Source organism: Lysobacter sp., assembly GCA_013141175.1.
GTDB lineage: Bacteria > Pseudomonadota > Gammaproteobacteria > Xanthomonadales > Xanthomonadaceae > Lysobacter_I.
Window position 1 is genome coordinate 2,982,168 of record JABFRN010000001.1, and the last position, 115,343, is coordinate 3,097,510.

General features: G+C 64.2%; 98 protein-coding genes, 7 tRNA genes and 1 pseudogene (2 of these 106 cut by a window edge). 69 read left to right on the plus strand and 37 right to left on the minus strand.

Annotation, left to right across the window (positions count from 1 at the left end):
• A protein-coding gene (locus tag HOP03_13085) for a transcriptional repressor (protein NOT89103.1) crosses the window boundary here: on the plus strand, window positions 1-493 show its 3' portion. It extends 23 nt beyond the left edge of the window; 493 of the gene's 516 nt are visible here — the last part of the coding sequence; its start codon lies off the left edge, out of view; the stop codon is at window positions 491-493.
• Between the two features lie 142 nt (window positions 494-635).
• On the opposite strand, the gene HOP03_13090 is transcribed toward HOP03_13085, so the two are convergent.
• Window positions 636-2,648 (minus strand): TonB-dependent receptor, encoded by a 2,013-nt coding sequence (locus HOP03_13090; protein NOT89104.1) that lies wholly within the window; start codon window positions 2,646-2,648, stop codon window positions 636-638.
• A 75-nt stretch (window positions 2,649-2,723) separates the two neighbouring features.
• On the opposite strand from HOP03_13090, the gene HOP03_13095 reads away from it, so the two are divergent.
• From HOP03_13095 to HOP03_13120, 6 genes are all read left to right on the plus strand, one after another.
• Complete coding sequence (locus tag HOP03_13095; GenBank protein ID NOT89105.1) at window positions 2,724-3,155, plus strand: MerC family mercury resistance protein; 432 nt, start codon at window positions 2,724-2,726, stop codon at window positions 3,153-3,155.
• A 105-nt stretch (window positions 3,156-3,260) separates the two neighbouring features.
• Window positions 3,261-4,688 carry a hypothetical protein gene (locus HOP03_13100; GenBank protein NOT89106.1) on the plus strand — a complete coding sequence of 476 codons (1,428 nt, stop codon included), beginning with the start codon at window positions 3,261-3,263 and terminating at the stop codon, window positions 4,686-4,688.
• Between the two features lie 14 nt (window positions 4,689-4,702).
• Window positions 4,703-5,602 (plus strand): zinc ABC transporter solute-binding protein, encoded by a 900-nt coding sequence (locus HOP03_13105; protein NOT89107.1) that lies wholly within the window; start codon window positions 4,703-4,705, stop codon window positions 5,600-5,602.
• Window positions 5,599-6,393 carry a metal ABC transporter permease gene (locus HOP03_13110; GenBank protein NOT89108.1) on the plus strand — a complete coding sequence of 265 codons (795 nt, stop codon included), beginning with the start codon at window positions 5,599-5,601 and terminating at the stop codon, window positions 6,391-6,393. The genes HOP03_13105 and HOP03_13110 overlap by 4 nt, the downstream gene beginning before the upstream one ends.
• On the plus strand, window positions 6,383-6,820 hold the full coding sequence (locus tag HOP03_13115) for a MerC domain-containing protein (GenBank protein ID NOT89109.1): 438 nt from the start codon (window positions 6,383-6,385) through the stop codon (window positions 6,818-6,820). Before HOP03_13110 ends, HOP03_13115 begins: the two co-directional genes overlap by 11 nt.
• 195 nt (window positions 6,821-7,015) lie before the next feature.
• Window positions 7,016-7,195, plus strand: a complete 180-nt coding sequence (locus tag HOP03_13120) for a 30S ribosomal protein THX (protein ID NOT89110.1) — start codon at window positions 7,016-7,018, stop codon at window positions 7,193-7,195.
• 172 nt (window positions 7,196-7,367) lie between these two features.
• On the opposite strand, the gene HOP03_13125 is transcribed toward HOP03_13120, so the two are convergent.
• The 8 genes from HOP03_13125 to HOP03_13160 form a co-directional block, all read right to left on the minus strand.
• Entirely contained in the window at window positions 7,368-8,273 is a 906-nt protein-coding gene (locus tag HOP03_13125) for a radical SAM protein (protein ID NOT89111.1), read from the minus strand.
• A gap of 3 nt (window positions 8,274-8,276) precedes the next feature.
• A complete protein-coding gene (locus HOP03_13130) occupies window positions 8,277-9,650 on the minus strand; it encodes an STM4012 family radical SAM protein (protein NOT89112.1) in 1,374 nt (457 codons plus the stop codon).
• Window positions 9,647-10,444: an STM4013/SEN3800 family hydrolase gene (locus HOP03_13135; protein NOT89113.1), complete on the minus strand. Its 798-nt coding sequence runs from the start codon at window positions 10,442-10,444 to the stop codon at window positions 9,647-9,649. The genes HOP03_13130 and HOP03_13135 overlap by 4 nt, the downstream gene beginning before the upstream one ends.
• A 32-nt stretch (window positions 10,445-10,476) precedes the next feature.
• Window positions 10,477-11,586, minus strand: a complete 1,110-nt coding sequence (locus tag HOP03_13140; GenBank protein ID NOT89114.1) for an STM4014 family protein — start codon at window positions 11,584-11,586, stop codon at window positions 10,477-10,479.
• 34 nt (window positions 11,587-11,620) lie between these two features.
• Window positions 11,621-12,550 carry an STM4015 family protein gene (locus HOP03_13145; GenBank protein ID NOT89115.1) on the minus strand — a complete coding sequence of 310 codons (930 nt, stop codon included), beginning with the start codon at window positions 12,548-12,550 and terminating at the stop codon, window positions 11,621-11,623.
• 229 nt (window positions 12,551-12,779) lie between these two features.
• The gene (locus HOP03_13150; GenBank protein NOT89116.1) at window positions 12,780-13,979 is read right to left on the minus strand and encodes a membrane dipeptidase; all 1,200 of its coding nucleotides are present in this window, start codon (window positions 13,977-13,979) and stop codon (window positions 12,780-12,782) included.
• 19 nt (window positions 13,980-13,998) lie between these two features.
• Window positions 13,999-15,234, minus strand: coding sequence for an imidazolonepropionase (locus tag HOP03_13155; GenBank protein ID NOT89117.1), 1,236 nt, complete (start codon window positions 15,232-15,234; stop codon window positions 13,999-14,001).
• Entirely contained in the window at window positions 15,231-16,391 is a 1,161-nt protein-coding gene (locus tag HOP03_13160) for a CoA transferase (protein NOT89118.1), read from the minus strand. The genes HOP03_13155 and HOP03_13160 overlap by 4 nt, the downstream gene beginning before the upstream one ends.
• Before the next feature lie 327 nt (window positions 16,392-16,718).
• Here HOP03_13160 and HOP03_13165 point away from each other — a divergent pair, with 327 nt between their 5' ends.
• The 4 genes from HOP03_13165 to HOP03_13180 all read left to right on the plus strand — a co-directional run bounded on the left by HOP03_13165 (window position 16,719) and on the right by HOP03_13180 (window position 21,481).
• Window positions 16,719-17,963 (plus strand): formimidoylglutamate deiminase, encoded by a 1,245-nt coding sequence (locus HOP03_13165; protein ID NOT89119.1) that lies wholly within the window; start codon window positions 16,719-16,721, stop codon window positions 17,961-17,963.
• A gap of 112 nt (window positions 17,964-18,075) precedes the next feature.
• Window positions 18,076-19,452 (plus strand): serine hydrolase, encoded by a 1,377-nt coding sequence (locus HOP03_13170; protein NOT89120.1) that lies wholly within the window; start codon window positions 18,076-18,078, stop codon window positions 19,450-19,452.
• Window positions 19,449-20,717: a histidine kinase gene (locus tag HOP03_13175; protein NOT89121.1), complete on the plus strand. Its 1,269-nt coding sequence runs from the start codon at window positions 19,449-19,451 to the stop codon at window positions 20,715-20,717. Before HOP03_13170 ends, HOP03_13175 begins: the two co-directional genes overlap by 4 nt.
• The gene (locus HOP03_13180; protein ID NOT89122.1) at window positions 20,714-21,481 is read left to right on the plus strand and encodes a response regulator transcription factor; all 768 of its coding nucleotides are present in this window, start codon (window positions 20,714-20,716) and stop codon (window positions 21,479-21,481) included. The genes HOP03_13175 and HOP03_13180 overlap by 4 nt, the downstream gene beginning before the upstream one ends.
• 3 nt (window positions 21,482-21,484) lie before the next feature.
• On the opposite strand, the gene HOP03_13185 is transcribed toward HOP03_13180, so the two are convergent.
• The gene (locus HOP03_13185; GenBank protein ID NOT89123.1) at window positions 21,485-22,759 is read right to left on the minus strand and encodes an alkaline phosphatase family protein; all 1,275 of its coding nucleotides are present in this window, start codon (window positions 22,757-22,759) and stop codon (window positions 21,485-21,487) included.
• Window positions 22,760-22,952: 193 nt separating this feature from the next.
• On the opposite strand from HOP03_13185, the gene HOP03_13190 reads away from it, so the two are divergent.
• Window positions 22,953-23,276: a hypothetical protein gene (locus HOP03_13190; protein NOT89124.1), complete on the plus strand. Its 324-nt coding sequence runs from the start codon at window positions 22,953-22,955 to the stop codon at window positions 23,274-23,276.
• 88 nt (window positions 23,277-23,364) lie between these two features.
• Here HOP03_13190 and HOP03_13195 read toward each other — a convergent pair whose 3' ends face one another.
• Both HOP03_13195 and HOP03_13200 read right to left on the minus strand, forming a co-directional pair.
• Entirely contained in the window at window positions 23,365-23,889 is a 525-nt protein-coding gene (locus HOP03_13195; protein ID NOT89125.1) for a methylated-DNA--[protein]-cysteine S-methyltransferase, read from the minus strand.
• Window positions 23,886-25,406 (minus strand): DNA-3-methyladenine glycosylase 2 family protein, encoded by a 1,521-nt coding sequence (locus tag HOP03_13200; protein NOT89126.1) that lies wholly within the window; start codon window positions 25,404-25,406, stop codon window positions 23,886-23,888. Before HOP03_13200 ends, HOP03_13195 begins: the two co-directional genes overlap by 4 nt.
• A gap of 256 nt (window positions 25,407-25,662) precedes the next feature.
• Between HOP03_13200 and hutU the strand changes: the two genes are divergently transcribed.
• Window positions 25,663-27,348: a urocanate hydratase gene (hutU, locus tag HOP03_13205; GenBank protein ID NOT89127.1), complete on the plus strand. Its 1,686-nt coding sequence runs from the start codon at window positions 25,663-25,665 to the stop codon at window positions 27,346-27,348.
• A 393-nt stretch (window positions 27,349-27,741) separates the two neighbouring features.
• Here the strand turns inward: hutU and HOP03_13210 are convergent, their stop codons facing one another.
• Complete coding sequence (locus tag HOP03_13210; GenBank protein NOT89128.1) at window positions 27,742-28,158, minus strand: hypothetical protein; 417 nt, start codon at window positions 28,156-28,158, stop codon at window positions 27,742-27,744.
• A gap of 739 nt (window positions 28,159-28,897) precedes the next feature.
• On the opposite strand from HOP03_13210, the gene HOP03_13215 reads away from it, so the two are divergent.
• The 4 genes from HOP03_13215 to HOP03_13230 all read left to right on the plus strand — a co-directional run bounded on the left by HOP03_13215 (window position 28,898) and on the right by HOP03_13230 (window position 31,059).
• Window positions 28,898-29,389, plus strand: coding sequence for a GNAT family N-acetyltransferase (locus tag HOP03_13215; protein NOT89129.1), 492 nt, complete (start codon window positions 28,898-28,900; stop codon window positions 29,387-29,389).
• A gap of 60 nt (window positions 29,390-29,449) precedes the next feature.
• Window positions 29,450-29,848, plus strand: coding sequence for a DUF2177 family protein (locus HOP03_13220; protein ID NOT89130.1), 399 nt, complete (start codon window positions 29,450-29,452; stop codon window positions 29,846-29,848).
• Between the two features lie 4 nt (window positions 29,849-29,852).
• Window positions 29,853-30,632, plus strand: coding sequence for a DUF1295 domain-containing protein (locus HOP03_13225; GenBank protein NOT89131.1), 780 nt, complete (start codon window positions 29,853-29,855; stop codon window positions 30,630-30,632).
• A gap of 97 nt (window positions 30,633-30,729) precedes the next feature.
• Window positions 30,730-31,059, plus strand: coding sequence for a nuclear transport factor 2 family protein (locus tag HOP03_13230; GenBank protein ID NOT89132.1), 330 nt, complete (start codon window positions 30,730-30,732; stop codon window positions 31,057-31,059).
• A 58-nt stretch (window positions 31,060-31,117) separates the two neighbouring features.
• On the opposite strand, the gene HOP03_13235 is transcribed toward HOP03_13230, so the two are convergent.
• Complete coding sequence (locus HOP03_13235) at window positions 31,118-31,576, minus strand: nuclear transport factor 2 family protein (GenBank protein ID NOT89133.1); 459 nt, start codon at window positions 31,574-31,576, stop codon at window positions 31,118-31,120.
• Between the two features lie 108 nt (window positions 31,577-31,684).
• Window positions 31,685-32,500 (minus strand): helix-turn-helix transcriptional regulator, encoded by an 816-nt coding sequence (locus HOP03_13240; protein ID NOT89134.1) that lies wholly within the window; start codon window positions 32,498-32,500, stop codon window positions 31,685-31,687.
• A 150-nt stretch (window positions 32,501-32,650) separates the two neighbouring features.
• On the opposite strand from HOP03_13240, the gene HOP03_13245 reads away from it, so the two are divergent.
• The 6 genes from HOP03_13245 (at window position 32,651) to HOP03_13270 (ending at window position 39,286) form a co-directional block, all read left to right on the plus strand.
• Window positions 32,651-34,240 carry an SDR family oxidoreductase gene (locus HOP03_13245; protein NOT89135.1) on the plus strand — a complete coding sequence of 530 codons (1,590 nt, stop codon included), beginning with the start codon at window positions 32,651-32,653 and terminating at the stop codon, window positions 34,238-34,240.
• Between the two features lie 185 nt (window positions 34,241-34,425).
• Window positions 34,426-35,283 (plus strand): deoxyribonuclease I, encoded by an 858-nt coding sequence (locus HOP03_13250; protein ID NOT89136.1) that lies wholly within the window; start codon window positions 34,426-34,428, stop codon window positions 35,281-35,283.
• A 12-nt stretch (window positions 35,284-35,295) separates the two neighbouring features.
• Window positions 35,296-36,966 carry a hypothetical protein gene (locus tag HOP03_13255; GenBank protein ID NOT89137.1) on the plus strand — a complete coding sequence of 557 codons (1,671 nt, stop codon included), beginning with the start codon at window positions 35,296-35,298 and terminating at the stop codon, window positions 36,964-36,966.
• A 112-nt stretch (window positions 36,967-37,078) separates the two neighbouring features.
• Complete coding sequence (locus tag HOP03_13260) at window positions 37,079-38,014, plus strand: hypothetical protein (protein NOT89138.1); 936 nt, start codon at window positions 37,079-37,081, stop codon at window positions 38,012-38,014.
• Between the two features lie 65 nt (window positions 38,015-38,079).
• Window positions 38,080-38,586 (plus strand): hypothetical protein, encoded by a 507-nt coding sequence (locus HOP03_13265; protein NOT89139.1) that lies wholly within the window; start codon window positions 38,080-38,082, stop codon window positions 38,584-38,586.
• Between the two features lie 22 nt (window positions 38,587-38,608).
• Window positions 38,609-39,286, plus strand: coding sequence for a GNAT family N-acetyltransferase (locus HOP03_13270; GenBank protein NOT89140.1), 678 nt, complete (start codon window positions 38,609-38,611; stop codon window positions 39,284-39,286).
• 60 nt (window positions 39,287-39,346) lie between these two features.
• Here the strand turns inward: HOP03_13270 and HOP03_13275 are convergent, their stop codons facing one another.
• The 6 genes and pseudogenes from HOP03_13275 to HOP03_13300 form a co-directional block, all read right to left on the minus strand.
• A complete protein-coding gene (locus tag HOP03_13275; protein NOT89141.1) occupies window positions 39,347-39,907 on the minus strand; it encodes a hypothetical protein in 561 nt (186 codons plus the stop codon).
• A gap of 6 nt (window positions 39,908-39,913) precedes the next feature.
• Window positions 39,914-40,621, minus strand: a complete 708-nt coding sequence (locus tag HOP03_13280) for a hypothetical protein (GenBank protein ID NOT89142.1) — start codon at window positions 40,619-40,621, stop codon at window positions 39,914-39,916.
• Window positions 40,622-40,680: 59 nt separating this feature from the next.
• Complete coding sequence (locus HOP03_13285; GenBank protein NOT89143.1) at window positions 40,681-41,268, minus strand: DUF2589 domain-containing protein; 588 nt, start codon at window positions 41,266-41,268, stop codon at window positions 40,681-40,683.
• 732 nt (window positions 41,269-42,000) lie between these two features.
• Window positions 42,001-43,383, minus strand: a complete 1,383-nt coding sequence (dbpA, locus tag HOP03_13290; protein NOT89144.1) for an ATP-dependent RNA helicase DbpA — start codon at window positions 43,381-43,383, stop codon at window positions 42,001-42,003.
• Between the two features lie 39 nt (window positions 43,384-43,422).
• Window positions 43,423-44,613, minus strand: coding sequence for an alpha/beta hydrolase (locus HOP03_13295; protein NOT89145.1), 1,191 nt, complete (start codon window positions 44,611-44,613; stop codon window positions 43,423-43,425).
• A 511-nt stretch (window positions 44,614-45,124) separates the two neighbouring features.
• A pseudogene (locus tag HOP03_13300) lies at window positions 45,125-47,101 on the minus strand (PKD domain-containing protein).
• A 489-nt stretch (window positions 47,102-47,590) separates the two neighbouring features.
• Here HOP03_13300 and HOP03_13305 point away from each other — a divergent pair.
• The 9 genes from HOP03_13305 to arsB all read left to right on the plus strand — a co-directional run bounded on the left by HOP03_13305 (window position 47,591) and on the right by arsB (window position 58,909).
• A complete protein-coding gene (locus HOP03_13305; protein ID NOT89146.1) occupies window positions 47,591-49,426 on the plus strand; it encodes a response regulator in 1,836 nt (611 codons plus the stop codon).
• Window positions 49,423-50,298, plus strand: coding sequence for an endonuclease/exonuclease/phosphatase family protein (locus tag HOP03_13310; GenBank protein ID NOT89147.1), 876 nt, complete (start codon window positions 49,423-49,425; stop codon window positions 50,296-50,298). The genes HOP03_13305 and HOP03_13310 overlap by 4 nt, the downstream gene beginning before the upstream one ends.
• A gap of 46 nt (window positions 50,299-50,344) precedes the next feature.
• The gene (locus HOP03_13315) at window positions 50,345-52,351 is read left to right on the plus strand and encodes a DEAD/DEAH box helicase (protein ID NOT89148.1); all 2,007 of its coding nucleotides are present in this window, start codon (window positions 50,345-50,347) and stop codon (window positions 52,349-52,351) included.
• 77 nt (window positions 52,352-52,428) lie between these two features.
• The gene (locus HOP03_13320; GenBank protein ID NOT89149.1) at window positions 52,429-53,493 is read left to right on the plus strand and encodes a fatty acid desaturase; all 1,065 of its coding nucleotides are present in this window, start codon (window positions 52,429-52,431) and stop codon (window positions 53,491-53,493) included.
• Between the two features lie 137 nt (window positions 53,494-53,630).
• Window positions 53,631-55,544: a S9 family peptidase gene (locus HOP03_13325; GenBank protein NOT89150.1), complete on the plus strand. Its 1,914-nt coding sequence runs from the start codon at window positions 53,631-53,633 to the stop codon at window positions 55,542-55,544.
• 34 nt (window positions 55,545-55,578) lie between these two features.
• Window positions 55,579-56,565, plus strand: coding sequence for a hypothetical protein (locus HOP03_13330; GenBank protein NOT89151.1), 987 nt, complete (start codon window positions 55,579-55,581; stop codon window positions 56,563-56,565).
• A gap of 129 nt (window positions 56,566-56,694) precedes the next feature.
• A complete protein-coding gene (locus HOP03_13335) occupies window positions 56,695-57,330 on the plus strand; it encodes a glyoxalase/bleomycin resistance/dioxygenase family protein (protein ID NOT89152.1) in 636 nt (211 codons plus the stop codon).
• Window positions 57,327-57,827, plus strand: coding sequence for an arsenate reductase ArsC (locus tag HOP03_13340; protein NOT89153.1), 501 nt, complete (start codon window positions 57,327-57,329; stop codon window positions 57,825-57,827). The genes HOP03_13335 and HOP03_13340 overlap by 4 nt, the downstream gene beginning before the upstream one ends.
• 50 nt (window positions 57,828-57,877) lie before the next feature.
• Window positions 57,878-58,909 (plus strand): ACR3 family arsenite efflux transporter, encoded by a 1,032-nt coding sequence (gene arsB / locus HOP03_13345; GenBank protein NOT89154.1) that lies wholly within the window; start codon window positions 57,878-57,880, stop codon window positions 58,907-58,909.
• Window positions 58,910-58,915: 6 nt separating this feature from the next.
• Here the strand turns inward: arsB and HOP03_13350 are convergent, their stop codons facing one another.
• Window positions 58,916-59,137, minus strand: coding sequence for an RNA-binding S4 domain-containing protein (locus HOP03_13350; GenBank protein ID NOT89155.1), 222 nt, complete (start codon window positions 59,135-59,137; stop codon window positions 58,916-58,918).
• Between the two features lie 138 nt (window positions 59,138-59,275).
• On the opposite strand from HOP03_13350, the gene HOP03_13355 reads away from it, so the two are divergent.
• The 4 genes from HOP03_13355 (at window position 59,276) to HOP03_13370 (ending at window position 61,559) form a co-directional block, all read left to right on the plus strand.
• A complete protein-coding gene (locus HOP03_13355; GenBank protein NOT89156.1) occupies window positions 59,276-59,650 on the plus strand; it encodes a VOC family protein in 375 nt (124 codons plus the stop codon).
• Window positions 59,651-59,734: 84 nt separating this feature from the next.
• Complete coding sequence (locus HOP03_13360) at window positions 59,735-60,121, plus strand: VOC family protein (GenBank protein NOT89157.1); 387 nt, start codon at window positions 59,735-59,737, stop codon at window positions 60,119-60,121.
• 48 nt (window positions 60,122-60,169) lie between these two features.
• A complete protein-coding gene (locus tag HOP03_13365; protein ID NOT89158.1) occupies window positions 60,170-60,859 on the plus strand; it encodes a YafY family transcriptional regulator in 690 nt (229 codons plus the stop codon).
• 103 nt (window positions 60,860-60,962) lie between these two features.
• On the plus strand, window positions 60,963-61,559 hold the full coding sequence (locus tag HOP03_13370) for a DUF4189 domain-containing protein (protein ID NOT89159.1): 597 nt from the start codon (window positions 60,963-60,965) through the stop codon (window positions 61,557-61,559).
• Between the two features lie 26 nt (window positions 61,560-61,585).
• Here HOP03_13370 and HOP03_13375 read toward each other — a convergent pair whose 3' ends face one another.
• From HOP03_13375 to HOP03_13390, 4 genes are all read right to left on the minus strand, one after another.
• The gene (locus tag HOP03_13375; protein ID NOT89160.1) at window positions 61,586-62,287 is read right to left on the minus strand and encodes a GspB domain-containing protein; all 702 of its coding nucleotides are present in this window, start codon (window positions 62,285-62,287) and stop codon (window positions 61,586-61,588) included.
• Window positions 62,288-62,290: 3 nt separating this feature from the next.
• Entirely contained in the window at window positions 62,291-63,967 is a 1,677-nt protein-coding gene (locus tag HOP03_13380; protein ID NOT89161.1) for an AAA family ATPase, read from the minus strand.
• 65 nt (window positions 63,968-64,032) lie between these two features.
• Window positions 64,033-64,983, minus strand: a complete 951-nt coding sequence (locus HOP03_13385) for a DMT family transporter (GenBank protein NOT89162.1) — start codon at window positions 64,981-64,983, stop codon at window positions 64,033-64,035.
• 26 nt (window positions 64,984-65,009) lie between these two features.
• Complete coding sequence (locus tag HOP03_13390) at window positions 65,010-65,903, minus strand: LysR family transcriptional regulator (protein ID NOT89163.1); 894 nt, start codon at window positions 65,901-65,903, stop codon at window positions 65,010-65,012.
• Window positions 65,904-66,055: 152 nt separating this feature from the next.
• Between HOP03_13390 and HOP03_13395 the strand changes: the two genes are divergently transcribed.
• A complete protein-coding gene (locus tag HOP03_13395; GenBank protein NOT89164.1) occupies window positions 66,056-66,952 on the plus strand; it encodes a DMT family transporter in 897 nt (298 codons plus the stop codon).
• A 15-nt stretch (window positions 66,953-66,967) separates the two neighbouring features.
• Here the strand turns inward: HOP03_13395 and HOP03_13400 are convergent, their stop codons facing one another.
• The 4 genes from HOP03_13400 to HOP03_13415 form a co-directional block, all read right to left on the minus strand.
• Entirely contained in the window at window positions 66,968-67,459 is a 492-nt protein-coding gene (locus HOP03_13400) for a response regulator (protein NOT89165.1), read from the minus strand.
• 378 nt (window positions 67,460-67,837) lie between these two features.
• The gene (locus tag HOP03_13405) at window positions 67,838-69,655 is read right to left on the minus strand and encodes a DUF885 domain-containing protein (GenBank protein ID NOT89166.1); all 1,818 of its coding nucleotides are present in this window, start codon (window positions 69,653-69,655) and stop codon (window positions 67,838-67,840) included.
• Between the two features lie 171 nt (window positions 69,656-69,826).
• Entirely contained in the window at window positions 69,827-70,963 is a 1,137-nt protein-coding gene (gene fdhD, locus HOP03_13410) for a formate dehydrogenase accessory sulfurtransferase FdhD (protein ID NOT89167.1), read from the minus strand.
• Entirely contained in the window at window positions 70,884-73,250 is a 2,367-nt protein-coding gene (locus HOP03_13415; GenBank protein ID NOT89168.1) for an FdhF/YdeP family oxidoreductase, read from the minus strand. The genes fdhD and HOP03_13415 overlap by 80 nt, the downstream gene beginning before the upstream one ends.
• A 151-nt stretch (window positions 73,251-73,401) precedes the next feature.
• Between HOP03_13415 and HOP03_13420 the strand changes: the two genes are divergently transcribed.
• Window positions 73,402-75,417: a tetratricopeptide repeat protein gene (locus tag HOP03_13420; GenBank protein NOT89169.1), complete on the plus strand. Its 2,016-nt coding sequence runs from the start codon at window positions 73,402-73,404 to the stop codon at window positions 75,415-75,417.
• A gap of 125 nt (window positions 75,418-75,542) precedes the next feature.
• Entirely contained in the window at window positions 75,543-77,936 is a 2,394-nt protein-coding gene (locus tag HOP03_13425) for a TonB-dependent receptor (protein NOT89170.1), read from the plus strand.
• Window positions 77,937-78,107: 171 nt separating this feature from the next.
• On the opposite strand, the gene HOP03_13430 is transcribed toward HOP03_13425, so the two are convergent.
• Entirely contained in the window at window positions 78,108-78,866 is a 759-nt protein-coding gene (locus HOP03_13430) for a Bax inhibitor-1/YccA family protein (protein ID NOT89171.1), read from the minus strand.
• Window positions 78,867-79,030: 164 nt separating this feature from the next.
• On the opposite strand from HOP03_13430, the gene HOP03_13435 reads away from it, so the two are divergent.
• The 13 genes from HOP03_13435 (at window position 79,031) to HOP03_13495 (ending at window position 88,912) form a co-directional block, all read left to right on the plus strand.
• Window positions 79,031-79,107, plus strand: a tRNA-Pro gene (locus HOP03_13435).
• A 58-nt stretch (window positions 79,108-79,165) separates the two neighbouring features.
• Window positions 79,166-79,242: transfer RNA gene (locus HOP03_13440), tRNA-Arg, on the plus strand.
• Window positions 79,243-79,335: 93 nt separating this feature from the next.
• Window positions 79,336-79,412 (plus strand) — tRNA-His (locus HOP03_13445).
• A 25-nt stretch (window positions 79,413-79,437) separates the two neighbouring features.
• A tRNA-Lys gene (locus HOP03_13450) sits at window positions 79,438-79,513 on the plus strand.
• A 197-nt stretch (window positions 79,514-79,710) separates the two neighbouring features.
• Window positions 79,711-79,796: transfer RNA gene (locus HOP03_13455), tRNA-Leu, on the plus strand.
• A gap of 215 nt (window positions 79,797-80,011) precedes the next feature.
• Entirely contained in the window at window positions 80,012-81,316 is a 1,305-nt protein-coding gene (locus HOP03_13460) for a trigger factor (protein ID NOT89172.1), read from the plus strand.
• A 70-nt stretch (window positions 81,317-81,386) separates the two neighbouring features.
• Window positions 81,387-82,016, plus strand: a complete 630-nt coding sequence (gene clpP / locus HOP03_13465) for an ATP-dependent Clp endopeptidase proteolytic subunit ClpP (protein ID NOT89173.1) — start codon at window positions 81,387-81,389, stop codon at window positions 82,014-82,016.
• 101 nt (window positions 82,017-82,117) lie between these two features.
• Window positions 82,118-83,398 carry an ATP-dependent Clp protease ATP-binding subunit ClpX gene (gene clpX / locus HOP03_13470; GenBank protein NOT89174.1) on the plus strand — a complete coding sequence of 427 codons (1,281 nt, stop codon included), beginning with the start codon at window positions 82,118-82,120 and terminating at the stop codon, window positions 83,396-83,398.
• A 164-nt stretch (window positions 83,399-83,562) separates the two neighbouring features.
• Window positions 83,563-86,019, plus strand: a complete 2,457-nt coding sequence (gene lon, locus HOP03_13475; protein ID NOT89175.1) for an endopeptidase La — start codon at window positions 83,563-83,565, stop codon at window positions 86,017-86,019.
• Window positions 86,020-86,205: 186 nt separating this feature from the next.
• Entirely contained in the window at window positions 86,206-86,478 is a 273-nt protein-coding gene (locus tag HOP03_13480; GenBank protein ID NOT89176.1) for an HU family DNA-binding protein, read from the plus strand.
• 16 nt (window positions 86,479-86,494) lie between these two features.
• A tRNA-Val gene (locus tag HOP03_13485) sits at window positions 86,495-86,569 on the plus strand.
• A gap of 93 nt (window positions 86,570-86,662) precedes the next feature.
• A tRNA-Asp gene (locus HOP03_13490) sits at window positions 86,663-86,739 on the plus strand.
• Between the two features lie 190 nt (window positions 86,740-86,929).
• The gene (locus HOP03_13495) at window positions 86,930-88,912 is read left to right on the plus strand and encodes a peptidylprolyl isomerase (GenBank protein NOT89177.1); all 1,983 of its coding nucleotides are present in this window, start codon (window positions 86,930-86,932) and stop codon (window positions 88,910-88,912) included.
• A gap of 85 nt (window positions 88,913-88,997) precedes the next feature.
• Here the strand turns inward: HOP03_13495 and HOP03_13500 are convergent, their stop codons facing one another.
• Both HOP03_13500 and gloB read right to left on the minus strand, forming a co-directional pair.
• Window positions 88,998-89,783 carry an enoyl-ACP reductase gene (locus HOP03_13500; GenBank protein ID NOT89178.1) on the minus strand — a complete coding sequence of 262 codons (786 nt, stop codon included), beginning with the start codon at window positions 89,781-89,783 and terminating at the stop codon, window positions 88,998-89,000.
• 79 nt (window positions 89,784-89,862) lie between these two features.
• A complete protein-coding gene (gene gloB / locus HOP03_13505) occupies window positions 89,863-90,651 on the minus strand; it encodes a hydroxyacylglutathione hydrolase (GenBank protein ID NOT89179.1) in 789 nt (262 codons plus the stop codon).
• 60 nt (window positions 90,652-90,711) lie between these two features.
• Between gloB and HOP03_13510 the strand changes: the two genes are divergently transcribed.
• The 9 genes from HOP03_13510 (at window position 90,712) to HOP03_13550 (ending at window position 100,290) form a co-directional block, all read left to right on the plus strand.
• Window positions 90,712-91,374, plus strand: a complete 663-nt coding sequence (locus HOP03_13510) for a hypothetical protein (GenBank protein ID NOT89180.1) — start codon at window positions 90,712-90,714, stop codon at window positions 91,372-91,374.
• A 56-nt stretch (window positions 91,375-91,430) separates the two neighbouring features.
• Window positions 91,431-91,898, plus strand: coding sequence for a ribonuclease HI (gene rnhA, locus HOP03_13515; GenBank protein NOT89181.1), 468 nt, complete (start codon window positions 91,431-91,433; stop codon window positions 91,896-91,898).
• Complete coding sequence (gene dnaQ / locus HOP03_13520; protein ID NOT89182.1) at window positions 91,895-92,611, plus strand: DNA polymerase III subunit epsilon; 717 nt, start codon at window positions 91,895-91,897, stop codon at window positions 92,609-92,611. The genes rnhA and dnaQ overlap by 4 nt, the downstream gene beginning before the upstream one ends.
• A gap of 90 nt (window positions 92,612-92,701) precedes the next feature.
• The gene (gene rfbB / locus HOP03_13525; GenBank protein NOT89183.1) at window positions 92,702-93,757 is read left to right on the plus strand and encodes a dTDP-glucose 4,6-dehydratase; all 1,056 of its coding nucleotides are present in this window, start codon (window positions 92,702-92,704) and stop codon (window positions 93,755-93,757) included.
• Complete coding sequence (gene rfbA / locus HOP03_13530) at window positions 93,754-94,641, plus strand: glucose-1-phosphate thymidylyltransferase RfbA (protein ID NOT89184.1); 888 nt, start codon at window positions 93,754-93,756, stop codon at window positions 94,639-94,641. The genes rfbB and rfbA overlap by 4 nt, the downstream gene beginning before the upstream one ends.
• 13 nt (window positions 94,642-94,654) lie before the next feature.
• Window positions 94,655-95,215 carry a dTDP-4-dehydrorhamnose 3,5-epimerase gene (gene rfbC, locus HOP03_13535; GenBank protein NOT89185.1) on the plus strand — a complete coding sequence of 187 codons (561 nt, stop codon included), beginning with the start codon at window positions 94,655-94,657 and terminating at the stop codon, window positions 95,213-95,215.
• Window positions 95,216-95,225: 10 nt separating this feature from the next.
• Window positions 95,226-96,122 (plus strand): dTDP-4-dehydrorhamnose reductase, encoded by an 897-nt coding sequence (rfbD, locus tag HOP03_13540; GenBank protein NOT89186.1) that lies wholly within the window; start codon window positions 95,226-95,228, stop codon window positions 96,120-96,122.
• Window positions 96,123-96,166: 44 nt separating this feature from the next.
• On the plus strand, window positions 96,167-98,146 hold the full coding sequence (locus tag HOP03_13545; GenBank protein ID NOT89187.1) for a S9 family peptidase: 1,980 nt from the start codon (window positions 96,167-96,169) through the stop codon (window positions 98,144-98,146).
• A 119-nt stretch (window positions 98,147-98,265) separates the two neighbouring features.
• A complete protein-coding gene (locus HOP03_13550) occupies window positions 98,266-100,290 on the plus strand; it encodes a S9 family peptidase (protein NOT89188.1) in 2,025 nt (674 codons plus the stop codon).
• Window positions 100,291-100,383: 93 nt separating this feature from the next.
• Here HOP03_13550 and HOP03_13555 read toward each other — a convergent pair whose 3' ends face one another.
• The gene (locus tag HOP03_13555) at window positions 100,384-101,106 is read right to left on the minus strand and encodes a UMP kinase (GenBank protein ID NOT89189.1); all 723 of its coding nucleotides are present in this window, start codon (window positions 101,104-101,106) and stop codon (window positions 100,384-100,386) included.
• Window positions 101,107-101,167: 61 nt separating this feature from the next.
• Window positions 101,168-101,533, minus strand: coding sequence for a cupin domain-containing protein (locus tag HOP03_13560; GenBank protein ID NOT89190.1), 366 nt, complete (start codon window positions 101,531-101,533; stop codon window positions 101,168-101,170).
• Between the two features lie 95 nt (window positions 101,534-101,628).
• Between HOP03_13560 and HOP03_13565 the strand changes: the two genes are divergently transcribed.
• The 8 genes from HOP03_13565 to HOP03_13600 all read left to right on the plus strand — a co-directional run bounded on the left by HOP03_13565 (window position 101,629) and on the right by HOP03_13600 (window position 114,224).
• Window positions 101,629-102,324: an AIM24 family protein gene (locus tag HOP03_13565; GenBank protein ID NOT89191.1), complete on the plus strand. Its 696-nt coding sequence runs from the start codon at window positions 101,629-101,631 to the stop codon at window positions 102,322-102,324.
• 54 nt (window positions 102,325-102,378) lie between these two features.
• The gene (locus tag HOP03_13570) at window positions 102,379-102,801 is read left to right on the plus strand and encodes a DUF3806 domain-containing protein (protein ID NOT89192.1); all 423 of its coding nucleotides are present in this window, start codon (window positions 102,379-102,381) and stop codon (window positions 102,799-102,801) included.
• A gap of 69 nt (window positions 102,802-102,870) precedes the next feature.
• Window positions 102,871-104,760, plus strand: a complete 1,890-nt coding sequence (locus HOP03_13575; protein NOT89193.1) for a glycoside hydrolase family 13 protein — start codon at window positions 102,871-102,873, stop codon at window positions 104,758-104,760.
• A gap of 967 nt (window positions 104,761-105,727) precedes the next feature.
• Entirely contained in the window at window positions 105,728-108,181 is a 2,454-nt protein-coding gene (locus tag HOP03_13580; protein ID NOT89194.1) for a type I restriction-modification system subunit M, read from the plus strand.
• Window positions 108,172-109,437, plus strand: coding sequence for a hypothetical protein (locus tag HOP03_13585; GenBank protein NOT89195.1), 1,266 nt, complete (start codon window positions 108,172-108,174; stop codon window positions 109,435-109,437). Before HOP03_13580 ends, HOP03_13585 begins: the two co-directional genes overlap by 10 nt.
• A complete protein-coding gene (locus tag HOP03_13590) occupies window positions 109,434-110,357 on the plus strand; it encodes a DUF1016 family protein (protein NOT89196.1) in 924 nt (307 codons plus the stop codon). The genes HOP03_13585 and HOP03_13590 overlap by 4 nt, the downstream gene beginning before the upstream one ends.
• Before the next feature lies 1 nt (window position 110,358).
• Window positions 110,359-113,508 (plus strand): HsdR family type I site-specific deoxyribonuclease, encoded by a 3,150-nt coding sequence (locus HOP03_13595; GenBank protein NOT89197.1) that lies wholly within the window; start codon window positions 110,359-110,361, stop codon window positions 113,506-113,508.
• The gene (locus HOP03_13600) at window positions 113,508-114,224 is read left to right on the plus strand and encodes a M48 family metallopeptidase (GenBank protein ID NOT89198.1); all 717 of its coding nucleotides are present in this window, start codon (window positions 113,508-113,510) and stop codon (window positions 114,222-114,224) included. Before HOP03_13595 ends, HOP03_13600 begins: the two co-directional genes overlap by 1 nt.
• A 417-nt stretch (window positions 114,225-114,641) precedes the next feature.
• Here the strand turns inward: HOP03_13600 and HOP03_13605 are convergent, their stop codons facing one another.
• Together HOP03_13605 and HOP03_13610 are read right to left on the minus strand one after the other, a co-directional pair.
• A complete protein-coding gene (locus tag HOP03_13605; protein ID NOT89199.1) occupies window positions 114,642-115,034 on the minus strand; it encodes an endonuclease domain-containing protein in 393 nt (130 codons plus the stop codon).
• Window positions 115,035-115,301: 267 nt separating this feature from the next.
• Window positions 115,302-115,343 carry the end of a type II toxin-antitoxin system death-on-curing family toxin gene (locus HOP03_13610; protein NOT89200.1) on the minus strand. The gene runs 387 nt beyond the window's last position, so 42 of the gene's 429 nt are visible here — the last part of the coding sequence; the start codon falls outside the window, past its right edge; it ends in the stop codon at window positions 115,302-115,304.

The window sequence follows — 115,343 nt, forward strand, 5'->3', positions numbered from 1 at the left end:
CCACCACCACGTCCACGACGCACCGAGCTTCGTGGACGCGGTCGAACGCGCCTGCCGGGAGCGCGGTCTTCGACTGACCCCGATCCGCGCACGGGTGCTCGGGTTCATCGCCCGGCAGGGCAAGCCGATCAAGGCCTACGATCTGCTCGAACAGCTGCGGGTCGACAACGCCCGCATCGACAAGAGCGACGACGAAGACAGCTCCGGCGCCGCTGCGCCGCCGACCGTGTATCGCGCGCTGGATTTCCTGCTTGCCAACGGCTTCATCCATAAATTGGAATCGGTGAACGCATTCGTCGCGTGCCACCATCCGAGCACCGCGCAGCACTCGGTCCCGTTCCTGATCTGCGATCGCTGCCACAGCGCGGTGGAGCTGGAGGATATGGACGTCGTCTCCGCGCTCGACGAGCGCGCACGCGATCTGGGCTTCGAGCCGAAGGCGCAGACCCTGGAAGTGCACGGCATTTGCGCGCGATGCGCTGAGGCCGCCTGATCTCCGGACCGCCGCAGATACGACGTTGAAAAGTTGCACGCGCCGCGCGCCTGTCCGGGAGAGAATCGACAGGCACGCGGCACGTGCTGGGGCGCCGTGAAGATCCCGATGCCGTGTCCGGACTTCGGGATCGATGCAACGATCAGAAGAACAGGCGCACGCCGAGCCCGAAATTCCGGCCCGGCAATACGACGTTGTCCTTCAGGAATGAGGTGTGCACCCGGGCGTCGACATCGCCCAGGTTGCTGCCGTCGACGAAGACTTCTCCACCGTAGTCGTTCACGTCCCAATGCCATGCGAAGTGGGCATCGATGAGGGTATGGCCGTCGGTCGCGGTTTCGTCCGGAGCCACGTTGTTCTGGCGCATGACCCGGGTTGCGCCGAGGGCGACGCGCCAGCGATCGGCGTTCCAATTCAAGTCCACGCCGAAACGCGACGGTACGACGCGCGGCAGGTTTTCGCCGCTGTCCAGCTCGCCGCGGACGTGATCGCCGAACGCGCGCAGATCCAGCTTGCCGCGTTCGTTGTCCAGCAGGTGCGCGATGAATTCGGCTTCCATCCCCTGGAATTTCGCGTCGGCCTGCGACCACTGGCGGATCGGCAACGGATCAGCGCCGGGTTCCGGCGGGGTGAACGTGCCGGTGTCGGCGAGATAAATGAAGCCGTCGAAGCGCGTGGCGTAGAGCGCCGCTTTCGCTTCGAAACGCGCGCCGTGGTAATGCAGGCCGACCTCGGCCTGATTCGCGCGTTCTTCGCGCAGTCCCGGTTCGCCGATCTCGTACGACGCGGTCGCCGCATGCGGGCCATCGGCGAACAATTCTTCCTCTGCGGGCGCGCGTTCGGCGCGATCCAGATTCAGGGTTACGCGCCAGGCATCGTTGAAACGCCACAGTGCGCCGGCGGACAGGCTCATCGGCGTGAAACTGCGACGTCGCAGGCCTGCCGCGTCGCTGCTCACGCGGTCGGCGCGGACACCCAGATCGACCTGCAGCGCATCCCACTGGCCGTGCTCCATCCAGAACAGGCCGCGCGAACGGGTCTTGGTGCGCGGCACGAAGGCTTCTTCTCCGACCGCTTCGAACACACGATCGCCCGTCTGGAAGCCGATGGCGCCGGTCCAGTTCGCGATAGGTTTGTGGGTGAGTTCGAGCCGGCCTTCGTTGGCGTCGTTGGTGAAGACCGTGCCGACGGCAGCGCCTTCGAATTCGGTGTGTTCGTAGTTCGTGCTTGCGAAGCTGCCGCGCAGGCCGTCGAAGATCCAGAAATCGCGGTTGATCCCGGTCTTCAGTTCGAAGCGGTTCTGCAGCATGTCCAGCGAGACGCCGCCTTCGCCGGCGGACGGATCGCCCGGCTCGCCGGGATTGCCGTAGCGGTTGTCGTAACGCGATGCCGACACGCCGATGAAACCATCCGCGCCGATGTACGACGCGCCCAGCGCGCCGGTGCGGGTTTCGACGAAGCTGTTGCGTTGCTTGCCGTCAGGGATGTCGTAGTCGTCCTGGTCGCGATACACACCGTCGGCATGCAGCACCAGCGCGCCGTCGGCGCCGGACGCGTCGACCCGGGCCATCGCGGTACGCCCGTTGTCGACGCTGTCGTAGCGGAGTTCGGCGCGACCGCCGAAGGTTTCGTCGAGACGGCGCTCGGCGATACGGCCATCGACCACATTGACCACGCCGCCGATCGCGCCGCTGCCGTAGAGCAGTGTGGCGGGGCCTTTGAGCACCTCGATCTGGTCGGCCAGGAAGGGCTCGACTGCTGTCGCATGATCCTGGCTGATCGTCGATACATCCTGACTGCTGAGGCCGCCGGACAGCACGCCGACGCGCGGGCCGTCCAGTCCGCGGATGATCGGGCGACCGACGCCGGCGCCGAAATTCGAAGTCTGTACGCCGGGCAGTTTGTCCAGCGTTTCGCCCAGGGTGGCCGACTTGGCTTGATCCAACTGCTCACCGGCCAGCACGTCCACCGGCTGGCTCAGCGCTTCGGCGGTGAGGCGCAGGGGGTTGGCGGTGACGACGATGGTATCGAGTTCTTCGGCAGGGTCGTGCCTGGGGTCGCTCATCGTCGAGGGCTCGGTCGCATTGGCCACCGATGCCGCCAGACAGATGGCGACGAAGAGCGGGGTACGCACGTAACGGAAAGAGTTGTGCATGGGTTGAACGCACGGGATGGGGATGAGCAGTGATGTTATAATGTTACATTACGGCTCCCGCATCCCCCAGAAGTCATGCCCCATTCCCCTGCTGCCTTGTCCAAAGCCGACCATCTCGGGTTTGCCGCGTCATTGCTCTGCGCCGTGCACTGCGCGCTGTTTCCGCTCGCGCTGGCGCTGTTGCCATCCCTTGGTTTGCAGTCCGTCGGCTGGGTCGATCTGGACCAGGCTTTCGTCGTGTTCGCAACGGTGCTGGGCACGACCACGCTGACGCTGGGCTGGCGTCGGCATCGGGCGTTTCGCGCCTGGGCGGTGCTGCTGCCGGGATTGCTGCTGGTCTGGCTGGCGTCATTCAGTGGGCTGCATCAACACACCCTCGGCCATGCGCTGGTGATGACGCTCGGCGGCACCCTGTTGGCGGCCGGTCATTGGCTCAATCTGCGGCTCACCCATGCAGCGGAAGCGAACGGTGGCTCGAAGCCATGCGCGCGGGCCAGCGCTGAATGAATGGCCCGGGGAAACGCGCCTGGCAAATTGCGGAAAGAGGATGCAACCCGCCCGGGATATTGTTACGTTATAACTTCATCAAAGACGGCTGCCGCCGGGATCGTCATGAAGAAGTCGTTATCGGGTCTGGGCGTGCTCGCGGCACTGATGTGCGCGCCGGCATCGGCGGCTGAAACATCCCCCGCCAAAACGCAGATGGAAGCGCTCGAACAAAAGATCCAAGCGCTGCAGTCCAGCGTCGACGCATTACGCAAACAGGCCGACGAAGCCACCGCTTCGGCCGAAGAGGCGCAGGCTGAATTGCGTGCGCTCAAGGCCAATGGCGTGCAGATCGCGGCCTCGCCAACGGCGGACGGGGTCGATTCCCTGGCAGCGGGTCCGGAGTCGGATTCGATGTCGCCGCCGGTCGAATCCTTGAGCGCCGCGGACGCATCCGGGAGCGGCGGCGCCAACGCCAACGCCAACGCCAACGCCTTCAACCCGGCGATCAGCCTGATCCTCAACGGCAGTTATTCGCACCACTCGCTCGATTCCGATGCCTATGCGCGTGCCGGGTTTCCGCTGGTGGGCGAGGGCGCACCCAGCCCCGATGGTTTCTCGCTCGGAGAAAGCGAGCTGACGCTGTCGTCCAATATCGACGACAAACTGTACGGCCAGATCACGCTCGCGATCGGCAGCGAGGATGGTCAGGACGATGTCGGTATCGAAGAGGCCTACATCGAGACCACGACCCTGCCGGACGGGCTGAGCCTGCGCGCCGGCCGCTTCTTTTCCAATATCGGCTATCTCAACAGCCATCACGCGCATACCGACGGTTTCTTCGACAGGCCTTTGGCCTATCAGGCGTTCCTGGGCAACCAGTACGGCGACGACGGCGTCCGCCTGAGCTGGGTCGCGCCGACGTCGTTGTTCCTGGAAGTCGGCGCGGAAGTGTTCCGCGGAAACAATTTCCCCAGCGGCGGCGCGCAGCGCGGCGGACTGGGCACGCGCACGCTGTTCGCGCATCTGGGCGGCGCGGCCGGCACCGAAAACGAATGGCTGGCCGGCATTTCGGCCTTGCATACGCGCGCAGAAGGCGCCGAAGACGGCTTCAGCGGCGACAGCACGCTGTATATCGCCGACGGCACCTGGAAATGGGCGCCGCAGGGTAATTTCAAGGATGGCGGTTTCACCGTGCGTGGCGAGTATTTCCTCGACGATCGCGACGGTGGATACGTCGATCCGAACGATCCGCTGATCACGTCGCTGTGGAACGGACAACGTCGCGGTGTCTATCTGGAAGGCGTCTATCGCCTCAGCCGCAGTTGGGACATCGGTTATCGCTACGACCGGCTCTGGGCGGACAGCGCAGGACCGTACGCCAGTGCCTTCGATCCCTGGCGCCACAGCGCCGAGCTGACGTGGCGCAACAGCGAATTCAGCCTGTTCCGCCTGCAGGTCAGCCACGACAAACCCAATGCCGACGACAGCGACAACGCCGTCACCCTGCAATACCAGACCAGTCTCGGCGCCCACGGCGCCCACAAATTCTGAGAAGTTCGCCGCCCATGAAACCGATCGCGATTCCCGTCCTGCTGGTCGCCGCGTTGTTGGCCGCACCGGCGCAAGCCAAGTTGAAGGTTTTCGCCTGCGAACCGGAATGGGGTTCGCTGGTGCGCGAACTCGCTGGCGACAAGGTCGATGTCGATGTCGCGACCTCCGCGCTGCAGGATGTGCATGTGATCGAGGCCAAACCCAGCCTGATCGCCAAGATGCGCGCCGCCGATCTGCTGGTGTGTACCGGCGCGCAGCTGGAAATCGGCTGGTTGCCGCAGCTGCTGCGCCAGTCGGGCAATACCAGAGTCGCTTCGGGACCCGGTTCGTTCATGGCTGCCGCGCAGGTGAAAACCCTCGAAAAGCCGACAACGCTCGATCGCGCCAACGGCGACGTGCACCCGGACGGCAATCCGCATATCCATCTCGACCCGCGTCGCGTGCTGATCGTCGCGCAGCGGCTCGATGCCCGTCTGGCGCAGCTTGATCCGGCCAATGCTGCGGTCTATCAGCAGCGTCTGGGCGACTTCTCCACGCGCTGGACGGCGGCGATGAAGCGTTGGCAGACCAGGGCGGCGCCGCTGCGCGGTCGCAAAGTCGTGGTCCACCACATCAGCTGGGTGTACTTGTGGGATTGGCTCGGCATCCAGCAGATCGGCGCGCTGGAACCCAAGCCCAGCGTGCCGCCGACCAGCGCGCATCTTTCCGGTCTGATCGCGACCACCAAGGCCGTGAATACGCTGGCGATCGTCAACGCCGCCTACCAGGACGGCAAACCGTCCGCCTGGTTGTCGCAGCGTACCGGCGTGCCGGCGGTGACCCTGCCGTATACGGTAGGGGGCGATGCGCAGGCGAAGGATCTGTTCGGCCTGTTCGATTCGACCATCGACAAACTGCTCGGCGCGGCGAAATGAGTCCCAACTGGGAAGGTCTGGATCCCGGTATCCTCGGCCCGGCCTGCGTCGCCGGGCTGATCGTGTTGTCGACCCATGTCCCCCTGGGGCGTCAAGTGCTGTCGCGCGGCATCATCTTCATCGATCTGGCGATCGCGCAGATCGCGGGTCTGGGCGTGATCCTCGCCCAGTATCTGGGCATCGGCGAGCACGGTCTGGGTGTGGAACTGGCCGCCGCCGCCGCCGCGCTGCTGGGCTCCGGCCTGTTGGCATGGACCGACCGGCGCTGGCCCGAATACCAGGAGCCGCTGATCGGCACCCTGTTCGTGCTGGCGGCCACCGGCGGCCTGCTGCTGCTCGCGAACAATCCGCAGGGCGGCGAACACCTCAAAGACCTGCTCGTCGGGCAGATCCTGTGGGTCAGTTACGAGCAGCTATTGCCAGCGGCGATCTTGTCTGCGGTCCTGCTGGCGGTGCTGTGGCTGCGCGGCGGCGAGTTGCGGGGCCTGCTGTTCTATGCGCTGTTCGCACTGGCGATCACCGTATCGGTACAGCTGGTCGGTGTGTATCTGGTGTTCGCCAGCCTGATCGTGCCGGCCCTGGCGACCGTCCGCATGCGCGGAAAAGCCCGCATCGTCGCCGCTTACATCATCGGGGCGCTCGGTTATGCGCTCGGGCTCGTGCTGTCGGCCATTCTCGACCTCCCCAGCGGCGCGATGATCGTCTGGACCCTGGCCGGCTGCGCGCTGTTGGCGCAATGGTTGCCGTTGCCGCGCGATTCGCGCCCACCAACGTCTGCCGATGCCGCCTGATCTTCGCCGCCGCCGTCTCCTCGACCGGATCGGAGCGACCGGATCGCTGCTGTGCGCGGCCCACTGCGCGCTGTTGCCGCTGTTGATCGTGTTGCTGCCCACTTTCGGCGTGGCGGCCTGGTTGAAAGAGGATTTCGAGGTCTGGTTCGTGCTGTTCGCAACGCTGGTCGGCGTGTTCAGCATGGTCATCGGCTATCGCCGCCATCGGGTCATCCGTGCCTTCAGATTGCTGCTGCTGGGTCTGTCGGGGCTCTGGATCGGTGTGCTGTACCCGCCGTTGCATGCGTCGGTGTGGCTGCATGCGCTGGTCATGGCCACCGGCGGGACTCTGGTGGCGCTGGCGCATCTGGCCAATCTCCGGCTCGACCACGCCCATGTCCACGGCCCCGGGTGCGCGCATGAGCCCGGATCGCCGGGTCTGCGGTGATCGATCCGGCCACGGTTGGAGGGCAGTCGTCCCGGCCCGTTGATCGCAGGATTTTTCGAGCCGGCCGCAATCTGCTAGGCTTTGCGCCCGGAAAGCCCGCGTTATCGGCGCATGCCGGTTTCTCGGCTCGCTCCACCGCCCGATGCGGCACGGGGCCCGTCACATCATTCAGATATCAGATCAGGAGTCATCCCCATGGGTAAAGGCGACCGCAAGACGGCCAAAGGCAAGCGTTACAACTCCAGCTACGGCAACGCCCGTCTGCAGGTTTCGAAGAAGGCGACCGGCGCCGCCGCCGCGCCTGTCGTGAAAAAATCCGCTGCCAAGCCGGCCGTGACCAAGAAAGCCGTGGCCAAGAAGGTCGCTGCCAAGTAAGCGACCGACCTGTTCAGGCGTGTTGCGCAGAAACCCCGCCTTGGCGGGGTTTTCGCTTTTCAGGATATTGAGCCCCGCCTTGGCGGGGTTTTCGCTTTTCAGGATATTGAGCCCCGCCCCGGCGGGGTTTTCGCTTTTCCGGATCCTGCGAAGCATCCTGCGGAACCCGGGCTCAGCGCGCCGGGACGCGTTCCAGTTGGCCGTCGGCGTAATCGCGCGCGAACGGCAGGTCCTTGCGGTGAACATAGCCGATGAAGCAGTCGCAGACCGGATTCGGGCAAGGTTTCGGCCCGAGGCGTGCGGCGAAACTGCCGTCATGGAGATTCCCCAACGGCTCGGCCACGAAATGACAGCGGCGCACGTCGCCGTCGCCGTTCACCGACAGCACCGATTCGCCGGTCGCACAGGGCGCCCCCACGCTGGGCGGCGGCGCAAGGTTGTAGCCGAAGTGCGGATCGATGGCGGTGAGCCGCGCGGTATCGGCCCCATCGTAATAGTCCGCAGTGCGCTGATCGTAGGCGTTGAGCCACATCGGCACGTCCACCGGCAGCATCGCGCGCAGGCGCTCGATCTCATCGAACGATTCGCGCAATGCGACCATGCCGACGCTGAAACGGATTCCACGGCGGCGCAGGTCCAGGCAGCGGTCGACGAAGGCGCGCAGCGATACCTGGCTCGGGTGGTACGTGCACCACAGCGCGAACGACCGCGTATCGACACGCTCCAGCCAGCGCGTGCCGATGCACAGATTGGTCTGTATCGCGACGCGTCGCACGTGCGGCAGATGGCTGAGCGCGATCATGGCTTCGCGATAGTGCTTGCGCACCAGCCCCTCGCCCCACGGCGTGAACAGGATCGACAGCGTCGTCGTCTGCCGCGCGGCCCAATCGACGAAGCGCGCGAGGTCCGCGGCGTCGCGCTGCAGCGTCGCGCGACTGTCGCGGGTTTTCGCGAACGGGCAATAGTCGCAATCGTAATTGCAGCTGCTCAATCTGCCGCGATACAGCAGCGACAGCGCCGAAGGCAGGCCGTCTTCGAGCGCGCTCAACTGCGATGCGGGAATCTGCGGTGCGTCCATGCGTCAGCGCAGCTCGAATTCGGCCATGCGCGCGGCCACCGCATCGGAAATCAGCCAGGGACCGATCGTGTCCGCACGCGCCATGCCGGCATCGGTCAGCGCCAGCAGCGCGCCTTCGCGACGCGCGAGCGACAGCGCCTCCAGCGCCTGCAACTGCGGTAGGTCCTGGAAACAATCGCTGCCGAAGCGTGCGCGATACGCCTCCGCATCGAGTCCCGGACGCACCAGCAGCGATTGGATGACGTAACGCCGCTGCTGTTCGCCCGCGTCCAATGCGATGCCGTAGTCGATGCTTGCGAAATCGTCCTGCGACAGCGACAGGTAGTGATCGAGAATCTCGGCGACGCTGCGCCGCGAAACGCCGAATTCGCTGGAGTAGTGCAGCGCGTGCGTGTACGAGCGCGCGCCGCAGCCGATGCCGACCATGCCGTCGTCCTGACAACAGTAGGCCGGGCCTATATCGCTGGCGGGCGCGTGCGGCGCGCGGAACATGCGCATCGAGACTTGCCGATAACCGGCAGCGAGCAGCGCGTCGCGGCCGGCGCGATACAGGGTCATGCGGTCGTCGACCGGTTCGGGACGCAGTGCGAAACGGGTTTTGCCGTCGCGGCCTTCGATCCTGTCCCCGATTCTGCTCAAACCAGTCAGCGGCCGGACGTACAGTGGATAGAGATAGAGCTCTTCCGGCGCGAACGCCAGCGCACTGTCGATCGATGCCAGGAAACTGGCTTCGGTCTGTCCCTGGATGCCGTAGATCAAATCGAGATTGAGGGTAGGAAAGTCGTGCGCACGGATCGCGGCGATCGCGCGCTCCACCTCGTCGCGCTGCTGGGGGCGGACCAGCGTGCGTACTTCGGCATCGCTGAAACTCTGGATGCCCATGCTGATGCGGTCGATGCCCGCGCTGCGGCAGATCGCCATTTTTTCGGTGTCGACGGTTTCCGGCGACACTTCCATGCCCGCCGGAATCGTATGAAGATCGATCGTGCAATGGCGCCGCACGCTGTCGAACAATCGCTGCAGTTGATCGGCGGACAAATAACTCGGCGTGCCGCCGCCCAGCGCGAAGCGGACGAAGCGATGCGTGCCGAGCGCGTCGGCGGTGACTGCGAGTTGGCGATCAAGTTGATCGAGATAGCGTGCGACCGTATCGGCCGATGGTCGCGCCAGCGTGAACAGATTGCAGAAGCCGCAGCGATACGAGCAGAACGGAACGTGCAGATACAGGAACAGCGCATTGCGGTCTTCGTTCGCCCATGTGTCCCGCAACGGTTGCGGTTCGGTCAACGCCCGGTACGCGGTCTTGTGCGGATAGGAATACGAATACGCCTGGTACGGCGGCAATTCGAGCAGGGATTCGAGCGCGGCAGCGTTCACGGCGTCAGCAGGAAATGAGCATAGGGCACGTGCATCACGACATCGTGCGCGATGCGGTGCCCATGATAACCGTCCTCGCCGTAGGCGGTGCCGTGATCCGAGCAGACGATGACGAAGGTCGGCGCGCGCCGTCGCGATGTGTCGAACAGCTTTGCCAAAACGCCATCCACATGGACCAGCGCAGCCATGTGGGTCTCGATGTCGTCGCGTTCCGCGCCCGGAAGATAGTGCCGGTTCGGTTGATGCAGCGCGGAGACATTGATGAAGGTGAAGCACCGCTGTCCGTGCAGATCGTCTGACTGCAGGCGTTCGCAGGCCAGCGTGACCTGCGCTGCCGTCGAGTCGATCGCGGTCACGCCGAATTCCGGTCGCCAGTGGGCTTCGTCGAACATCGACGGCAGTGCGCGGCCCAAGGGATTGGCGAGATTGAAGAAACCGACGCCGCCGATGCAGATCGTTCGGTAACCCTGTGCTGCCAAGCCATGGACGATGTCGGCATGATCCGGAAACACGAGGGTATTCGCATCGATGGTTTCGCTGCCGGCGAAGGCCAGCGCGAACAGGCGCGGATGCGGCCCGGGTCGCGCGGGTGTGGGCAGGAACCCCGCGAAAAACGCCTGATGCGCCGCGTAGGTGAAGCTGGCCGGCGTGTGCCGGCGTTCCCAGCCGCCGGCGGGCAGATGCGCGGCCAGCGCCGGCAGCCGGCCCTGCGCGAAGCAGGCCTGCGCGGCGTCGTAGCGCAGCGTGTCGAGGGTGATGAACAGGATGTCGTGCGTGCCGACGATGGCGTGCATGTCGATGGCAGGTGGTGCGGCAGGATCGTGGGTCATGCCGCGTTCCTGTCCTGTTCGTCATGGCCTGCGACCCAGGCCGCTTGATCGTCGTAGGCATCGGCGCCGTGCCAGCGCAGACCCGGCAACAGGTCACCGAAGGCATTCGCCTCCAGCACGTGGCAGGCTTCGCGACCGGGAATCAGGTCGAAGCCGATCATCGCGCTCTTCGCGAACACGGCCGCTGCTTTCCTGACGCGGTCTTCGATGACGCTCGTCTCCGTTGCGTCGAGCAGCGCCTGCGGATCGCCACGTCGGTTGCCGAGGTGAAGATTGGTCATCGGCCGGTCGGCGATGCGCGCAACCCGCTGCCGAGGCTCACCCTCGAAAGCGACCACGCGCAGATCGAAATGATGGCCGGCGTGTCCGGGTGCGCGTGGTTTCGCGATCCAGCGTTCGACGTAAGCACCCTGTATCGCCAGCGCATCGATCAATGCTGCGATGCTTCGACGGTCGGTATAGCGCTTCGGCGCAAGGGTGTTGAACAGATGCGGGTCCTTCGCGCCTTCGATGATCGACGTGCTCGCGTAGGCGACTTCACGACCGTCGCGATGATGCCGATACGCGAGTACGCCCGCTGCGGACGAACCGTAGCGGGCCTTGACGAAGATGCGATCGCAATCGTGCTGTTCGGACAATCGACGCAGGGCATCGTAGCCATCGATGAGGCCGAGCAGCGGCGGCGCGACGACGCCAGCGGCAATCAAATCCTGCTGGCAGCGCCATTTGTCGCACATGCGCAGGATATCCCCGGGCGGATTCAGCCAGCGCGCGTCGCCTGCAACCCGATGCAGTGTCTGCAACAGCCCGGCGAAGCCGGCGTACCACAGGTGCTGGTTGGCGAGCTCGGCATGCGCAAGCGGTTTGGGTGGCGGACCTTGTTCGCCGTTGCGGATCCAGCCGCGATGCAACAATGCATCGTGCAGCGCGGCGGATTCGCCGGGCGAATCGAGTTTGACGACGACGCTGCCAGAAACCGCATCCGCAAAGCGCTGCGGCTCGTCGAGCAGCGTCGTGTAATCCACGATGCGCGCCGGTGCCAGGCCGCGTCGTTTCAGCGCCGCCTGCAGTAGATGCGTGCGGCGATGGTCCGGTTGTCCGACCAGGACCATCGAGGCCTGCGTCACGGCGACTGCCGGCTTACTCGGACACCGCGACATAGCGGTCGCCGTCGCTTTCTTCGGCATCCTGGGGATCGTCCAGCACGACCTTGCAGGGCAGTGCGCGCAGTTTGGCCTGCCAGGCTTCGCCGACGTAATGGTGACTGAGGTCGAGCGTTCCCAGTCCCGCGATATGCGGACTTTCGCAGAGCGCCTGCGCGCCCTCGTCGCCGATGACGCCCATCGAAAGGTCCAGCGTTTTCAGTTTGCCAAGCCACGGTTGCGTGGCCAGATGCGCAGCCAGTGCATCGCTGAGCTGCGAGTTGCGCAGGCCCAGATAGTCCAGTCGCGAGGCATCGATGGCATCGAGGAGGCGTGCATAGGTGCCGACATCGCCATCGAAGCCATAGCCATCGTCGCCGAGCCACAGTTCCAACCGGCGCAGCGCCGGCAGCTTCGATCCGGCGATCGCATTCGCGATATCGCTGGGCAAGCCGCCGCATTCGATCGCCAGTTCATCGAGTTGTGCGTGCTCGAACGCTTCCAGCTTCAATTGGCTGCTGCCGCGGATCCGCAGCGAGCGCAACTGCGGAAAGGCGGCCAGCAGCGGGTTGTAACCGACCTGGATGATCCACGAAACCTCGCAGTCTTCGTAGGTCATGTCGCCGATGAACAGGGCCTGCAGCGCAGGCAGTTCCGCGCGGCGTTCGATCAGGCCATCGAGATAGCCCTGCGGACCTTCGTCGTGCGCTTCGCTCCATGCGCCGATGATCAGCGCGTCGAGCGCTGCCGTGTCGACCTGTCCGAGGAAGCTGTCGAGCAGGTCGCGCTGGCTCTCGGCCGAGTCGTAATCCTGCATCAGCCGATAGATGTTGGTGCGGACGGCAGCCGGATCGGCGATGGTGTCGCCCATCCGGAATTCGACGACGGGCTTGTCGAGATAGCGGTCCTTGGTTTCGTTGATCGTCATGTCGAGTCCAATGCATGGGGTGTGGGTGGAGTGGCACTTGCTTGAGCTTCGTCATCCCCGCGTATGCGGGGATCCAGCGTCTTTGCTTCGTCGCAGAGGCCTGAAGTCACTGGATCCCCGCGTGCGCGGGGATGACGAAAATCCGGATGCCGCGCACAAGAAAGTGCCATTCGGGTGTGAATGTATTGTCGATTCTGCGCGGTATTCCTTGTTGACGCCTCAACCGCGATCAGCGGGATGCGGTTGCGGTTTTTTCCACTTGCCGCCACATCCGCAGCAGATTTCCGCCGAGGATCTTGCGGATATCCGCGTCGTTGTAGCCGCGCGCCTGCAGGCCGGCGATGAGGTTCGGGAAATCGGCGACCGTCTTCAGGCCCTCGGGCAGCGCGCCGCTGACGCCGTCGAAATCGGAGCCGATGCCGATGTGGTCGATGCCCACCAGTTTCACGCCGTAATCGATCTGGTCGAGTACCGCCTCGATCTTCACGGCCAGCGGCGGGTGGTCCCGGTCCCACGCCTCATCGAATCCGGCGACGGTCTGCGTGGTCTTGCCCGAATTGCGGTCGCGCTCGAACGCGGCGTAGGCGACGAAATAGGCCTGTGTCTTGGCGGCCGAGGCAGGATCGACGAAGGCGTTGCCGAACGGGATCTGGATCACGCCGCCTTTTGCGGCGATGGCCTTGGCCAATTCGTCGCTGAGATTGCGCTCGAAACCGGGCGTGAAGTGGCGAAACGCCGAGTGCGTCGCCACCACCGGCGCGCGGCTGAGTACGACCGACTGCGCCACCGCCGCATCGGACAGATGCGAGACATCGATCATCATCCCGAGGCGATTCATGTCCGCCACCACCTCGCGGCCGAACGGGCTCAGTCCGTTCCACTTTTTCTCCTGCGCGTACGAGGAATCGGCGATGCGGTTGTTGGCGCTGTGGGCGAGGGTGATGTAGCGCACGCCGCGTTCGAAGAAGAACCCCAGTTTGCCCAGATCGTCGCCGATCGGCGCGCCGTTCTCCATGCCCAGCGGCAGCAGCACGCGGTCGCCGCGACGCAGGCGGTCGACATCCCGAGGCGAGCGCAGCAGCGCGAATTTGTCGGGATGACGCAGTGCGAGCGATTCCACCGCGTCGATCATGTGGTTGGCGACCGTCCATGCGCTGCCGTTGTCGTCCTGTCCGGGCGAGGTGTAGATCGACATGAATGCGACGTCGAGGCCGCCGGCGCGCGCTTTCGGAAAATCGAATTCGCGCGATTGCTCTGCACCAAGATCGATCCAGGTTTTCATCAGTTCGGTCGGTGCGTCGATATGCGTATCGACGATGACCGCGTCCTGTGCGAGTTTCCGCGCGGCCGGCGCGGCATCCGCTGCGGTCGCGTTGGCGAAGGGCGTCGCGCAGAGCGCGAGCGCGGCGGCGAGCGTGAGGGGGCGCATGCGGAATTCCTGTCGTGGTTCAGAACGTGGAGGGAGTGGGGCGACCGCCTGCGAATACGGTACCCGCAAGCGCACCGCCGAGCCAGTAGCACAGGTCGGCGGGGCGGCGGATCTTCCAGTGCGCGAAATCCGCGCGCATGCCCACCGCCAGGACGCCGCGATCGGACAGGCCGAGCGCGCGCGCCGCATGCACGGTCGCGCCGCGCAGGGCTTCCTCCGGCGTGAGCCGGAAATGGGTGCAGGCCAGCGACATGGCGTGGCGCAGCGAGAGCAGCGGTGAAGTACCGGGGTTGCAGTCGGTAGCGACGGCCATCGCCACGCCCTGCGCGCGGAAGGCGTCGATCGGCGGCAGTTTCGTTTCGCGCAGGCAGTGGAATGCGCCGGGCAGCAGCACGGCGACAGTGTTGTTCGCGGCCATTGCGCGCACGCTGTCGTCGCTGGCGAATTCGACATGATCCGCCGAGAGTCCGCCGAACTCCGCGACCAGTCCGGCGCCGCCGAGATCGCTGAGCTGGTCGGCGTGCAGTTTCACCGGCAGCCCCAGCGCTGCGGCAGCCGCGAATACGCGACGCGTCTGCGCAGGCGTGAAGCCGATGCCTTCGCAGAAGGCGTCGACCGCATCGACCAGTCCTTCTGCGTGCAGCACGGACAACCAGTCGACGACGCCATCGATGTAGCCGTCGGCATCGTTCGCGAATTCCGGCGGCAGCGCGTGCGCGCCGAGGAAGGTCGTGTGCACGCCGATGCCGAGCGCGTCGCCGATGCGGCGCGCGACCCGCAGCATCTTGCGTTCGTTGTCGAGATCCAGGCCGTAGCCGGATTTGATTTCCAGCGTGGTCGCGCCATCGCGCAGCAGCGCCTGCGCGCGCGGCAGCGATTGCGCGAACAGCGCATCTTCGCTGGCCTCGCGCACCGCACGTACGGTCGAGAGGATGCCGCCGCCTGCGCGCGCGATCTCCTCGTAGCTCGCGCCCTGCAGCCGCAGTTCGAATTCGTGCGCGCGGTCGCCGGCGAACACGAGATGCGTATGGCAGTCGATCAGCCCGGGCGTGACCCAGCCGCCGTCGACTTCGAAAACCGCCTTCGCCACCCTCGCCGCCGCTTCCGGCAGCGCGCTGCGCGGGCCGACGAAGCGCAGCACGCCGTCCTTCCAGGCGAGCGCGCCGTCCTCGATTTCGCCGTAGCCGTGGGTCGCGTCGAGCGTCGCCAGCGAGGCGCCGACGAGCAGGCCGTCATAAAGGATTGCGGACGTCATCCGATCGCTCCTGCGGCGCGCAATGCCTCCGCATCGAAGCCGTGCACGGCGCAGACCGCATCGGCATGCTCGCCGAGGTGCGGCGGGCGTTTGGGTTCGGCCATCGGCGAGGCCGACATCCGCAGCGGGCTGGCGATCATCGGAATGCCGTCGTCCTCGATGCGCAGGCCGCGCGCGGTCGCCAATCCGCTCATCACCGCATCGCGCACGCCGTTGACCGGTGAGGCGGGAATACCGGCGGTTTCGAAGCGCGCCAGCCACGTCGCCACCGTGTCGCCGGCGAAACACTCCGCCAGCGCCGGGATCAGCCAGTCGCGATGCAGTACTCGCGCGCTGTTCGTCGCGCAGCGCGGGTCGTCGACCCACTGCGGGCGGTCGATCAGCACGCACAGGCGATGCCAGAGATGGTCGCTGGCGCAGGCGAGCGCGAACGTGCCGTCGGCGGCATCGAAGGTCTGATACGGCACGATCGTCGGGTGTGAATTGCCGAAGCGCTTCGCTTCGTCGCCGGTGAACAGCACGCTGCTGGCGATGTTGGCCAGCGCCTGCACCTGAACCTCGAACAGGCTCAGTTCGATGTACTGGCCTTCGCCGGTGCGCGCGCGCTGATGCAGCGCGGCGAGGATCGCGATGGTCGCGTTGAGTCCGGTGGCCAGGTCGACCGAGGCCACGCCGACCTTGCTGGGCGGGCCGTCGGTCGGTCCGGTGATCGACATCAGCCCGGACTCGGCCTGCACCACGAAATCGTAGCCCGGCCGCTGCGCGTCGGGGCCGCTGCGGCCGTAGCCGGAGATCGCGCACCAGATCAGTCGCGGGTTGAAGCTGCGGGCATGCTCGTAGCCGATGCCGAGCGACTCGGCGGCGCCGGTACGGAAGTTTTCGATGACGATATCGGCCTCGCGGATCAGGGCTTCCAGCAGCGGTTTCGCTTCGGGATGACGCAGATCGATGGCGATCGAGCGCTTGCCGCGGTTGCAGCTGGCGAAATAAGCGGAGATGTCGCCGCGGAACGGCGGACCGTAGCCGCGGGTGTCGTCGCCTTCCATCGGTTCGAGCTTGATCACGTCGGCGCCGAGATCGGCGAGCGTCATCCCGCACCACGGCCCGGCCAGCACCCGCGAAAGCTCCAGCACCTTGATTCCTGCCAACGCCGACATCGATCCGCCCGTGGTTTGAGGTCAGCGCACAGTCTAGCCCGGTCTATCCGTGATATCCGTGACCCGCCGTCGCCCCTGCGAAATCGAATTCGCAGTACCTGCGGGCCACAACAAACGGCGACGCGCCCTTCTCCTCCCCTTGCGCATCGCTCCGGGGGAGGTCGGTGGGGGTTGGGCCGCACGCATGGAATTGCGCGCAGGCAAAACACCCCTCCCCAACCCTCCCCTCCGCTGCGCGAAAGGGAGGGAGAACTGCGCCGCGACTCCGACGGATGCAGGGTGCCAGTACAGAGGTGCGGCGCAGCGGGAATCGGCGACAATGCGCCAATGAACCCATCCATCGCATCCGAAGGCGACCACTGGCGTCTTCCCGGCATCGCCAACCTGCATTCGCATGCGTTCCAGCGCGCGATGGCCGGACTGGCCGAGCGCATGACCCATCCGTCCGATTCGTTCTGGACCTGGCGCGACACCATGTACCGGATGGCGGCGCGGTTCGACCCGGATACCCTGCACGCGGTCGCCGCGCAGCTGTACGCCGAAATGCTGGAAGCCGGCTACACCACGGTCTGCGAATTCCACTACCTGCACCACGCGCCCGACGGGCATCCCTACGATGAGGCCGCGACGATGTCGCGCGCCCTGATCGCCGCCGCGCGCGAAACCGGCATCCGCATGACCCTGCTGCCGGTGCTGTACATGACCGGCGGCTTCGACGGGCGTCCGCTCAACGAACGCCAGCGTCGCTTCGGTCACGATGTCGACGGCTATCTGCGTCTGTTCGAGACGCTGCATCGCGAACAGGACGACACCCTGCGCGTCGGCTGCGCACTGCACAGCCTGCGCGCAGTGCCGCCCGATGCGATGTCGGCGGTGCTCGCGGCGCTGCCGCCGGAGACGCGCGTGCACATCCATATCGCGGAGCAGATCGGCGAAGTGCAGGACTGCCTCGCGCTCCGTGGCGACCGTCCGGTGCGCTGGTTGCTGGATCACGCCGACGTCGATGCGCGTTGGACCCTGGTCCACGCTACGCATCTCGAGGTCGACGAAATCGTCGGTATCGCCGATGCCGGCGCCACCGTTGCGATCTGCCCGACCACCGAGGCCAATCTCGGCGACGGCCTGTTCCCGCTGCGCGATTACCTCGATGCCAACGGCGCCTGGGGCATCGGTTCGGATTCGCACAGTTCGGTGTCGCCGGTGGAGGAACTGCGCTGGTTGGAATACGGCCAGCGCCTGATCACCCGGCATCGCAATATCGCTGCGACCGCCGCGTCGCCCAGCGTCGGCGAGGTGTTGCTCTCCGGCGTGCAGATGAGTGCGTCGCAGTCGACCGGGTTCGCGCCCGAAGCGCTGGCGCGCGATACGGTCGCGCTCGACGGCCATGCGCCGCAGCTGATCGGCGCGACCGCCATCGACGCGGCCGACCGCTGGATCTTTGCCGGCAACCGCAATGCGGTGGATGCGGTGGTGGTGAACGGCCGCGAGAGGGTGAACGCCGGTCGGCATGTCGACCGCGATGCGATCGCGACGCGGTTCGCGGTCGCGATGCGCGGGCTGCTGGCGGTCTGATCCGCACCGGGCGGGGTTCGTCGCCCGATCGCGGGGGTTCGTCGCAAGCCTCTGCACGCCACGATAGCCCGAGGCAGGCTGGTCGCATCCCCGATCCTGTTTGGAGTTCGCCATGCGTTTCCGTCCCGCCGTTCTCTTCGCCGCGCTGTCGTCGTGCTTCGCCTGTACCGCCGCCCATGCAACGACCGATGCCGGACTGCAGGCCATCGTCGGCAAACGCCTGCACGGCGACACGTCCGGCGCCTGTTTCGCCGTCGCCGTCATCGACAAGACCGTCAGTCGCGCCTACGTCTGCGCCGACGGCAAGGACGCGTCGGATCGCATCGATGCGAAGACCGCGTTCGAGATCGGTTCGGTCAGCAAGCCGATGATGGCGGCGCTGCTCGCCGGCCTGATCCGCGACGGCAAGGCGTCCCTGGACGATCCGCTGTCGGCGTATCTGCCGAAGGGCAGCAGCGTGCCGACCTTCGACGGCAAGCCCATTCTGTTGCGGCACATCGTCACCCATACCTCCGGGCTGCCGGCGATTCCCGCGGGCGTGGATCACGACCCGCTCAATCCGTATGCGAAGGCGGACGGGGCGACCTTGCTGAAGGTGCTCTCGACCACCTCACTGGCGCAGGCGCCGGGTGCGAAGTTCGAATACTCCAATTTCGCGGCGATGCTGTTGTCGTACGCGATCGCGCGCCGCGCCGGCAGCGATTTCGAGACCCTGCTGGACACCCGGGTGTTCGCGCCGCTGGGCATGGACCGCAGCTACATCAACCGCAAGCCGGAAGGCGTGACCGCCGCGATCGGCCACACCCCGGATGCGAAGGCCACGCCCGCGTGGACTTTCCCGAGCGACTTCGCCGGTGTCGGCGGTGTGCGCTCGACGCTCGACGACATGGTCCGTTACGTGCAGGGCCAATTCGGCGGCGCACCGAAGCCGCTCGATGCGGATTTCCGGATGACGCATGTGCCTGTCGCCAACGATGCGAAAGCGCCGATCGCGATGCACTGGATGCTGGCGCAGCTCAACGGCCGCACGTTTCTCGCGCACGAGGGCGGTACCGGCGGATTTTCGTCGTTCGTGGCCTTCGATCCGGAGCGCAAATTCGGCGTGGTGATCCTGTCCGATACCGCGCTGCACGAGCGCGGCGGGCTCGGCAGCCTCGGTCTGCACCTGCTCGATCCGAAAGTGCCGCTGGGCAAGCCCCGCACCGGCGGATCGACGCCGCCGCTGGTGTTGTCGGCCGAGGAGCTGAACGCCTATGCCGGTGAATATCCGTTGATGCCGAACTTCGTGCTGACCGTGCGCGTCGATGGCGGCACGCTGACCGCGCAGGCGACCGGGCAGGGCGCATTCCCGATCGCGCCGACCGCGAAGGATGTGTTCGAGGCGCCGGACTTCGGTATCGTGATCCGCTTCCAGCGCGACGCGGCCGGCAAGGTCGTTGCGCTCAAGCTCGATCAGGGCGGCCACACCCTCGATGGACAGCGCAAATGACTTCGCCGCAAACTCTGTCGGAGCCCGCGCAGGACCGCACGCCCTATCCGCTGGATCGGCCGCTGCCGACCGAAGTCGTTGCTGGTGGCGGCGTGCTCCGGATCAACTACCGGCGCTATCCGGTATTCGGTTGGCCGTGGCTGCGCGGACGCTGCCTGCTGTTCGCGATCGTGATCGCACTCTGGGCGCTGCTGACGGGCGTGGGCCTGGGCATGACCACGTCCGACGCGAGGATCGGAACCCTCTCCGGTCTGCATTTCTTCAGCGCTTTCATGCTGATGACCTGCGCCGGCCCGCTGCTCGCGACCCTCGTGCGCCATCGCGGCCTGCCGCTGCGCAGCCAGCGCATCGGCGTGGTGGTGGCCGTGTCCATGGGCATCGTCATCGCGTATTTCGCGGATACCTGGGCATCGGGTTACCTCGCACAGGTGATGCCGAAAACACAGGGCATCGATCTGACCGTGAAGCCGCCGACCTTTTCGGCCTTCACCAAGGCGGTGCTGGCCACGATCAATGTCGTGGTCGGAATGCTGGTCTACGGCGCGCTTGGCGGCGGGCTGGCGTTGCGCGCGTATTCCGGTGAATTGCGGCGTTGGCAGGACAACCGCCAGGCCGATGCGCTGGCCGCGCTGGAAGTGCGCAAACAGCAGTCCGAGCTGCGCCTCGGCGTGCTGCAGGCCCAGGTCGAGCCGCATTTCCTGTTCAACACGCTGGCTTCCGTGCGCGCGCTGGTGCGCCAGGAGCCGGCGCAGGCCGAGGCCACGCTCGACGCGCTGGTCGATTACCTGCGCGCGACCATCCCGAAATTGCGCGACGAAGACAATGCGCTGCATTCCACGTTCGGCCAGCAGCTCGACCTGTGCGCGAGTTATCTCGAACTGATGCGCCTGCGTACGACCGGGCGGTTGAACTACAGGATCGAAGTCGACGACGCGCTGCGGGCACTGCCGTTTCCGCCGATGCTGTTGATCAGCCTGGTCGAGAACGCCGTCAAGCACGGCATCGAACCGAAACCCGGTCCCGGAACGGTGACCATCGCGGCGGAGCGCCGCGATGGCGACCTGCATGTCAGCGTGATCGACGATGGTCTCGGTCTGCAACTGGGCGTCGGTGGGGGGCTCGGTCTGGCCAACGTCCGCGCGCAGCTGGACACGCGCTATGGTGCGCGCGCAGGTTTCCGCTTGACCGGGGAACCCGCGCGCGGCGCGCGGGCGGAGCTGTGGCTTCCACTGGACGATGATCCGTTGGCGCGTGAGGCACCATGATCGACATCACTGCCATCCTTGCCGAGGACGAAGCCCCACTGCGCAACGCGCTGCGCGCGATGCTGCAGGATGCGTGGCCGGAGCTGCGCATCGTCGCCGAATGCGAGGACGGCATCGCGGCGATGGAAGCGATCGCCGCGCATCGGCCGACGCTGGCGTTCCTCGACATCCGCATGCCGGGCGTCAGCGGCCTCGATGTGGCGCGCGCTGCGGTCGCGGCGAAATCGCTGGTGGTGTTCACCACCGCGTACGACGAATACGCGGTGCGCGCGTTCGAGGCCGGCGCCGTCGACTATCTGCTCAAGCCGCTGCAGCCCGAGCGCCTGCAGCGCGCGCTGGAGCGCATCCGCGAGCGCTTGCGCACGCCCGCCGCATCGCCCGGGGATGCGCTGGAGCAGCTCGACGCTCTCGAAACCGGACTGCGTCCGTCCGGCGCCCGCCTGATCCGCTGGATCAGCGCCGCCGTCGGCGACAGCGTGCGCATGATCGGCATCGAGGAGGTCCTGTATTTCCAGGCGCAGGACAAATACGTGCGGGTGGTGACGGCAGGCGCGGAAGCGATCATCCGCACGCCGATCAAGGATCTGCTGGCCGGGCTCGATCCCGATGAATTCTGGCAGGTGCATCGCGGCGTGGTCGTGCGCGTGTCCGCGATCGACCGCGTGCGCAAGGACGAATTCGGAAAAGCGGCGCTGCAACTGCGCGGTCGCGACGATGCGCTGCCGGTCAGCGCGGCGTTCCTGCATCGTTTCCGCGGGATGTGATCGTTACGGTTCCAGCGCCGCTTGCAGGGGGGTCAGTTCACCGTCGTTCGCGGCAGGCTCGATCTTGAGCAGATGCGCGAGCAGCGGGTAGACGTCGATGTTGTCGAATGGCGGGAGTACGACGCCGTGGCGGAACGAAGGCCCGCGCGCGGCGAACACTGCGCGCATCGTCGGGTCTTCCGGCGCGAAGCCGTGCTCGCCCTTCACCGCCTGCGGCCAGCGATTGTTGTTGCGACCCTGCACGCGCCAACCGGTATCGCTCTGGCAGACGATCGGAGGGATGCGTGGATGGCTTCCGTAGTGCCACTCCGGCGGCAGTTCCGATTTGCGCCAGCAGCGATAGTGGTCCTGGCGTCCGAGAAACGCGCGTTCCACGGTCCCGGTCTGGCCGGGCTTCGGCGTAATGCCGACCAACATTCCCCACCAGGTGATGTCGTAGGCCGCCGGGTCCAGCCGGTCTTCGAAAATGCTCACGTTGTCGCGCGGCACATCGGCCATGCCGTGGTCGGACAGCACGATGAGATCTGTCCGGCGATGCAGTCCGCGCGCATGCAGTCCGGCTTCGAGCATCGCCAGCGCCGCGTCGATCTCGCGCAAGGCAGCCAGCGCAGTGGGCGCATGGGATCCGCTTTCGTGCGCAGTGATATCGTATTTGTCGAAATACGCCAGGATCAGCTGCGGACGCTGCGAGGGCGGCAGGTCGGTCCACGACAGCACCTGTTCCATGCGCACTGCAGGGCTGAGCGTCTTGTCGAATGCGCGGAACATGCGCGGCCGATGCCCCGCAATTTCCGCTTCCGATCCCGGCCAGAACATGATGGCGGCAATGCCCGCCTGTTTTTGCAGGGTCGCCCAGATCGGTTCCCCGCCCCACCAGCGCCCGTCCTTCGCGCTTTCGCTTTTCGAGCGGAAAATGCCCAGTGCCGGGTCCAGCATGTCGTTGTGGACGATGCCGTGATGATCCGGCCGCAGCCCGGTGACCAGGGTGTAGTGATTCGGAAAGGTCATGGTCGGAAACGACGGCTTCATCCAACGTGCGTGAACGCCCTCTGCGGCCAGTCGGTCCAACGTGGGCATGGTGCCGTTCCCCAGCATCGATGCCGGCAGGCCGTCGATCGACACCAGGATCACGAGCCGGGATGTCGGAGCCGACGTCGCGACCTGGCGACCCGCGCAACCGGCGAGCAGCACCGAGGCGAAGATCGCGAACATCCAGACAAGGACAGTGGGCAGTGCGGGGCGAACGGTGCGCGGCGGCATCCGGGGACTTGGTTTCATGCGCGCCATGATAAACGCCACCGATGTCCGCAGGATTTCGACGATGGTCCACTTCCCGTCCACTGTCGCCCGACGGGACCGTCGCACCCGGACTGACGACCTCCTGAACACGGCTTGCCTTGTTCAGGCAAGCGGCAACGGCTCGGCGTAAGGTTCGGACATCGCATCCTCATGCAGCATTGGAGCCACCGCCATGACCCGCTTCCTGCTCGCCACCATGCTGACCGTTTTCGCCGGTACCGCCGTCGCCCAGACCGTCACCGTGACCACGGAAACCGGTGAGGTCGAAACCGTCCAGACCACCGAAGCCACCGCGCCGCGCGAACCCGTCCGCACCTGCGTGCGCAACACCGGCTCACGCGTCATCGCAGCGCAGAATGCCCGCGCCGCGAAAGACGGCAAACCGCAGCGCTGCGCACCCGTCAGCGGACGCGTCTACACCAGCGAAGACATCGCGCGCACCGGCCAGGTCGAGATCTACGACGCGCTGCGCATGCTGGATCCGTCGATCCGCTGATCTCCACATCCATTCATGAGCAGACGCCCGGCCCAGTGCCGGGCGTTTTGTTTCCGCGATGCGCGGATGCCGCTGGGAGAAGCGAAGCTCAGCCGAACAGATCGCCGCCGCTGCGCTGTGTCGGCAGCGCACCTTCCAGCCGCAGCAGCGCTTCCTTGATCGGCAGCCCGCCGCCGAAACCGGTCATGCTGCCGTCGGCGCCGATCACGCGATGGCACGGCAGCACGATCGGCAGCGGATTGCGCCCGTTCGCCGCGCCGACCGCACGCATGGCATCGGGTTTGCCGATGGCGCGCGCCAGATCGCGATAGCTCCACGTGTCGCCGAACGGAATCGTTCCCAGCATCCGCCATACCTGCATCTGGAACGCGGTGCCCTGCGGCGCCAGCGGCAGATCGAAATCGCGGCGCACGCCAGCGAAGTACTCCAGCAATTGTTCGCGCGTCGCGTGCAGCACCTCCGCAGTGTCGCCACGCGCGCCCTGCGCCCAGTCGAAGCGATCCACCGGGTGGCGATTGCTCGGGAATTCGATGTGGCGCAGACCGCCCGCATCCGCAGCGATGGTCAAGATGCCGATGGGCGTGTCGAAGCGCTCGAAAAAAAGCGTGCTCATGCGGCGGCGGTCTCCATGCTGCCGTTCTTGGCGATGTCGGCGGGCAGATGCCACAGATGCAGCACCGCATACGCGCGCCATGGCCGCCATGCTTGCGATCTCGCTTCGGTCGCGCGTTCGCTCAGGCGCGCGATCCCGGTCGACGCCAGCCGCTGCTGCAGCACCAGATCGCCGGCCGGGAAAGCATCCGGCAATGCCAGCGCGCGCATCGCGATGTACTGCGCCGTCCATGCGCCGATGCCGGGCAGGGCGGTCGCGCGTTCGACGAAATCCTGCAGCGGTTGGCCCGCATCGAACGACAGACGCCCATCCGCCACCGCTGCCGACAGCGTGCGCAGGGTTGCGGCGCGCGTGCGCGGCAGGCCGATGGTTTCCAGCGGCGCATCGCGCAGACGTTCCGGAGCAGGGAACGCGCGATCCAGTCCGATCTGCGTCGCCACGGCATCGGTGCGCGGCTCGCCCCAGTGCTCGACCAGGCGTCGCGCCAGCGTGGTCGCACCGGCCACGCTGATCTGTTGGCCCAGCACCGCACGCACCGCCAGCTCGAAACCGTCCCAACCGCAGGGCACGCGCATTCCGGGATGCAGCTCGATCGCCTGTTTCAGCAGCGGGTCCGTGGCGAACACCGCATGCACGGCGCGCAGATCCGCATCCAGATCGAACATGCGCCGCACCCGGCGCACGATGCCCGGGATCGCGCGCGGATCGGCGTTGCCGATTTCCAGCAACAGTTCCGGACGTTCGGTGGCGGCACGCACGCGGATCCAGCTCGATGCCTGGGCGGGGCCGATCACGCGCTCGTAGCTGTCTTCGTTCACGCGTTCGATGCCGGGAATCGCACGTTTGGCCAGGAAGCGCAGCAGCATCGGAAAGTCCAGCGGCGGACGATAGCCCAGGCGCAGGGTCAGTGTGCCGCTGGGTGCCGCCGCCGCCGATTTCAGCCGACGGATCGCACTCGGCGGCATGCCGCAGCCGCTCTTGAACGCGGCATTGAAGCGCCGCAGGCTGTTGTAGCCCGCCGCCAGCGCGACATCGGTCACCGGCAATGCGGTTTCGGTCAGCAATTGTTTCGCCAGCAGCAGCCGGCGGGTCGCATGCACCGTGTGCGGCGTCGCGCCCACGTGCGTGAGGAACACCCGCTGCAACTGTCGCGCGCTCAGCCCGACCCGCGCCGCCAATGCATCGGCGCTGCCATCCTGCAACGCGCCATCGGCGATCAAGCCCAGCGCGCGGCGCACCGCGTCCTCGCGCACCTGCGCATGCGTCTCGGGCGACAGCTCCGGCCGGCAGCGCAGGCAGGGCCGGTAGCCTGCCGCAGTGGCTGCGGCGGCGTTCGCGTAGAAAGTGATGTTCTCCCGCTTCGGCGCCGCCGCCGGGCATACCGGCCGGCAATAGATGCCGGTGCTGCGCACGGCGATGAAGAACAGGCCGTCGAAGCGATGGTCCTTCGCGGCCATCGCACGGAAACAGATCTCACGCGAAGGCAGCGTGTCGATTGCGGCGGAGGTGTCGGTCATGGCGCGATCATAGGCCGTCGCGACGGTGGCGACTCGCCGTTTTCGGACACGGACATGCCGGGTGAACGGCAGGGGGCGGTTCCTCCTTGATCCTGTAGGAGCGATTCCTGTGGGAGCGGCGGAAGCCGCGATGGAGCACTGGAAGATTTTCCGCAGTCCATCGCGGCTTCCGCCGCTCCCACAGAGAGGAGGGGCTCGCGCTCGAGCGGTGGTCCAAGGGGCGTAAAATCCCCCGATCGACATCAGGAGCGTCGCCATGACCCCGTCCATCCCCTTCGGCAACAACCGCCACGATCCGTCCCGCGTCATCCGTGCACCGCGCGGCACGCAGCTGAGCTGCAAATCCTGGCTGACCGAAGCCGCGTACCGGATGCTGCAGAACAATCTCGATCCCGAAGTCGCCGAGCGGCCCGAAGATCTGGTCGTCTATGGCGGCATCGGCCGCGCCGCGCGCGACTGGGGCTGCTATGACGCCATCCTCGAATCGCTGCGCAATCTCGAAGACAACGAAACACTGCTGGTGCAGTCGGGCAAACCGGTCGGCATTTTCCCCACGCATCCCGATGCGCCGCGCGTGTTGATCGCCAACTCCAATCTGGTGCCGCACTGGGCCACGTGGGAACACTTCAACGAGCTCGACAAGAAAGGCCTGATGATGTACGGCCAGATGACCGCCGGCAGCTGGATCTACATCGGCAGCCAGGGCATCGTGCAGGGCACCTACGAAACCTTCGTCGAAATGGGCCGCCAGCATTACGGCGGCAGCCTCGCCGGCAAATGGATCCTCACCGCCGGCCTCGGCGGCATGGGCGGCGCGCAGCCGCTGGCCGCATCGCTGGCGGGCGCGTGCTCGCTCAACATCGAATGCCAGCAGTCGCGCATCGACATGCGCCTGCGCACGCGCTACGTCGACGAACAGGCGACCGATCTCGACGACGCGCTCGCCCGCATCGAAAAATACTGCGCCGCCGGTGAAGCCAAATCCATTGCGCTGCTCGGCAACGCCGCCGAAATCCTGCCGGAGCTCGTGCGCCGGGGCGTGCGCCCCGACGCAGTGACCGACCAGACCTCCGCGCACGATCCGCTGCACGGCTATCTGCCCGCCGGCTGGACGCTGGAGCAGTGGTTCGACAAACAGATCAGCGCGCCCGAGGATGTGGTCGAAGCCGCCAAACATTCGATGCGCATCCACGTCGAAGCGATGCTGCATTTCGAGGACATGGGCATCCCCACCTTCGACTACGGCAACAACATCCGCCAGATGGCGTTCGAGATGGGTTGCAAGGACGCCTTCGATTTCCCCGGCTTCGTGCCCGCCTACGTGCGTCCGCTGTTCTGTCGCGGCATCGGTCCGTTCCGCTGGGTCGCGCTCAGCGGCGATCCGGAAGACATCGCGAAGACCGACGCGAAGGTGAAGGAACTCATCCCCGACGACGAGCACCTGCACCGCTGGCTCGACATGGCCCGCGAACGCATCGCCTTCCAGGGCCTGCCCGCGCGCATCTGCTGGGTCGGTCTGGGCCTGCGCCACAAACTCGGCCTCGCCTTCAACGAAATGGTCCGCAATGGCGAACTCAAGGCGCCGATCGTGATCGGCCGCGATCATCTGGATTCCGGCAGCGTCGCCTCGCCGAATCGCGAAACCGAAGCCATGCAGGACGGCAGCGACGCGGTCAGCGACTGGCCTTTGCTCAACGCGATGTTGAATGTTGCCGGCGGGGCGACCTGGGTTTCCCTGCATCACGGCGGCGGCGTTGGTATGGGGTTCTCGCAGCACAGCGGTGTGGTGATCGTCTGCGATGGCTCTGTCGAAGCGGACAAGCGGATTGCGCGGGTGTTGTGGAATGATCCGGGCACCGGGGTGATGCGGCATGCGGATGCGGGGTATGAGGTTGCTAAGGCTTGTGCGCGGGAGATGGGGCTTAAGTTGCCGATGGGGTGATATGCGTATGGATGCAGATCGAGCTGGTATTTAAGGATTTGAAGAGTCACCGCTTCGGCATGGGTTCGAAGTCAGTTTGATCCGTGTGCCGAAGCGGTTGGCGGTATTCATGAGATGGCGCCTTTGCATCATGGCTGCTGGCGTCGGAATTGAGGACGGTGGGTCTCACATGGCCACGCAAGGGAGTCATCACCACCAATACAGCGATCAACGTCAAGATCTGGAATGGTTGCGGTGCTGATCGTTTGTGTAACAGAAACGTTGCGTTAGCGAGAGTATTAGGAAAAGGTTGGGGGCATTAGGTTTATGACCTAGCGGCTACGGTACTGCAAAAATACTATGCGCTATCCTTACTCATACTTGTGCACCAAGCTACTTGCTGCAGCGCATCACTTAGTGGGGAGGTTCGCCAGAAAAAAAATCAAAGAATTTTCTTATCAAATTGGCTATGCTCAACATGATGCCTGCTTTCTTGAATTTCTCGTAAGTGGTTACCTTCTTGGCGGGGCCGCCATCGAATTTATTGGCGGAATCTTGAGGTGTAAGAAAAAAATATGCACCTGCAATGAGCAGTTGGTTCCTGCGGGCTTTCTTTACTACTGCCAGTCTCAACGTGGCATTGCCGTCAAGGAGCGAAACATCATGATACGTTGGCGTTTCAGAGGGTAGAAACTCATACAAATACTCTGTGAGGATTCTTCGTTTGTTCGTATCGAGTATTTGGTCATTATTGAAAACAGACATCGCAGCTTTTGTTCCGGAAACCAGAATTTTTTTCTGATTCTTGATGGGTCTTAGTGTCTTTAGCATGCTGTGCTCCCCTTGCAAGGCACTGCATTTCAACTCATGGATCCTCGGGTTAGAACTCCTTCCAATAGGTTTAATCTATCGGGAATTTTCTCGACGGAAAATCTGTTTCCTGCTGCTTTGATAGTCCGTTTTTTTGGCATTGTCAATGGTGCATGCGGTCTTCGTAGTATCGCTGGTGGTAAATATTCTTTTGAGGATTTTTTCTTGGCGCTCGAGAATTTCGCACGCCTCAAAATCTTCTTTTACATTCAAATTGTATGAAAAACAGTTGATTCAAAAGGTGTTTTTTGAGCTGTCAGACAACGCTAGTGTCATGACTGCTCGCAGTCAAGTTAGTGTTGACTTCATCCAATGCGCCACGGACTTATCGGTACCTTCCAGATGAAGCAGTGACGTCGCCAAGAATTTCTTCAATGAAATCGTATTCTTGATCCACGCAGCGATTAGCCCGGGTAAGGCCACAGGCCGCACCCGGGGCTTTTGATCTTGAATGGTCACGTGCGTACTTTCGCCTGCGTTTGTCCCGGGTGCGCGCTGCGCGCTTACCCCGGCTACGAATGTTCTGTTCGAGAAGGATTATGCCAGACGTAGCCCGGTTCTCGCTGCAAGCGAGAGCCGGGGCCTTCGGAAAGTCCTGCGGCACCTCATCCCGGGTGTCCACTTCGCGGACACCCGGGCGACTTGTCATTCGATGATTGCCTGATGCAAAGTCAACCGACGCGACCCATCGGTGTCATCCATGCCCATCATCATTCGTCTGGCTGATGTCCGCGATGCGCAAAGCATCGCAGCGCTTTCACGGAAAGCGATCGAGCGCGGCATGCCGTGGCATTGGACGCCGCCCGTGGTGACTTCCGCGATTCGCGACGCATGTACGAATGTGCTCGTGGCCGAGTTCTCGCGCGCAGTCATCGGCTTCGGCATCATGGAATACGGGAGTGATGAAGCCCACCTCGTGCTGCTTGCGGTGGACGAGCCGGATCGGCGGAAAGGTTTGGGCGGCCAACTGCTGTATTGGCTGGAAGAAGTGGCGGTCGCCGCTGGCATCGCCCGGATCAGGCTCGAAGCCCGCGTGGAGAATGCCGCAGCGCTCGCCTTCTATCGGAAGCACGGCTACGCCGAGGATCAGGAGGTTCTAGGGATGTACCACGGAGCCTTTGACGGCGTGCGTCTCGCGAAGGTCCTGGGTAACCCTGCGCCCTGCATCCGTGGCGGCCCTTCTGCCGTATAAGGTTGTTCCGTACCTGCGCACGGCGCCGCCGTTCCGTACAGGCAACTCATGGGAGGCTCTATGTGGTTCAAGCTGTTCGCCATCACCTTGCCGGTGTTCTTCGCCATCGACATGCTGTGGTTGGGCGTGGTTGCGAAGAATTTCTATCGTGCGCAGATCGGCAGCCTGCTGAAGACCGATGTGAACTGGTCGGCGGCGATCCTGTTCTATCTGGTATTCATTGCCGGCATCGTGTTTTTCGTGCTGGCGCCTGCGTTGGAGAAAACCTCCTGGCGTCACGCACTGTTCGCGGGGGCGGCGTTCGGATTCATCACCTACGCCACCTACGATCTGACCAACCTCGCGACGATGAAGGATTGGCCGGTGCTGGTGACCGTGGTCGATCTGGTCTGGGGGACGGTGCTGTCGGCGTCGGTGTCGGTGATCAGTTTCGCCATCGCCAGAAAGCTGGGGATGTGACGCGATGAATGTCGCTGGCTTCGACCGTGCGTGGTGGCCGCTCTCCGCGATGCTGTCGTTGGCGCTGGTCGCATGGCTTGTCAGTCTGAAGCTGCGCGATGTGAGCATCGTCGACAGTCTCTGGTCGATCTTCTTCATCGTCTTCACGCTGCTGTTCGCATGGCGGATGCGCAGCGATACGACGGCGGCATTCGTGTTGATCGCCTTGATCCTGCTGTGGGGGTTTCGCCTGTCGGCTTACATCACCATTCGCAACCACGGCAAGGGCGAGGACCGGCGCTATCAGGCCATCCGTGCGCGCAATCAGCCATATTTCGGGTTCAAGAGCCTGTATCTGATCTTCATGCTGCAGGCGGTACTGGCATCGATCATCGTGCTGCCCGTCGTGCCGATCTTGAACGGCGCGCGGGACGCCAACCTGCTGACGTATGCGGGCTTCGCCATCGCTGCGTTCGGTGCGGTTTTCGAGACCGTGGCCGATGCGCAGATGGCGCGCTACAAGGCGACCCGCACCGCGCAGGATACGGTGATGAATCGCGGCCTGTGGCGCTGCAGCCGGCATCCGAATTACTTCGGCGAGGCCACGTTCTGGTGGGGTCTCTGGATCGCATCGGCCAGCATGGGCGGCGCGTGGACGCTGTTCTCGCCGCTGCTGATGACCTGGCTGCTGACGCGCGTCTCCGGCGTGCCGCTGCTGGAAGCGGATCTGCAGCAGCGCAGCCCGGCGTATCGCGAGTATCTGACGACGACGCCGAGATTCGTGCCGGGGCGACCCAAACGCTAGATCACGGGGTCCGGGCATCCTTTGCGTTCCCGGGATGCGGCGCTACGATGCATTCCACGCCCCGGCCGGACTTTCCGCTAGCGAATGGGAGTGCATCATGCAAAGCGATATCGAAGCCTTGGTCCAGCGCAACGAAGCGATCACCGTTGCCGAGAATAGCGGCGATCTTTCAGGACTCGCCAACTACATCGCGCCGCAATTGGCATTCCTGCGCCGCGACGGGTCGTTCGTGGATCGAAACGCGTTCCTGCGCGCATCCAAACCGGGTCGCCGTGAACTGCGAATCGAGTCGGTTCAGGTGTTCGGTGCCCGCGCGGTGGTCGCCTGCAAGGTGACGGATGCTGGTGTTGTCACGCACAATCTCCGCTTGTTCGTCAAAGAACAAGGCGAGTGGAAATTGCTCGGTTGGGCGAATGAGCGCACATGAGCCGTCCTGGGCGCGTGCTTGTGGCGTGCTCGTGCGCCGTGGGTCAGGACGGATCGGATTATTGAGGCAGCGCCAGCGACGCCTGACCGAACGCGTAACGCCACCCCTGCGGCGTGCGCACATAGGTGTCACTGAACCACAGGCGGCGGTCGATCGCTTTTCCGTCCTGCGTTCCCTTCAGCCACAGGCGTGCGGTCACCACGCCCGCGTCGCCCCAGACGCGTACCGTTTGCGTGCCCGGATCTTCGACCTGATGCTCGTAGACGACATGTTGCTCGCGTGCGCTCGCGAGCAGGTCGGCGCGCGTGTAGGTGCGGCCGTCGCCGAGAACGAGGATGAAGTCTTCGTGCAGGATGCGGGCCATGGTGTCGGCGTCGTTGCGCTCCACCGCGGCCTGGTATTCGGTATCCAGCGCTGCGATCGCGCGCTTGTCTTCTTCGGTCGTATCTCCGCTGGCGGCAAGCGTGGAAGCGAAGATGGCGGCGGCCGTCATGGCGCCGGTCAAGGTGGTATGCATTGCGACGATCTCCCATGGACGTACGCGCAACGATAACGACGAGGTTCGGGGAAGGCTTGCGCTTTCTTGCGTATTTTCCGCGCCGCTGACGTCGTCGACGGCAGCGGCTCAGGACGACCGGGCGGGGTAAAGCGACGGACTTGCGCCATATCGATGGGCGAAGATCCGGCTGAAATGGCTGAGATTGTTGAAGCCGCAGGCGAAGCAGGTATCGGTGACGCTGCGTCCGTCGCGCAACATGACGGATGCCGCGCGCAAACGGACGTCCAGCAGATAGCGATGCGGCGGCATGCCGACGAGTTCGGCGAACAGGCGCGCGAAGTGGAAGGTGCTCATGCCGACCGAATGCGCGAGCTCGCCCAGCCGCAGGTCCTGTCCGTATCGACGATCGATGGCGTCGCGCGCGGCATGGATGCGCTGCGCGTAGCCATCGAGCGTACGCGCTTTGTAGCTGCGCGCGGATTCGACGCGCGTCAGCGGAATTTCCCGGAACAGCTCGCTCGCGCAGGTTTCAGCCAACAGCGCTGCGTTGGTGTCGAGCGCTCGGCGCATGCCCCAATGCAGATAACGCAGGCGGTGGTTCGCGCGGAGCACGGGCATGCGCGCGCGCGCCCAGGTGCGTTCGCGATCGAAGCCATCGATTTCGGCGGCCACGTAACCCACGGTCAGGCAGACATCGTTCAGGCCCTCTTCCCCGTGGACGACGCGAAAACGCATTCCCGGGTGCACCAGCAGCAGATCGCCCGGCCCGAGCCGCCAATCCCGCCCGTCGATCACAAGGTCGAAACCGCCCTTCTCGACGAAGCTCGCACTGAACTGCTGCCCGACCTCGTCCACGGGGCCGTGATCCACTTCGCACGGCGCGTGATCGAAGCGATGGACGTGGATGTCGTCGGTGCGCCAGAGGGCGGTACGTCGTGCCATCGGTTCAGACTAGCAGCCGAACCGATGTCCCGGCAGTGGCGAAAGGCATGCAAGGCAGGCGCATCCGCGCGACAATAGGCGGTCTGCGGCGGTTCGCCGCATCGATCCGGGACCGCAATGCCTGCTTCTTCGCCGCCTTCCCACGATGCGATGCATCGTGATGCTTTCACTGACGTATCCGCCGACGCGCTTGCCGCCGACGCCCGCGCCTGCATCGCGTTCCTCGATGCCGTTGCAGCCGATCGGGAGTTGTTGGATCGCCTTCCCGCTGAAGACCGCGGACGACTGCATCAGGCGGTGGCGAGCGTCTACCATCCCGATCCGGTGCTGCGTCGGCAGAAGATGAAGGCCGCAGAGCGCGCGCGCAACGCCGCGCAGGTGGCGCGCGAGGAAGCGGTGCTGCACGAGACCGGCATCCGCGAGCTGCGCCGTCGACCGGTGTTCACCACCCCGAATTATTTCCCGCCGCCGGATTTCACGGCCGAGGACGTCAATGCGGAAGCGGCGGAGCCGCGCGAATCGATCGAGCCGCAGCATTGCTATGTCTGCAAGCAGAAGTATTCGCGGATCCATCATTTCTACGATCAGCTGTGCCCGAGCTGCGCCGAGTTCAATTTCGACAAGCGCACCGAGACCGCCGATCTGCGTGGGCGGGTTGCGCTGTTGACCGGCGGGCGGGTGAAGATCGGTTACCAGGCCGGACTCAAGCTGCTGCGCGCGGGTGCGAGCCTGATCGTGACCACGCGCTTCCCGCGCGATTCGGCCGCGCGCTATGCGGAGGAACCGGACTTCGGCGACTGGGCCGATCGTCTGGAAATCTTCGGCCTCGATTTGCGCCACACGCCCAGCGTCGAAGCGTTCTGTCGCGAGCTGGTGGAGACCCGCGACCGTCTCGATTTCATCGTCAACAACGCCTGCCAGACCGTGCGCCGTCCGCCTGAGTTCTATTCGCACATGATGGAAGGCGAAACCGCTGCCGCGCACGATGTGCCCGAACATCTGCGCAAGCTGCTGGGCGGCTACGAAGGCCTGCGCCAGTACGCGATGCTGCCCGAGGGCGCGGACGGTTCGTCGCTGTCGGTACATGGGCGCGGAAGCGACCGCGATACGCTTGCCGGCATCACCCGCGCCGCCGAGCTGTCGCAGATTCCGCTGCTCGCCGAGGAGATGGTCGGGCAGCAGCATCTGTTTCCGCAGGGACGGCTGGATCAGGATCTGCAGCAGATCGATCTGCGTACGCGCAATTCGTGGCGACTGCTCATGGCCGAAGTGCCTGCCGTCGAACTGCTGGAAGTACAACTGGTCAACGCGATCGCGCCTTTCATCATCAACGCGCGTCTGAAGCCGCTGATGCTGCGCACCCGCGAGGGCGAGGCGCCGGGCCGCGACAAGCACATCGTCAATGTGTCGGCGGTCGAAGGCCAGTTCTATCGCAAGTTCAAGACCACGCGTCATCCGCACACCAATATGGCGAAGGCGGCGCTGAACATGATGACGCGCACCGCCGCGGCCGATTACCACAACGACGGCATCCACATGAATGCCGTCGACACCGGCTGGGTCACCGATGAGGATCCGGCGGAGCTCGCCGCGCGGAAGGTGATCGAGGAACGCTTCCATCCGCCGCTGGACATCGTCGACGGCGCCGCGCGCATCGTCGATCCGATCATCGACGGCATCAACACCGGGCAGCATGTCTGGGGACAGTTCCTGAAGGATTACCGGCCGACGGACTGGTAACGGGACAGCCCCGACCCGGTGGAGGCGCTGCGGACGGATCGGCGTTTCTGGCATAAGATGGCCCGTGCCCCGGCCAAGGCATCGCGACAAGGATGGGCCGGGCGGGTGGGGGACGCCCTGTGGACATCGAACGGACACACCGTGCCGGGATACTTCCGCTCGTCCATCCACTCCCGGGAGATGTCATGAAACGCAGTCTCGTTGCGATTTTCGGTCTATGCATGTTGTTCTTCGGCGCGCAGGCGTCCGCCCAGTCGTATCTTCGCGTGGTGTCCTGGAACATGCTGCATGCCGGTTGGAGCGGGCAGCAGAATTGGAACGGCTACGCGGGGCAGATCTGGAACAACTACGGCAGCGCAGCGGGCGCTGCGAACGGCGTGGATCTGGTGTTCGGCCAGGAAGTGATGTATCCCGCGTCGGCGGCCAGCGTCGCCGCAGCGCTGACCGCCACCAGCGGTTTCACCTGGGACTATCGCGTGACCGCTGCCATCGGGCGCAGCAGTTACAAAGAGAGCTACGCGGTGTTTTTCCGCACCGACCGCGTGCAGCTCATCTCCGCCACCGTGTGGGCCGATACCGGCGACAAGTTCGAGCGCGAGCCGCAGATCGTGAAGGTTCGTCATATCCAGACCGGCGCGGATTACACCTTCATCAACTGGCATACCGTGTTCGGTACCACCGCCGAACGACAGGCCGAAGTGCAACTGATCGGCACGGTCTTCAATTCGATCCAGAGCGGCAGCAGCAGCGATCAGGATGTGATCCTGGTGGGCGACCATAATCGCGAGGCGACTTCGCCGTGGTGGGCCAATCTCAAGGCGCTTGCGCCGGCAGTGAGCCATCGCGTCAACGAGCTGACTTCGATCAATGCCAGCTGCGGCTTCGCCAGCGCGTACGATCATTTCTGGATGCAGAACAGCTACGTCACCGAGTATTCGACCTCCGGTCGCGACTACATCGCCGACATGTGCGTGTTCCGCAATGGCCTGTCGGATCACGCCCCGGTTTATCTCTCGCTCTATTCGACCGCAGACACGGACTGATCCGGCCGGACGATGGCGAGCCGGCGTCGTAACGCATGGATCCTCGGCGCCTGCCTCGCGGTGGGCGCCGTTGTTTTCGGCGTGTACCGGTGGTCCTCGTACGGAAGCGCGAACAGCGCGTCATCGCGCGACGTGGTCGAGCAGACCGCTTCTGCGGACGCTGCGGACGAACGAGCGTTTGCGTTGCGCATCCGCCTGCTGCCCGATGCTGGCGTGTCGGCATCTCCGGGCTCGGTGCGGATCGGTCTGGCCCATGTCTCGCCGGATGAATTGGCCGCCTATCAGGCCTGGTTGCGGGGCGGTGGCGAAGGCGCCGGGCCGCGCGATTTCGAGGATCTGGCTACGGTGACGCGCTGGTTGAACGTGCCCGCGACATTGAACGCCGAGGGTGTCGTCATCGCGACGCCGGTGCGGTTGCCGGCGGCGGATCGCTATGTGCTGCAGGCGCGCGCGGACGATGGGCTGCGCTTCTACGAGGCATCGTTCACCCGCGACAACGTGCCCGTGGAGATCGGCCCGCGCGTTGCGGCGGGCCTGCGCCTGCGGGCGCCCGCGCAGGCAGCAGGCGGTGCGCGCGTGCTGTTCCGTCGCGTCGATGGCGCGCAGGATGCCGCATGGCAAGCGTTGATACGCCGCGAAGCGCCCGAGGTGCTCGACGCCTACGACGAGCGCGCGCTGCCGGTGGGGGCAGACACCATCGTCGCGCCGCTGCCGCCGGGGCCGTTGGATCTGATCGCCGTGGTCGACGGCGTGGAAACCGGGCGTCGTAGAGTGGCGCTGTCGGCCGGACGCATCACGACGTTCGATCTCGATGCCGAAGTGTCGGAGCTGGCCGCTGCGCTGTCGACGACGGTGGCGCTGCGTCTCGTCGTAAAAGGCGGCGCTACGCCGGTGAAGGATGCGGCGGTCGTGTGGTCGTCGCCGCGCGGCGAGCGCAGCCTGCGTTCGGATGCTTCCGGCGCGTTGCGCATCGAAGGCGTCGATCCACTGCAGCCGCTGACGATCGAGATCCGCTTCGCACCGCCGAAGACGCCGTCGTTTCTCGTCGACGCCTTGCCGATCTGGCCCGAGCGGCTGCCGATGACGCTCGATCTGGCGGATGCGCCCGTGAACGCGGGAGTGATCGCCAAGACAATCGAACTCGAGCCATTGCGCTGGTTGATGGTCGAAACGCCGGGGATCGGGATTCCGCGCCGACCGCGCGTGGAAGAGCCTTTCCCGGTGTTCGTGCTGCAGCGGCGGGAAGGCGCGGTGTGGCGAGATTCGTCCGCCGACTATTTCCGGCCGGTGACGGATGGATTGGCGGTGTCGCTGGACCGGCCGGGCAACGTACGCGTCGTGGCGGTGCTGGCACCGTGGACCGTGCGCTACAGCGATGCGGTGGAGGTCGGCGATGGTTCCCCGGAGATCCGCTACCGCACCCGCGTTTCCGGCGTGGGCGGGCGCCGCGTGGGACTGCGCATCGCTGCGGACCATCGACCGCTGGCGTCTGCGCCCGTGCACCTGCTGTCGCCGCTGCGCGGTGTGCCGCCGAAGACATTGACGGCGGACCGGGCGGGGCAGTTGGTGCTCGATCACGTCACCGAGGCGGACGTGCTGGTGGAGGTGCCCGGCTTCGAGCAGGTCCGCGTGCGGTTGGATGCCGCTGAGGTGACCGTCAACCTGCGTCGCGAGGATGGATAAGATAGCGATACTGATGAGCAGGACCCGAACGGCCAACCCCGCCCCGATGGCTCGGACGTTCCCATTCCCGACAACCGCGCGCCCGTGCGGCCAGAACCCGAGGGACACTGTCATGACCCGACGCTCCGATCAAACGCCGATGCTGCCGGTCCTGCGAATCGCGGCAGCCATGGGCGTCGCCATTGTCTCGATCGTTGCGGTTCCGATGACGGTCGGTCTGAGCCTCGCGCAGGAGATGGCGCTGGAAACAGGCGACGGAGAACTTCGCGAAACCGAGATCGAACAGCGGCGCACACGGATCCAGCAGGAGATCGCGACACTGAGACGGCATCCGTGGGCCGGCGACTACTACGAAGGCGATGGTCTGGGCGCGAATATCAGCATCTCGTTGGCGCCGGATACCGGCATCGCTGCGACCTGGCACGGCTGCATGGGTTTGTACGGTGCGAATCGCGGCAAGGTGGTGGAGCGCGATGGCGCGCTGCTGTTCGAGTACGAACAGCCGAACAAACCGGGTTTTGGCGGCTTTCCCGATAGCCTGCGCCCGGTCCGTTGGGGTGAGCGGCGCTACATGATCCAGCAAGACAAAATGATGGGTTTCGTCAACGCGATCAATCACGGCTTGGAGCCGCGCGAACGGGTCCACGGCATGTTCCTGCTTGCGCAGGAAGACGAGAACAAAGCGGCCGAAGGCCTGCCCGATCTGCCGCCCGCGTATCTCGCCCTCATCAGGCGCACGCCGATGCGGGTGCGTGTGGTATCGATCGACGGCGTGGATAAACGGAAGAACGACCAAGACTGCAGTTACACGTACCGGATGACCCTCGACCGGGGTGCGGCGGACCGGTTTGCGCCGGGCGTCGAACTGAAGCAGGTTGCGCAGCCGCGTATGTGGGAGAGCGCCACGATCGAGACCGTCGCCAGGGAGACTTCGACCGCGAAGATGGCGGTCTGGTACGACGATTGCACGCATCCGAAGACGGTGCCGACGACAGGATGGGTCTTCACCACCGGCGCATACGATGGCAAGAGCGGCGTTGCCCGCTGACTGCGGGCTTGCGCAGTGCAGCGAGGGCAGCCGACAATCGCTGCGGACACCCAAGGATCATGCCCATGCGTCTGAACACGCTGCGTTTCGCGATGCTGTCGTTGGCGCTCACGGCTGCGAACCATCCTGTGAAGGCCGCAACTCCCGTGTTCGCGAGCGGATACACCGATCTCTCCAGGGATTGCCGCCCTGCATTCGCGGATGCCGAGCTTGAGGAAGGTCAGGACAACGCGCTGCGCTGCAAGGGCAGCGGCGAGTATGGCCTGTTCATTTATTTCTCCGCCATGGACGCGATGCTGACGGTCGAGAACGCGCGCGGGGACACCGTCTTCGATATGCCGCTGACCCTGGACGACTACGAACGCGGCAAAGTGGAGTGGCGCCTTGCCGATGGTCATGCGTTCGCGATCATCGTGCGCATGAAGCCGAAAGGCGCACCGGAAACGCTCGAGATCCGAGGCATCGACAGTCGTCGCACGATTCACCGCAGCGTTCCGGTCGCGGGGCGCAAGAACGCGAACGCACAGGCGCGCACCGAGGCGGACAAGGCCTACGTCGCGGGCGTACGCTGAGCGCGCGACGGACTGCGGCACCATGCACGACCACGATCTCGACAACCCGTTCTGGACCGCGTTGCGCAGCCGTCACGCGGCGATCGCCCGCGCCGCCGTCGGTGTCGCACGCTATCCGGCTGAATTCGCCCCGTTCCTTGGTGTGGCGGACGGCAATGCGCAAGTGGACGAAGCCCTCGCCGCGCTGGTCGCGCCCGGCGAAAGCGTCTATCTGCTTGGTATCGCGCCGCCGATACCGGATGGCTGGCGCTTGCAGGCGTTCCGCCCCCTGGCGCAGATGGTCTGCACCGCGCCGGTCGATGCGAACGACGGGCCCGAGATCGTCCTGTTGGGCGAAGCGCAGCGCGCGGATGTGCTGGCGCTGACTGCGCTGGTCTATCCGCATTATTTCCGCGAGCGCACGATGGACCTCGGGCGCTACTTCGGCATGTACGTCGACGGCCGGCTCGCGGCGATGGTCGGCGAACGGCTCGCGACCGACACCTGGCAGGAAGTCAGTGCGATCTGCACGCATCCCGATGTCCTCGGTCGCGGCTATGCCCATCGCCTGACTGCAATGCTCGGCAACGACATTCTGTCGGCCGGTCGCGTGCCGTATCTGCACGTCAGCCACGAGAACCCGCGCGCCATGTCGCTGTACCTGCGGATGGGCTATCGCTTGCGTCGCGATATTCCGTTCTGGTCGTTGACGCGCGCTTGAGCGGCGAGGCTTCACGCACGGGGCGGAACGGGCGGCTGGCCCGCTCTCGCCCCGGATGCCCTAGCCACCGACGAAATCGGCCGGGTCGAGTTCTTCCGCCAGCAGCAGCCGGATGTCGTCCGTCGACAGCAGCATCTTCAACTGCGCCGCGAGCGGCTTCAGCTGTTCGTGCTGCGTGCACAGCGCCCAGATCCTGTCGATCATCGTCTCGAAATCGACGGAAGGGTCGTACGCGATCGCACCGCTCCCGGCGACGATCTGCAGCAACTGACGCGCCATGTCGCGTGCCTGTTCCACCTTGAGCGCACGCGGTTGCAGCGCGTGCTGCAGCGAGAGCTGCAGTTCGTGCACCAGGCCGATCGCGATCGTCTGCTGACGCCGACGCAGCGTGCCGCGCTTGTCGTCGTCGAACACGGGCGCGAGGATCCGCGCCTTCAAGCCCGAGATTTCCGCAGCTTCGACCAGGCGGTGGGTGGAGAGCAGATCCTCGGCGCGACGGATCCAGTCCATGAGCGTCGTCATGACCTGCGGCGATTTGCGTTCGAACTGGCGCACGATGCCCGGCATTTCGAGCAGCGCGTCGGAGAGCTGCCGCGTGAGTTGGAATGTCGATCTGAGCATGGTCGCTTACTCCGGCAACAGCTTGCGTTCGATGCTGCCATCGCTCTTCTCGATGGTCTGCCATTCCATCCCGTCTTCGCTGACGGTCATCCGGATGCGGATCACGTCTTCCGGGCGCTGTTCGCGCAGGCGATGGGACTCGGCGATGACCGAAAGCTGGTCGAGCACGGGTTTGTCGACGACGCCGGTCACCAGGCCGATGCCGAGTTCGTAAGTGCGCTTGGTGATCTCGTCCTGGCGGTATCCATCCGGAAATTTGCCTTCATGCAGCTTGGCTTCGGTGCCGATCTCGAACAGATCGGCGACGATCCTGTCGGCGTAGATCATGGTCGGCTTCTGGATATCGCCCTCGGCCTTGATCTGTTCCACCAGCGCGGTGATGCGGCTGTCCAGTGCTGCCAGCAGCTTCTGAGCGGCGATCGGCGGAAGTTCGGTGTAGCCGACGAATCGCGACAGTTCGCGCGCGTTGACGCGCTTGAACTCGGCGTTGCCGATCGGATCGAGCTGATAGCCGACGCGTTCTGTCAGACCTTCGATCGCGACCGGAATGATCAGTTCGATATCGCTGATGCGCATACGCGGGACCGAGAAATGTTTGAGCAGGTCGTGTTTGGCGTATTGCTCGGCGACCTGCACGGTCTGTACGTCCGCCATCACGCGCGCATCGGTGATGCCGCTGAAGAGGCCGCCGAGGTATTCGTTGAGAGTTGCCATGGTCGTGTCCTGGGAAATGTATGAAGTGGGGCCGGCATGAAGCCGGCCCCGGTGTTGCATCAGGCGCTGACGATGCTGTCTTCCAACATGGTCAGGATGCGATCCAGACCGGCCGGAATTTCGTCGTTCACCGCGTGCACGCGCACGCCGAGGTTGTAGGTCTTCTCGACGCTGGTGCCGCTGCTGGCCGTCCGCTTGTACGACGCGGAAGCCTTGAAGTTGACGATCTTGTAGTTGATGCCGAGTTCGGCGCTTGCCGCGAATTCGCTGGAGACGTTGGAAGTCTCCGTCGAGGTCAGCTTGGCGTTGAAGTCGATCGTCAGCGTTTCGATCCGCAGTGCGGGGATCGTCAGCATGGTCAGGAAGGGCACCGAGATGTTCACTTCGGCGTCGATGAACGGCTCGTTGGTCGGGCCGGCCGGCAGACTCGAATCGAACGCCGGATTCGGGGCTTTCTTCTTGTAGTTGAAGTCGACATAGCGCAGGTCGGTGATGTTGCCGCTGGCATCTTTTTCGAAACCGACTTCCTTGATGAAATTGACCTGCGACATCGACGCGGCATGCTGCGCCTGCACCGCCGCCTGCAGCGGACCACCGATGTAGACGCTGAAGTCGAGACTGTTGAGTTCCTGGACGAGATTGGGCATGGGTATTGCTCCTTTGATTGATGGCCTACTCTGTTGCGGCTTTTCGGCTTCCGCCGCCTGCGTGCTGTACCGTCCGCCGCGACGACGCGCACCATCCGTGGCGTGCGTCGTCGAAGGCTGAGCGTCCTTGCGGAAGGCGACTCCCTGTCGCTTTCCCGGTGATCTACGAGAGGTCCGCCCGGCACGCAATCGGGCGGTCGCGGATACGGTGATGTCTTTGCGTGCTGTCCATTATCCGGAGCGTGGTCGCACAGGCTGCGACCTCGAAAAAGCTTGTAAATCAGGAAAAAATGTGAATTTCCAGCTTGCCTGGAAAGGATGCCTGCCAAGCCTGTTTCGAGCCACGCAGGGTGGGCTCAAGCCTGTGGTATCCCGATTTCCTTGCCCCAGGAAATCTAGCGCAACGATTGATCGGCAGTCACAGTTCTTTCACCCGTCGTTCCCTCGAACGCGGGAACCCGGTGCCTTTGCGCTGGGCAGAAGCTGGAAGTTTCTGGATCCCCGCGTTCGCGGGGACGACGACGCTTTTTGAAACGCACGGAAAAGCGGGGATACCTCAGGCTCAAGCCCGCCATGGATGCCCGCTATCGAAATACGCCAGCGACGCTGCGGCATGATCGCAGTCGATCGTCGAAGACGGATCGGTACTTCGATGCGGTGTTCGTACGCTGTTTCGGCGGGCTTGGGCCCGCCCTGCGACCGCTGGTGTGGTTTGCGGTCGTGAAGCTCCGCCTACAGGCGATTGATACGGAACTTGCGGCCTTTGATCTTGCCGCTGCGCAGACGCGACAGAGCGGTTTCGGCCTGTGCGCGCGCGATCGCGACATACGAACGCGTGGCGTAGACGTCGATCTTGCCGATGGCATCGACTTTGAGCCCCGCGTCTCCGGTGAGCGCGCCGACGATATCGCCGGGCCGCAGTTTGTCGGTGCGACCGGCATCGATGCGCAGGGTGACCATCGCGGCGGGCGGCACGTTCTGCGGCCTGCCGGTCAGCGGCTGCATGCGCTCCCAGCGCAGCGGTTTGCCCAGGCGCTCGCTGATCGCGGTCTTGCGCGGCAGCTCGTGCGGCATGCACAGGCTGAGCGCGAGACCGTCGCGTCCGGCGCGTCCGGTGCGGCCGATGCGATGCAGATACGTGTCGGCGTCGGTGGGCAGGTCGTAGTTCACGACCGCGCCGAGATCCTCCACATCGAGTCCGCGCGCGGCGACATCGCTGGCCACCAGCACGCTGCAGCTGCGATTGGCGAAACGCACCAGCACTTCGTCGCGGTCGCGCTGTTCCATGTCGCCATGCAGCGCCAGCGCCGAGAACCCGTAGTGCGACAGCGAGCCGACCACTTCTTCGGTGTCCTTGCGCATGTTGCAGAACACCACGCACGACACCGGCCGATAGTTCAACAGCAGGGCGGCGAGCAGCGGCGCTTTGCGATCCTGCTCCACTTCGAAGAACAGTTGCTCGATCGTGGCCGGTTCCGCGCCGCCATCGATGCTCACTTCGACGGCGTTGCGCAGCATGGCGTTGCCCAGCGCGCGGATGGCATCGGGAAACGTTGCCGAGAACAGCAGGCTCTGCCGCTCTTTCGGCGTGCGCTTGACGATGTCGCGGATCGCGTCCTCGAAACCCATGTCGAGCATGCGGTCGGCTTCGTCCAGCACCAGCGTGCGCAGCCCGCCCAGTTGCAGCGCCTTCTTCTGCATGAGTTCCTGGATGCGGCCGGGCGTGCCGACGACGACATGCGGCTCGTGGGTGAGCGAGGCCAGCTGTGGCCCCAGCGGAATGCCGCCGCAGAGGATCGAAATCTTGAGATTGGGAATGCCGGTGGCGAGTTTGCGCAATTGCTTGCCGACCTGATCGGCGAGTTCGCGGGTCGGGCACAGCACCAGCGCCTGCGTGCGGGTCGTGCCAGGATCGAGCCGGTGCAGCAGCCCGAGTCCGAACGCGGCGGTCTTGCCGCTGCCGGTGGGCGCCTGTGCGATCACGTCGCGGCCTTCGAGAATCGCCGGCAGTGCCTGCGCCTGGACCGGGGTCATCGCCGTGTAGCCGAGGGCATCGATGCCCTGCAGCAGGGTGGGGGACAGCGACAGCGCGGCGAAATCGGTGGGTTCGGTCATCCCGCCATGATCTCAGACCCACGCGCCAAAAGGCAGCGATCAGTTCTTTCGCGTCGGTTTCGGCTTCAGCCAGCGCAGCAGGCGATCGGCGACATCGGGGTGGCTGAGCAGGTCCAGATGATGCATGCCGTAGCCGATCCATTGCCGGTTCTTCGCGAATCCGGTGACGCGATCCGGGTCCGGATGATGTCCGAGCGCGCTGGCAACGGGCACCAGGCCATCGCCGATCCAACGGTCCTTGAGATCGCCACGACGACTCCCGGTGGTCGCCGCGATCGCATAGCAGCGTACGCCCTTGGGCAGCGATACCGCACGATGGCGGCTGCGCATCGACAGCGCGTTGCCGTGGCGCAGATCGGTGATGCCGGCGCTTCTGAGTTTGCCGACGCGCGCGAGCGGCGCTGCGAAAGGGGTCGCTGCGAGAACGAGATCGATCCAACGGCCGCCGCGTTCCAGCGGCGCGCCCTGGTGCGGCGAACCCATGCAAATGAGATTGCGCAGCGATCCGAGCCAGGCATGATCGTGCACGGCGGCATGATGGCAAGCGCTGCGCGCGAGCAGGCCGCCCATGCTGTGTCCGATGATCGTGATCTCGTCCACGGGCATCGGCCATTGCGCGCGCAGCGTTTCCAGCAGCTCCGCGAAGGCGTGGCCATTCTGTGCGATGGATCGTCCGGTGTTGTAGTGCAGGTACAGCGGCGTGTAACCGAGCGCTTCCGCGAGCATCGCGCCGTGGTCGTGATCATCGCGCGTCCACTGCAGATCGTTCATGCACAGGCCGTGCACCAGGACGAGCAGTTTGCGGCCGGCATCGGGAATCGCGTCGGACAACAGTTCGGTGCGCAGCGTCAGCGGTTGGCCCGCGTGATGCAGCCGCATCGGGATCGCGAGCGGGTTGGCGGTGACCGCGAGGTGATCGCCCACCACGCCATTGAGCGCCGCGACGATCGCTTCGCGCTGCGTCGAGGTGCGTTGGTAGGCGGTGCCTTGTCGACCGAGTACCGCGTCCAATCCGGCGCCGGTCAATCCGGTCACGCCACGAATGCCGCGATAGACCAGGCCGGCGATGCCGCGGGTGCGTTCCGGTGCCGCGTGGCGCAGGCCCAGGTCGGGGCGGGCGATCGCGGCGTGCATCGCTTCGACCAGATCGGCGACGCCGGTGGTCGCGTCCACACCGAGGCGTGCGACGCCATGGAGATCGGACAGACGCGGGGCGTATTTGTCGAGCATCGGATGCGTCGTTTGCGTTGCGTGGCAGCGTGCAGTATGCACGGATCGCGATGACCGCACGCCGATCATTTGGTTGCGACCGCGATGCATCGTCTCCAAACGCACAGAACCCGGGTCGAAGCCCGGGTTCTGTGGTGGTTCGCTTGCGGGCGAAGGCTCAGAAGGTGATGCTCCAGCTGTCGATACGACCGATGTCGCCAGCGGCGTTGTCGTTCACGCGCAGGTTCCATGTGCCGTTCAGCGCTTCGGTCGACAGATTCACGCTGAAGGTCTGGTTGATGTTGTCGGCGCTGCCGCCGGTGCGGTTGTGCAGCACGTACACGCTACCGTCCGGCGCGACCAGATCGACCTTCAGATCGCCCTTGTAGGTGTGGACGATATTGACCAGCACCGGCGTGCTGGCCAGCGCGTTGCCGGTGCGGCCGGAAACGACGATCGGGCTGTTGACGGTGGCGTTGTCGGCGATCGGGACATCGGTGCCGTTGGTGTAGGTCTGCGTGCCGCTGGTGGCGACGGTGACCGACTGCGTTTTCGTATTGGTCAGTCCGCCGTTGTCGGTGACGGTCAGGCTGACGCTGTAGGTACCTGCGGCGGAGTATGTCCTGCTTGGATTGGTCGCGGTGGAGAGCGTGCCGTCGCCGAAGTTCCAACTGCGCGAGGCGATGCTGCCATCGCTGTCGGTGGAGGTGTCGGTGAAGCTCGCGGTCAGGCCCGAGGAGCTGGCGCTGAAATTGGCCACCGGTGCGACGTTGCCGCCACCGCCGGTGGTGATGTTCAGCAGCACCGCATTCGGCGTGCCGAGCGCGCCGGAGGCGTCGGTGCCCTGCACGTAGACGATGTGGCGGCCGACGCCCAGGCCTGTGGTGGAGAGGCTTGCGGTGGCCGTTTCGCTGGTGGCGTTGAAGCTGCCGTCGCTGGCGGTCATCGCGATGCCCACGGCGCCGGCTTCCCACGGCGGAATATCGACGTAAAGCCTGGCCGATGCGATGGCCTGGGTGGCTTCGGTGCCGTTGGTCTGGTTGAACTGGCTGTCGTTGAGGGCCGCGGTGATCGTCACCGGCGTGCCGGCGTTCACCGTGGCGCTGGAGGTGGTCACGCTGACCGTGTTCGGGCCCGAGGGATAGCGGTAGGGCGCGGTGAGATTGCGCGCGGCGTATTTCAGCATCGCCAGATTCTTCGGCAGCGTCGACGAGGTGAATGTCGTGCACGACTCGAAGAACGACACGCCCAACTCGATGGTGTAGCTGGGCACGCCGAGCAGGCCGTACATGTTGTCGTCGGTGGCGCCGTCGGTGCCGTACAGCTCGGCCGACTGTTGCGGACGGTAGCTGTTGAACCACGCCATGCGCCGGCCGAAGGTGCGCAGCGCGGCGGTGTTCGGCGCTGCGGCGGAGGTATCGCCCCAAGGCCACAGCACCAGCTGCGAATAGCTGTGGATATCGAGGAACAGGCCCTGATAGTCGTCCGGCGCCGCGCTGCTGACGGCGTCGCCGCGACGGTCCGGGAAGATGCCGCCGGTATAGACCCCGCCCGCACCGGGCGTGCCGGCCACGAAGCGCACGAGGTTCTGCGTTTCCGGTTCCGACTGCGCCACCGGGCCGTGATAGGTCTCGGCGCAGGCGTTGGGACTGGAACCGCCGGAGACGGTGTTCCAGTGGAAGGGGAAATTCCGGTTGAGATCGGTGCCGACCGTGGTCGCGGTGCAGGTGCCGTTGGTGTTGTTGACGTTCTTGCGCCAGGAAAGGCCGGTTTCCGCTTTTTTGCGGCCGTCGGGATTGGCCTGCAGGATCAGGTAGAAGGTGTAGTTGTCCATCAGCCAGGTGGCTTCGGGATCGGTGCCGTAGCCGTTGACCAGCCATTCGGCGTAGCGGGTGACGAGTTCGGCAGGCGTGTATTCGCGCGCATGGATCGAACCGAACACCACCATCGGCGGTTTGTTCGGGCGCAGCGCATTGGTGGCCGAATTGGTCAGCCGCAGCACCTTCATGTCGTAGCCGCCGGTGTTGCGCGACTTCAACCAGCTGGGGCCGATGACCGACATGCTGGCCAGCGCCGGCTTGGCGGCGACGAGCTGGTCGATGGTGGTGTAGGTCTCCTCGACCGTGCGGTAGCAGGCGTAGCCGCTGATGCTGCGGGTACCGAACTGCTGTTGCGCCATCGCCGATTCGGCGCCGCGGATGCGATCGGTGGCAGCCTGGTCGACGAGCACCGACAGGCCCATGCCCTGGAGGTCGAGGATCTCCTGCGCCGTGGCTTCGGTGCGCACGGTCTTGGCGCTACGGTCGACGATCATGTGCTGGAAGCGCGAAGCCAACGCCTGCAATTGCGCGCGGTTGCGGTACTGGATGCTGACGAACGAGAGGCTGTCGTCGCCGGTCGCGGTGGGCGTCGGGATGGATCCGGTCGGCGGCGTGACGGGCGGCGCTGCGCTGGACTGGCCGGCGATGCAGACCAGAAGGGCTGCGGGCAACAACAAACGAAGGTTCATGGAGTCTCCATTTCGGGGGGATCCGGTCGCATCGTATCGACCGGGGGGCGCGGGCATCGAGGATGTCGCGGGATCGACGTGTTTGCCGTGAATCGCGCGGATTTGCAAATCGGCCCGATGCGGCATCGCCAGGCGACAGCGATCGATGGCGTCGATCGCGAAGCGGCCGGGTCGATCGATTGGACGGAATCCGGCGCATTCGGCAGGAAAGTGTCCCGATTCGGCGATCCCGTCCCGCAGCGCGAGGCTGACAACCCGCAGGCGGGCCACGATGCGGGTTTGCTGCTCTGCAGCAGCTGCTTGCGACAAATGAGAATCGAATCGACCCGCATCGCGCGGCGACGCTTGAGACGCCAGTCTCGTTTCCGATGCTGTCGCGGCGCATGGCTCGCGGCCATGGGGCACTGCCGGTATCGTATGCGGATGCCGCCGAAGAGGTGGGAGACGTACCACGCCCGCATCGTCCGATGCGGGACGACAGGGGGAAGCATGGCCACCGCAGAGTCCGTCGAGACTCCGCTGATCATCGCGCGCGAGTGCCGCCAACTGGTCCTGGGCCAAGGCGTGGCGGGCGCGTTGGCCACCATCGGTGTGGCGGCGCTGTTCCTGCTTGCGCTGCGCGATGTGCACCCCCGCGATGTCTTGCTTGGTTGGGCGGTGGCGGTGGCGGCGATTTCGGCCTTGCGCGTGCTGTTGGCGGTATGGGCGAAGCGATCCGCGCTCGACACCGGCCGCGCGCTGCCGAACACGCCGGAAGTGTGCATCGCGGTCGGCCTGCTGTCGGGTGGCGTCTGGGGCGCTGCGGCGACGCTGCTGTTTCCGCTGGGACACAGCGAACTGTATTTCGTGACCGCATTCCTGCTGATCGGAATGCCCGCAGGGGCGATCAGCAGTTTCGGCGCATGGTGGCCCGCTTACGCTGCGTACGTGCTGGCCAGCGTCGGGCCGTTCGCGATCTATTTCCTGGCGGGCGGGCAACGCGAATTCATGATCGCCGGGCTCGCCGCGTGCCTGTTCGGCGTGTTCCTGCTGCGCGAGGGTTTCGTGATCGGTCGGACGATCCAGCGCAATATCGCCCAACGCATCGCGCTACTGGCGATGACCCGATCGCTGGGCGATGCGCTGGATCGCGCCGATGCCGCCAATCGCGCCAAATCCACGTTTCTCGCCAATATGAGCCACGAACTGCGCACGCCGCTGAATGTGATCATCGGGATGAGCCAACTGCTCGCCGAAGCCCCCGAGGAACCGAAGCACCGGCATTTGCCGAACAGCATCCGTCGCGCCGGACAGGCATTGCTCGCGCTGATCAGCGATGTGCTGGATCTCTCGCAGATCGAAGCGGGCAAGATCACGCTGCAGATCGCACCCTTCGCGCCCCGGCAACTGGTCGAGGATGTCCTGGACATGTTCCAGCCGGAGGCGGCCTCGAAATCGCTGCGGCTCGATGCGACGTATGCGATTTCCGTGCCGGAACGATTCGTCGGCGATCAGGCGCGGTTGCGCCAGATCCTGGTGAATCTGGTCGGCAATGCGCTGAAGTTCACTGCGGTCGGCAGCGTGCGCATCGCGCTGGATGTCGAAGCCGATGCGGGAGCGGGGCGCGTGCTTTCGATCGAGGTCGCGGACACCGGCCCCGGCATCGATGAAAACGATCATCTGCGGATCTTCTCGGCGTTCCAGCAGGGCGACGATTCATCGACCCGCGCGTATCCGGGCACCGGGCTCGGTTTGAATATTTCCCGCGATCTCGTCGCATTGATGGGCGGACGGATCGAGCTGCGCAGCGCGCCGGGCGAGGGCAGCCGCTTCCGTGTCCGCGTCCCCGAATCGCCGGATGCGGCCTCGTCCACGGGACCGTTGCGCGACGATGTTGCGCAGCCGCTCATGGTCGCCGATATCCCGCCTGCGTCGATTTCCGGCCTGCGGATCCTGGTCGTGGAGGACAATCTCCTGAACGCATCGCTGATCAAATTGATGCTGGAGCGCGACGGTTGCCTGATCGAATGCGCAGGCAACGGCAACCATGCGCTGGAGATGATGCATGCCGGAGCCTGGCATGCGGTGTTGATGGATTGCCAGATGCCGGAGATGGACGGTTATGCGACCACCCGCCGCTGGCGTCATATCGAAGCCACCGAGCGGCGCGCGCGGCTGCCGATTCTCGCCCTGACCGCGCACGCGATGGCCGATGACCGCAAGAAGTGTCTCGATGCAGGCATGGACGATTACCTGACCAAACCCGTGAAGCTGGAATCCCTGCGCGAGGTCCTCTCGCGGTATGTTGTCGCCAGCGCCGTCGAGCCGGAGTCCGCCGCACCATGAGCCATTCAGTGCGTTCCAGTCTGCATCGCATCCTGCTGGCGCTGGTCCTGTTCGGGATCGCCGCTCCTGCGTCGGCGCAATCCTTGCGCGTGATGACGTTCAACGTCCGCCTGCCGGTGGCGGCGGATGGCGAGAACCGCTGGGAAGCGCGTCGCGAGCTGATGGCCGATACGATCCGCCGCTACCGTCCGGATCTCATCGGCACCCAGGAACTGCACAAGCCGCAGGGCGATTTCCTGATCGAACGCCTGGATGGATATGCGTGGTTCGGACGCGACCGGCGCGGTGGCACGAACGACGAGCACGTGGGTGTGTTCTATCGCACCAAGGTGTTGAAGGTCGTCGAATCCGGCGATTTCTGGCTGTCGGATACCCCCGAGGTGCCCGGCAGCATCACCTGGGGCAATCTCTACCCGCGCTTGACGACCTGGGCGCTGTTCGAGCACAGGTCGAGCCATCGGCGCTTCTACGTCTACAACACCCATCTGCCGTATCGCGATGAAGACGAAGCGGCCCGCATCCGCTGCGCCGAACTGATCCTGGCCCATCTGGCGCGACAGCCGCAGGACGTGCCGGCGGTCGTGATGGGCGACTTCAATACCTCGCCCGACAGCCGCGTCCATGCCCTGCTGTCGGCGCAATTGCACGATGCCCGGCTCCAAGCTCCCGAGCACCGGGGGCCTGCCGCCACGTTCCACGCCTTCACCGGCCGCGCCGAGCGCCGGATCGACTGGATCTTCGCGCGGGGGCTGCTTGCGCGGCGCGCGGTGACCGTGATCGATGCGCGCAACGGTCGTTATCCCTCCGACCATTTCCCTGTATTCGTGGACTATCGCTGGCCCCGGAAACGCGTTTTGGAGCGACAACCCTAGCGCCAGGGCGCACAATAGCCGACCACCTGTTGTCCGGAAGTGCTGCATGTCCACCGAAACCCCCGCCTTGCGTTTCGCCGATCTCGGTCTGGCCGAGGGCGTGATGGCCGCAGTGAAAGAGGTCGGGTACGAGACCCCGTCGCCGATCCAGGCCGCGACCATTCCGGCGCTGATGGCCGGTCGCGACGTGCTCGGACAGGCCCAGACCGGCACCGGCAAGACCGCCGCGTTCGCCCTGCCGCTGCTGTCGCGGCTGGACCTGAGCAAGACCAAACCGCAGGTGCTGGTGCTGGCGCCCACGCGCGAGCTCGCGATCCAGGTCGCCGAAGCCTTCCAGCGCTACGCCAACAAGCTTCCGGGCTTCCACGTGCTGCCGATCTACGGCGGCCAGAGCTATTACCCGCAGTTGCAGGCGCTGAAGCGCGGCGTGCATGTCGTCGTCGGCACGCCGGGCCGGGTCATCGATCATCTCGATCGCGGCACGCTCGATCTGTCCGAACTCAAGGCGCTGGTGCTGGACGAAGCCGACGAAATGCTGCGCATGGGCTTCATCGACGATGTCGAAACCGTGCTGAAGAAAGTGCCGGAAGCGCGCCAGGTCGCGCTGTTCTCGGCGACCATGCCCAGCCAGATCCGCCGTATCGCCCAGACCTACCTGCGCGACCCGGCGGAAGTCACCATCGCCGCCAAGACCACCACCGCGACGAATATCCGCCAGCGTTTCTGGTTCGTCAGCGGTCTGCACAAACTCGATGCGCTGACCCGCATCCTCGAAGCCGAACCCTACGATGCGATGCTGGTGTTCGCGCGCACCAAGCTGGGCACCGATGAGCTCGCCGAAAAGCTGCAGGCGCGCGGTCTCGCCGCCGCCGCGATCAACGGCGATGTGCAACAGGCGCAGCGCGAGAAGACCATCCAGAATCTCAAGGACGGCAAGATCGACATCCTCGTCGCCACCGATGTGGCGGCGCGCGGCCTCGACGTCGAACGCATCACGCATGTCCTGAATTACGACATCCCCTACGACACCGAGAGCTACGTCCACCGTATCGGCCGCACCGGCCGCGCCGGCCGCAGCGGCGAAGCGATCCTGTTCGTCAGCCCGCGCGAGAAGGGCATGCTGCGCGCGATCGAACGCGCCACCCGCCAGCCGATCGAGGAAATGCAGCTGCCGACGGTCGAGAGCGTCAATGACGCCCGCGTCACCCGGTTCCTTGCGCGCATCACCGAAACGCTTGCGCTGGACGAGAACAGCGGCGGCGATATCGGCCTGTATCGCGAACTGGTCGAACGCTACGAGCGCGAGCAGAACGTGCCGGCGATCGAAGTCGCCGCAGCGCTGGCCAAACTGCTGCAGGGCGATACGCCGCTGCTGCTCGCTCCGGACCGCAAACAGCCGCCGTTCGCGCAGCAGCGCGAATACGCAGAGCGCGCGCAGCGTGCCGACCGTGGCGGCGACCGCAGCGGCGACCGCAGCGGCGACCGGGGAGAGCGCCCGCAGCGCGAACCTCGCGATGCGCAGGGCTTTTCCGAGCGCGCGCCCCGCGAACGTCCCGCCAGGGAATTCGCGCCGAAGAAAGACTTCGCGCCGCGTTCCGCGCCGGAGCCGGGCATGGAGACATACCGCATCGAGGTCGGTCACATGCACGGCGTGAAGCCGGGCAATATCGTCGGCGCGATCGCCAACGAGGCCGAGCTCGACAGCAAATACATCGGCCGCATCGACATCCACGACGATCACTCGATCCTGGACTTGCCCGAAGGCATGCCGAAACCGCTGCTGATGCATCTGAAGAAAGTCCGCGTGTCCGGGCAACCGCTGCGCCTGCAGCGGCTGGATGAAGTGGGCAGCGCGGGGCAGGGCGCTGCGGGGCATGAAGGCGGCGATTACCCGCCCAGGCCGCGCAGCTTCAAGCCGCACGGAGACAAGCCGCATGGCGACAAACCGCGCGCGCCCAGGCCGCACTTCGCCAAGCCGCATGCCGGCAAGCCCGCGCCGAAAACGCATCGCAAAGGCCCGCCGACCAGCGACCGGCCGAAGCCGAAGACGTGAACGTGCGCTGCCGTACGTGACGCAATTCGCACCATACGCCTACGCACGCATTGCGATGTTGCCCCGGGGCCCACACAATGGGTCATCACTTGGGAGCCAACCGCGTGAACGACACTGCGACTGCAACAGCAACCGATTCCCTCAAACACCATGCGTCGCAACTGCGCCAGCGTTGCGCGCAGTTCGCTGAACCCATCGCCAGCCGGGCTGTCTGGCAGCTGATCAATACGCTCGTGCCATTCGCCGCGCTCTGGGGCCTGATGGCGTGGAGCGTGATCGACGAGTGGAACTATCTCTGGACACTGCTGTTGTCCTTGCCGACCGCAGGCCTGTATGTGCGGACGTTCATCATCCAGCACGACTGCGGGCATGGTTCCTTCTTCGCCAGTCAGCGCACCAACGACATGGTCGGCCGCTGTCTCGGCGTGATCACGCTGTTCCCGTACGGATACTGGAAGAAGACCCACGCCATCCACCACGGCACGTCCGGCAATCTCGATCGGCGCGAAGTCGGCGATATCGAAACCCTGACCGTCGCCGAATACCGTCAGCGTTCCTGGTTCGGTCGCTTCGCGTATCGTTTCTACCGCAGTACGCCCGTGCTGCTGGGCATCGGCCCGATGTACCAGTTCGTGATCAAGCATCGCTTCCCGTTCGACATGCCGTTCACATGGAAGCGCGAATGGATGAGCGTGCTGCTCAACAATCTCGCGCTCGCGATCGTCTTCGTCGCGATGTGGTGGACGGTCGGCTGGCACATCGCGCTGCTCGTGCATCTCCCGGTGGTGCTGATCGCCGGTGCTGCGGGCGTGTGGCTGTTCTATGTGCAGCACACCTTCGAGGGCGCCTACTGGGCGCGCGGCGAGAAATGGAATTCGCTCGATGCGGCGGTGTCCGGCAGCTCGTTCTACGATCTGCCGCGGGTCGTGCACTGGTTCACCGGCAACATCGCCTACCACCACATCCACCACCTCGCCAGCCGCATTCCCAACTATCGTCTGCGCGAAGCCTTCGAATCCAGCCCGGTCCTGCAAACGGCGCCACGGTTGACCTTCTGGTCCAGCCTGCGCTGCGCACGGCTGAAACTGTGGGACGAGGATCTGCAGCAGCTGGTGGGCTTTCCGCGACGCGCCCGCGCCTGAGCCTGAGCGCCCGTACAACCCGGGCGCCCAAAGCGGGGTGCTGGGTGCAGCGCCGACGGTTTTGACCGGGTTCTCTTGCCATTGCATCGTGGCTGGTGTTCGATAGCCGCAGGTCAAGGGGAATGCGGAGTCAGGGCATGGGGAATCACGGATCGATGCGCGGCGCCATCGTCGTGTTGACGGTGTGGGCGGCGGGTCTTTCGGCGCATGCCGCGCCGCCAGCGCCGACGCTGGAAGACATCCTCAAGCCGAGCCAGCACGACATCGTGAAGATTTCGCCGAACGGCAAATACGTCGCGGCGACCGTGCGCAAACCCGAGAACAACCAGAACCGGATGCTGCTCGCGATCATCGACCGCGAGACCAACAAGCCGGTGCGGGTGCTGGATCCCGAGGAAAAGGCCGAAATCAGCCGTGTCTGGTGGGTCAACGACCAGCGGCTGTACGTGATGTCCACGTGGGGCGGCGACAATGTCCAGCAGTATTACCTCGATCCGCGGATCGTCGCGATCAACGTCGACGGCAGCCGGATCCGGTCGTTCTACGCGACGATCGTCGATACGCTGGTCGACGATGACGAACACCTGCTGATCGAACGTTGCGCGAAGGACACCCACAAGGGTTGCCTCACCTATGTGCAGAAAGTCGACGAAGACCACTGGAAGGGCCCGCGCATCGCCGATGCGCCCGCAGTCGACACTTCGTTCTTCACCGACAACGCGGGGCATGTGCTGTTCGCGTCGGCGTGGAGCGACGACCGCATCCAGAAGGTGTGGATCCGCAAGGGCGAGGGCTGGGAGGTCTTCAACGACGAAGCGCTGAGCGGCGTCGAGATCGGGCTCATCGGCACCTCGCGCGACGACCGTCAGGTATTCATTCTCACCGAACGCAAGACCGGCCCCGACGTGATCGAGCGCTTGACCTTCGCCACCGGCGAACGCACCGAGGTCATGAGCGACCCTGTTCTGGATCCGGCATTCGTGGTGTGGTCGGCCGATGGCCGTCAGCCGATTGGCGCAGCCTATGGGCTCGGAGTGCCGCGCGCGCGTTTCTGGGACGCTGCGGACCCCGATGCCAAACTGCTGCGCGGCATGGAAAAGGCGTTTCCCGAAGATGCGGTGGCGTTCGCCAATGGTTCGCGCGACGGGCAACACATCGTCGTCAATGTCTGGAGCGATCGCGACCCCGGTAGTTTCTATCTGCTCGACCGCGCGACCAGACGCATGGATCTGGTCGCGCGGGTCAAGCCGTGGCTCAGTCCGGATACGCTGGCGCACAGCGAACCGATCGCCTTCACCACCCGCGATGGAATCGAACTGCATGGATATCTGACGATGCCCAACACGACGACGACCCCGCCTCCGCTGGTGGTGATGCCGCATGGCGGCCCCTTCGATGTGAAGGACGAATGGAGCTACGACGAGGAGTCGCAGATTCTCGCCGCCAACGGTTACGCGGTATTGCGCGTCAATTACCGCGGCTCCGATGGGCTGGGTCAGGCGTTCGAGCGCTCCGGCTACCGGCAATGGGGCCTGAAGATCATGGACGACATTGTCGACGGCACACGCTGGGCGATGGCCGGCGGACGCATCGACTCGAAGCGGGTCTGCATCTGGGGCACCAGTTTCGGGGGCTACGCGGCGCTGATGGGCATCGTGCGCGAGCCCGAGCTGTACCGTTGCGCGATCTCCACCGCTGGCCCGACCAATCTCATCATCACCCGCAAGTGGGGAGACACCCATCAGAGCGAATGGGGCCGCAACTATCTGGACGAAGCCGTCGGCGACAACGAAGTGGCGCTGTACGAACAGTCGCCGGTGAAGCATGTGGCGAAGATCAAGGTGCCCGTGCTGTTGATACATGGCAATCACGATCCACGGGTGTCGTTCGAGCACGCCCGGGCGATGGTCGCGGCGATGGAGAAGGCGGGCAAGCCGATGGAGACTTTCTTTTTCGACGACGAGACGCATGGTATCTATGGCGATGAGAACCGTCGCGAGTACTACGGTCGGGTGCTGAAATTCCTGCGCACGAACATCGGGGCGCAATGATGCCGTCCACTTCACCTTGGCCGAGGAGCGCGCGATGATCATCCCCGAATACTGGGCCGAGGCCCGCCTGCAGCATCGCGAGCGCAAGCGCCAGATCACGGTGCGCCGGTTCGGCTGGTCGGATGTCGGCGAAGCCGAAGCGCAGGCGCACGCGGACGTTCGCGTGCGCGAGGCGTTGGAACGCGTACTGGCGGGCGAGAAATTGCCGCGCCGCGAGCGTCGGGTCGCCTACAACGGCGCGGATGGCATGCCGATCCGCGAAGAGATCGTCGACCGTGCCGGCGATACCGTCATCACCCGCAACGGTTACGGTGCGCTGTGCCTGAACACGCCGAACGTGCTGTTCGCCGATATCGATTTCGCAGTTCACGCCCGTCCGCGCCAGGTGCTGGCATCGATGATCTTCGTGTTCGCGACGATCGTCGTCGTGATGATCGCAGGCCTGCATTTTTCAGCAGCCCCGTCGCTGATCGTCGGGTTCTTCGCATCGCTGTTGCTTGGCGTGCCGCTGCCCGGCGCGTTGCGCAAGTCGTTCGCGGCATTGCAGGGCGGCCACGAGCAGGTCGCGATCCGGCGCGTGCGCCGTTTCCTGGCGGCGCATCCGAGCTGGAGCATGCGCGTCTATCGCACGCCTGCGGGATTGCGTCTGCTGGCCATGCACCGGCTGTTCGATCCGCGCGAAGTCGAGGTCAAGGCGTGCTTCGACGCGCTCGGCGTCGATCCCATGTATGCACGGATGTGCTTCAACCAGAACTGTTTCCGCGCGCGGATCAGCCCGAAGCCGTGGCGCATGGGTCTGCAGCGGATGCGGCCACCGTACTCGGCGGCCTGGCGGCCCGAACACGCCGGCTTGCCGGCACGCCGCCAGTGGATCGAGACCTATGAGCGCGAAGCGCAGGCGTACGCCGCGTGTCGTTTTGTCGAGATGCTCGGGAGCGGGGCGTCCGATCCGCATGCCGATGCCGTGCGGGAGTTGCACGACGCGTTCTGCCGGGCGGACCAGGATCTGAAGATCGCCTGAGACCATGACCGTTCGTCGGGAAGGCGATGGCCGGCATTGCACTGTTTCTATATTTCCATGATTATGGAAATATAGATGGTGACCCCGCCATTCGCGCACCGCCAGCCGTCCGTAACCTGGAGACCACCGATGAAACGCTTCCATGTGCATGTGTCCGTTCGCGATATCGAAGAAAGCGTGCGCTTCTATTCGAGCCTGTTCGCCGCCGTGCCGAGCGTGCATGAGCGCGACTACGCGAAATGGATGCTCGACGACCCTCGGGTGAACTTTGCGATCTCCACCCGCAGCGGTACGCCCGGCATCGATCATCTCGGCATCCAGGCCGAAAACGCCGACGAGCTGGTCGAACTCGGTGCGCGTCTCGATGCCGCCGGCCAGGCGGTGGTGCCTGAAGCGGGGGCCGAATGCTGCCACGCCCGGTCGGACAAATTCTGGAGTGAGGATCCGCAGGGCACACGTTGGGAGGCGTTCCACACCGTCGGACGCATCGCCAGCTACCACGGTGCGAAGCAAGGTTGCGATCTGAGTTCGGCGCGCGCTGCGGATCTGAAAGCCATGAGCGGGGCATCGTTGACCGATACCGATGCGACCATCGCAAGAGAGCCCTGCTGCGACGACACCACGCCGCAGGGTGTGTGCTGCGCCCCGAAGCCGGATCGCCCGGCCGACGCTCCATGCTGCGGCCCTGTGAAACAGGCAGCGAAGAAAATCGGGTGCGCGGTAGCCGGTTGCGGTGATGCGCGCAACTCGGGGGCGCATCCATGAGCCATCGCGTCTACAACATCCTGGTCCTGTGCACCGGCAATTCCGCGCGCAGCGTGATGGCCGAAGCCCTGCTGAATGTCCTGGGCAAAGGCCGTTTCCGCGCGTACAGCGCGGGCAGCAAACCGAGTGGGCACGTGCAGCCGATGGCGGTGGAGCTGGCGGCGAATCTCGGCTACGACATCGCGCAACTGCGCAGCAAATCCTGGGGCGAGTTCGCCGCGCCAGGAGCGCCGGAGATGGATCTCGTCATCACGGTCTGCGACAACGCTGCAGGCGAAGCTTGTCCGGTGTGGTTCGGCACGCCGATGACCGCACATTGGGGCGTAGACGATCCGGCTGCCGTCGAAGGCGATGACGACATGCGACGACACGCGTACATGAAAGCGTTCGCTGAATTGCGCCGGCGTACGGACCTGCTGGTCGCGCTGCCGATCGAGAAACTCGACCGCCTTGTCGCCGAACAGAAGATCCGCGATATCGGGAAGATTGGCGAATGAAATCCGGGATCAAAGCCGAAATTCCGGAACGTGCGCCGAAGAAACAGAAAATCGGCAATTTTGAGCGCTATCTGACGCTGTGGGTTGCGCTATGCATCGCGGTTGGAACCGTGCTGGGGCACCTGATGCCCGGCAATTTCGAGAAGATCGCAGCGCTCGAAATGGCCAACGTCAATTTCCCGATTGCCGGTCTGATCTGGGTGATGATCATCCCGATGCTCATGAAGATAGACTATGGCGCCATGCGGAAAATCGGCGCGCATTGGAAAGGCATCGGTGTGACCTTGTCGATCAACTGGCTGGTCAAGCCGTTGTCGATGGCGCTGCTGGGCGGTTTTTTCCTGCGCCACGTATTCGTTGCGTATCTTCCTCCAGATCAGATCGATTCCTACATCGCGGGGCTCGTGCTGTTGGCTGCCGCGCCTTGCACAGCGATGGTGTTCGTCTGGAGCAATCTATGCGACGGAGAGCCGAACTTCACGCTCAGTCAGGTGGCGATCAACGATGTGATCATGGTCTTCGCATTCGCGCCGATAGTGGCACTGCTGTTGGGCGTTTCGTCGATTGCCGTGCCGTGGGACACGCTCGCGCTCTCCGTCGGTCTGTACATCGTCGTGCCGATCCTGATCGCGGCGGTATTGCGCCATGGCTTGCTGCGTCGCGGTGCATCCAGCCTGAAGGCCACACTCGCGGTCATGCAGCCTGCGTCCCTGGCGGCATTGCTCTTGACGCTGGTGCTCCTGTTCGGCTTCCAGGGCGAGCAGATCGTCCGTAAGCCGCTGATCATCGCGATGCTGGCAGTGCCGATCCTGATCCAGGTCTATTTCAATTCCGCGCTCGCCTACTGGTTGAACCGGAAGCTGGGTGTCGAGCACTGCGTCGCGGGACCGTCTTCGCTGATCGCGGCGAGCAACTTCTTCGAGCTTGCGGTCGCTGCGGCAATCAGTCTGTTCGGAGTGCAGTCGGGCGCGGCATTGGCGACCGTCGTGGGTGTTTTGATCGAAGTGCCGGTCATGCTGTCGGTCGTGAAGATCGTCAACAGCAGCCGCAGTTGGTACGAGCAGGGATTGCGCGCGCGCTAATGCGCTTCAGCGGAGACCTTCGACGTGGATATCGACATCCGCGATGCTGACGGTCTGGCCATCGCGGATCTTGCAGGTCTTGCGCAATTCCACCGCGCCATCCACGCGCACCGCGCCAGTGGCGACCAGATGTTTGCCGGCTCCGCCGCTGTCGCAGATGCCGGTGAGCTTCAGCAACTGGTTCAATTCGACGTATTCGCGATCGAGTTCGAAATGGAGCGTGGGCATTCGGCATTCCCGTGGCGATGAGCCGGTTCCGCAACCGGCGAAGTCGCGCGTAGGATACCGCTTGTCGCGAACATTGCTGACAGCATTTGTCAGCAGGGTTCGTGGATCCTAAGCCACTCCATCCCACAGGACATCCACATGCTCGCCTATACCACGCTCGGTACGAACGACCTGGCCCGCGCCGCCGCCTTCTACGATGTCCTGCTCGCCGAAATCGGCGCCAAGCGGGTCATGGAAGAACCCGACTATTTCATCGCATGGGGCAACTCGCAGGAAGGCGCGGGTCTCGGCATCACCTATCCCTTCGACAAGAATACGGCGACCGTCGGCAATGGCGTGATGGTGGCGCTGAATGCGATCAACCGCGAACAGGTCGATCGTGTGCATGCCAAGGCGCTCGAACTCGGCGGCACGGATGAAGGCGCGCCGGGCCAGCGTTCCCCGGGTTTCTATGCCGCTTATTTCCGCGATCTCGACGGCAACAAGCTCAACTGCTGCTACATGGGCGAATGATCCCGGCGCGAGGCTGCTGACACAGCGTTGTCAGCAGCCTGCGCGCAGCATGCGGACTTCCGTTCCGCAGCCCGAGGAGGCCGCATGCAACACGCCCGACACAACGCCGTCAATTGGTTCGAGATCCCGGTTCGCGATCTGGATCGCGCGCAGCGTTTCTACGAAGCAGTGTTCGATTCGCCGCTGCGCCGCGAACAGGCCGGACCCATGACGACCCTCGCGGTGTTCCCGTACGAAAAATACGGGGTGGGCGGCTGCCTGTTCGCCAATGCCGACGGCCCGCAGCCATCGCAGGACGGCGCTGTCGTCTACCTCAATGCCGAGCCCTCGCTCGATGCGACGCTGGCGCGCGTGGAAGCCGCAGGCGGACGGGTGACGCTGCCGCGTACCGAGCTGCCGGAAGGGATGGGCTGCTTCGCCCACATCGCCGACAGCGAAGGCAATCGCGTCGGTCTGCACGCATTGGCCTGAGCATGTCAGGATGCGCCGTCTCCGACGACCGCTCCCAAGCCTGACGCCATGCGCCGCGCCGACCGTCTGTTCCAGATCGTGCAACTCATTCGCGGCCGTCGACTGACGACGGCCGCGTTCCTCGCCGATCGCCTTGAAGTCTCGCAGCGTTCGGTCTATCGCGACGTCGCTGCGCTGCAGGCGCAGGGCGTGCCGATCGAGGGCGAGGCCGGCGTCGGCTACCGCATGCGTCGCGGCTTCGATCTGCCGCCGCTGATGTTCACGACCCAGGAAGCGCAGGCGCTGGTGGCTTGCGTGCGGGTCGCGCAGCCGCGGATCGACACCGGGCTTGCGCGCCATGCGGACGATGCGTTGGCGAAAATCCTCGCAGTGCTGCCGATGGCCGAGCGCGTCGCCGCCGAAAGCCTGTCGGTCTACGCGCCGCAGGTGGGCCCCGATCACGCCACCCGCGAACGCCTGGAACAACTGCGCCATGCCACCGACCGCAAGACCAAATTGCGCATCGATTATCTCGATCTCAAGGACGATGCCAGCGCGCGCGTGGTGCGACCGCTGGGTTGTTTCTTCTGGGGCGATGTCTGGACGCTGGCGGCATGGTGCGAATCGCGCGACGCCTTCCGCAATTTCCGCGTCGATCGCATCCAGCGGATCGAGCTGCTGGCGGAACAGTTCCGCGACGAATCCGGCAAGACCTTGCCGGATCTGATCCGCAGCTACGACTGCGAGGATCTTGGCTGACGATCATCCGGCTTTGCATGCGGGGCATTCGACGGGTATCGTCGAGGACACATCGAGACGTGGCGATCGAGCCTGTCGGGTACTGTCGCTGGAGCGAATGGGTATGAGTATCGAGTCCGGAAGATCACGGCTGCACGCGGTCATCGCGCTGTCCGTTGCGCTGTTGTTGTGCCCGCATCCGCTACGGGCCAACGATGCCTGCCCGGTGGACATGGTCCAGGCCGGCAGCAGTTGCAACGGTGGCGTCTGCGTGCCGATCTGCGTTTATCCGCAGGCGCCGCCGTCGTTCCCGGTCGATACCGGTCCGGCGGGTCCGGTGTCCGTCCTCTCGGGGCATTGGACCCTGATCCGCTGGGAGGATGCGAAAGGCAAGCCCGGATACAGTCTGGGCGCGGATCTGATGTCCGCAGCCGGAGCGGATGCGCTGGCCATGCGCAAATGCGCGAGTGCAGGCCGCAGGCATTGCAGGATCCATGGCCGATACGATGCCGGAATCCTGGCGGTGGCGCGCGCTGCCGATGGCGGCCTGTTCTTCCACGTCTACGACTACCCGCAGACGTACATGCGCGTGAAAGAACTCAAGAAGGCCGCGAAAAGCGCCAAGAAAAAAATCGTCGAAGAATGCGCTGCGGCGTCGAAGAGCCGCTGCAAGTTCGTGCAAATGGTGCCCAGCGACCAGTGGGCCGAATACAATTTTTGAGCAGCCGCCTGCGATGGCGGTGGTCGTCAGCGCAGTTCGATCTTCAACCGGCTTCCACGCCAGACCAGCACCGCACCGTCGCGGGTGATCCGTTCGATCACGATCTCGCCGAGCACGTCGCCTTCCTTCAGTCGTTGCCCGTCGACAATCACGAAACGCTGCGACGGCGCTTCATTCCATAGATGCATGCTGAGTTTCAGCGCCGGCAATTGCTTGCGCGCTTCCGGATCGAGATCGGCGAGCGAAACGATCTGATCGCCTGTCGCGGGCGTTGCCGGCTGAACCTGCGGCACGGGTGGTGCGATGTCGGGTTCGGGCGGTGGCGCGGGCAGTTCGCGTGCGACCGTGGTCGCGACCGGCGCGGGCGAGGCCTTCATCGGTGCGGCGGGTGCTTCCGTTGCGATGGCCTGTTGCGGAGGTTCGGATGTCGTCGGTATCGGCGCAGGTGCCTGCGTTTCGGTCGCGGTGGGTGCCGATGGGGGCGCATTCGCGTCAATGACCGCATCGGATACGGGAAGCGCTGCAGGCGGCGAAGGGCTGCGCTGTGCGAACAACCACAGCGCCGCGATCAGCGACAGCACGCCGACGCCACCGATCGCCAGCAGCGGCCATTGCTTGCGCGCAGGCGCGGGTGCGGCCGTGCCCGGCATCGTCGTGAACAGATCTGGCGCTTCGCTGCGGCGGCGTGCGGTTTCGGATTTGCGCAGGGCATCGAGGATGAAGGACATCGATCACTCTCCCGCTGCGGAAAGATGCGGGCCTGTTGCGTCCGAGGACAGCACGAACAGGGTTTCCGGGCCGAGAATGGCGTCGCTGCGCAGACCGTGCCGCGCCTGGAATGCGCGCAGCGCGATCGATGGATCGGTACGGTCGACAGCGGATGCGTCGGTGCCGGGTGTGTCGAGGTTGGCGGTGCGCAGTCGTTGTCGCACCCATTCCAATGCTGCGGCATCGCCGGCCGCGAATCCGATTTCGAGCGCGTCCGGCGCATTCCAGAGTGCGAGGTATTCGCCGTTCCACACGGCGGCCAGTGCGACCCGGTCGATCTCGAGCTTCGTGCCGTCGAGGGAGATGCGTGCGCTTGCCGCATCGGCGCCAAGCAACGATGCCCAGACCGCTTTCGGTTCTGCGCGCAGGCGCAGCAGCACCGGACGGTCGAAGCGCAGCAGCTGATCGAGACTCGCGCGGCTGCGCAGACAGCGCCAACCCGGAGCGGGCAGCGGCGGACAGGCATCGGGCGCGATGGCGCGCACGGCGGCCGGCGCTTTCCATGCCGCCACCAGAGCCTGCCACTCGTGCGGCGATGTCGGCGACGATGCGCGGACCCGCTGCAGCAGCGCGTCGCCGTCGAGTGTGGGTGGCTGTGCTGCGGGCGTTTCGACCTGAGCAGGCGATGCGATTGCAGCATCCGACACCGACGTGTCGGTTGGTGCGGTGCCCGACAGCGCAAATGCGATCGCCGCGACGCCGACAATCAGCGCAGCGGCGATGAGCAGCGGTTTGCGGTCGCGCTCCGTCTCTGCGTGCGCCGACGGCGCCAGCGCTTCGTTCGCGGCGCGGTCGACGGTCTTCGCATCGATGGTCAGCAGGTCGTGCGCGTAACCGCCGAGCAACGCGCGTTCGGCGATCACGTTGATCAGGCGCGGCACGCCGCCGCTGCGCTGGTACACGCGGCGCACGGCATCGGCCGAAAAGGGAAAGCGGTCCGCGCCGGCGGTGTTCAGCCGATGGCGCAGATAGGCCGCAGTGCCGGCTTCGTCGAGCGGACGCAGGTGATAGCGCGCGGTGATGCGTTGCGCGAGCTGGCGCAGTTCCGGACGGGCGAGGGTTTCGCGCAGCTCGGGCTGGCCGATCAGGATGATCTGCAGCAGCTTCTGGGTTTCGGTTTCGAGATTGGTCAGCAGCCGCACCTGTTCCAGCGCTTCGGTCGACAGGTTCTGCGCCTCGTCGATGATCAGCACGACCTTGTCGCCTTTCGCGTACGCCTCCAGCAGATAGGCGCTGAGCGCGTCGAACATCGCCTTGCCGCCGGGGGGCTTCGATGCAACGGCCCGGGGTTTGCGTTTGGCGGTGCCCGGCGCAACTGCGGGCGCACTGGCCTTGCCTCCGACGGGCAGCCGCAGTTCCTCGCAGATGGTCTGCAACAGTTCCGCCGGTTCCAGCCGCGGGTTCAGCACCAGCGCGGCGTGGGTGTTCTCCGGCAACTGGTTCAGCAGCAGCCGGCTGAGCGTGGTCTTGCCGGTGCCGACTTCGCCGGTGAGCTGCACGAAACCGCCGCCGCCACCCTGGCGGATGCCATAGAGCAGATGCGCCAACGCGTCGCGGTGGTGTTCGCTGAGGAACACGTAATGCGGGTCGGGCGTGATCGAGAACGGCGCCTGTTCGAGGCCGTAATACTCCAGATACATGCGGGGCTGCTGTCGGCCGGCGGGAGCGGGGTGCCTAGACTGCCACAGCGGCAACGTTCCCGTCGTTATTCGCCGATGACCCTGGACTCGCCGGTGGCCAGGATCTCAGGGTGTTCGATCCTCTGCGGCCGTACCAGCAGCGGATAGACCAGCACCACGCCGAGGATGATCGCCACGCCGAGGTAGAACTGCGGGGTGAGCTCGCGCTGTTCGCCCAGCAGCAGGATCGCCAGCGCGATCGCGTAGACCGGTTCCAGGTTGATCGCCAGCTGCGACCCGAACGCGGTGAGATGGCGCAGCGCCATCAGCGACAGCGCGAACGGCACCAGCGTGCAGGCGACCGCCAATGCGAGCAGATAGGCGCCATCGCGCAGGTCCGGCAACACGAACGGGTCGCCGCCGAACGCGGGCGACAGCAGCCCGGTGAGCGGCGCGATCACGGTCATCGCCGCCACGCCGGCCGCCATCTCCACCGCCGTGACCGACAGGGCGTCGCTGTGCTCGACCAGTCGCTTGTTGAGCGAGCTGAAGCAGGCGACGAAAAGGGCCGAGATCGTGCCCACCACCACCCCCATCAGCATGTCGCCGGGCACGCCGCCCGCGACCAGCGCCACCCCCGGCAATACCGCGATGCCCAGCCCGACTTCGCGCTTCGACAGCCGTTTGCCGGTCAGCATGGGTTCGATCAGCGCGGTGAACACCGTGGACAGGGCCATGCAGGTGGCGCCGACCGAGGCGTTGGAGAGTTTGATCGAGGCATAGAAGGTCAGCCAATGCAGCGCGACCAGCACGCCCACGCCCGCATAACTCCAGCGCAGCCGCGCGGACATCGCACGCAGCCCGCGCCAGACGCGCGGCAACAGCATCAGCAGCGCGACGACCAGCAGCATCCGCCACCACACCAGCGGAAGCGCCGGCAGGCTGATCAGCTTGCCGATGATCGCGGTGAAGCCCCACAGCACCACGCAGAGATGGATCTGCAGCCAGGCGGTGCGGGTAGCGGTGGATGAGGTCATCGGCGATCGGTCCGGAAGGTCGCGCATTATCGCCGCGCGCGTTCTTCCGCGCTCACCGCCAGCAGCCAGTCGACGAACGCCTGTGCGGCCGGACGAAGGCGTCGATGCGAGGGATAGACGATGTGATAACTCCAGCGCGCGGGCAGGATCGGCCCCGGCAGCCGCTGCAGGCGGCCATCGTCGAGCCAAGGCGTCGCGATCTTCTCCCGCGCCAGGGTCGCGCCGAGGCCGCGCGCGGCGGCTTCCATGGCGTCGGTGCTGTCGCTGAAGGTATGGCGCACGTCGAGCTGCACGCCGTGCACGTCGGCGGCGCGGAACCAGTCGGGCCAGCCCTGCCGGGCCAGATCGGCCACCAGCGGCAGCGTCGCGATGTCGGACGGGGTCGAAACGCGCTTCGCGATGTCCGCATTCGCGACCGGAAACAGCGCGTCGTCCATCACGTGGTGCGAGGTCAGGCCGGCCCAATGCCCGGGGCCGTGGCGGATGCCCAGATCGGGGCCGCCGTCGTCGAAGCGGGTGAGCGCGATCTCGGTATCGATGGCGATGCTGATCCGTGGATGCAGCGCCGTGAACGACGGCAGTCGCGGCAACAGCCACGCCTGGGTCAGCGAGTGCAGGGTGGAGATGCGCACGCGATCGTGGTCCTCGCGCGCGCCGCGCAGGCCGCGCAGCACGCCCTCCAGATCGGTCAAGGCGCTGCCGGCGGCGTCGGCCAGGCGGCGGCCTTCGGCAGTGAGGGTCACGCCACGGGCATGGCGCTGGAACAGGGCGACGCCGAGCCGGGTTTCGAGCTTGCGCACGTGATGGCTCACCGCGCTGGCGGTCAGGTGCAACTCCTCTGCGGCGTGGGCGAAGTTCTGGTGGCGGGCTGCGGCCTCGAACGCCGACAGGGCCGGCAGCCAATCCGGTCGCAAGCTCATGGCAAGCCTCAAATCTGATTTGTGTCTATGCGCCGGATTATGCGCTTGTCGCTTGATTCCCGCCCTCGATAATGAGCGCACGCCCTGTCCTCCGACCATCGCCAGATCACCGGCCGATACGTCGAACCCCGCAACTTCTCTACGGAACCATCATGACTGCAGCCACCGTCTCCCCGGCGCTCGAAGCGCGTACCGCTCCGGCGTGGGTCACGCCGCTCGAACTCGGCCTGCTCGGCGCGATCTGGGGCGCCTCCTTCATGTTCATGCGCGTGGCCGCGCCGGAGTTCGGGGCGATGCCGCTGGTCGCGATCCGGCTGGGGCTGGGCGCGATCATCCTGCTGCCGTTCCTGTGGCGCGAACGGCGTGCGTTCGATCGCCGGCTGTGGCCGCGTTTGGCGCTGATCGGTGCGATCAATTCGGCGATTCCGTTCACGCTCTTCGCGTGGGCCGCGCAGCGCGCGCCTGCGGGCGTCGGCGCGATCACCAATTCGATGGCGGTGCTGTTCGCGGCGCTGGTTGCGTTCCTGTTCTACGGCGAAAAGATCGGTGCACGCCGGGCGGTGGCGCTGATTGCGGGCTTCGCGGGCGTGATCGTGCTCGCCAGCGGCAAGGTCGGCGGCGCCAGCATCGGCCTGCCGGTGGCGGCCGGCACCTTCGCGGCGTTCCTGTACGGCGTCGGCGGCAATCTGGTGAAGCGCCATCTCGCCGGTCTGCCGGCCACCGCGGTGGCGGCGGCGACATTGAGCTGCGCGGCGCTGATGACCGCGCCGTTCGCGATCGCGCAATGGCCGCAGCATGCGGTATCGGCGAAATCATGGGGCGCGGTGGCCACCCTCGGCGTGCTCTGCACCGGGATCGCTTTCGTGATGTATTACCGGCTGATCGCGCGGATCGGCGCCAGCCGCGCCGCCACCGCGACCTATCTGGTGCCGCTGTTCGGCGTGGGCTGGGCGTGGCTGCTGTTGGACGAGCCGTTGACGATGACGATGGTCATCGCCGGGGCCTTGATTCTCGGCAGCGTCGTGCTCAGCCAGCGGCCGGTGAAGTAGCCGGCCGGCGCGCGGTCACTCCGCCGGCACCGTCATCGCGACGCCGACCATCGGTGCCCGTCGCGGCACGCCTTCCTCATCGAGCAGACGGTCGATGCGCGCGAAGACCTCCGGACGCGAAAAGGGTTTTTTCATGAAATCGTCGGCGCCGATGCGCTGCACGTAGAACTGCTCGGTCGCCTGCACGTTGCCGCTGATCATGATGATCGGCACCAGCTTGGTCGACGGCTGGCGGCGCAGGGCGCGCAGGGCGGCAAAGCCGTCCATGCCCGGCAGCACGATATCCAGGAAGATCAGATCGGGAGTCAGATCACGCGTCAGTTCCAGCGCGTCTTCGGCGGTGTACGCCTCGAGCGTCTGGAACCCGTTCTGCTGCAGCATCTTGCGCAGCACGGCCACGATCGTCGTCGAGTCGTCCACGATCAGCACCCGGGTACCGGGACGGACGTTGCCGCGAGGCTTCTCCCTGCGTTCCGGGCCCTCGTAAAGTTCGCTCCCGATCGGCATGGCCAGCGCTGCCTCGACCAGCACCTCGGGCGTGGCGGCATCGGCCAGCGCGTCCAGCTCCTCGGGGGTGGGCGTCGGCGGGCGTTGCGGCGGCAGCGGCGCCGGGACGGGCATCGGCGCAGGGGCAATGGAGGTGTCGCGACCGCGGATCGTGTCCCGCCATCGCTTGACCGAATCGAAAATACTCACACGGTTTACTCCCTCGGACAGATTCCGGCAGATGGAGCCCGGATCGGATGCCTCCCCGTCGGGCATCCCCTCAAACAGCGGCAATCCAAGCCTTGGGCGGACCTGCAGAGCATAGCGGCCCGGCAAGGAAGGGCCAAGCTGCCGGATCGGGCAGCTGGACATCCCCGGCCGGGGCACCGGCACCGGGGCTCAGCGGATGCTTTCGTCCAGCATCATCGCCCGTACGAACCGCACCGGCGGCGCGCCATAGGACAGGACCTGGTCGTGGTAGGCCTTGAGCTTGAAGTCCTTGCCGAGCTTCTGCTCCATCGCCTTGCGCAGGTCGAAGTGTTCCTGCACGCCGACGAAATAGGTCGGCAACTGCGCACTGCCCAACTGGGCACGGACCCATTTGCCTTCGGCCTCGCGCTCCTGCTGGAAGGTGCGCCCGACCATCAACGCCATCGCCTGTTCCTTGCTCCAGCCGTCGACATGCACGCCCTGGTCCAGGATCGCGTTGGCCACCGCGCGCAGATAGAACTTGTAGCGCATCAGATGGAACAGCGGATCGTTGTCGAGATAGCCGGACTCCATCATCAGCGTTTCGGTGTAGACCGCCCAGCCTTCGGCGAACATGCCCGAGCGCAACACGCCGCGCAGCGTCGACGGATGCCGCGCCGAATGCGCGCCTTCCAGGTAATGCCCGGGCATCGCTTCGTGGATCGACAGCAGATGCAGCATGCGCGTGTTGTATTCGCGCAGGAACGAATCGGTCTGCTTGTCGGTCCACTCATCGGGGATCGGCGAGATCGCGTAGTAGGTCTTCAGCCCCTTGTCGAGCGGGCCCGGCGAATCGCAATAGGCCACCGCCACGCCGCGCTGGAATTCCGGCATCAGGATGACTTCGACCGGATCGTCCGGCACCGTCACCAGATCCTTGGCGCGGGTGAACTCGGTGGCCTGCGCCAGCGTCTGTTTCGCGGTGTCGACCACCGCATCGCGCTTGGGCTTGTCGGCGTAGGCCAGCTCCAGCGCGGTCTCGATCGCCTTCTGCTGCTGCGCGTCGTCCGGGCTGTCGGGCAGTGCCGGCGCGTTCGGTGTGTCCTTGAGGACCTGCTGCGAAATCCTGTACATCTCGGCGCGCACGCGGGCCAGTTCGGCCTCCGCACGCTGCTTGATCTCGTCGCGCGACAGCGACGACATCAGCGCGAATTTGAGCTTTTCGTCGTAGAGTCTTTGGCCGATGCGGAAATCGCCCTTCGCGTTCGGGACCAGGGTCTTGTCGAGCCACAGCTGATGTTCGGCGATCGCCTTGCGCAGACCTTCGACGGACGCATCGAGGCGCTTGCGGTCCTCGCCCTGCAGTTGCCCGGCATTGGGCACGATGAACTGTTCGACCAGCGAAATCACGCCGCCGTTCTGCTTCGCGACGGTCTCGGCGTGGATCTTCGGCACCCGCGCCGGATCGATGTTCTCGCGCATCTGCGCGAACAGCGCCGGCAGTTTCTCCATGCGCGCAGTCGCGGATTTCAGGCGTTCCGGCAGCGGCGCGAATTCGCGCGCCATCAGGTTGTAGATCGCGCCGCCGGCCAGTCCGCCGTAGACCTGCGGATCCCAGGCCCAGGCCTGCAGCGTGTCCATGCCCCAGATATCGGCCTGGATCTGGTTGCGCAGGATCGCGGCGTCGAGCTGGTTCTCGCGCGACAGCTTGGCGGCGTCGATCGCATCCAGTTCGGCCAGCATTTTTTTGGAAAAGTCGACGTACTGCGTGCGGCCAGCAGCGCTGAGATCATCGATCTCGGCGTCGAAGCGATGGTCGCCCTGCTGGGTCGCGTTGATCGGGTTGAGCTTCAGCCAGCCGTCGAGCCAGCGCTTGCTGAGATCGGCGAATCGGGCGTCGACCGCAGCGTCGGTGGTCGTCATGGCGGCTTCCTTCGCGGCGGGTTCGGCGGGGGCATTGGTGTTCGTGCCGCTGCAGGCGGCGAGGGTCGCGGTCAGCAATGCGATGGCGAGTGGCGTAAGGCGCATGTCGGGTGTCCGGCTGAACGAAGGCGACAAGGATAGGCCGGAACCCTGTCCTGTGCATCTGCCGAATGTTGGCGATCGGGCTTCGGTTGCCTGATTCTTGTGGGAGCGGCGGAAGCCGCGATCCGCTCCCGCATCGCGGCTCCCGCCGCTCCCACAAGCGCCGCTCAGCGCTCACCGCAGCCGCTCGCATCCGCTGTACACATTCATCCGCGCGTCGCGGGCGAATGCGATCAAGGTGATACCGGCGGCCTCGGCCTGGCGGATGGCCAGATCGGTCGGCGCCGACATCGCGGCGATCACGGCGATGCCCGCGTTCGCGGCCTTGTGCACGATTTCGTACGACGCGCGCGAGGTGATGGCCAGAAAACCGGCGCCCGGATCGGAGCGAATCGTCGCATGCAGCATCGCACCGACCAGTTTGTCGAGCGCGTTGTGACGGCCGACATCCTCGCGGACGAGCATGCCGGCGTTGAGCAAGCGGTTTCCTTGCGGGCCGTCCTCTGGAATGAAGCCTGCCGCATGCACGCCGCCGCTGCGCGCGTTCAAAGGCTGCTGCTGCGACAGGCGATCGAGTCCCGCATGGACCTGTGTCGCGGACAGGCGCGGACCTGCGCCGACTCTGCGCACGGGCTGGACTGCGGATTGCAGGCTCGATGTGCCGCACAGGCCGCAGCCGCTGCGGCCTTCCAGCGTGCGCTGGCGGTGTTCGATCGCATCGAAGCGCGACTGCGGGATCGCCGCGTGCAGTGCGATCCCGTGTTCGCCGTGCACGACATCGACCAGCGAGAATTCGTCCGCGCTCGCGACGATGCCCTCGCAGACCGCGAAACCGAGCGCGAAATCCTCCAGATCCGCAGGCGTGGTCATCATCACTGCGAACGACAGGCCGTTGTAGAGCAGGGCGACCGGGATTTCCTCGATCACCCATTCTTCGCGCACCGTGCCCGCGCCATCGGCGACATGCAGGGCTTCGCGCGCGCGCAGACCGGTGCTCACGCCGCGCGTCCGCACAGCGCACGGCCGCGTTCGGTCAGGCGCAGCAGCACGCGCTCGCCTTCGCGATCCTGGCGCACCAGATCGAGTCCGTCGAAGCGCGGATCGTCGCCCAGCGCGACCAGCAGCCGCTGCAGTTCGCTGGCGCTCAGCGACAGACGCTTCGCCGCGCGCGGCAGCGACACATCGTCGTTTTGCGCAAGCAATTGCAACAGTGCGAGCGCAGCGTCCTCGCTCATGGCGCTGCAGTGTCCGTCGCGCGGCGCAGATAGACGGGAATCGATTTGGAGGCCGGCGTCCGCGCGCGTTCGGCATGATTGCCGAGCGGCACCAGTGCGTTGGTTTCGGGGAAATAGCTGGCGATGCAGCCTGCGGGAATGTCGTATTCGACCAGCCGGAAATCGCGCGCGAGGCGTTCGCCATCGTCCCAGACCGACACCAGATCGACCGTCTCGCCGTCCTCGAAGCCAAGCGCATCGAGATCGCCGCGCGAGATGAAACACACCCGGCGCAGTCCGTGCACGCCGCGATAGCGGTCGTTGCTGCTGTAGACCGTAGTGTTGTACTGGTCGTGCGAGCGAATGGTCATCAACTGCAGAAGCTTTTCCTGTGGGAGGGGCTTCAGCCCCGACCGGGATGCGGCTGCGCCATCCGGTAGGTTTTGCGATGCTTCGTTCGGGGCTGAAGCCCCTCCCACAGAAGCAAGATCCACCAGCGGATGCGCAAAAAACCGCGCTTTTCCCGACGTTGTCGGAAACACGCGATCACGTGCCGGATGATGCAGATGGAAGCCGCCCGGATGACGCACCCGCGCATTGAAATCCTCGAAGCCCGGAATCACGTTCGCAATGCGTTCGCGGATGCGGCCGTAATCCTCGGTCATCGACAGCCACGGGATCGTGCTGCGCGGCAGCGTCGCCGCCGCGAGCCGCGCGACGATCGCCGGTTCCGACAGCAGATGGTCGGATGCCGGCGCGTTCATCCCCGACGACAGATGCACCATGCTCATCGAATCTTCGACCGTCACCGCCTGCGGCCCGCCGGCCTGCATGTCGATCTCGGTACGGCCGAGGCAGGGGAGGATCAGCGCCTCGCGGCCATGCACCACATGCGAACGGTTGAGTTTGGTGCTGATCTGCACGGTCAGCGCGCAGTTGCGCAGCGCGGCATGGACGGCGTCGGTATCGGGCGTGGCTGCGGCGAAGTTGCCGCCCATCGCGAAGAACACTTCGCCATGGCCGTCGCGCATCGCTTCGATCGCGGCGATGGTGTCGAAGCCGTGCGCCTGCGGCGGCTCGAAACCGAACTCCGCGCCGAGGCGCTCGAGGAACGTGGGCGAAGGCTTTTCGTAAATGCCCATCGTGCGGTCGCCCTGCACGTTGGAATGTCCGCGCACGGGGCAGGGCCCGGCGCCGGGTTTGCCGATATTGCCGCGCATCAGCAGCAGATTCGTCAGCATCTGGATGGTGGCGACGCTGCGCCGGTGCTGGGTGATGCCCATGCCCCAGCACAGGATGGTCGCGTTGCTGTCCAGATAGACCTGCGCCGCCTGTTCCAGCTGCGCGCGCATCAGCCCGGATTCGCGTTCGATCCCGGCCCAATCCGCATCGCGCACGCTATCGGCGACCGCATCGTAGCCATGCGTGTTGGCGGCGATGAACGCCACGTCGATCGCGTGCGGGTCGCTGTCGGCGCGTTCGACGAGGATTTTCGCGATCCCGGTCGCGACGGCAAGGTCACCGCCGATCTTCGGCTGGAAATAATGCGAGGCGATCGCGGTCGAGCCGCCGGAGAGCATTTCCGCGGGCGATTGCGGGTCGGTGAAGCGTTCCAGACCGCGTTCGCGCAGCGGGTTGAACACGACGATCCTGCAGCCGCGCTTCGCCGCGCGGCGCAGTTCGCCGAGCATGCGCGGGTGGTTGGTGCCGGGGTTCTGGCCGAAGACGAAGATCGCGTCGGCCAGCTCGAAATCGTCGAGCGTCACCGAGCCCTTGCCGCTGCCGATCTGCTCGTTCATCGCCACGCCCGAAGGCTCGTGGCACATGTTCGAGCAGTCCGGCAGGTTGTTGGTGCCGTAGGCGCGGACGAACAACTGGTACAGGAACGCCGCTTCGTTCGAGGTGCGGCCCGAGGTGTAGAAGATCGCTTGGTCGGGCGAGGCGAGCGCGTTCAGGGCTTCGGCGATCCGCGCGAACGCCGCGTCCCAGCCGATCGGCACGTAGCGGTCGCTGGCAGCGTCATAGGCCATGGGCTCGGTCAGCCGGCCCTGGGCTTCGAGGAATTCGTCGCTCTGTTCCGCCAACGAGGCGACGCTGTGCTCGGCGAAGAACGCGGCAGTGACCCGCTTCGAGGTGGATTCGTTGGCGACTGCCTTCACCCCGTTTTCGCAGAATTCGAAGGTGGAATGCGGGTTGCGGTCGGGCCAGGCGCAGCCCGGGCAGTCGAAGCCGGTGGGCTGGTTGGTGCGCAACAGCGCGCCGGGGCCGCGCAGCACCGCATCCTGCTGGCGCAGCGCCTGCCACGAGGATTTCAAGGCATCCCAGCCCCCGGCGGGCTTGTCGTAGCGCCGGATCGGGGCGTCGTCGTCGCGGTTTTCGGTCATTCCGGCATCCTAACGCAGTGGATATCGATGCGCGGCGGGCCGCTGGACGTCGCGAACGCTGCCAGCGTAGATTGTCGGTCGAGCCGCGTCGTGAACGGACGGGCCGACGTTTCCGCTCCCTCCGTCCCTGAATGCCAGAAGCAGACTCCTTTTGTCCGAAGCCACCGCCAGTCTCGATACCGCCCTGAATCACGCCTCGCAGCTGCTCGGCAGCGATCCCGAACTCGCGGGTCAACAAGCCACCGAGATCCTGCGCGTGGTCGCTGACCATCCGGTCGCACTGATGATCCTCGGCATCTCGCACCGGCTCTGCGGTCGCCAGGAGCGGGCGATCGAACTGCTCGCCCCGCTGTCCCGCACTCAGGCGGGGATGCCACGGGTGCATTACGAATACGCGATGGCTCTGGCGCGGACCGGTCGTGTCGAGGAGGCGATCGCGACGTTGCAGCGTGCGCTGTCGCTCAATCCGGCCCTGCCGCAGGTCTGGCTGTCCTTGGCCGATCTGCAGCGTGCGGTCGGCAGGCAGAAAGACGCCGATGAGGCCTATGCCGGCTATATCCGCTACTCCGTGCGCGACCCCAACCTGCTGCAGGCCGCCGAGGCCTTGAACGCCAATCGCCTGCCTGAAGCTGAGGGCATGCTGCGGGCCTGGCTCAAGCAACATCCCACCGACGTGGTCGCGATCCGCATGCTGGGCGAACTGGCGGTGCGCGTCGGCCGCAACCCCGAGGCGCTGCGCCTGTTCGAGCGCTGTCTGCAATTGGCGCCCGGGTTCCGCGAAGCGCGCCAGCATTTCGCGGTGGTGCTGCATCGGGAACAGCAGTCGTCGAAGGCGCTGGAGCAACTGGAACTGTTGCTGCGCGAGGATCCAGCCAATGCCGGCGCGCGTACCCTGAAAGCGGCGGTGCTGTGCCGGTTGGGCGAATATGCCCGCGGCATCGAGCTGTACGAGGGTCTGCTGCGCGAATACCCGCACAACGCGCGGGTCTGGCTGAGTTACGGCCACGCGCTCAAGACCGAAGGCCGGCAGGCCGATGCCATCGCCGCCTATCGGCACTGCGTGGAGGAAGAGCCCGAGTTCGGCGAGGCCTGGTGGAGTCTGGCCAACCTCAAGACCATCCGTTTCGACGATGCGGATATCGCGACGATGCGCGCGCAACTGCAGCGCGACGATCTGGAGACCGAACATCGCCTGCATTTCGAGTTCAGCCTCGGCAAAGCGCTGGAAGATCGCGCCGACTACGCGGAATCCTTCGCGCATTACGCCGAGGGCAACCGTCTGCGCCTGGAGATCGTGCCCTATCGCGCCGGCGACACCACCGCCCGCGTCGTGCATGCGAAGCGCGTCTACACCCGCGAATTCTTCGCCGAACGCGAAGGCTGCGGCGATCCCGCGCCGGATCCGATCTTCATCGTCGGCCTGCCGCGCTCGGGTTCGACCCTGATCGAACAGATCCTGTCGAGTCATTCCGCAGTCGAAGGCACGATGGAGCTGCCGGAGATCATCGCGATGACCCGCGCGCTGCGCCGCGGCAGCGAGGGCGCAGCCAGCTACCACGATGTCCTGGCCGGGTTGCCCGTGGAGCAGTTCGCGGAACTCGGCCGCCAGTTCATCGACCGCACCCGCGTGCAGCGCAAGACCGGCGCGCCGCTGTTCATCGACAAGATGCCGAACAATTTCCTGCATCTGGGGCTGATCCAGCTGATGCTGCCGAACGCGAAGATCATCGACGCGCGGCGCCACCCGTTGGCCTGCTGTTTTTCCGGATTCAAGCAGCATTTCGCGCGCGGCCAGAGTTTCAGCTACAGCCTCGACGATCTCGGCCGTTATTACCGCGATTACGTGGACCTGATGGCGCATTTCGATGCGGTGCTGCCGGGCCGCGTGCATCGGGTGATCTACGAGCGCATGGTCGAGGACACCGAAGCCGAGGTGCGCCGGCTGCTGGATTACTGCGGCCTGCCGTTCGAGGAGCGCTGCCTGCGGTTCTTCGAGAACGACCGGCCGGTCCGCACCGCCAGTTCCGAGCAGGTGCGTCGCCCGATCAACCGCGATGGCATCGACCAGTGGCGGCATTATTCTACTTGGCTCGATCCGCTCAGGACGGCCTTGGGGCCGGTGCTCGATGCCTATCCGGACGTTCCAGAATTCTTGGGCGAAGCATGAGTCCCGTGTTGCGCTCCGCCGCGCGTCCATCGATCGTTACTGCTGTTCCACAACCCGGGGAGAGTGAAATGCGTCAAAAAGACCAGTCGAATCACCGAAGTTCCGCCAATCGCCGACCAGCCACGCTGGCGAGGATGCCGCTGACCGCCGCGATCTATGTCGCGTTCGGCAGCATGGCGTTCGCCGGTGCGGCGATCGCCCAGGATCCGCAGAGCGGAGACAGCGCGCCGTCGCTGGAGACGATCACCGTCACCGCACAGAAGCGCACGGAGAACCTCCAGGACGTGCCGATCAGCATGAATGTGATCGGCGCGCAGCAGCTCGATGAAATGCAGGTCAACGATTTCGAGGATTACGCGAAACTGCTGCCCAGCGTCTCCATTTCGCCCAACGGCCCGGGCTTCGGCCAGGTCTATATGCGCGGCGTGGCCAGCGGCGGCGACGGCAACCACTCCGGCCCGTTGCCCAGCGTCGGCATCTATCTCGACGAGCAGCCGATCACCACCATCCAGGGCGCGCTGGACCTGCACGTCTACGACATCGAACGCGTCGAAGCGCTGTCCGGCCCGCAGGGCACGCTGTACGGCGCCAGCTCCGAATCCGGCACCCTGCGCATGATCACGCGCAAACCCGACACTGCGGGTTTCTCCGCCGGCTACGGCCTCGAGGTCAACGCCATCGATGGCGGCGGCTTCGGCCATGTCGCCGAAGGCTTCGTCAACGTGCCGGTCTCGGCGAACACCGCGATCCGTCTCGTCGGCTGGCAGAAGAAGGACGCCGGTTGGATCGACAATGTGTTCGGCGAACGCACGTATCCCACATCGGGCATCACCCAGAACAATGCCGACCGGGTCGAAGACAATTACAACGATGTCGATACGGTCGGTGCGCGTCTCGCGTTGAAGATCGATCTCAACGACAACTGGACGATCACCCCCACCATCATGGGCCAGCGCCAGAAGGTCAACGGCAACTTCGCCTACGACGACACCGTCGGCAAGCGCGAAATCAGCCACGCCTACGCCGAGTCCGGCGACGACCGCTGGGCGCAGGCCGCGCTGACCGTGCAGGGCAAGATCGGCAATTTCGACCTGACCTACGCCTTCGCCCACCTCAAGCGCGATGTCGATACCGAAACCGACTACAGCGACTATGGTTTCTGGTACGACACGCTGTTCGGTTACGGCGCGTATTTCTACGACGACAACGGCGATCTGGTGAATCCGGCGCAGTACATCCAGGGTGTCGACGGCTACAAGAAGACCAGTCACGAACTGCGTATCGCTTCGCCGCAGGATCAGCGCCTGCGCTTCGTCGCCGGTCTGTTCTGGATGGACCAGTCGCACGATATCGAACAGCGTTACCGCATCGACAACCTGGCCTCCTCGCTGTCCGTGCGCGGCTGGGAAGACACCATCTGGTTGACGCAGCAGGAGCGCAAGGATCACGACGAGGCGATCTTCGGCGAGCTCGCGTTCGATTTCACCGACAAGCTCACCGGTACCGTCGGGCTCCGCCATTTCCGCGCCGACAATGCGCTGAAGGGCTTCTTCGGTTTCGCCAACGGGTATTCCTCTCAGGGTAGCCAGCCACCGCAGAACCGCTACGGCGAGGCCGCGTGCATCGTGCAGTACGGCGCCGATCCGGCGAACTGGCCGTCCTTCAACGGCGCGCCCTGCGAAGTGTTCGACAAGGACGTGCAGGAGAAGAGCACGCTCGGCAAAGCGAATCTGTCGTACAAATTCGCACCGAACCGGATGATGTACTTCACCTGGTCCGAAGGTTACCGACCGGGCGGCATCAACCGCCGCGGTACGCTTCCGCCGTACATCACCGAATTCCTGACCAATTACGAAGTCGGCTGGAAGACCTCCTGGCTCGACAATCGCTTGACCTTCAACGGTGCGGCGTTCCGTCAGATCTGGGACGACTTCCAGTTCTCGGTACTGGGCCAGAACGGTCTGACCGAGATCCGCAACGCCAACCAGGCGCGCATCCAGGGGCTCGAACTGGACGTGAACTGGGCCGCGACCTACAACCTGCGGCTCACGGCGGGCCTCGGCATCTACGATGCGGAGCTCACCGAGAACTACTGCGGCGAAGTCGATGCCGATGGCAACCCGATCACCGATTGCACCGACCCGCAGGCGCCGAAAGGCACGCGTTTGCCGGTCACGGCGGATTACAAGGGCAACCTGACCGCGCGCTACACCTTCGATATCGCCGATTACGAAGCCTATTGGCAGAGTTCGGTCGTGCACGAGGGGCGCCGGACTTCGGATCTGCGCATTCTCGAACGCGGCATCCTCGGCGACCTGCCGTCCTACAGCCTCGTCGATTTCGCCATCGGCGTGCGCAAGAACGACTGGTCGGTGGATTTCTACATCAAGAATCTGCTCGATGAGAATGCGCAGTACGGACGCAATGTGCAGTGCCCGGAAACCGTGTGCGCCGCTCAGGTCTACAGCGTAGCGGGGCAGCCGCGTACCTTCGGCATCAAGTTCAGCCAGAACTTCTGACCCGGCCCATCGGTGTCAATCGCGATCGACAGGCCGCCTTCGGGCGGCCTGTCTGTTTGAGGCGATTGCCTCGTTGCCTGGGCGAGCCTGCCGCCGGGGCGGTTGCGGCGGCATAAAAAACGGGGCGCTTTGGGCGCCCCGTTTCGTTTCAGCGACAGTGTTGCGGCTGCTTCAGCGGCGCAGCTTCGACAGCAGGCGCAGCAGTTCGAGGTACAGCCACACCAGCGTGACCATCAGGCCGAAGGCGCCATACCACTCCATGTACTTCGGAGCGCCGGCTTCGACGCCGCTTTCGATGAAGTCGAAGTCCATGACCAGATTCAGCGACGCGACCACCACGACGAACAGGCTGAAGCCGATGCCGATCAGGCCCGAGTCGTGGATGAAGGGGATCTTGATGCCGAACAGGCCGAGCACGATCGTGGCGATATAGATCAGCGCGATGCCGCCGGTCGCCGCCGCCACGCCGAGCTTGAAGTTCTCGGTCGCCTTGATCAGCCCGGAGCGGTAGGCGAAGAGCAGGGCGAACATGATGCCGAAGGTCAGCATCACCGCCTGCAGCACGATGCCCTGGAACTGGGCGTTGTAGATGGCGGAGATCGCGCCGAGGAACAAGCCTTCGACCAGCGCGTAGAGCGGCGCAGTGACCGGCGACCATTCCTTCTTGAAGACCGTGACCATGGCCAGGATGAAGCCACCGATGCCGCCACCGAGCAGGTAGCCCATCGATCCGGGGGCGACTTCGCCGGTCGGGGTCATGGTCTGCGACCATGCGAAGGCGGCGGTGAGGACTGTCATCAACAACAGCATGCCGGTCTTGTTGACCGTGCCGTTCAGGCTCATGGTGCCCTGATCGCCGGCGACGACGCTGCCGCTGCTGAGGTCGAGGAAGGTGGAATCTTTGAGGGCCGGGTTGCTACTGCGCAGCATGGTGTCTCCTTGAAAGACGTCGGGCGTCTGCGGATTCGAGGTTGAAACGCAAGGATACCGCCAGTGGCGCCATGTTGTCCGCGTTGACAGCGCGCCCCGGGCTTCGGACAATGCTCGGCCGGTCGGGTGCGGATGGTTCATCGTCTCTGGCCGCCGCTCATCGGCGGGGTATAGCGCAGTCTGGTAGCGCGCCTGCTTTGGGAGCAGGATGTCGGGGGTTCGAATCCCTCTACCCCGACCAATCCAAGGCTTTTCGACTGGTGTGTTCCAATCCATCCGCACGGCTATCATGCGCGCATGCGCCCGTAGCTCAACCGGATAGAGCACCGGCCTTCTAAGCCGGCGGTTGCAGGTTCGATTCCTGCCGGGCGCGCCAATGCGGTATGCGGTACAGGCTCGACAGGATGGTCGGGCGGCGGGAGACCAGGAGGCGATCCCGCGCGAATTCAGCGTTTTTTTCGTTTCAGTGGTGGATGTAGCTCAGTTGGTTAGAGCACCGGATTGTGATTCCGGGGGTCGCGGGTTCAAATCCCGTCTTCCACCCCATTGTTTTTGTTACACTCGTTTCATCGGGCCGTTAGCTCAGTTGGTAGAGCAGTTGACTCTTAATCAATAGGTCGAAGGTTCGAATCCTTCACGGCCCACCACGTTATTTGAAGCAAGCCAAGGACCGCGATCGCTTTACGATTCATCAGCCGCAGGCGCGGTGTTGGCATTGGTGTCTGCCAAGAGCGTGTCGTAGACCGGTTCCAATCCTTGACGGCCCACCGGTTCCAGCGAACGCCCGGCTCATGCCGGGCGTTTTTTGTTCATGCGCCTGGCACAGCATTACAATGGAAACAGCGCGAGAGTGGCGGAATTGGTAGACGCACTGGATTTAGGTTCCAGCGGGTAACCCCCGTGCGGGTTCGAGTCCCGCCTTTCGCACCAGACAGAAATGCATGCTTCACGTGACCGGAGTCTCCCTCCGTCGCAGGGGCCCGCCGCGAAACTGGCGGGAAACCCCGTAATCGGCGAAACTATCGCGTTGCGCTGGGACGGGCCGCCTCGGGCGCCCACGGCGGGTCTCTCCACCCGCCCGACCAAACGAAATCAACCACCATCACGGGCCGCGGGTGAGAGCGCGGCAGCAGGAGTCGTCACCAATGCAAGTTTCAGTCGAATCCGTGGGTAACCTCGAACGCCGCATGACCTTGCGCGTGCCGACCCAGCACGTCGAGGGCCAGATCGGAGGCCGCCTGCGCGAAATCGCCCGCACCGCCAAAATCAAGGGCTTCCGCCCCGGCAAGGTGCCGGCCAAGGTGATCGAGCAGCGTTATGGTGCGCAGGTGCGCAGCGAGGTCGTCGACGAGCTGTTGCAGAAAGGCTTCGATCAGGGCATCCGCGAAAACGAACTGCGCCTTGCCGGCGCTCCCCGGATCGAGCCGTCCCCCGAAGCGGGCGCGGACGAGCTGGCTTTCGTCGCAGTGTTCGAGGTGGTGCCGGAATTCGGCGAGATCGATGTCGCCGGCCTCCAGGTGGTGCGCAATACCGCCGAGGTGACCGAGGACGACATCGACCGGATGATCGAAAACCTCCGTTTGCAGCGGCGCAGCTGGACCCTGGTGAACCGTGCCGCCCAGTCCGGCGATGCCGCCGATGTGGAAACCTGGTCGGTGATCGATGGCGAACGCCTGCCGGCCGAAGGCGCCGAGCGCGGCGTCACCGTGATCGGATCCGGCGCCATGTTCGTCGACATCGAGAACGCGCTGATCGGCATGAATGCCGGCGAAGAGAAGTCCCTCGCCGTCGATTTCCCGGAAAACTGGCGCGTTCCGCAGCTCGCGGGCAAACATGCCGCCGTTCACGTCAAGATCGAGCAGATCTCCGAGCCCTTCCTGCCCGAGGTGGATGCGGAATTCATCAAGAGCTTCGGCGTGAAGTCGGCCGATATCGCCCAGTTCCGCACCGAAATCCGCAACAACCTCGAACGCGAGCTCAAGGGCGCGCTGATGAACCGCCTGCGCCGCGAAGTCGGCGAACAGCTGATCGTCGCGTACGCGCACGTCGAAATGCCGGCGGGCGTGGTCGAGAACGAGGCGCGTGCCATGGTCGCCCAGACCGTCGATCAGGCGCGTCGTCAAGGCCGCGAGATCGAAGCGCCCGCCGAGGCTTACCGCGATTTCATCGAGCCGGCGCGCAAGCGCATCACCGTGGCGCTCCTGGTCGGGGAGATCGCCCGCCGCAACCAGCTGACGCTCGACCCGAAGCGCCTGAACGAAACGCTGCGTCTCATCGCGTCCACCTACGAAGAGCCGCAGCAGGTCATTGATTTGTACCGCAACGACCGCCAGCTCATGTCCAGTCTGCAGAACCGCGTGATGGAAGAGCAGGTCATCGACTGGATCGCCGAGCGCGCGACGCACACCGACATGCCGCTCAGCTTCCAGGAAGCGATCGCTCCGCAGTGATCCGCAATGTTTTTGGCACTACCCCGCGCATCCCTGCGCGGATTTTCGCAACGCACAGGTGGCGCAACGCATGAACAGTCTTGAGACCAGAGCTCTGAATCTCGTTCCGATGGTGGTCGAACAGACCAGTCGCGGCGAGCGCGCTTACGACATCTATTCCCGTCTGCTGAAGGAGCGCGTGATCTTCCTGGTCGGCGGTATCGACGATTACATGGCCAATGTCATCGTCGCCCAGCTCCTGTTTCTCGAAGCCGAAAACCCGGAGAAGGACATCAGTCTGTACATCAACTCGCCCGGTGGCATCGTCACCGCCGGCATGGCGATCTACGACACCATGCAGTTCATCAAGCCCGACGTGAGCACGATCTGCGTCGGCCAGGCGGCCAGCATGGGTGCGCTTCTGCTCACCGCCGGCGCCAAGAACAAGCGGTACGCCTTGCCGAATTCGCGGGTGATGATCCATCAGCCGCTGGGTGGTTTCCAGGGCCAGGCGACGGACATCGACATCCATGCCCGCGAGATCCTGTCCATGCGCCAACGCCTGAACGAGATCCTCTCGCACCATACCGGTCAGTCGCTGGATACCATCGCCCGGGATACCGAGCGCGACAATTTCAAGAGCGCCGAGGCTTCCCGCGACTACGGTCTGGTCGACCACGTCCTCGAACGTCGCCCTGAAGACTCGATTCAGCCGGCTTAAGTTACTGATTCTCATGGCTATCCTGGTTTCCGCCGCAACTTGCTTGCGGTCGGGACCCCGGATGCTATCCTCCCGACACCAGCGTAGATAACGACAGCAGCATGAGCGAAGACCGGCAAGGCCGCAGCGGCGACAGCAACAAGATCCTCTATTGCTCGTTCTGCGGGAAAAGCCAACACGAGGTGCGCAAGCTGATTGCGGGCCCGAGCGTGTTCATCTGCGACGAATGCGTCGAGTTGTGCAACGACATCATTCGTGAAGAGCTCGAAGAGAAAGCCCAGGCGACGCGCAGCCACCTGCCGAAGCCGAAGGAAATCCTCGAAGTCCTCGACCAGTACGTGATCGGGCAGCCGCGCGCCAAGAAAACCCTGGCGGTGGCGGTCTACAACCACTACAAGCGGATCGAGAGCCGTCAGAAGAACGACGACATCGAGCTGGCCAAATCGAACATCCTGCTGATCGGTCCGACCGGCTCGGGCAAGACGCTGTTGGCCGAAACCCTGGCCCGGCTGCTCAACGTGCCGTTCACCATCGCCGACGCCACCACGCTCACCGAGGCGGGTTATGTCGGCGAGGACGTCGAGAACATCATCCAGAAGCTGCTGCAGAAGTGCGACTACGATGTCGAGAAGGCGCAGCAGGGCATCGTCTACATCGACGAAATCGACAAGATTTCGCGCAAGAGCGAAAACCCGTCGATCACCCGCGATGTGTCCGGCGAAGGCGTGCAGCAGGCACTGCTCAAGCTGATCGAAGGCACGGTCGCCAGCGTTCCGCCGCAGGGCGGTCGCAAGCATCCGCAGCAGGAATTCCTGCAGGTCGACACCCGCAACATCCTGTTCATCGTCGGCGGTGCGTTCGCCGGCCTCGACAAGATCATCCAGCAGCGCAGTACCGAAGCGGGCGGGATTGGTTTTGGCGCCAAGCTCAAGAGCTCCGAGCGCAAGGCCGATGTCAGCAAGGTGCTGTTCGATGTCGAGCCGGAGGATCTGATCAAGTTCGGCCTGATTCCCGAATTCGTGGGCCGCCTCCCGGTGGTCGCGACTCTGGAAGAGTTGGACGAGACCGCGCTGGTGAAGATCCTCACCGAGCCCAAGAACGCGATCAGCAAGCAGTTCCGCAAGCTGTTCGAGATGGAAGGCGTCGAGCTGGAATTCCGCGCCGATGCGTTGACGGCGATCGCGCGCAAGGCGCTCAAGCGCAAGACCGGCGCGCGTGGCCTGCGCACCATCGTCGAATCGGTGCTGCTCGATACGATGTACGACCTGCCGTCGCTGGAGAACGTCAGCAAGGTGGTGGTCGACGAGTCCGTGATCGAGCACAAGTCCGAGCCGTACCTGATCTACCAGACGCCGCCGAGCAAAGTCGCATCCGCCGAATAAACCGGTGCTTTTCGGGGTTGCGCGCGGCGCAAACGATTGATTCCCATCGCACGGCCCGCCACTCGGCGGGCCGTGCTTGCATCCGGTCGCGCATGACCCCATAACGGTGCCGAAGGTCATCCGTCCGCCGTGGCGATGGCCGCGAATCGTCGACCGGAGCCCACATGACCACCGAATTGCCCGCCAGCGCCCTTCCCGAATTGCCCGTGCTGCCGCTGCGCGATGTCGTGGTGTTTCCGAGCATGGTCATCCCGCTGTTCGTCGGTCGCGAGAAATCGATCAAGGCGCTCGATCTTGCGATGGACCAGGACAAGCGCATCCTGCTCGTCGCGCAGAAATCGCCGGAGACCGACGATCCCGCTGCCGGCGATCTGTACGACATCGGCACACTCGCCCAGGTGCTGCAGTTGCTGAAGCTGCCCGATGGCACCATCAAAGTGCTGGTGGAAGGCGTTTCGCGCGTGCGTCTCAAGCATGTGCGCGAAGTCGATGGCGCGCTAGCCGGCCATGCGGATCTTCTCGAAACCGATGAGCCGCGCGAACCGCGCGAGGTCGAGGCCATCGTGCGCTCGCTGATGGGTTTGTTCGAGCAGTACATCAAGACCAATCGCAAGCTGCCGCCGGAGTTGATGCAGACGTTGTCCGGCATCGACGAACCGAATCGGCTCGCCGACACCATTTCCGCGCACCTCAGCGTGCGCCTTGCCGAAAAGCAGCGGTTGCTCGAAGCGGTCGATGTCGGGCAGCGGCTCGAATTGCTGGTCGGTCTTGTCGACGGTGAGATCGACGTGCAGCAACTGGAGAAACGCATCCGCGGACGCGTGAAGTCGCAGATGGAGAAAAGCCAGCGCGAGTACTACCTCAACGAGCAGATGAAGGCGATCCAGAAGGAACTGGGCGAACTCGACGATGCGCCGAACGACATCGAAGAACTGACCCGCAGGATCGCGGCGGCCGGCATGCCCAAGCCGGTCGAAACCAAGGCGAAATCCGAACTCAACAAGCTCAAGCAGATGTCGCCGATGTCGGCCGAGGCTGCGGTCGTGCGCAACTATCTCGACTGGATACTGGGTGTGCCGTGGAAGAAGCGCACCAAGATCCGCAAGGATCTGAAAGCCGCGCAGGAAACCCTGGATGCCGATCACTACGGCCTGGACAAGGTGAAAGAGCGCATCCTCGAATATCTGGCGGTGCAGACGCGGGTCAAGCAGATGAAGGGCGCGATCCTGTGCCTCGTCGGCCCGCCCGGCGTGGGCAAGACATCGCTCGGCCAGAGCATCGCCAAAGCGACCAACCGCAAGTTCGTGCGCATGTCGCTCGGCGGCGTGCGCGACGAAGCCGAAATCCGCGGTCATCGACGGACCTATGTCGGCTCTATGCCGGGACGCATCGTGCAGAATCTCAACAAGATCGGCAGCAAGAACCCGCTGTTCGTCCTCGACGAAATCGACAAGATGTCGATGGATTTCCGCGGCGATCCGTCGGCGGCGCTGCTGGAAGTGCTCGATCCCGAACAGAACAACGCGTTCAACGATCACTATCTTGAAGTGGATCTCGATCTGTCCGAAGTGATGTTCGTGGCCACGTCCAACTCGCTGAACATTCCCGGCCCGCTGCTCGACCGTATGGAAGTGATCCGTATCCCCGGTTACACCGAGGAAGAGAAGCTCAACATCGCCGAGCGCTACCTGTTCCCCAAACAGCTCAAAGCGAATGGCCTGAAAATCACCGAGTTGAAGATCGCCGAAGATGCCATCCGCGACATCGTGCGGTATTACACGCGCGAATCCGGCGTGCGCAACCTCGAACGCGAGATTTCCAAGATCTGCCGGAAGGTGGTGAAGGAGATCGCGCTGGCCGGTCCGCAGAAATCGGGCAAGGGCGCCAAGGCGGTCGCTGTCGCGTCGAAGAATCTCGACAAATATCTCGGCGTGCGTCGTTTCGATTTCGGTCGCGCCGAGAACGACAACGAGATCGGCATGGTCACCGGTCTGGCCTGGACCGAGGTCGGCGGCGATCTGCTGCAGATCGAATCGACGTTGATGCCGGGCAAGGGCCAGTTGATCCTGACCGGCCAGCTCGGCGATGTGATGAAAGAGTCGGCATCGGCGGCGCTGTCCGTCGTCCGTTCGCGCGCGGAGCGGCTCGGCATCGATGTGGACTTCCTGCAGAAGCTCGACGTCCATCTGCACGTGCCCGATGGCGCGACGCCGAAGGACGGTCCCAGCGCGGGTGCCGCGATGACCACCGCACTGGTGTCGGCGCTGACCAAGGTGCCGGTGCGTTCGGACATCGCCATGACCGGTGAAATCACCCTGCGCGGCAAGGTCACCGCGATCGGCGGTTTGAAGGAGAAGCTGCTTGCCGCGCTGCGCGGCGGCATCCGAACCGTGCTGATACCGGAAGAGAACCGCAAGGATCTCGCCGATATTCCGAAGACGGTGACCGATCAGATCGATATCATTCCGGTTCGCTGGATCGACGAAGTGCTGGATCTCGCGTTGGAGCATCCGATCGCGCCGTCTTCCGCAAAGAAGGATGCGAAGAAAGCAGCGCGTCCAGTCGCCCACAAGGCGGGCAAGCCGGGCACGGCGAATCGTCGCGAAGAACGCAAACACTGAACAGCGCGTTTACATGCTGTTTTCAAGTATTTTTACGACGCTTTCGGTTGCGCCGACCTCACCTCGCTGGTATAACGGGCGCCTGTTGGTGCGGGATTTCCCGCATCTTTTCCGAGGTCGGGCGCGCGAAGTCGCGATTCGTCGACACACCTCTTTTCTTCTCAATCCTTTAATGGGAGTTCCAACATGAACAAAGCCGAGCTTATCGACGCGATCGCCGCCAACGCGGAACTGTCCAAGGCCGATGCGGGGCGCGCGCTCGATGCCACGGTCGCCGCCATCTCCAAGGCACTGCAGAAGGGCGACACCGTGACCGTGATCGGCTTCGGCTCCTTCGTGGTCCGCGAGCGCGCCGCGCGTACGGGCCGCAACCCGAAGACCGGCGAAGAAATCAAGATCGCGGCGTCCAAGAATCCGGTGTTCAAGGCTGGCAAAGCCCTGAAGGATGCCGTAAACTAATTGGCTCTTCTCGTTGGGGTGCTTAGCTCAGCGGTAGAGCGTCTCCTTTACACGGAGAGGGTCGGGGGTTCGAAACCCTCAGCACCCACCAAGGTGCGAAGTGACCGGAAAGTATTCCGTTCGGTCGCCGAACTGCGATAAAATCCGCAGTGCAACATGCAGTAAAAACCAAGGGTTACAACGCGGAGTGGTAGTTCAGTCGGTTAGAATGCTGGCCTGTCACGCCGGAGGTCGCGGGTTCGAGTCCCGTCCACTCCGCCAATTCCCTCGAATACGAAAGCTGTCGCCATCAGGCGGGGGCAGGAAGGCACCGGAAACGGTGCCTTCGTCGTTTTCGCGCCCGGTCGGCGGGACAAGGGCCGGATTCGCGACATCTCCTTGCGATCGGGGCATGCCGCAGCGCGCCCGCTCGGGCTACACTTAGCGGCTCCTCATTCGGCACCGATCGCCAATGCTGCAAGCCCTACGTGAAAAATCTTCCGGCTGGATCGCCACCGTCATTCTCGGGCTGTTGGTGATCCCTTTCGCCTTCTTCGGCATGGAACAATATCTGTTCCAGCGTAGCGAGACCTTCGCCGCCAAGATCGAAGCCCCGCCTACCTGGTGGCGCACCGCGCCCGATTGGTGGGTGGTGCGCAAGGCCTTCTGGCAGAAAGAGGAAATCAGCGTCGACGACTTCCGCAGCGCGTTCGAGCGCGTGCGCCAGAGTCAGCGCGCTTCCGCTGGCGAGAACTTCAATGTCAGCGAATTCGAGAGCATCGACAACAAACGTCGCATCCTCGAGCTGCTGGTCGACGAGCGGGTGATGCGCATGTCGACCGATCGCGAAGGTTTCGCGATCGGCGATGCGCAGGTCCGCAAGGCCATCGAATCGATCCCCGACTTCCAGGTCGACGGCAAATTCGATCTGCAGCGTTACCGGTTGATGCTGGCATCGCGCGCACCGCCGATGACGGCGACCCAGTTCGATGACCAGATCCGCGAGGACCTGAAACAGCAGATGCTGACCCGTCAGTTGCAGGGGTCCGCGTTCGTGACCAATGCCGAAGGCCAGCGTCTGATCGCGCTGCTTGGCGAAAAACGCGACGTGTCCTTCGCCGTGCTGCCCACGCCACCCGCGGATACCGCACCGGTGGCGGCAGCCGAGATCGCGAGCTGGTACAAGGCGCATCCGCAGGACTTCCGATCGCCGGAAATGGTGACGATCGAATATGTCGACATCGATGGAGCGGCACTGCCGTTGCCGGCAGCCATCGACGAGAACAGTCTCAAGACGCAATACGAGCAGGACAAGGCGCGTTTCGTCGAGCCCGAGCAACGCCTCACCTCGCATATCCTGGTGAAGGTGGATGCTGCGGCCGATGCCGCTGCACGCAAGGCCGCCGAGGCCAAGGCGCAGGATATTCTGAAGAAGGTGAAGGCGGCGGGTGCCGACTTTGCCGCGCTGGCGCGGCAGTATTCGGAAGACGAGGGCTCCAAGGATGGCGGCGGAGATCTCGGTTGGATCGCCAAGAACGGCCAGATGATCAAGCCCTTCGAGGACGCGGTGTTCGCGACCGCGGCGGGCACGATTTCCGGCCCCACCAAGACCGACTTCGGCTGGCACATCATCCAAGTCCGTGAAATGAAGCCCGGGCATGAAAAACCGTTCGAGGACGCGCGCCCGGAATTGGAACGCATGTTGGCCGAAACCGCCCGCGAGCGCGCTTTCAACGACCTGACCGGTACGCTGGTCGATGAAGTATTGAAGAGTCCGACCACGCTGGCGCCAGCGGCGCGGGCCGCAAACTTGCCGGTGCAGAAGCTCGGTCCGTTCGCGCGTGGCCAGGCGACGGGCATCGCCGCCAATCCAGCGGTGATTCGCGCAGCCTTCTCGGAGGACCTGAAGCAGAACCGCCAGGTCAGCGATCCGATCGAGATCGCACCCAACCACAGCGTGTTGATCCGGGTGGTCGAACATACCCCGGACCGCGTGCAGCCGTTGGACAAGGTCGGCCCGCAAGTCGTCGCCGCTGTGCGTGCCGATCGCGCGCGCAAGGCGATCGAGGCCGAGGGGGAAGCCGTACTCGCGCGCTTGAAGAAGGGCGAATCGCTGGCGACGATCGCCAACGAGAAAAAATGGATCGTCACGAACATGCCGGGTATGCAGCGCGGTGCGCCGATGCCCTCGGCGGACGCCAACGAAGCTTATTTCCAGGTGTCGCCGCCCGCAGCGGGCAAACGTTCGCCCGGCAAGGTCCTCTCGCAGGACGGCCAGATGGTCGTGTTCGAGGTGACCAAGGTTGCGCAAGGCGACAACAGCGAAATCACGCCGGAAATCCGTGCGAACTTCCTGCGCGAGCTTGCGCCGAGGATCGGCGAACAGGATGCGCTGTCGGTCGGCAAGGCCGAACGCAAGCGGATGAAGGTGCAGTTCGCGGAAGATCGCCTGTAGCCCACGCAGCATTCGCGGCGGGTGGACAGGAAAGAGCCCGGCATTGCCGGGCTCTTTCGTTGTCGAAGGCGGAATCGGCGATGGTTTATTCGATGCCTGTCATGCCCAGGATGTTGTAACCGGCATCGACGTAGGTGATCTCGCCGGTCATGCCCGCGGCCAGATCCGAGCACAGGAATGCGGCGACGTTGCCGACATCCTCGATGGTGACCGTGCGGCGCAGCGGCGCGTTCTGTTCGACATGCCCGAGGATCTTGCGGAAACCGGCGATACCGGCCGCAGCGAGGGTCTTGATCGGGCCTGCGGAAATCGCGTTCACGCGCGTGCCTTCCGGGCCGAGGTTGTAGGCGAGGTAGCGCACGGTGGCTTCGAGGCTGGCCTTGGCCACGCCCATGACGTTGTAGCCGGCCAGTGCGCGTTCGGCGCCGAGATAGGTGAGGGTGAGGATCGAGCCCTTGCGGCCGGCCATCATCGGCTGCGCCGCCTTGGACATCGCCGCCAGCGAATACGCCGAGATGTCGTGCGCCATCGCGAAATTCTCGCGGGTCAGGCCCTCGAGGAACTGGCCGGTGATCGCTTCGCGCGGTGCGAAGGCGATGGCGTGGATCAGGATGTCGAAACCATCCCAATGCTTGCCGAGTTCGGCGAAACAGGCGGCGATCTGCGCGTCGTCGCTCACGTCCAGCGGCAGCACGATGTTGGAACCGTATTCGGCCGCCGCGCTTTCGACGCGGGTCTTGAGCTTTTCGTTCTGATAGGTGAAGGCCAGCTCCGCGCCTTCGCGGTGCATGGCTTCGGCGATGCCGGACGCGATGGAGCGCTCGCTGGCGATGCCGGTGATCAGGGCGCGTTTGCCTTGCAGAAACCCCATGGTCGTCTCGCGTTTTGTTCGGAACGCCAAGTGTGCCACGCGCAGTCGACCATGGGCTGCCGTATGGGTACCGATCGCCTCAACCCCGGAAGACATCCTTCCAGCGCCGCAGTTCGGCGAAAGTCTCGATCCGATCCGCAGGCATGCGTTCGATGCGGGAGGCGATGGCGTCGCGGATGGCGGGCGAATCGCAGCGGAGGAACGGATTGGTCGCGATTTCCATTGCGATCGTACTGGGCAGGGTCGGCTTCGATGCGGCACGCAGCGTGCGGACCGCGTCGGCGCGCTCGCGCAGCGCGGGGTTGTCGGGATCGACCGTCAGCGCGAACGCGGCGTTGGCCAGCGTGTATTCGTGGGTGCAACACACACGGGTGTCGCCCGGCAGTGCCGCGAGACGGTCGAGCGAGCCGAGCATCTGTGCCGGCGTGCCCTCGAACAGCCGCCCGCAGCCGAGGCTGAACAGGGTGTCGCCGCAAAAGAGCAGGCCTTCGCCGGGATCGTCGCCATTGCGATCGCTGTGGAAGGCGATGTGACTGCGGGTATGGCCGGGGACTTCGAGCACATCGAAGCGCCAATCGCCGATCCGGACGACATCGCCATCGCCCGCACGCTCGGTGGCGATCCCGATGCGCGCATCGTGCGGCGCATGGATCGCGAGATCCGGCCAATGCCGATGGAGTTGCGCGAGTCCGCCGATGTGGTCGGCGTGGTGATGGGTGACCAGGATGCCGATCGGCTGCAGACCTTCGGCGGCGGCCGTCAGGACCGGGCCGGCATCGCCCGGATCGACGAACAGCGCGCGGCCGTCGTCGCCGACCAGGCTCCAGATGTAGTTGTCGTCGAAGGCGGGCAGGGCGAGCAGGCGCATGGGGATCCGTCAGGCGTTCGAATGGGGCATGTCGGCGGAGCGGCGGCTTACAATGGCCGGATGCCCGCATTGTCCCACCAAGCCCCGCACGCCGCCGCGAAACAGTGGTTTCTGTTACCGGTCGGGCAGGCGGTCCTCGACAGCGAACATACGGTCGTCGCCGACGCCCTTGCCGCGCATCCGGTGGTCGGCCTGCCGTGGCTGTGGCTGGCGCCGACCCTCACGGCCGAAGTTCCCGAAGGCCGTGGATTGCGCCTGATCGCCTCGGCCGATGGATGGCGCGGCCCGATGGTGTGCCGGTTGCCCTTGCCGTTGGCCAGCGAATCACTGGGCGCGGTGGTGTTGCAGCATGTGCTCGATGGCGACCGCGCCGAATCCGCCGCCCTGATCGAAGAATGCGCGCGGGTATTGGTGCCGGGCGGTCGACTCGGGCTGTTGGCGCTGAATCCACTGTCGCCGTATCGAGTGCGCTGGTATGGCAGCGGCCAGTCCGCCTGCGATCCCTCGACCTGGCGCCGCCTGTTGTCCGATGCCGGTCTGATCCCGGAGCCGGTCGCCCAGGGCGTCGGACCGCAATGGTCGCCCACGGCATCGCCCAGCCTGCAATCGGGGCCGGGACTGCGTGCGGCTTATCTGCAGCGTGCCGAGAAGCGCGCTTTCCCGATGACGCCGATGCGTTTGCGCAAGCCGATGGCCTTGTCCGATGGAGTCTCTGCCGCTTGAAGCCCGATGACACCAAGCCCGCCGCCACGAAGCCTGCATCCAAGAAGCCCGCTGCGATGAAGCATGTCGAAATCCACACCGATGGCGCCTGCCTCGGCAATCCCGGTCCAGGCGGCTGGGCCGCACTGCTGCGCTACAACGAGCGCGAGCGCGAGCTTGCCGGCGGCGAGTCGTTGACCACCAACAACCGCATGGAATTGATGGCGGCGATCGTCGGGCTGGAGACACTGAGCGAACCCTGCGCGGTCATGCTGGTCACCGATTCGCAGTATGTCCGGCAAGGCATCACCGAATGGATGCCGAACTGGGTACGCCGGCACTGGAAAACCGCCGGCGGCGATCCGGTGAAGAACCGCGACCTCTGGGAACGCCTGCACGCCGCGACATTGCGGCACGACATCGACTGGCGCTGGGTGAAAGGCCATTCCGGCGATCCCGACAACGAGCGCGTCGATACGCTGGCGCGCGACCAAGCGCTCGCATACAAGCAAGCGGATCAACAACAGGGCGGCGTCCGCGCATGAGACAGATCGTCCTCGATACCGAAACCACCGGGCTGGAGTGGAAGAAGGGCAACCGCGTGGTCGAAATCGGCTGCGTCGAGCTGAACGAACGCCGGCCCACCGGCCGCACGTATCAGCAGTACATCCACCCGGACCGCGAATTCGAGCCCGGTGCCCAGGAAGTGACCGGACTGACCCTCGAATTCCTTGCCGACAAACCGCGATTCGCCGAAATCGCCGACACCTTCCTCGAATTCGTCGATGGCGCGGAACTGATCATCCACAACGCGGCGTTCGACGTCGGTTTTCTCGACAACGAATTGTCGCTGCTGGGCGCGCAATACGGTCGCCTGCGCGACCGGGTCAGCGGCATCGAAGACTCGCTCGACATGGCGCGCAAGCGCTATCCGGGCCAGCGAAACTCGTTGGATGCGCTGTGCAAACGGCTCGGCGTGGACAACGCGCATCGCCATCTGCACGGCGCGCTGCTCGACGCGCAGCTGCTGGTGGACGTGTACCTGGCGCTGACGTCGGGACAGAGCGAAATCGGTTTCGGTGCGCCTGCCGGCAATGACGACGGTGCCCGGAAAACGGCAGTCGCGTTCGATGTCATGGCTTTGGAGGCCGCCACACGCAGCAGGGTACATGTCAGCGATGACGAACAGGCCGCGCACCTGCTGCGTTTGGAAGCGATCCGCAAGAAGGCGGGGCACTGCGTGTGGGATGCGGTTTGAGCGCGTTCAGGCGTTCATGGCGCGTCGTCATGCGCTCCCCCACCTGCGGCTACAATGGCCGAATTCTTCATATTTAACAGGAGCATGCGCGTGTCGACATGGCTTGTGACCGGCGGTGCCGGCTTCATCGGTGGGAATTTCGTGCTGGATGCCGTCGACAGCGGCGTTCGGGTCATCAATCTGGACGCGCTGACCTACGCCGGCAATCTCGATACGCTCGCCGCGCTGGCCGGCAATCCCGCGCATGTATTCGTGAAAGGCGACATCGGCGACCGCGACCTGCTGGCGGAACTGTTCGCCGAACACCGGCCCGATGCGGTGATCAACTTCGCTGCCGAGAGTCACGTCGACCGTTCGATCGATGGCCCCGCCGCGTTCGTGCAGACCAATGTCGTCGGTACGCTGGGCCTGCTCGAATGCGCCCGCGACTACTGGAAAAGCCTCGAAGGCCCGGGTCGCGATGCATTCCGTTTCCTGCACGTGTCCACGGATGAAGTCTACGGTTCGCTCGGCGACACCGGCAAGTTCACCGAGACCACGCCCTACGCCCCGAATTCGCCGTATTCCGCATCCAAGGCGGCGTCCGACCATCTGGTCCGCGCCTTCCACCATACCTACGGTTTGCCGGTCCTCACCACCAACTGTTCCAACAACTACGGCCCGTACCAGTTTCCGGAAAAGCTCATTCCGCTGATCATCGCCAAAGCGCTGGCCGGCGAGTCGCTGCCGGTCTACGGCGACGGCCGCAACGTACGCGATTGGCTGTACGTGGGCGATCACTGCAGCGCGATCCGAGCGGTGCTCGAACGCGGGCGCGTCGGCGAGGTCTACAACGTCGGCGGCGATGCCGAACGCGAAAATATCGTGGTCGTGAAGACGATCTGCGCATTGCTGGATCAACGCCATCCGCTTGCCGATGGCCGGGCGCGCGAATCGCTGATCACTTATGTCAAGGACCGTCCCGGCCACGACCGCCGCTACGCCATCGATGCTTCGAAACTGCAGGGCGAACTCGGCTGGATGCCGTCGATGACCTTCGAGCAGGGCATCGCACGTACCGTCGACTGGTATCTCGATCAGCAGGCATGGGTCAATCGCGTGCTCGACGGCAGCTATCGCCTGGAACGCATCGGAGGCGTGGCATGACCGCGCGCAAAGGCATCATTCTCGCGGGCGGTTCCGGCACGCGCCTGTATCCGATCACCCAGGCGATCAGCAAGCAACTGCTGCCGGTCTACGACAAACCGATGATCTATTACCCGCTCAGTGTCCTGATGCTGGCGGGTATCCGCGAAGTGCTGGTGATCAATACGCCGCACGAACAGGCGCTGTTCAAGGCGCTGCTCGGCGACGGCTCGCAGTGGGGCATGCGCATCGAATACGCGGCGCAACCGAGCCCGGACGGGTTGGCGCAGGCCTATCTGATCGGCCGCGAATTCGTCAACGGCCAACCCAGCTGCCTGATGCTGGGCGACAACATCTTTCACGGCCCGGGACTGACCCACATGCTCAAGGAAGCCGACGCCCTGCAAGATGGCGCGACCGTCTTCGGCTACTGGGTCAGCGATCCGGAGCGCTATGGCGTGGCCGAATTCGACGCCGGCGGCAAAGTGATCGGCCTCGAGGAAAAGCCCGCAAAGCCGAAATCGCATTACGCCGTGACCGGCCTGTATTTCTACGACGGCCGCGCCAGCGATTTCGCAGCGGATCTCAAGCCGTCTCCTCGCGGTGAGTTGGAAATCACCGATCTCAACCGGCGTTATCTCGACGAGGGTTCGCTGCATCTGCAGCAGCTCGGCCGTGGCTATGCATGGCTGGATACCGGCACGCACCAGTCGCTGCTCGAAGCTTCGAATTACATCGAAACCATCGAAGCACGACAGGGGCTGCGCGTGTGCTGCCCCGAGGAAATCGCCTGGAGCAACGGCTGGATCGATGCCGCGCAGTTGGAAGCGTTGGCCAAGCCGCTGGCCAAGAACGGCTATGGTCAATACCTGCTCGGCCTTGCCGAGCGCGGTTTCGTTCCGTGAGTGCTGCGTACGCATGAAGATCATCGAAACCGATCTGCCGGGCTGCGTCGTGATCGAACCGCAGGTGTTCGGCGACAGCCGTGGATTTTTCTTCGAATCGTTCAACCGCGACAAATTCCTTGCGCACGGCCTGGCAATTCCGGAATTCGTGCAGGGCAACGTTTCGTCGTCCGCACGCGGCGTGCTGCGCGGCCTGCACTATCAATGGCCGAAGCCGCAGGGCAAATTCGTGTCGGTGATCGAAGGCGAGGTGTGGGACGTGGCGGTCGATATCCGTCGCGGTTCGCCGACCTTCGGCCGCTGGACCGCCGTATTGCTGAACGACCGGAACCGCCGCCATTTCTGGATTCCCGCCGGCTTCGCGCATGGTTTCGTGACCTTGAGCGAGCGAGCGGTGTTCACCTACCTGTGCACCGAAACCTACGACCGCGACGCCGATGCCGGCGTGCGCTGGAACGATGCCGCGTTCGCCATCGACTGGCCGGTCACGGCGCCGGTTCTGTCCGACAAGGACGCGAAAGCGCCATTCCTCGCCGATATCGCCGAAGAACGCTTGCCGTGCCGCGTCGGCTGAGGGCGCCCGCATGAAGATCCTGTTGTTCGGCGCCAATGGCCAGGTGGGACACGAACTGCGTCGCAGCCTTGCGCCGCTGGGCGGGATCGTCGCCACCACGCGCAGCGGCAGGCTCGATGATGGGGCTCGCTGCGAAGTCGCCGATTTCGACGCGCCGGATGCTTTGCCGGCATTGATCGAGCGCATCGCCCCGGATGTCGTCGTCAACGCAGCCGCCTACACCGCGGTCGATCGCGCGGAATCGGATCGCGATGCCGCATTCCGCGCGAACGCGGAAGCGCCGCAGCGCATCGCCGAAGCCTGCGCCGCGCGCGATGCGCTGCTGGTGCATTACTCCACGGATTATGTGTTCGACGGCACCGGCAAGCGGCCGTATCGCGAGGATGATCCGGCATCGCCGCTCGGTGTCTACGGCGAAAGCAAGCGTGCCGGCGAACTGGCGATTCAAGCCAGCGGCGCCCGCCACATGATTTTCCGCACGGCCTGGGTGTACGCAGCGCACGGCAAGAATTTCATGCGCACGATGCTGCGTCTGGCCGCGGAGCGCGACGAGCTGCGCGTGGTCGCCGATCAGATCGGCACGCCGACGCCCGCAGCGTTGATCGCGGATGTGACGTCGGCCGTGCTCGCGGGCCCTTACAGCCACAGCGGTCTCTGGCACCTCACCGCGTCCGGCGAAACCAGCTGGCATGGGTTCGCCGAAGCCATCGTCGGATCCGCGCACGCTCGCGGGTTGCTTGCCACCGCGACTCGCGTCGTGCCGATTGCGACGAGCGACTACCCGACGCCAGCTCGACGACCAGCCTATTCGCGCCTCGATACGACGCGTCTTTCATCCGATTTCGCGCTCGATCTTCCCGACTGGCGAGTAGCCTTGACGAAGACGATCGCTGAACTCGTGCCTTGACCCACAAGCAGAACCACTGTACTCCGAGCCATATAGGAAATTTCATGAAACTCATCGCTGGTGCCCTTTCTGCTGTAATGCTCCTGCTGCCGGTTGCGGTGGTCGCGCAAACCGTCAAGCCGCACGACATCGAGGATTTCATACGCGAGGATAAATTCAGAGACATCGCGGTGTCGCCGAAGGGCACATACATTGCGGTGACCGTGCCGGCCGAAGACAAGACCGTGCTGCTGTTGCTCAAGCCGGGCGATTCCAACCCGCCGACGCGGATCAACGTCGCCGGCAAGAAAACCCATATCGTGGATGTCATCTGGGTGAGCGATGACCGTCTGATTTATTCGGTGGCATTGAAAGACCAGTTGGACGAGAAGCCCAGCTACACCGGCGAATTGTTCGCGATCAATGCGGACGGCTCGAAGTCCAAACAACTGGCGGGCTATATCCGGGACGATGCGATGATCGTCGGCCGTGCCGGTGGTCAGGCGGCCAAGGAAACCGTGTTCATGTCCATCATCAACACGCTTCCGGACGACGACGAAAATGTCATCGCCTCGGTGTACCGCAACGGATCGGACTACACGACGGTCGAGCGGGTCAACGTCTATAGTGGCACGCGCTTGCGACTTTCCCAGGCGCCAGTCACGAACGCCAATTTCATCACCGACAACACCGGCTTTGCCCGCTTCGTGGTAGGCGCCAGGAAGGATCAATTCTCGAAGCTCTACCACCGCAAATCGGAAGACGACAAGTGGGAGCTGATCAACGATGAGGGCGTCAGCGGCAAGGTGGTTTCGCCGATCGGCTTTTCCGCCGACAACAGCGTCGCCTATCTCGTCAGTCAGGAAAAGACCGGACCGGATGTCGTCCTCGAATACGACGTCGCGACAGGCACATCCAAAGTCGTGGCCCGTGATGCGTTGGCGGATCCGACGGGTCGGATCAACGCCGTCGGAAAGCGTCACATCATCGGCGTCTACTACGCCGGTTCGACCCCGCGTTACGAGTATTTCGCGCCGGATTCGGCGGATGCGAAGGCTCATCGCGCGCTGCAGAAGGCGTTTCCAGGTCAGGTGATCGTCGCCAGATCGGAAGCCACCGCGAAGAAAGAAGTGCTGATCTACGCATACGGCGATCGCGAGCCGGGCGGTTATTACGCGATGAATCTCGAAACCCGCAAGGTATCCCCGGTGATGTACACCGCAGACTGGCTCGACCCCCAGCGACTGGGCACCATGCGCGACATGGTGTTCGAGGCCCGCGATGGTCGCAAGATTCCAGTCCTGCTGACGTTGCCGCCGGGGAGCAACGGCAAGAATCTGCCGCTCGTGGTCCACCCTCACGGCGGCCCATACGCTGGAGACGAGTGGAGCTACAACGTCGATGTGCAGGTGCTCGCCGCGCACGGTTATGCGGTGCTGCAAGTCAACTTCCGCGGTTCCACAGGCTACGGTCGGGAACACGAGTTCGCCGGCTATAAACAGTGGGGGCTGAAGATGCAGGACGACCTGACCGATGCCACGCGCTGGGCGATCGCGCAGGGTGTCGCCGACAAGGATCGCATCTGCATCTTCGGCGCCAGCTACGGCGGTTATGCCTCGTTGATGGGAGTGGCGAAAGAGCCTGCGCTGTACAAGTGCGCCGTTGGCCAGGTCGGCGTTTACGATCTTGGACGGTTCAAATCGGAAGATTCGCTCAGAAGCGACAATCTGCGGCGATACCACGAGGAGGTGATGAACGATGGCGAGCTCAGCCCGCTTTCGCCCAACCACATCGCCGACAGGATCAAGGTGCCCGTTTTTCTGTCTTCTGGCCATGAAGATGCGAGAGTGCCGATCGAGCATAGCGAGATGATGGAAACGGCGCTCAAGAAAGCCGGCGTACCGGTCGAAACCCTTTATTTCAAGACCGAAGGCCATGGCATCTACAAGCTCGAGCATCGGCGCGAGTTCTACGCCAAGTTGCTGATGTTTCTGCAGAAGAACATCGGCGGACGCGCACCGCTGGTGGTCGCCCCCGCCAAGTGAGTCGCGGATCGCCCTGAACATACATCCGGCGCCTTCGGGCGCCGGCCATGACTGGCAGCACGGGTGCCGGGCCATGGGTATCCGGTAGAGTCCGCGCCAGATTAGACCGGGATTCCGCCATGCACCCACGTTCCGTACTGCTTGCCGCTTCACTGCTGTTGTCCACTGTCGCGCAGGCGCAGGCGCAGGCGCCTGCGTCTCCGACGACGCAGGCGGCGCCCCACAACATCGCGGATTTCATCCGCGACGACCGTTTCGTCGACGTGAAGATTTCGCCGAAGGGGACCTACGTCGCCGCCACCGTGCCGTTGACCGACGACGACAAGACGGTGATGGTGATTCTGAAACCCGGCCAGAAAGAGCCGTACGGCCACGTCACGCTGAAGGAGCCGAACACCCATGTCGCCCAGTTCTGGTGGATCAGCGACAACCGTCTGCTGTTCACCATCGGTGAGCGCGCGGGTGGCCTCGAACAGCCGGTGAGCTACGGCGAAATCTGGGGTACGAATGCGGATGGTTCCAAACAGGGAATCGTCGCCGGGGCCAGGGCCAGCACCTCCGCGTCCCGCTCGGGCGGCAAAGCGCGCGCAGAATCCGTGTCGATCGAGATGGTCGATACGCTGATCGACGACGACGACAATGTGCTGGTGACCGTCACGCCGTTCGCTTCCGGAGAAATTCCGTTCACCACGCTCGAACGCATGAACGTGTTCACCGGCACGCGCAAGCCGGTGGCGCGCGCGCCCGTGCGCGGCGCGTCGTTCCTCACCGATCTCAGTGGTCGGGCCAGGTTCGCCTCCGGCATCAACCGCGACTACGAATCGGTGCTGTACTACCGCAAGGACGACAAGTCGGAATGGAAGGTGATCAACGACGAGTCGATCAGCGGCAATGCGATCTCGGCCCTCGGCTTCAGCGCCGATAACGCGACCGCATACCTGCAGGCGGAAGAAAAAGAAGGCCCCGACTCGCTGCGCGCTTTCGATGTCGCGACCGAAACGATGAAGCAGGTCGCACGCGACGAGATCGTCGAACCCTCGGCGCTGGTGCGCGGCGTCGGCAAGCGCTATCCGATCGGCGTTCTGTTCTGGGGCGCACGTCGTCCGCGCTTCGAGTATTTCGACCCGGATTCGGCCGACGCCAAACTGCATCGCATGCTGCAGTCGAAGTTCGATGGCGATGTGGTGTATCCGATCTCGTCCACCGTCGACGGTCACTACGTCCTGCTGGAAGTCGCCAGCGACCGCAACCCCGGCGAGCTGTACATTTTCGATACGCAGGCCAAGAAGATCGATCCGTTCATGAATCGCGCCGATTGGCTCGATCGCAAACGCCTCGGCAAGAGCCAGTCGGCCTATTTCAAGAGCCGCGACGGCGTCGACATCGACGTGTTGTTGACCACGCCCGCCGGCAGCGACGGCAAGAACATGCCGCTGATCGTCCATCCGCATGGTGGTCCGTTCGGCCTTCAGGACAGTTGGGGCTACGACCGCGACGTGCAAATGATGGTCGCGCACGGCTATGCGGTGCTGCAGGTGAATTTCCGCGGCTCCGGCGGCTACGGCAAGCAGTTCCAGGAGCTGGGTCAGAAACAGTGGGGCCTGACCATGCAGGACGATCTCACCGACGCCACGCATTGGGCGATCCGCGAGGGCATCGCCGACCGCAACCGCATCTGCATCTACGGCGCCAGCTACGGCGGTTACGCTTCGCTGATGGGCGTGGCCAAGGAGCCGGACCTGTACAAATGCGCGGTCGGTTACGTCGGCGTCTACGATCTGAACATGCTCTGGGGCCGCGGCGATATCAGCCAGTCCTCCTACGGCAAGGATTTCCTCGCCGAGAATCTCGGCAAGCAGGATCTCAACGCCTCATCGCCGAACAAGCTTGTATCGCGGATCAAGGTGCCTGTATTCCTCGCCGCCGGTGGCGCCGATGTGCGCGCGCCGCAGTCGCATTCCGAAGCGATGGAGAAAGCATTGAAGGCCGCGGGCAAGCCGGTCGAGTCGATGTATTTCTCCACGGAAGGCCACGGTTTCGTGAAGGAAGAGCACCAGATCGCCTACTTCGCCAAACTGTTCCAGTTCTTCGAGCGGCATATCGGCGGCCGGGCGCCGGTCGTGCCGGCGCCGAAGAAAAAATAACCGCGCGGATCGCTCGCGACAAAAAAACCGACGCCTCGCAGCGTCGGTTTTTTCGTGCGCATGGGTGATTGCTGTCGCGCCGAAAATCCAGTTTCAGCGCCCCGGCGTGACCAGCGTTCCGATCTTCTCGCCGCGCAGGATGCGCAGCAGCACGCCGGGCTGGCTCATGTCGAAGATGCGCAGCGGCAGGCGGCTGTCGCGGCACAGCGCGAAGGCGGCGGTGTCCATCACCTGCAGGTCGCGGGAGATCACTTCGTCGTAGGTCAGCGTGTCGTAGCGCACCGCGTCGTCGTGTTTCTTCGGATCCTTGTCGTAGACGCCGTCGACCTTGGTCGCCTTGAGCAGCAGATCGGCGCCGATCTCGATCGCGCGCAGCGCCGCGCCGGAATCGGTGGTGAAGAACGGGTTGCCGGTGCCGGCGGCGAAAATGGTGATGCGACCTTTTTCGAGATGGCGCACGGCGCGGCGGCGGATGTAGTCCTCGCAGACGTCGTTGATCTTGATCGCGCTCATCACCCGGCAGCGCGCGCCGAGCTTTTCCAGCGAATCCTGCATCGCCAGCGCGTTGATCACGGTGGCGAGCATGCCCATCTGGTCGCCGGTCACCCGGTCCATGCCGCCAGCGGCCAGGCCGGCGCCGCGGAAGATGTTGCCGCCGCCGATGACCAGCGCGATCTCGGCACCCGCGTCGCGGGCTTCGATGACTTCGCGGGCGAGGCGGCCGATGACTTTGGGGTCGATGCCGTAGTCCTCGTCGCCCATCAGGGCCTCGCCGGAGAGTTTGAGCAGGACGCGGCGGTAAGCGAGATTGGACATGACGGACTCCGGAGGCGTGGCAAACCGGTGGATTCTAACGCGCCACGGGAAGAGTTCCGACTCAGCCCGCCGGCTCGTACACCGCGTAAAGCTTCCGCGCGGGTTCCAGCACTTCCCAGATGCCGGAGAAACCCGCTGGAATCACGAAGCTGTCGCCAGCGGCGACTACGGTTTCCCGGCCGTCGTCGCCGGTCATGCGGGCTTTGCCCGCGAGCATGTGACACAGCTCGTGTTCGGTGTAATGCACGCGCCACGCGCCCACACCGCCCTCCCAGATCCCGCAATGGAAGGCCTGGTCGGCGCTGGAGTAGGCATTGGCCGTGGCCTGGGTCGGCTGGCCCGAGATCAACCGTTCGGCGGCCACAGGCGAGCGGGGCGCTCCGGCGGTGCCGTGGGGAATCGGCAGGATTCGCAGAATCGACGGCATGGCGGCTTCCGGCTATGACTTCCCGGCATGGTGCCGGAGCGCGTCTGCGACGACAATGCCGGCTTCCCACCGCATTCCACTGGAGAACACCGCGTATGGCCGTCAAGACCCTGCAGGAATTCCTGTCCGCTTCGAAAGAGAAAGACCTCTCCGGCGACGCCTTCGAGCTGGAAAGCTCGCACATGCTCGAAGCGCGCGTCGATGGCCTGGTCCTGGCCAAGGCCGGCTCGATGATCGCGCGCAAGGGCAACATCAAATTCACCCGTCAGGGCCTGCTCGATCAGGGGCTCGGCGGTCTGCTCAAGAAGACGCTCACCGGCGAGGGCATGTCGCTGATGAAGATCGAAGGCCAGGGCCGCGTCTATCTGGCCGACATCGGCAAGAAGATCACCCTGCTGCGCCTCAACGGCGAGTCCATCTTCGTCAACGGCAACGACGTGCTGGCGATCGAATCGACGATTTCCCACGACATCACGATGATGCGCAAGGCGGCCGGGATGATGGCCGGCGGGCTGTTCAACGTGAAGCTCAGCGGCCACGGCCTGGTGGCGATCACCGCGCACTACGAGCCGCTGACGCTGCCGGTCAATGCGTCGACCGGCCCGGTGTTCACCGATCCGAACGCGACGGTCGCATGGTCGGGCGGCCTGTCGCCGGACATCGTCACCGACATCAACCTGCGCACGCTGATGGGCCGTGGTTCGGGCGAAAGCATCCAGCTGCGCTTCGCCGGCGAAGGCTGGGTGGTGGTGCAGCCGTACGAAGAAGTGGTGTTCCAGCATCAGCAATAAGGCGCTACAGCGCAGGCATTGGTCCTTATTGCAGGCCGAGGCAAAGCAGAGTCGATGACACAGATCGTCGAAGCGATGAACGCCGAAGAGACCGCTCGGGTGGAAGCCCAGCGGTCCTGGGTGCGCGATCACTACGCAGCCGAAGCGCGCTGCGGATACGACACCGTCGAAGGCAAACTCGTCCTGCTCGACGCGATCCTGGGCAACGGTTGGATCGATGCGACCGACACCCTCAAGCTCCAGTGTCTGGGCATCGCTTTCGGCGATGCGATGGCCCAACGGCTTGGTCTGCATTGGGTCACCGTCGAAGACGCGTACGGACGCGATCCGGCCTTGAAGCGCGACGACACCAGTCTGCTCGCGTTTCCCTTGACTTCGATCTCGAAGCGCATCGAACGCGGCGACACCGTCGATGTCCGCGCATTGTTCGAGTCGGCATGTTCTGCGATCGAGCAGGCCATGCGCGACGGCGCCTGAATCGTGCTGCAGCGCAAGCGCGCGCATGGCAAGATCGCCAGCGAACCCGGACCGAGAGGATCTACCGCGATGAAACGTCTTTCGATCTGGCGCTCACCGGCCGCTGCCGCGCTCGCGGCAATGCTGTGCATGGCCTCGATGACGGCGTCGGCCGCCGGCAAGCCTGCAGCGCCGATGGTCTACCCCCCGAACTGGTGGGTCGGCATGCGCGATACGCGGCTGCAGGTGATGGTGCAGGGGGCCGGCATCGGCGCGAGCGAAGCGACGCTCGTCGAGAATCCACGCGCACGCATCGTCAAGGTCACGCGCGGCGACAGCCCGAACTATCTGTTCATCGATCTGGACATCGCCGCCGCCGCCAATCCCGGCGAACTCGCCTTCCGCTTCGCGCGCAAGGACGGCGACATCACGCTGCGCTATCCGCTGCTGGCGCGCGCGCCGGGCTCCGCCGATCGACGCGGTTTCGACACGCGCGATGTCATCCTCAATCTCATGCCCGACCGTTTCGCCAACGGCGACCCGCGCAACGACCGTGTCGCCGGTTACGCCGATGCCGCCGACCGCCACGAGCCCGGCGGTCGGCACGGTGGCGACCTGCGCGGCATGACCGATCATCTCGATCACATCGCCGGCATGGGTTACACCATGGTCTGGCCGACGCCGCTGATCGAGAACGCACAGCCCGAATACTCGTATCACGGCTACGCCGCCACCGATCTCTACCGCATCGATCCGCGCTACGGCAGCAATGCCCAGTACCGCGATTTCGTGGCCGCCGCTCGCGGCAAGGGCATCGGCGTGATCCAGGACGTGGTGCCGAACCACATCGGCGATGCGCATCCGTGGGTGAAGGATCCACCGACCGCCGACTGGATCACCCTGGGCGGTCGCTTCGAGCCCACGCACCACGGCCGCACCGCCGTCGCCGATCCGTATGCCGCGCAGGTCGATCGCGACGATTTCACCCAGGGCTGGTTCGTGGCCTCGATGCCCGATCTCAACCAACGGCAGCCGCTGCTCGCCACCTATCTCACCCAGAACGCGATCTGGTGGATCGAATACGCCGGCCTGTCCGGGCTGCGCGTCGACACCTTCGGTTATTCGGACAATGCCTTTCTCGCGGAGTGGACGCAGCGCATCCGCAGCGAGTATCCGAAGTTCTCGATGGTCGGCGAGGAATGGAGCGCGAACGCCAGCGTCGTCGCCCGCTGGCAGAATGGCTGGGTCTACGGCAAACCCGGCATGCCGAACATGATGGATTTCCCGCTCAGCGAAACCCTGCGCAGCGCGCTGGCCGAACCCGAAAGCGACTACAGCGGCGGACTGCGTCGACTGTACGAAACGATGGTCAACGACCGCCTGTACACCGCGCCCACCGCGCTGGTGGCCTTCGAGGGCAACCATGACATGCCGCGTCTGTACAGCGTGCTCGGCGAGAACTTCGACAGCTACAAGACCGCGCTGGTGTATCTCGCGACCGCGCCGCGCATCCCGCAGCTGTATTACGGCACCGAAATACTGATGACCAGCCCGACCACCCGCGACGATGCCGCCGCACGCCGCGACTTCCCCGGCGGCTGGCCCGGCGATCGCATCAACGCCTTCACCGGCGAAGGCCTGACACCACGCCAGACCGAAGCGCAGACCTGGCTGCGCACATTGCTCAACTGGCGCAAGACCGCGACCGCCGTGCACCAGGGCCGCTTCCTGCACTACCTGCCGCGCGACGGCGTCTACGTCTATTTCCGCGACAATGGCGCGCAACGATTGATGATCGTGCTGAGCCGCAACGATGCAGCGGTCGAACTGCCGCTCGACCGGTTCGCCGAAGGCCTCAAGGGCGCCACCGCCGCGCGTAATGCGCTCACCGGCGCATCGGTTGAAATCGGTGCAACGCTCGCAGTTCCCGCGCACGCGGCGCTGATCCTTGAGCTGTGCACGCCCGCGCGGGCCTGCTGAGCGGCACAGCCTCCTGTGGGAGCGGTGGACGCCGCGATACCCTCGCTTCCTGTAGGAGCGACGGAATTCGCGGCACACCCTCACCGCCGCCGCATCCGTCCCGAAAGCCCAGCGAGTTTCCTTCTCCCCGTGCCCGCACGGGGAGAAGGTGGCCGAAGGCCGGATGAGGGGCGCTTTTCGTGCAGCATTGCCACAGCCCCGCCCCTCATCCGTCGCTGCGCGCCACCTTCTCCCCGCAAGCGGGGAGAAGGAAAACCATATGGCTCCCCCGCAGGCAGAGAGAAGGAAAGCCGTATGGCTCCCCCGGAGGCAGGGAGAATGAAACGCGCACCGCTCTCCCTCTCCCCGCGCACCGCGCGGGGAGAGGGTGGCCGAAGGCCGGGTGAGGGGCGCTTTTCGTGAAGCGCGGCAACAGCCCGCCCTCATCCGGCGCTTTGCGCCACCTTCTCCCCGCTGAGCGGGGAGAAGGAAAACCATATGGCCCCCCGCAGGTGGAGAGAAGGAAACGCACACCGCTCACCCTCTCCCCGCGCACCGCGCGGGGAGAGGGTGGCCGAAGGCCGGGTGAGGGGCGCTTTTCGTGAAGCGCGGCAACAGTTCGCCCCTCATCCGTCGCTGCGCGCCACCTTCTCCCCGCAGGCGGGGAGAAGGAAACCATATGGCTCGCCCGCAGGCAGGGAGCAGGAAAACCATATGGCTCTCCCGCAGGTGGAGAGAAGGAAACGCGCACCGCTCTCCCTCTCCCCGCGCACCGCGCGGGGAGAGGGTGGCCGAAGGCCGGGTGAGGGGCGCTTTTCGCGTGACTATTCAGAACCATCACCCCGAGGCACAGCCGCGTCATCGGCAGACGCTCGTGTAGGAGCGACACAAGTCGCGATCAACCTTCCCGCCGCAGCGTCATCATCAGCAGCGCTGCATCGACGATACCGCTTGCAAAAAAGCCTCCAGTGGTTTGCCATACCCGGCTATGGCACTCAAAAAATCCGAACTCTATTCTTCCCTCTGGGCCAGCTGCGACGAATTGCGTGGCGGTATGGACGCCAGTCAGTACAAGGATTACGTCCTCGTGCTGCTGTTCGTCAAATACATCAGCGACAAATACGCCGGCCAGTCCTTCGCGCCCATTACTGTTCCCAAGGGCGCAAGCTTCAAGGACATGGTCGCGCTCAAGGGCAAAAGCGACATCGGCGATCAGATCAACAAGAAGATCATCGAGCCGTTGGTCAAATCCAACAAACTATCCGAAATGCCGGACTTCAACGACCCTGCCAAGCTCGGCAGCGGCAAGGAGATGGTCGACCGTCTCACCAACCTCATCGCCATCTTCGAGAACCCGGCGCTCGATTTCTCCAAGAACCGCGCTGATGGCGACGATATCCTCGGCGATGCCTACGAATATCTGATGCGTCACTTCGCCACCGAGAGCGGCAAGAGCAAGGGCCAGTTCTACACCCCTGCCGAAGTCAGCCGGGTCATGGCGCAACTGCTCGGTATCGCTACAGCCAAGACCACCAACAACACGACCGTCTACGACCCCACCTGCGGTTCGGGCTCACTGCTGCTCAAAGTTGGCGACGCAGCCACCGCCAAGGTCACGCTGTACGGGCAGGAGAAAGATTCAGCCACCAGCGGCTTGGCGCGCATGAACATGATTCTGCACGACAAGCCTGGTGCGGAGATCCGGCAGGGCAATACGCTGGTCAATCCGCTGTTCGTCGACAACGCCGGCAAGCTCAAAACCTTCGACTACGTGGTCGCCAATCCACCCTTCAGCGACAAACGCTGGAGCACCGGTCTCGATCCCGACCACGACCCGCACGAGCGCTTCAAACACTTCGGCACGCCGCCCGCCAAGCAGGGCGACTATGCCTATCTGCTGCACATCCTGCGCTCGCTGAAGAGCACCGGCAAAGGCGCCTGCATCCTCCCGCACGGCGTGCTGTTTCGCGGCAATGCCGAAGGCGTGATCCGCAAGAATCTCATCCAGCGCGGTTACATCCAGGCCATCATCGGCTTGCCTGCGAATCTGTTCTACGGCACCGGCATTCCCGCCTGCATCGTCGTGCTCGACAAGAAAGACACGCAGGCGCGCAAGGGCATCTTCATGATCGATGCGGCCAAGGGCTTCCGCAAGGACGGCCCGAAGAACCGCCTGCGCGAACAGGACATCCATCGCATCGTCGATACCTTCACCCGGCAGCGCGATATTCCCGGCTATGCGCGCATGGTGCCGATCAAGGAAATCGCCGAGGCCAGGAACGACTACAACCTCAATCTGCCGCGCTACATCGACAGCAGCGAGCCGGAAGACCTGCAGGACATCAGTGCCCATCTGCGCGGCGGCATCCCCAACCGCGATATCGATGCCCTCGATGCCTATTGGCAGGTGATTCCCGCCGTGCGCGCCGCGTTGTTCAAGAAAGCCGACCGTGCCGGCTACAGTCAACTGCGCGTTGCGGCTGCCGACATCAAGTCCATCATCTTCGGCCACGACGAGTTCACCGCGTTCAATGCCACCGCCACCAAGCGCTTCGCCAAATGGGCGAAGACGGCAAAAACCGAGCTGCGCGAGTTCGGAAAGAAGGACCACCCCAAGGCACTGATCGAAAGCCTGTCCGAAGCGCTGCTTTCCGCCTTCGAACGCGCGCCGCTGCTGGATGCCTACGACATTTACCAGCATCTGATGGACTACTGGGAAGCGTCGATGCAGGACGATGCCTACCTCATCGCCGCCGATGGCTGGCGCATCGCTGCGCAGCCGCAGTTGATCGTTGAAGACAAGGCCAAAAAGACCAAAACAAAGCCTGATTTCGTGTCGGGAAAGAAGAAATACGTCGCTGAACTGATTCCGCCCGCGCTGGTCATCGCCCGCTATTACCCGAAACAGCAGGCCGCCATCGACGCGCTGGAAGCCGAGCTCGCCGCTATCGAACAGCAGATCGAAGAGCTGACCGAAGAGCACGGCGGCGAGGGCGGACTGTTGGAAGATGCTAAGAACGATAAGGACAAACTCACCAAAGCCTCGGTCGCCGCGCGTCTGAAGGAGATCGGCAAGTCAGACCCTGATTTCGCTGACGAACGCAAAGTGCTGCGGGCCTATCTCGCCCTCGTTGAAAATGAAAGCGATACCGATGGTGAGCTCGAGGCCGCGCAGGAGGCGCTGATCGTCAAGGTGGCTACCAAGTACGCGCAGCTCAGCGAGGATGAGATCAAGACTTTGGTAGTCGATGACAAGTGGTTAGCGATGCTGGCCGCTGCCGTACAGGGCGAGTTGGATCGTGTTTCGCAAACACTAACCGGTCGTGTACGCCAGTTGGCTGAACGCTATTCCGCGCCGCTGCCGCAGATCACTGACGAAGTTGCCACCCTCGCCGCTCGCGTGGAACAACATCTCGTGAAGATGGGCGCCTCATGGAACTGAGCTCCTGCTACAAGCAGACCGATGCTGGCATGATCCCGGAGGAGTGGGAAGCAATATCCATTTTCGACCTTTCTGATCGCAGAAAGGAATTGTTTGACGACGGCGACTGGATCGAGGCCGAGTATCTGACCAGCAGCGGCATTAGGCTCATCCAAACTGGAAACATTGGTGAGGGGCAGTTCACCGACAAAGAATCCAAGAAATACATCTCTGAAGAGTCGTTCAAGAAGCTCGGATGCAAAGCTCTCCAAGTTGGTGACCTCTTGATCTGTCGATTGGCCGAACCAGCAGGAAGGGCATGCATTCTTCCCTACATCGGCGAGGAAAGAATCATCACCGCCGTAGATGTCACGATCTTCCGTCCGCCATCATCTCTTGCAGATCGTCGATATTTGGTGAACGTATTTAGCACGCCTCGCTGGTTTCAGTTCGTCAACGAGCGGTGCGGCGGTTCAACTCGTACTAGGATCGCAAGAGGCGAGCTTGGGAAAATCAAGATTCCGCTTCCACCCATCCCCGAACAACGCGCCATCGCTGAGGCCTTGGGCGACATGGATGCGCTGCTGGGTGCGCTAGACCGGATCATCGCCAAGAAGTGCGACCTTAAACAGGCCGCAATGCAACAGCTCCTGACGGGCCAAACTCGTCTCCCCGGCTTCCACGGCGAGTGGCAGTTGAAGCGACTGGGGGATGTGGCTGACATACGAAGTGGCGGTACTCCAAGTACGGCTGAAGCACTTTTTTGGGATGGCGATGTTCCATGGTGTACGCCGACGGATATCACTGCGCTGCATGGGTATAAATATCTTGGTGAAACGAGTCGAATGATCACGCAGCTTGGCCTGAAAGCGAGTTCAGCTGAAATGATCCCGGCCCATTCAATCGTGATGACGTCGCGGGCTACGATCGGAGAATGTGCGATCAATACAGTCCCAGTCTCGACAAATCAGGGGTTCAAGAACTTTATTCCATTTCAGACGATCGACGTGGATTTCCTCTATTACCTCCTTACAACGCAGAAGCATGGATTCATCAGCTTGTGCGGCGGCAGCACCTTCCTTGAAATCGGCAAGACTCAGCTAGTTTCGTATCAAGTCCGGCTGCCTGCCTCAAAAGATGAACAAGCTGCCATCGGCAAAATTCTGAGCGACATGGACGCCGAGCTCTCCGCACTCGAACAACGCCGCAACAAGACCCGCGACCTGAAACAAGCGATGATGCAGGAACTGCTCACCGGAAGGACCCGCCTCGTATGACCGCCCACTACCGTCTGATGCTGGGCCAAGGCAGCGTGCATGCCGACGCCTGCTTTGCCGGCAACTTCATTGGCACCGATTACGACATCCATCAGGACCTCACCCCGCATTTGACCGATGAGTGGCGCGCGTTCAACAAAGCCTTCATCCCGATCTTTTTGGCTCGGCACCCGGACAAAACAAAAATCGGCGCAGGCTTGGCTTGCGGCGCGCTGTGGACGGTGTCGAAGGGCTTGCAGCGCGGCGACCGGGTCTGGTGCCCAGACGGTACCGGCCGGTATCGCGTTGGCGAAGTAAGCGGCGACTACAGCTACGTGCCGGACAAAATCCTGCCGCATCGTCGCCCGGTGACGTGGCTGAATGTCGCCATCGACCGCGCGGCCATGAGCGAGACGCTGCGCAACTCGGCAGGGTCCATCGGCACCGTCAGCAATATCAGCCGCCACCACGAGGAACTGACCCGACTGCTGGGCGGCGTCTCCGTGCCGACGCTGATCGCAACCGACGCCACGATTGAAGATCCGTCCTCATTCGCCCTTGAAGAACACCTGGAAGCTTTTCTGGTCAAGAACTGGCCGCATACCGAACTGGGCCGCGACTTTGATCTTTACGAAGAAGACGGTGAAATCGCCCAGCAGTACCAGACCGATACCGGCCCCTTGGATCTGTTGGCCATCAGCAAAGACCGTAAAGTCCTGCTGGTGATCGAGCTGAAGAAAGGCCGCGCCAGCGACGCTGTCGTCGGGCAGACGCTGCGCTACATGAGCTATGTGCAGGACGTGCTTGCCGAAGAAGGGCAGACGGTGCGGGGCGCGATCATCGCGCATGAGGATGACGCGCGCATCCGGCGTGCGCTGACGATGACGCCGAACATCGTCTTCTATCGCTATCAGGTGAGTTTCAAACTTGTAAAGGCATGACATGGACAGCATCGGCCAAACGGAACGCACCACCCAGAACCGCATACTCGCGCTGTTCCGCGACGAACTGGGCTACCGCCCGCTCGGCGATTGGACCGACCGCTCCAGCAACAGCAATATCGAAGAGGGTCTGCTCACGGCATACCTGAGCGAGGCGGGCTATGCGCCGCCGCAGATCGGCCGTGCCCTGCATCTGCTGCGCACCGAGGCGCACAACCCCAACCGCAGCCTGTATGACAACAACAAAGCGGTCTACAGCCTGTTGCGATACGGCGTGCCGGTGAAGATGGAGGCAGGCAAGGTCACCGAGTCGGTAAAGCTGATCGACTGGGCGCAGCCGCTGAACAACGATTTCGCGATCGCCGAAGAAGTCACCCTGAACAACGGTTTGGGAGGACACGAGCGGCGGCCCGATCTGGTGCTGTACATCAACGGCATTGCGATCGGCGTAATCGAGCTGAAAAACAGCCGCACGTCCATCGGCAACGGCATCCGCCAGAATCTGTCGAACCAGCTGCCGGCGTTCAATGCCTGGTTCTTCAGCACGGTGCAGTTCGTCTTCGCCGGTAACGATTCGGAAGGACTGCAATACGGCACTGTTGGAACGCAGGAAAAATATTTCCTGAAATGGAAGGAAGACGAGGCCGACAACAGCCGCTTCAAGATCGACAAGTACCTGCTGAAAATCTGCGACAAAGCCCGCCTGATCGAATTGATGCACGATTTCGTAATTTTCGACGGCGGAGTGAAGAAGCTGCCGCGCGTGCACCAGTATTTTGGACTCAAGGCCGCGCAGGCACACGTCCATGCCTATAAGGGCGGCATTCTCTGGCACACCCAGGGCAGCGGCAAGAGCATCGTGATGGTGCTGCTGGCCAAGTGGATTCTGGAGAACAAGCCGAATGCGCGGGTGCTGATCGTCACCGATCGCGACGAACTGGACAAGCAGATCGAGGGTGTCTTCAACGAATCCGGCGAACCGATCAAGCGCACCAGCAGCGGACGCGACCTCATGCAGCAGTTGGGGCAGGCCGCGCCGCGCTTGCTGTGTTCGCTGGTACACAAGTTCGGGCGCAGGGATGTGGATGATTTCGAGGCCTTCATCAAGGAGCTGACCGCGCAACCCTGCCCAACGGTGGGTGAGCTGTTCGTCTTCGTCGACGAGTGCCACCGCACCCAGAGCGGCAAGCTGCACCGCACCATGAAGGCGCTGATGCCCAACGCGGTGTTCATCGGCTTCACCGGCACCCCGCTGTTGAAGAAAGACGCGCAGACCAGCCGCGAGGTCTTTGGCGACGATATCCACACCTACAAATTCAGCGAAGGCGTCGAGGACGGCGTCGTGCTGGACCTGATCTACGAGGCGCGGGATATCGAACAGAGCCTGGGCTCGCAGGACAAGATCGATGCATGGTTCGATGCCAAGACCAAAGCGCTGAATCGCTGGCAAAAAGCCGCGCTGCGCGAACAGTGGGGCACGATGCAGAATGTACTGAGTTCGCGCTCGCGCATGGATCGCGTGGTCAGCGACATCGTATTCGACTTCGGCGTCAAGCCGAGACTCAACAACCAGCGTGGCAATGCGATTCTGGTGGCATCGAGTATTTACGAAGCGTGCAAATACTACGAACTTCTTCAGAAGACCTTATTCAAAGGCAAGTGCGCAGTTGTCACGTCTTACAACCCACAAGCGAAGGATGTGACGCTGGAGGAGACAGGCGCCAACACCCAGACCGACAAGCAGTTTCTCTACGACACGTATAAAGCGCTGTTGCAGGGCGTGGACGCGCAGCCGGGCAAGTCGAAAACCGAAGTCTACGAGGACAATGTCAAGAAGCTGTTCAAAGAGCAGCCAGCCAACATGAAGTTGCTGGTGGTGGTTGACAAGTTGCTGACCGGCTTCGACGCGCCAAGCTGTACCTATCTCTATATCGACAAAAGCATGCAGGACCATGGCCTGTTCCAGGCGATCTGCCGCGTCAATCGTCTGGACGGCGACGACAAGGGCTTCGGCTACATCGTCGACTACAAGGACCTGTTCAAGAAACTGGTCAACGAAAAGGGCACAGGCGCGCTGCAGGTGTATTCATCGGAACTGGATCGCAGTGCCGATGGCGCAGCGCCAGATGTGCTGTTGCAGGACCGGCTGGCCAAAGGCCGAGAGCGGCTGGACGGCGCATTGGAAGCCTTGGCGCTGATCTGCGAGCCCGTGAAACCGCCGAAGAGCGAGCTGGAGCAGATTCATTACTTCTGCGGCAACGTCGAATTGCCCGCCGATCTCCTCGAACATGAACCCCAGCGCGTCGCGCTTTACACCGCCACCGTTGCGCTGGTGCGCGCGTATGCCGCCATCGCCGATGATCTTGCAGAAGCGAAGTACAGCGCTGAAGACATCGGTCGGATCAAGAAGGATGTTCAAAGTTATTTGAACCTGCGCGAGATCATCCGCAAGGCCAGCGGCGAGGCCATCGACCTCAAAGCGTATGAGGCCGACATGCGGCACTTGATCGACACGTATATCGAGGCCGATGAGCCACGGCTGATCTCCGCGTTCGGCGACATGCCGTTGCTGGAGATGATCGTGAAATCCGGTATCGCGAATGCGATCGCCAGCTTGCCGGACGGGATCAAAGGCAGCAGGGATGCTGTTGCGGAGACCATCGCCAACAATGTCCGCAGCAAGATCATTCAGGAGCATTTGAACAATCCGGCCTACTACGACCGGATGTCGAAGCTGCTGGAAGAGATCATCGCGGATCTGAAAGCCCGGCGGTTGGACTACGAGGCCTATCTGAAGAAGATCGCCGAGATCGCCAGGCAGGTCCAAAGCGGCGAGGATGATGAGACGCCTCACATGCTCAAGAACAAGGCCTGGCTGCGCGCGATCTACGACAATCTGCGGATCGATGTCGCGCCAGCCGTGGAGAATGCTATCCGAGAGCCGCGCGAGTCATATGCAGTTTCCGACGATGCCCGTTTGTCGATGGCACTGGTGATCGACGAGACGGTGAGAAAAGTGCGGCCGGATGACTGGCGCGGAAATCAGGCGAAAGAAAACGAAATCAAGCGCGCTTTGCTGCCGGTTCTCTACAACGATATCGAGGAAGTCGAGCGCATTTTCGAGATCATCCGGGCTCAGAAAGAATACTGATGGCGACGCAGATCGAATTGGCTGGAATTGTTCTGGATGTCGTCAAGAAAGACATCAAGAACATCCATTTGAGTGTCTATCCTCCGACCGGAAGAGTCAGGATATCGGCGCCTATACGCATGAGCGTGGAGACCATCAGGTTGTTTGCAATTTCGAAGCTGGCCTGGATCAAGCAGCAGCAGGCAATATTGCGGGAGCAGGAGAGGGAGAGCCCGCGTGAATATCTGGACCGCGAAAGCCATTTTGTGTGGGGGCGTCGCTATTTGCTGAAAGTGGTCGAAGAGGATGCCGCGCCCGGGGTGCAGTTGCAGCACTCGAAATTGATTTTGCGAATGAGGGCAGGATCACAGGAATCGTTGCGTGCTGCAGTTTTGGCGGATTGGTATCGTCGGATACTGAAAGTCGAGGCCGCTGCGCGAATCGCAGAATGGCAACGTCGGCTCAATGTTCAGGTCGATGGATTCTACGTACAGCAGATGAAGACCCGCTGGGGTAGCTGCAATCCCGGTGCCGGAACGATTCGATTGAACACCGAGTTGGCCAAGAAGCCAAAAGAGTGCCTCGACTATATCGTCCTGCACGAGATGATCCATTTGCTCGATTCGACGCATGGCCCGGGATTCGTCGCGCTGATGGATCGCTTCATGCCCGCATGGCGGGAAACGCGGAATTTGTTGAATAGCTTGCCTGCGCGGCATGAGCAGTGGAGCTATTGAAGCCATAGAAAGTCTGTGCACATTGTGTCTGACGGAGTATGTTGCCCCCTTGCCGCTCATGCAGAACCACGGTGAAGCTCGATAAGGGTTGGTCTTCATGCTGCAACTTGCCGAATACACCCGCTTCCAACCCTGCCCTGTGATATGCACATGAGGAGGTGCAAAGCGTCGCGGCTTGCGCCACTCCCACAGAACAGCAACAACAGGCTTGTTCATCGCTGCACAGATATTTCGGACGATATTTCTGGGCGTAGCGGGCATCACGCAAAAAGCGCCCCTCATCCGGCCTTCGGCCACCTTCTCCCCGCTGAGCGGGGAGAAGGAAGGCAATTCGAGCGTGGCTGTGCGGTGCTTTGTTCCTTCTCCCCGCTGCGCGGGAAGAAGGAAAGCAATCGCGAGCGTGGTGTGTGCTGTGCTTTATCCCTTCTCCCCGCCCTGCGGGGAGAAGGGGGCGCGCAGCGCCGGATGAGGGGCAAGCAGCGCGGCAGCAATCACAGCCAGCGCATCATCCATCCGAAGCAGTACATCGTCGTTCCATAAGCGGATCACCCGATAGCCCAACTGCTGGAGACGCTGGGTGCGGGCGTTGTCGTACGTCTGCTGGTCGAGATGCTGGCTGCCGTCCAGTTCGATGATCAGATGGGCCTGCAGGCAGACGAAGTCCGGATAGAAGCGATCGATCCGATGCTGGCGACGGAATTTGCAGCCGAGCAGGCGGCGGTCGCGAAGATGTTGCCAGAGCTTGCGTTCGGCATCGGTTTGCAGGCGACGCAGATTGCGTTCGCGGATGTGGGGTTGTGGGCCGCGCATCGGGTTGCTCCTGGGTGGGCAGGGCATCGTGGCGGTGTGGAGAGTACGAGGGTATCGGTGTTGTCTGACGTTGGTGTCGGGAAAGCCCGCCCCTCATCCGGCGCTTCGCGCCACCTTCTCCCCGCCCTGCGGGGAGAAGGGGAGCCAGGGGGAGCGAGGCGCTTCATCGGCTTGCTTTTCTTCCGATGCTGCGTGGACCTTCTTAATGCTTTGGAGTGGTTCCGAACGCTATGCGTGAAGCTCTGAGTGCTGTGCGTCAGGCACCGGTTATCGCGAATATGCCGCAGGACTTTCGTTGACGGCATTGTC

Excerpts from the sequence above, each read along its gene's own strand:
- HOP03_13090 (NOT89104.1), bottom strand. The coding sequence starts at position 2,648 with ATGCACAACTCTTTCCGTTACGTGCGTACCCCGCTCTTCGTCGCCATC.
- HOP03_13095 (NOT89105.1), top strand. The coding sequence starts at position 2,724 with ATGCCCCATTCCCCTGCTGCCTTGTCCAAAGCCGACCATCTCGGGTTT.
- HOP03_13100 (NOT89106.1), top strand. The coding sequence starts at position 3,261 with ATGAAGAAGTCGTTATCGGGTCTGGGCGTGCTCGCGGCACTGATGTGC.
- HOP03_13105 (NOT89107.1), top strand. The coding sequence starts at position 4,703 with ATGAAACCGATCGCGATTCCCGTCCTGCTGGTCGCCGCGTTGTTGGCC.
- HOP03_13110 (NOT89108.1), top strand. The coding sequence starts at position 5,599 with ATGAGTCCCAACTGGGAAGGTCTGGATCCCGGTATCCTCGGCCCGGCC.
- HOP03_13115 (NOT89109.1), top strand. The coding sequence starts at position 6,383 with ATGCCGCCTGATCTTCGCCGCCGCCGTCTCCTCGACCGGATCGGAGCG.
- HOP03_13120 (NOT89110.1), top strand. The coding sequence starts at position 7,016 with ATGGGTAAAGGCGACCGCAAGACGGCCAAAGGCAAGCGTTACAACTCC.
- HOP03_13125 (NOT89111.1), bottom strand. The coding sequence starts at position 8,273 with ATGGACGCACCGCAGATTCCCGCATCGCAGTTGAGCGCGCTCGAAGAC.
- HOP03_13135 (NOT89113.1), bottom strand. The coding sequence starts at position 10,444 with ATGCACGCCATCGTCGGCACGCACGACATCCTGTTCATCACCCTCGAC.
- HOP03_13145 (NOT89115.1), bottom strand. The coding sequence starts at position 12,550 with ATGACGATCAACGAAACCAAGGACCGCTATCTCGACAAGCCCGTCGTC.
- HOP03_13150 (NOT89116.1), bottom strand. The coding sequence starts at position 13,979 with ATGCGCCCCCTCACGCTCGCCGCCGCGCTCGCGCTCTGCGCGACGCCC.
- HOP03_13155 (NOT89117.1), bottom strand. The coding sequence starts at position 15,234 with ATGACGTCCGCAATCCTTTATGACGGCCTGCTCGTCGGCGCCTCGCTG.
- HOP03_13160 (NOT89118.1), bottom strand. The coding sequence starts at position 16,391 with ATGTCGGCGTTGGCAGGAATCAAGGTGCTGGAGCTTTCGCGGGTGCTG.
- HOP03_13165 (NOT89119.1), top strand. The coding sequence starts at position 16,719 with ATGAACCCATCCATCGCATCCGAAGGCGACCACTGGCGTCTTCCCGGC.
- HOP03_13170 (NOT89120.1), top strand. The coding sequence starts at position 18,076 with ATGCGTTTCCGTCCCGCCGTTCTCTTCGCCGCGCTGTCGTCGTGCTTC.
- HOP03_13175 (NOT89121.1), top strand. The coding sequence starts at position 19,449 with ATGACTTCGCCGCAAACTCTGTCGGAGCCCGCGCAGGACCGCACGCCC.
- HOP03_13180 (NOT89122.1), top strand. The coding sequence starts at position 20,714 with ATGATCGACATCACTGCCATCCTTGCCGAGGACGAAGCCCCACTGCGC.
- HOP03_13185 (NOT89123.1), bottom strand. The coding sequence starts at position 22,759 with ATGAAACCAAGTCCCCGGATGCCGCCGCGCACCGTTCGCCCCGCACTG.
- HOP03_13190 (NOT89124.1), top strand. The coding sequence starts at position 22,953 with ATGACCCGCTTCCTGCTCGCCACCATGCTGACCGTTTTCGCCGGTACC.
- HOP03_13195 (NOT89125.1), bottom strand. The coding sequence starts at position 23,889 with ATGAGCACGCTTTTTTTCGAGCGCTTCGACACGCCCATCGGCATCTTG.
- HOP03_13200 (NOT89126.1), bottom strand. The coding sequence starts at position 25,406 with ATGACCGACACCTCCGCCGCAATCGACACGCTGCCTTCGCGTGAGATC.
- hutU (NOT89127.1), top strand. The coding sequence starts at position 25,663 with ATGACCCCGTCCATCCCCTTCGGCAACAACCGCCACGATCCGTCCCGC.
- HOP03_13210 (NOT89128.1), bottom strand. The coding sequence starts at position 28,158 with ATGCTAAAGACACTAAGACCCATCAAGAATCAGAAAAAAATTCTGGTT.
- HOP03_13215 (NOT89129.1), top strand. The coding sequence starts at position 28,898 with ATGCCCATCATCATTCGTCTGGCTGATGTCCGCGATGCGCAAAGCATC.
- HOP03_13220 (NOT89130.1), top strand. The coding sequence starts at position 29,450 with ATGTGGTTCAAGCTGTTCGCCATCACCTTGCCGGTGTTCTTCGCCATC.
- HOP03_13225 (NOT89131.1), top strand. The coding sequence starts at position 29,853 with ATGAATGTCGCTGGCTTCGACCGTGCGTGGTGGCCGCTCTCCGCGATG.
- HOP03_13230 (NOT89132.1), top strand. The coding sequence starts at position 30,730 with ATGCAAAGCGATATCGAAGCCTTGGTCCAGCGCAACGAAGCGATCACC.
- HOP03_13235 (NOT89133.1), bottom strand. The coding sequence starts at position 31,576 with ATGCATACCACCTTGACCGGCGCCATGACGGCCGCCGCCATCTTCGCT.
- HOP03_13240 (NOT89134.1), bottom strand. The coding sequence starts at position 32,500 with ATGGCACGACGTACCGCCCTCTGGCGCACCGACGACATCCACGTCCAT.
- HOP03_13245 (NOT89135.1), top strand. The coding sequence starts at position 32,651 with ATGCATCGTGATGCTTTCACTGACGTATCCGCCGACGCGCTTGCCGCC.
- HOP03_13250 (NOT89136.1), top strand. The coding sequence starts at position 34,426 with ATGAAACGCAGTCTCGTTGCGATTTTCGGTCTATGCATGTTGTTCTTC.
- HOP03_13255 (NOT89137.1), top strand. The coding sequence starts at position 35,296 with ATGGCGAGCCGGCGTCGTAACGCATGGATCCTCGGCGCCTGCCTCGCG.
- HOP03_13260 (NOT89138.1), top strand. The coding sequence starts at position 37,079 with ATGACCCGACGCTCCGATCAAACGCCGATGCTGCCGGTCCTGCGAATC.
- HOP03_13265 (NOT89139.1), top strand. The coding sequence starts at position 38,080 with ATGCGTCTGAACACGCTGCGTTTCGCGATGCTGTCGTTGGCGCTCACG.
- HOP03_13270 (NOT89140.1), top strand. The coding sequence starts at position 38,609 with ATGCACGACCACGATCTCGACAACCCGTTCTGGACCGCGTTGCGCAGC.
- HOP03_13275 (NOT89141.1), bottom strand. The coding sequence starts at position 39,907 with ATGCTCAGATCGACATTCCAACTCACGCGGCAGCTCTCCGACGCGCTG.
- HOP03_13280 (NOT89142.1), bottom strand. The coding sequence starts at position 40,621 with ATGGCAACTCTCAACGAATACCTCGGCGGCCTCTTCAGCGGCATCACC.
- HOP03_13285 (NOT89143.1), bottom strand. The coding sequence starts at position 41,268 with ATGCCCAATCTCGTCCAGGAACTCAACAGTCTCGACTTCAGCGTCTAC.
- dbpA (NOT89144.1), bottom strand. The coding sequence starts at position 43,383 with ATGACCGAACCCACCGATTTCGCCGCGCTGTCGCTGTCCCCCACCCTG.
- HOP03_13295 (NOT89145.1), bottom strand. The coding sequence starts at position 44,613 with ATGCTCGACAAATACGCCCCGCGTCTGTCCGATCTCCATGGCGTCGCA.
- HOP03_13305 (NOT89146.1), top strand. The coding sequence starts at position 47,591 with ATGGCCACCGCAGAGTCCGTCGAGACTCCGCTGATCATCGCGCGCGAG.
- HOP03_13310 (NOT89147.1), top strand. The coding sequence starts at position 49,423 with ATGAGCCATTCAGTGCGTTCCAGTCTGCATCGCATCCTGCTGGCGCTG.
- HOP03_13315 (NOT89148.1), top strand. The coding sequence starts at position 50,345 with ATGTCCACCGAAACCCCCGCCTTGCGTTTCGCCGATCTCGGTCTGGCC.
- HOP03_13320 (NOT89149.1), top strand. The coding sequence starts at position 52,429 with ATGGGTCATCACTTGGGAGCCAACCGCGTGAACGACACTGCGACTGCA.
- HOP03_13325 (NOT89150.1), top strand. The coding sequence starts at position 53,631 with ATGGGGAATCACGGATCGATGCGCGGCGCCATCGTCGTGTTGACGGTG.
- HOP03_13330 (NOT89151.1), top strand. The coding sequence starts at position 55,579 with ATGATCATCCCCGAATACTGGGCCGAGGCCCGCCTGCAGCATCGCGAG.
- HOP03_13335 (NOT89152.1), top strand. The coding sequence starts at position 56,695 with ATGAAACGCTTCCATGTGCATGTGTCCGTTCGCGATATCGAAGAAAGC.
- HOP03_13340 (NOT89153.1), top strand. The coding sequence starts at position 57,327 with ATGAGCCATCGCGTCTACAACATCCTGGTCCTGTGCACCGGCAATTCC.
- HOP03_13350 (NOT89155.1), bottom strand. The coding sequence starts at position 59,137 with ATGCCCACGCTCCATTTCGAACTCGATCGCGAATACGTCGAATTGAAC.
- HOP03_13355 (NOT89156.1), top strand. The coding sequence starts at position 59,276 with ATGCTCGCCTATACCACGCTCGGTACGAACGACCTGGCCCGCGCCGCC.
- HOP03_13360 (NOT89157.1), top strand. The coding sequence starts at position 59,735 with ATGCAACACGCCCGACACAACGCCGTCAATTGGTTCGAGATCCCGGTT.
- HOP03_13365 (NOT89158.1), top strand. The coding sequence starts at position 60,170 with ATGCGCCGCGCCGACCGTCTGTTCCAGATCGTGCAACTCATTCGCGGC.
- HOP03_13370 (NOT89159.1), top strand. The coding sequence starts at position 60,963 with ATGAGTATCGAGTCCGGAAGATCACGGCTGCACGCGGTCATCGCGCTG.
- HOP03_13375 (NOT89160.1), bottom strand. The coding sequence starts at position 62,287 with ATGTCCTTCATCCTCGATGCCCTGCGCAAATCCGAAACCGCACGCCGC.
- HOP03_13380 (NOT89161.1), bottom strand. The coding sequence starts at position 63,967 with ATGTATCTGGAGTATTACGGCCTCGAACAGGCGCCGTTCTCGATCACG.
- HOP03_13385 (NOT89162.1), bottom strand. The coding sequence starts at position 64,983 with ATGACCTCATCCACCGCTACCCGCACCGCCTGGCTGCAGATCCATCTC.
- HOP03_13390 (NOT89163.1), bottom strand. The coding sequence starts at position 65,903 with ATGAGCTTGCGACCGGATTGGCTGCCGGCCCTGTCGGCGTTCGAGGCC.
- HOP03_13395 (NOT89164.1), top strand. The coding sequence starts at position 66,056 with ATGACTGCAGCCACCGTCTCCCCGGCGCTCGAAGCGCGTACCGCTCCG.
- HOP03_13400 (NOT89165.1), bottom strand. The coding sequence starts at position 67,459 with ATGCCGATCGGGAGCGAACTTTACGAGGGCCCGGAACGCAGGGAGAAG.
- HOP03_13405 (NOT89166.1), bottom strand. The coding sequence starts at position 69,655 with ATGCGCCTTACGCCACTCGCCATCGCATTGCTGACCGCGACCCTCGCC.
- fdhD (NOT89167.1), bottom strand. The coding sequence starts at position 70,963 with ATGCCGAACGCGCGCGGACGCCGGCCTCCAAATCGATTCCCGTCTATC.
- HOP03_13415 (NOT89168.1), bottom strand. The coding sequence starts at position 73,250 with ATGACCGAAAACCGCGACGACGACGCCCCGATCCGGCGCTACGACAAG.
- HOP03_13430 (NOT89171.1), bottom strand. The coding sequence starts at position 78,866 with ATGCTGCGCAGTAGCAACCCGGCCCTCAAAGATTCCACCTTCCTCGAC.
- HOP03_13460 (NOT89172.1), top strand. The coding sequence starts at position 80,012 with ATGCAAGTTTCAGTCGAATCCGTGGGTAACCTCGAACGCCGCATGACC.
- clpP (NOT89173.1), top strand. The coding sequence starts at position 81,387 with ATGAACAGTCTTGAGACCAGAGCTCTGAATCTCGTTCCGATGGTGGTC.
- clpX (NOT89174.1), top strand. The coding sequence starts at position 82,118 with ATGAGCGAAGACCGGCAAGGCCGCAGCGGCGACAGCAACAAGATCCTC.
- lon (NOT89175.1), top strand. The coding sequence starts at position 83,563 with ATGACCACCGAATTGCCCGCCAGCGCCCTTCCCGAATTGCCCGTGCTG.
- HOP03_13480 (NOT89176.1), top strand. The coding sequence starts at position 86,206 with ATGAACAAAGCCGAGCTTATCGACGCGATCGCCGCCAACGCGGAACTG.
- HOP03_13495 (NOT89177.1), top strand. The coding sequence starts at position 86,930 with ATGCTGCAAGCCCTACGTGAAAAATCTTCCGGCTGGATCGCCACCGTC.
- HOP03_13500 (NOT89178.1), bottom strand. The coding sequence starts at position 89,783 with ATGGGGTTTCTGCAAGGCAAACGCGCCCTGATCACCGGCATCGCCAGC.
- gloB (NOT89179.1), bottom strand. The coding sequence starts at position 90,651 with ATGCGCCTGCTCGCCCTGCCCGCCTTCGACGACAACTACATCTGGAGC.
- HOP03_13510 (NOT89180.1), top strand. The coding sequence starts at position 90,712 with ATGCCCGCATTGTCCCACCAAGCCCCGCACGCCGCCGCGAAACAGTGG.
- rnhA (NOT89181.1), top strand. The coding sequence starts at position 91,431 with ATGAAGCATGTCGAAATCCACACCGATGGCGCCTGCCTCGGCAATCCC.
- dnaQ (NOT89182.1), top strand. The coding sequence starts at position 91,895 with ATGAGACAGATCGTCCTCGATACCGAAACCACCGGGCTGGAGTGGAAG.
- rfbA (NOT89184.1), top strand. The coding sequence starts at position 93,754 with ATGACCGCGCGCAAAGGCATCATTCTCGCGGGCGGTTCCGGCACGCGC.
- rfbC (NOT89185.1), top strand. The coding sequence starts at position 94,655 with ATGAAGATCATCGAAACCGATCTGCCGGGCTGCGTCGTGATCGAACCG.
- rfbD (NOT89186.1), top strand. The coding sequence starts at position 95,226 with ATGAAGATCCTGTTGTTCGGCGCCAATGGCCAGGTGGGACACGAACTG.
- HOP03_13545 (NOT89187.1), top strand. The coding sequence starts at position 96,167 with ATGAAACTCATCGCTGGTGCCCTTTCTGCTGTAATGCTCCTGCTGCCG.
- HOP03_13550 (NOT89188.1), top strand. The coding sequence starts at position 98,266 with ATGCACCCACGTTCCGTACTGCTTGCCGCTTCACTGCTGTTGTCCACT.
- HOP03_13555 (NOT89189.1), bottom strand. The coding sequence starts at position 101,106 with ATGTCCAATCTCGCTTACCGCCGCGTCCTGCTCAAACTCTCCGGCGAG.
- HOP03_13560 (NOT89190.1), bottom strand. The coding sequence starts at position 101,533 with ATGCCGTCGATTCTGCGAATCCTGCCGATTCCCCACGGCACCGCCGGA.
- HOP03_13565 (NOT89191.1), top strand. The coding sequence starts at position 101,629 with ATGGCCGTCAAGACCCTGCAGGAATTCCTGTCCGCTTCGAAAGAGAAA.
- HOP03_13570 (NOT89192.1), top strand. The coding sequence starts at position 102,379 with ATGACACAGATCGTCGAAGCGATGAACGCCGAAGAGACCGCTCGGGTG.
- HOP03_13575 (NOT89193.1), top strand. The coding sequence starts at position 102,871 with ATGAAACGTCTTTCGATCTGGCGCTCACCGGCCGCTGCCGCGCTCGCG.
- HOP03_13580 (NOT89194.1), top strand. The coding sequence starts at position 105,728 with ATGGCACTCAAAAAATCCGAACTCTATTCTTCCCTCTGGGCCAGCTGC.
- HOP03_13585 (NOT89195.1), top strand. The coding sequence starts at position 108,172 with ATGGAACTGAGCTCCTGCTACAAGCAGACCGATGCTGGCATGATCCCG.
- HOP03_13590 (NOT89196.1), top strand. The coding sequence starts at position 109,434 with ATGACCGCCCACTACCGTCTGATGCTGGGCCAAGGCAGCGTGCATGCC.
- HOP03_13595 (NOT89197.1), top strand. The coding sequence starts at position 110,359 with ATGGACAGCATCGGCCAAACGGAACGCACCACCCAGAACCGCATACTC.
- HOP03_13600 (NOT89198.1), top strand. The coding sequence starts at position 113,508 with ATGGCGACGCAGATCGAATTGGCTGGAATTGTTCTGGATGTCGTCAAG.
- HOP03_13605 (NOT89199.1), bottom strand. The coding sequence starts at position 115,034 with ATGCGCGGCCCACAACCCCACATCCGCGAACGCAATCTGCGTCGCCTG.